We start from the raw sequence: 115,343 nt of genomic DNA, 5'->3' as shown, positions 1-115,343 counted from the left end.
TGCTTTCGAGCGCCCAGCAGCCGACCCAGTCCAATGACGTGTCCAGGCCGGCATTAAAGGCTTCGTCTCGCATTCCCAGGTACAGCAGCGCTTCGGCGGTCATCCCCTTGGGAAGCAGCAACCGAGCGACACGTTCAATTTGATCTTGCCGCCGACGCAACTGTGACGAAAGGTCGCTGTAGCGCATGTTGTCGTGATTGGAGATTTCCAAAAACAAGTTGATCGACTTCGAGGCAAGTTGCCCGTCGACATTTCGGTCCAAACAGACTTTCGCTAAGTGGTATGAGAGTGCATCGAACGGCGAAACGTCTGCATAGCGTTCTGTCGGGCGATTGGCTTCAATCAGTGCTAAACAAAGTTGTGCCGCTTGCTCGCGTGTTTCCGGATACTCAAGTGCGATCGGCAGGACATGCAAAGGCAGGAATCGAGCCATCGAATTGATGCTGTCGGATTTCACTCGGCTGAGCCGTTTCTTGGCAGCGATGCCTTGATCGTCGAGCAATAAGATCAGTGTCGCGATCAAGTTATTTTGCGGAGTATCCGCACTTACATGTTCAAGCAAGACATCGCTTTGATTCGTATCGTGAGCCCGCTGCGCGAGCAATGCCAGAACGCTGTCAACAAAAACGCTTTGATCTTGCCCCGCTTGATGTTCGACCATCAAGACATGCGGCTCTTTGGCTTGCGGGAAGACCAAACGCACGTACGGATCGAAGATTTTAGACGTTGGCATATTGTGTTTCCGCCATGCCTCGTCCAGTTTCATCATCTGCTGAGCCTGACGGATATCAGCCCCATTCAACGTGACGGAAGCGTTGGAAACTGCAGATGAGGTTGAACTGGAAGCGGTTCCCAGCAATTCGCCGAGCGACGACACGCCTTTGGATAGGGCATCAAATCCGAGCGTTTGTTTGGGAGCTTCGATCGCCGCATCAAATGCAGCCGCCGACAACTCGGCCATTTCGTGTTCGATGGCTGCTGTGGAAAGGTCTAGCAACAGCCATTGGTCGACGTCGCGATCGACAGCACGCATCCAGCTCGCTTGGGCGGCATCCAAGTCACCGCGCTGCAGGAACGCTTTTCCAAGCTCTGCTAGAACAAAACAGTCGTCATTTGCCGACCCTTCCAAAGCAATCTCGAAGGCTTGCATCAACAGTTGTTGATCCTGTTCCTTGGCTTTCAATAAGATCTGGGAAGCCATCAACGTTAACAGATTGCGTTGATCTTTCGTGATCTGCGATCCAGTGGTCTGGTCCGTTCCGCTGCCGGTCCAAGTATTAAGCTGCGTGCGCAGGACGCTTAGGTCACCACGCATGCACTCGATCAAAGCGATTGCGGTTGAAAGCGATTGATCATCCGGACGTTCTTTTGCAAGCTCATGCAATTCTTCGACAAAGGTAGTTAACTTTGCCGTTTGCTCGTCTTCGGTTTTATTCGTCGCAGACCGTGCCATATCCAACCAGATTGACGTGAGTCCATCCTGGGTGAACGGATTGGTGCCCTGCGAAATCAAAAAATCGATCGCCGGCTTTTGATCATCTTTCAATGCGATCAGAGAACGCAGTCCATCGACACCCCCTTGCTCCTGAACCTGCTTGATTAATTCGGACTGCACCTTTTCGAAGTTTTCGAGACTGGCGTTACTTCCGTAGCGACTCGCTTTATCGAAGAGCGATCGGTCCAGGTCGCGGGCGATCCTCAGGCCATCGGCTGGGTAACCGAGTTCTTTGAAAAATTGCATCAGGGACATCGTGTTGCTGATGCGGCGGTATGCTTCGTAGTCGTTGTTGCCGACAATCCGCGGTTCGCTATCCGCGGAGTTCAATGTCGATAGCGCTATCTGACGAGCTTTCTCGGCGTTGCCATTGTCTTTCAGGAAGTTGCAATAACGTGACTCAAGCGTGTATTGGAAATCGCTCGTTCGGTAGTTCGATGGGACGGTTAAAGCGTGTTCGTAAAAACGTTCTGCGGTCGGCTTGAGCGGATCGAATTGATCGATGTAGCTTGCAACTAGCCAAAGACCGTTATACGACAATTGATCCGAGCCTTTGCTTGCGATCGCTTGGTCGAACAGGACGTTTGCTTCGTCGAATTGTTTGTCTGCCGTATAGAGCATTCCCAGCCAAAGTCGACCACTAGCCCATTGATCGTTTTCTTCGCTCGCTTGGCGAACACGTTCGATAACGTAGTTGAGCTGTTCCGGATTTTTTTGCAGAAACCGTGTAAACGTTGTCACCATGTTGTTGTGCTCACCATCTTGGCTCGTCGAATAACCAGAGAACAAGCGAGTGAAGCCACGGTCCAATTTCGAGTACTCGATCAGCGTCTCGGTCAGCTTGCGCATCGTCGACTCGCTTTTCAAATAGCGCGGCAAGTACCCGGAGAGGTTGTCAAACGATTGGCTTTGTTGCCCGGGCACGCTTTTGATCGAATCAAGGATCGCCTCGAAAAACTTGCGAGCATCATCGAGGTGTGATTCTGATCGTACCAGTCGGTTGCAGACTTCTGAAACGCGATACCTGTCAAACTTCTGAACGCCAACTTCGACCATCATTTCTGCCAAATCGCTCAAGCGTTGCTGATGCTCAAACGGTTGGATGATTTCATAAAAGTCATTACTGAACGAACTTTGGTTTGTACGGAATGCTTTCAGATAGGCATCACAAGCGGCATCGTGGTTGCCGGCCTGAGCGAATTGCCGCGCGGTATCGATCAGTGCGGTAAAGCTGGTCACCGAGTCGGTGTCTGCACTCGACATCAACGCCAGCGACTTTTGCTTTTGCCCGATCGCTTCGTACATCTCGGCGAGCTCCACACGGATCCGTGTACTTTGGGGCGCGTTCTCCAGACGCTGTTCGGTTTGTTCAATTAACGCCGTTAACTTTCCGGTTTTCGCCAGGGTTTGTAAGGCGCTCAGACGCTGCGCATTGGCGGTCGTACGGTTGCGGGTGTTTCGAGAAACATTGACGTTGCGCCGAAGTAACTCCATCGCGACTTCCGACGCCAGTTCCGTTTCTTGCTGGCTAAAATAGAACCTCATGACCGATTCAAGTTCGTCGGGGGTGCTGCCGCCACGACTTCGCATTCGGCGAACGAGGTCCGTTGCCAAGTCTTGCATGCCGAGACTGCTCATCAGTTTGGCCAGCTCGATTTGTGCGGACGCGGAAAGACGAACACCGAAAAGTCGTCGTGCGGCCACGCGTGCACGTTCAACGTTACCGATAGCGGCACTCAGCTTTGCTGCCGCAAATTCTCGGATGGCCATCGTTTGCCGATCGTAGACGCTGATCGCATCGATCGTATCGAGAGCTTGAGTTTGTTGCCCGGCCCGCAGCTTCAAGTCGGCCGACAAGAGACGCAATTCAGCGTCCAGTTGCGGCGTGGCGTCTTGAGCGATCGCGATCGCTTCCTCGATCAATTCTGACGCGCGCGACGTTTGTCCGTCCCATTGCAGCACACAGGCAAGGAACACGCGTTGCCAGACGCTTTTGGCGGGCTTCTCGGCCTTGCCAGAATCGGCAGAACTTGTCAGCGACGTTTCGATCGCGGCAATCCATTCGTCGACAGCGTCCTCCTTGTCGAGCGATTCCCAGACTTGATGGCAGACTCGTATCATCTCGTCGTCGGGACCGAGTCCTTGGGGAGGGAATTCGATAACAATTGATCGATAGTTGCCGTTGATGAGCTGGTAGCTGTTGCGTGGACCGCCGGTGCCAGTCAGTGAAATCGTCCGATGGCGAAGCGGCTGGTCGGCGTACTGGGCGATCAGTGTGTCCGATATTTCAAACAATCGTTGACGGTAGTTGGAATTTGCGACGCCTTTGCTCAACCCGTCGCTCACACGTTGTGGATTTGCAAACCGAGACAAAAGTGATGCGAGTCGGTTGCCGGCATTGTTTGTGGGGCGTGATCCTTCAGTCCGCAGCGCCGTTTCAATCGCGTCCCAAAGTTGGTCATCGGTGCCGTACAGGCTGATCAATTCGACTGCTTGCAATAACTCATATTCCTGCAGGTTTTCCTCTCGGATCTTTTGGGAAGTCACTTCGACGAGACGCTTCGCGTATTCTTTGGCGGCTTCATCCTGTTGGGCAATCTCCAGTTCCGCGACATAAAAGGCATGCCAATTGAGCAGCGGATGCTGCAGCGAAGTCGCCATCGCTGAATGTTGGTTGTCGGCGCGATTCTTGAGCCAATCCAGTCGCTCTTGGGAAAGCGGTTGGAGCTGAAGTTCACGCTGTTTGTAATTGCTCGAACGTGTATTCAGTAGCACGCCCAACGCATAATCCCCAGACGCTGGCACCTTTTCCGCGACCTTCCAAATCAAGGGCCAGTCCGACGGGTTCTGATAGTTCATCGAGTTCTGTTGCGTCGCCGTCGCATAGAGCAATTGCTTTTGATAGGCGTCCCAAACCTCTTCACTTGTCGCGTTTTCTTTCAACGCGTTTTGCACCAGCTCATGGACCTTGGTTTCGACCGGCAAGCCTTCTTGATTCTGATAATGCAACTTACAGTACTGGGCCATCACTTTGGCTTGGCCATAGTCCATCGGTGTCGGCAACGTTGGATTGCCTGAAGAGCCATAGCGACTATCAACCAGACGCAGCAACGGATACAGACCATTGACGCGGACGTATCGGATCGGCGGGTTTGGATACGTTTGCCCCTGGTATGTTTGAGTTGTGGGATATGGTTTTCCGCCCTCTGGCAAGGTCTCCTCGGGGAGGTCCAACGAGATCAAGCGTTCTGCTGTCTTTGCAGAATCTTCCCATTGGTCAGAAGTCGCTTGAAACACCGTCAGGTCGAGTAACAGTTCCCAATTTCGGGGATCATGCTTTAACGCCTGATTGACAAGTTTGATAGCGAGTTCCGGTTCACCGTTGTCAAACAGGCGATTTAAGTTGCGTCGGAGTTGTTTTGAGTCGTTCTCGGACTCAGCAATTTTCATCCAGATCGCTTCCGCTTCTTTGGTTGCCCCCGTATCGAGCAACAATGTCGCCAACATCGCTTCGTTATTTCGGTCTGGCGAAAGCTGCGTCAACTGTCGCTGCAAACTAAGCGCCTCGTCGAGTTCGCCAGCCTGTTGTGAAAGTTCGACTAAACGTTGCATCAGCATCGTGTCGCGGCCACTCTCTTGCAGCAATCCTTCAAGAGTCTGTTTGGCCAATCCCACATCGCCGACTTCGGCATACGCGGTGGCGGTTAAGTCGACTGCTGTTCTTCGGTCAGACATTTCGCGACCACGAATTTCCAACCGCGTTACCAATTGGTCCAGCCGATTGGTACGGAGATACAGATTGGCAAGCTGGGCAACTACCTTGCGTTGCGACTCCAAATCATCCTTGCCTTCGAGGATTTGCCAGTACAGTTCGATTGCTTGGTCCGTTTTAAAGTCTTCGGCCAGCTGTTCGGCAAGCATTTGCTGGGCATCGACACTACGAGGATTCATTCTCACACAGCGGCGCAGCGAATCGAGTCGCAAGTCGGACTTGCCCAGCCGTCCACAAAGGTCGGCGTAAAAACGAAACGATTCGACCGATCCACCAGACGATGCCAGTAATTCGTCACCGACCGCTAGCGATTGGTCTGGCTCGCCAACCTGTAGATAGATCGATGCCAGTTTTTGTAAATGGCCGCTGCGGAACCGGGTGTCGGTATCTGCCAATTTCCGCCTTTTATTGATGCTTGATGTAGTCGCCCCGCGTCCTCGTACATCTGCGCCGAAATCACCAGGTTGTCGATGGAATCGGGCGCGAGTTCGATTGCCTTTTCAATCGCATCGGTCGCTTCGCGGGCATTGCGATTGGCATTGAAGAGCATCGCCAGGCGTCGCCAAGCGGTCGCGTCGCTGGGCGAATCGGCGACATTGGATTGCAGCTGGTCGATGCGATCCTGAAGCTTGCCGGCCGCTTGATACGTTTTGACCTCTTCGTTGAAAACTCGCTCTGCGTCTTCGAGCGTTTCGGCTAAGTCGCTCGCGAGTTTGATTTGTTCCAGCGAGGGATCGAATTGTTGGTCATCGCGCAGCCATTCGGCAAAGCGAATCCTCTCCTCGATGGTCGGATCCATTTGACAAGCTTCCGACATCACCGTGATGGCATCCGACTCCCTTTCGAACTGGTGCAGGATTTCTGCTAGGCGAACGAGGTTCTTGCGTGTCCGCAACTCACCTTCCGCAAGCGATTGCCAGACTTCGTAGGCTTCGTCTTTTCGGTTGAGGCGGTACAGGTATTCGCCGAGGTACTCTTTGTACTGCGGCTCCTGTGGTGCCAGTTTGATTGCGGCGCGATATCGCTGTAGGGCTTGTTCTTCCAGCTTCGCGTTCCGCATCAGGTCAGCGACTTGGGATTGTACGACCGCGTCGTCACTCCGGGCGTCGGCAAGTCGCATCCAAACCTTTGCCGCTGCTTGCGCCCGCTGGTCGGCATCACGGTCTTTGTCTTGAAGAATGACTTGGCCCCAATGGACCAAGTGGTCCGGATTGTCTGGATCATTCTTGGTCAGCGTTTCGTATTGGGTTGCCGCATCGCTATAGCGTTCGGCCGCGACGTATGCGTCGATCAAAGCCAACCGAGGTGCCGATTCGCTAGGGGCACGTTCAATCGCTTGCTCGAACCATTCGATCGCTTCCGGGGTTCGACCTTGTGCCGACAATGTTCGCGCCAGGCGAACCGTTGCATCGATGTCGTCGGGATGGTCGTCGACCCATTGTTCATAGTAGGACGCTAGCCCGGCGTAATCGGCGCTGGAAAGGAACGCGGATTCGATTTTGCGACGAGCTTCGCCATGCAGGTAACTTCCGGGGCGAAGTCGCGAGAGCAACCGTTCGATTTCCTTGATCGCTTGGTCTCGATCCCCGGCTCGAATGCGAAACTCTGCTGCTCGCATCGCATAGACAATCTTGTCATTGTCAGATCTCGCTTCTTCAGCCAACGCGTCGAATCGCTTCAGTGCTGCGTCCAGGTCACCTTCTTCGACCAGGATGTGTGCGATTCGTTCGAGAACTCGTTGGTCGCCGGGGAAGGCTTGTTCGAGTTGCTTCCAGACTGCGACAGCCTCTGCTTGTTGTCCGCTGCGTTGGTATAGTCGTCCCAACGCTCCGGCAATTTTCAGATACTCTTGCTTGGGCGGATCATTTGCGAGGGCGTTTGCAAATGCTTCGGTCGCTTCACTTTCCTGTCCGACCAACAGCAACGCTTCACCCAAATAGTTTGCCGCATACGGATCGTCCGGGGTCAAGCGTGTTGCCGCTTGAAACGCCTCGACCGCTTTGGCGTCTTCGCCACGTTGCGATTGCAATAGACCGACGACCATTTTGTAACGAGCCTTCGCCGCTTCGTCGGTTTGCGTTTCTGCTTCGTCATCAAGGCCTTCAATCAACTCGCCGATGTCACCACGACCGATGTGATAACTGAAAACGCGATCCAGCGACGTACCACGTGTTGGACGGCGAAGCAGCACTGTCAAAAAACGTTCAGCAGTGATGCGTTCACGCTGTTGTTCGGGCGTCTCATCAGCAGACGCTGCTTGCGCGACGTTGCCATCGTTTGTCTGATTGTCTTGGCCGTAGATGTTGGTCGCAAGACAGACCAGCCATCCAGTTACCAAGCTACTTCCAACGATCCGTAACAGTTTGCCACGACAAGACCGCATGAGGATGGTGGCACCCGCACGCCAGTCGAACACGGTCGCTGACATAGATTGAGACTCCGATTCGCGATCACTTGATATCTGAAAGCTCGTTTTTCAGAACTTTCTACGCCTCTAAATTAACACAGCCAACCCCCCGGCGGTCAAACACTCTAGACAAAACGGCTAAAACGCACCTGAAGCATCGTTTTGCAGTTTGCCGGACAGTTCGTTTTTTGCATCGCCAGGTGGCGATGGCCTTTGGCGACTCGTCACGTATAATCGGCGAAACGTCTGTTAGTGAAGCTCCGTTTCAGCATGGCAATGACCGACTCCAACTCGGAATCTCAATTCGAAAATGTCATCGCCGATTATTTAGGTCGAGTCGATGCGGGTGAGGCTCCCGACCCGGCGGTCTATCTCGAGCAATTTCCCGAGCACAGCGACGAGCTGAAAAGCTTTTTTCGCAACCACCATTGGTTGGGTGATTCGCCGACGCCGCCGACCGCGTCGCTGTGTGGTCAAGAAATTGGGTCGTACAAAATCGAGGCGGAGATCGCCCGGGGTGGGATGGGAGTGGTTTATCGCGCCCACCAAAAAGGGCTCGACCGTTTGGTCGCGGTCAAGGTTATCAGCAACGGTGTGCTTGCCAGCGATGAAGAGCGCCGGCGGTTTCGAATCGAAGCGGAAGCCGCCGCAGGTCTGGATCACCCGGGGATTATTTCCATTTATGAAATCGGCAGCTGGAACGGTCATGAGTATTTCTCGATGCCGCTGGTCGATGGCCCAACCTTGCAGCGTTACGTCGACGAGCAATCATGGGATGACCCTACCGTTGCCGAAGTCGTCCGCGACATCGCGCGCGCCGTTGACTATGCACATCATGCCGGGATCGTGCATCGGGATTTGAAGCCCGACAATATTTTGCTGGGAACCGACAATCGGCCCCTGGTCGCCGACTTCGGTTTGGTGAAATGGCACCGGGAAGGAACGTTGCTGACGCGCACCGGTCAAGTTTTGGGGACGCCAAACTACATGAGCCCCGAGCAGGCTTCTGGCAAATCTGCCGCCGGCGCCGCATCCGATATCTACTCGCTTGGTGCGATGTTGTACGCCTTGCTGACCGGTGTCCCTCCACACGAAGGAACAAACGCTGCCGAAGTTCTGCGCAGCGTATTGCAAGATGAACCCAGCCCGCCACGCAGCTATCGTGCAGACATCTCCCGGGATTTGGAAAACATCTGTCTGAAAGCGATGCATCCGGACGTGGCCGCGAGGTACATGACGGCTGGCGAGTTGGCGAACGATTTGGATTGCTTTCTCCGTGGCGAACCGATCACCGCATCCGGTAGCGGACTGATCGAACGAGTTGCCCGCGAGATTGGACGTGATCAACATCAAAACCATTTCCAACAGTGGCACGGTGCGTTGATGCTGCTGGGGCTGATCGTGTTCTCGACACACTTGTTGATCTTTGTCCTGTTGCAAATGGAGTTCGACCCAAGGATCGCCTACTGGCTTCCGCGACTGACCATGTTCGCATTGATCTTGGGAACGATCTATCGAGCCCGCGACGGATCGCTTAGCCCGCGCAGTATCGCCGAACGCCCTGTTTGGTCGATTTGGTTGGGGTACCTCAGTTCGCTTGCGGTGATCAATATCCTGCTGTTGATGGGCGGGATTAAACAGGAACACCTTTTCCCACTCGCTTCGGCACTTTCCGGTTTCGCTTTTGTAGCGATGAGCGGTCATATTTGGGGCGGTTCGGCATTGGCCGGCATCGCGTTCTTTGCCCTCGCACCGCTAATGGCAACACGGTTGATCGAGCCTTACGCGCCGGTGTTGTTCGGAACCGCCTATCTCGCATCGATTTTTGCGATCAGCCAGCACTATCGCAAAAGCGGTCAACGCAAACGCGAAACCGCTGACGCATAGCCACGTCCCCGTCACAGCGGGCCACAGAAATCGGCGAGCCGCCGCCGTGAAAATCGTCGCATTAAACACCCGCAATGATGCGATGTGACTGATTAAGGCTGCTTTAACGGTCTTGCAGCGGCCTCTGTCGGCTCGTTGACCCCTGTGGGTAAGACGGTTCCCCTCGGTCGGTTTTCCGTTTTGTGAAAAGGGGCGTCGTAAAGCAGGCCCTCTTGCCGCTATCCTGTAGGACTTCGTCAGGGTCGACCTAGTCCTTATTTCCGGAACTTTAATTGTGCCGATGTACTCTGCTAATTGAGCGGATGGTGTTCTCGGCCACCGGAGAGTCCGATTCCGTTCGAAGGTCGACCGTTCTAAACGTCGGTCCCCCGGACGGACAGGGATCACAGATAACGCAGGATGTGATGTGCCCGATCGGCGTTTTATCCCATCGCGTTGGTTAGCTTCGTGGATTTCCAGCAATACTACGGTAACGAGATTCCCCCCACCGACCACTATGTCTCAATCCTTGAGCATTGGGCCGGTTTGAGACCTGATTCGATCGCTTTCATGTTTACGGACGTGGAAGAGATCGAACTGCCGATGACCTATGGACAGCTTTGGAAAGAGGTGCGGGCGCTTGCCGGTTACCTGCAAAGTCGCTGTCGTATTCGTCCCGGCGATCGAGTTCTCTTGTTATATCCGCCTGGACTGGACTTCATCGTCGGGTTCTTTGCTTGTCATGCGGCCGGTGCTGTCGCCGTGCCTGCATTCCCGCCGCGTAAAAACCGCAAGGCTTCGCGGATCCGATCGATCGTCGTCGACGCGGGAGCCAAGTGGGCGCTCACCACCAACCAGCAAGCCGAACAGCTTGGCGGCGAAGTGCGCCATGGGGATTTGATGGGCGTCCAGATTTTGGGCACCGATGATCCCGAATGTCGAAACCTTGATGCCTATCGTCGCCCTTCGATCGACGGCGATACCTTGGCAGTGATGCAGTACACGTCCGGTTCGACCGGTTCGCCAAAAGGCGTCATGCTGACCCAGCGTAACTTGGTCGCCAACGCCCAGTTGATTTTTCACGCCTTCGAACCACGCGCCAAGTCCGTCGGGATTTCCTGGTTGCCAACCTACCATGACATGGGTTTGGTCGGCGGGATCCTGGTTCCGGTGTTTATCGGCTGCGAAAACGTCTTGATGAGCCCGATGACGTTCTTGCAGCGTCCAACGCGATGGTTGCGAGCGATTTCGAAGTACGGCGGGACGATCACTGGTGGGCCTAACTTTGCCTACCAGCTTTGCGTCGACAAGATTTCTGAAAGCGAAATCGAAGGGCTGGACCTCAGCTCTTTGCAGATCGCATTCAATGGCGCCGAGCCGATTCGCGCAGCAACACTCGATGCATTTCGTCGCAAGTTCGAACCGTATGGTTTTAACCCTTCGGCTAGTCTTCCCTGCTATGGGATGGCCGAAACCACATTGATTGTGACCGGCGGCCCGAGTGATCCGCGCCCGATCATCAAGTCTTTCGATCGTACCGAATTAGACAGCAAGCGTGTCGTCCCTGTTGAAGACGACGATGCCACGGCAAGAAAGCTTGTCGGTTGCGGGGCCGTGCTGCCATCGGAAACCGTTCTGATCGTCGATCCGGATACGCGTGAAGAATTGCCCGCCGATTCGATTGGCGAAATCTGGGTCAGCAGTCCTTCTGTTGGAGCCGGTTACTACGGCCGCAAAGAAGCAACCGAACGGACATTCAAAGCCAAGACTGCCGGCGGCGACGGACCGTACCTGCGAACTGGTGACCTGGGATTCCTTTTCGATGGCCAGTTGTATGTCTCCGGTCGTCTAAAAGACATGATCGTCGTTCGCGGTGTGAACCGGTACCCGCAAGACATCGAAGAAACAGTCGAGCGTGCGTCGGATGTCGTGCAAGCCGGCGCGGTGGCTGCCTTTGCGATGGACCAAGACAATCGCGAGCAGCTCGCAATTGTCGCTGAAGTTGCTCGGTTACGCGACGTCGATTGGGACTCGCAAATTCAAGCGATCCGTCGCGCCGTGACCGACGAGCACGAACTTCCGCCGGATGCTGTCTATCTGGTTCGAAACAGTAGCGTTCCTAAAACTAGCAGTGGCAAAATCCAGCGACATGCTTGTCTGCACGCCGTCCGTGACAACGAATTGAAGTTGATTGCGAAATGGGTTCGCTGGGAGGAATCGGGAACGGGCTCGGTCGTGGCAAGTGACGCCCGGCCAATGATCCAAGCCGCAACTTCGGCTTCGGCGTCCCTGACCGATGCCGACGTTAATCCGTTGATCGTGCAAGCGATTCAATACCATGTGCGCTCGGTCGCGGGTGAACGTGCCAAGCAGCTTTCGTTGAACACGAACATCGTGTTGGACCTGGGACTGGATAGTCTTGAGCGTCTTGAAATTGCACGGAATTTGGAACGGACGTTCGGTGGCCGTTTCCCTGAACAAGTTCTCGACGAAATCGAAACGATCGGCGAAACAGCAATCGCGATCAGTCGCTATCTGCCTGCTGGTGCCGACGCGCGAGCCGAAGCAATGTTAACCGGCAATGCGAACGGTTCGGTCGCCGCGAAGCGGCCCGCAACCAGCGGCGAAGCTTCTACAGCACTGGCCCAGGAACGCGCTGCTGTCGAACCGGAAGATCAAGTGGAGCAATTCGCTGAGTATCGTCGTTTGAAGGCGACGATGGAGCAGATGCGAATGACCGGCGTTCCCAACCCGTTCTTTACCGTTCACGACGGGATTGCGGCAGATACTACCGTCGTCGGCGGCAAGAAACTGATCAGTTTCGCGACCTACAACTACTTGGGCATGAGCGGGCATCCCGTCGTTTCGGAAGCCGCCGCGGATGCGGTTAAGAAATACGGGACCAGTGTTTCGGCAAGCCGATTGGTCTCCGGTGAAAAACCGATTCACCGTCAGCTGGAAGAGACACTCGCCAAGTTCATTGGGGTCGATGATTCCATCTTGATGGTTGGTGGCCACGCCACAAACGAAACCACCATCGGCCACTTGGTTGGCGAAGGCGATCTAATCCTGCACGATGCACTCTCGCACAATAGTATCGTGCAAGGCGCACTGCTTTCCGGAGCACGCCGCCGACCGTTCCCACACAACGACTTTGCTGCCCTTGATCGGACCTTGCAAGAGTTGCGGTCTCAGTACCGACGCGTGCTGATTGTGATTGAAGGCGTTTACAGCATGGACGGTGACTTCAGCAACTTGCCGGAGTTCATCAAGGTCAAGAAAAAACATCGCGCGATGTTGATGGTCGACGAGGCGCACAGCCTTGGCACGATGGGCAAGACCGGGCACGGCATGGCTGAGTTCTGGGACTGCGATGCGCGCGATGTCGATATTTGGATGGGCACGCTTTCAAAGTCCGCCGCATCCTGTGGCGGTTACATTGCCGGAAGTGCCGCGTTGGTCGAGTACCTGCGTTACACCGCACCAGGGTTCGTCTTTAGTGTTGGTATGCCTCCCGCCCAGGTTGCCGCCGCACTCTCGGCGTTGCAGTTGGTCGAGAAGGAGCCGGAGCGAGTCGAGCGACTGCGGCAAAACAGCGAGCTATTCCTGAAGCTTTGCAAAGAAGCAGGGCTAGATACTGGCGTCAGCGAGCAGACACCGGTTGTTCCCGTCATCACCGGCAATTCGCTGGTCGCCCTTCGGCTAAGTAACCGTCTCAAGGGTGATGGGATCAACGTGCAGCCGATTTTGTATCCGGCGGTGGAAGAATCCGCGGCGCGGCTGCGGTACTTTATTACCAGCGAGCACAGCGAAGATCAGATTCGTACGACAGTTGAAAGAACCGCGAGTCACCTTGCCGACTTAGGCTTCGCGCTCCAAGCAACACGGGCCACTTAATCCGCTTAGAACCCTCCGCATTGCCATTCCGATCAAAACGGACTGCAACTCTCTGAGTGAGTGCATGCGGATGGCGATGCTTGGGTTTCATGGGCCTGTACAGCATTTTCACACTGGCAGCACTTATCGTTGCTGCGACGTGGGGGGACTGCCGTGAATGTAGCGTTCGCAGTTCATCGTTTCCGCCATTCAAACGGTTCGATAGGAACAGGTGGAAACTCAACCAACCAAGCCTGAAACAAAGTCGCCGAGTGGAGATTTTTGAAGTGGTTAGTCGATCGCCGTTACGCCTTCTGTTCTGCCAAATTTGAACTTCAATGCTCCATCGCACGCTAGTCTTTTGCCTGCCACTCGTTGTGGCGATGCTTGTCGGATGCGGAGGGAACGTTGCGTCTGATGTAGCCATTGGAGATTTCGCGTTTCGCAAGCTGCCTGGCGACGCCTCGGAAATTCATTTCGCCCTCCATCCGGGAATCCGGAACCCAAACTCCTATTTTGAATTCACAACATCAGAAACGGAGTTCCTCGCATGGGCCGCCCAACAACCCAACGTCGAGCGTGTAGAGAAAACACAGTTCATTGTCTACCGCTACGCAGACTATCCTGGCGCGACTGATGATCGTGAGTCACTTGTCGTGGACGATGGCTATCTGTTTGAATGGTACAATCCAACTGACGGCGACCAAGGCGAGTGCATTGCGTATGACAAAGCAAAGGGACGCGCCTACTACTGGTCGCACACTTTCTGACATGCGATAAGATTGGCAACGTGTCGTAGCAGAAATCTGACGATTGGAAGCTGAAGGCAATAACAGGATTTACCTTCAATTCATCGAAACCAGGAAGTGAATTCGTTTGACTACGCAATGCGGTTCAATGGCGTAACATTGAATCCCGTGATCAACTTGGACGCCTCGATCACTACTCCAGAACCATCACCGCTTCGAGAAGACAATGATTTCTCGTGTCGGTTCATGGAGCACCCAGACGACACCGAGGAACCCGGTGTTGCCTACCGCGGTCCACTGGCGCAAGGTGACGCTTTGTGGGCGAAACAGACAATAGCCCAGCTAACCGATGAAGCTCACTGCAAAAGTCAATCGTATCGTCAATGAGCATTTGGACGGTGAGATTTCTGGTGGTTGGCGGAGCGTCTGGAAAGTTTTAGCGGAGGAGATCGAGCGAGTCACCGCACAAGATGACGATACGCTCAAGCTTGTACGGCAAAACCGGCTTCACGAAGCTCTCTCTGACGACCAGTGGTTGGTCGCAAAGTTTTCAATGTGTAGCCCGCTCGACCCGTTGAACGCGATTTCCGACGGAATCTGTCGACGCCTATGGAAAGATTCCAATGTCGAACTTGCGTTACGTCTTTCATTCTCGGCTCGCCATCACTGGGTCGCATCGCATTTTGCGGGTGCGTTAGACGAACTTTGGCGTCCAATGTTGATGGCGCTTGCCGCTCACGACCATTTGGCATTGAATCGGCTCATCGAGTTGTGGCAACGGAGTAACGAGAAACCAAGCTCCCGCTCTTACGCTCAGATTTGCGATGCTTTACAGGCGATCGTCACTGGTGATCGAGATTTGCTGTGTCAAACCGTAGGCACTTTTGCGAAGGGAAACCGACCAGCCTACGTCAGTTCCGTTCGTGAAGTCATTTGTTCGATTGCCAATCGGGATGCTGGCAGGTTCGCGGAGGGAATGAATCGCATGCTGCGAAGTTATCGGTCATACATGTTTGGCGACGACGTGATGGGCCTCATCGACCCGCATGCGGTTGGGCTCTACGAACTGGCTCACAAACGAATCCCAGAGGTGACCGCATCTTTCGATGTGCAACAAAAACTTCCGTGGGACCGAGAATACTTCCAATGGTTACAGAACTGCGACGACATCCAAGATTGTTTTGAACCGTTTGACGCACCTGATTGGATGCGGCACTCAATTTTCGAGATGGACGGTCTTGAATGGGCCTTGTCAGTTCGGGCGAAACGTTAACTGACACAGATCCGGCAAATCGCTTTGCCGTGCACGCGGGGTATTCGATTCCGCGGTTTGCCAACCGTGAGCGTTTCCAGGCGGAAATACAAGTTGCGGTCTAGGCATTAGCCGATTTCTTCTACCCAGTTCCTTGCCTACGTCAACACACCGAAAATCGGTTACAGCCTAGACTCCATCGAAAACCCAGACGTGATCGTGCGGGCTGGCAAGATATGTTTAGTCTATTTCGCTGCCGATACGGGGTGTTGGAATTGTTGCAGACTCAATGTTTGAGCGTGCAAGAGTTGTTCTGTTGTTTCCAGCCAGACCGGTCGACGCCCTTACTGCTAGTTCCTCCAGCCCGCTGGTACGGAGTTGGGAAATCAAGTCTGGCGTGCAGGGGAAATGCTTGAAGTGAATGTTGTGCTGAAAGATTTGCTACCGTAGACGCCTGCTGGTTTCAAAATTTGGACCGCCCAAAAGTCGCCCATTTCTTGGCAAATAATCGGGAAGAACGCCACCTAAGAGAAGTGAAAGACGACAATGAGGAACCAATCAACTGTTACTTCACCACCTATCAATCGGATTGCCAATGAATCATAGACGCAATCTTGTAGCGGGCATTGCTTGCACCGTATCTCTCGCATTCGCTGCGTTTTCCTTTGCGGCAGATAGTGAAGAATCTCTCCACCTGAAGAATCACTTTGAGGGGAAGGTGGTGTTTGTTTCGAGTGCTAACGTTCCCACGAAAACGATTGTTAATCCTCGTGTCTTTGCGTTCATGGGGCGGCTCACACTCACTGGAGATGAAATCATCATCACCGGAAGCGACGGAAATGGCAAGGCTACTTATGTCGAAACTGGAGCAACGGTCTATGTTGCCTGGGATGATGCAACGCTATGTACCGCGAAAGACGCAACCTATTTCACCGACTCTGGTGATGCGACTCCGAGTCAATCGGCCAAGTAGTTTCGCAGACGGTTGTTTCTTTAAATGGACTTTTCCCAATATCGCTTTCTACGCCGCGAAAGTAACGGTGTAGAACGCTACTTTCGGCGGAGTGAAATGCGACACTCGCAAGTCGACACATTCGTTTGGATGCTTGCGGGGATGTTAAACGTCTTTCTGGTGTCGGGCCACAATGCACGACGTGACCGTGCAATCCGTGCTTCCGTCAAGAGATCGCAATCCTATTTGGGGTTTCGGCCGAGCATACGAACTCGTGAGTTTGCAATTGGATTTTCAAGACCAGTACCCGCGTGAAATCGAATTCGAGATCGACCGAATGAAGCTGCTTGGTTATTTGTCTGACCAGGCAAAGCTTGGATGTTTCGGCATCGTATTTCCGTTCGCCATCTTGATCGCATTTGCGTTTTACAGGGAGGCGATGGCGCCCTTCCACAAGAACGATGATATCTGGTTTTGGTTTGGCTGGTTCAGTCTTTACATGCTCGGCGGCCTAGCAGCTTGCGGCGTACTTGGTTCCGTTTTGTACGTTTCATATTTTCGACGGTCAGCGAGATTGAAGGCGAACAATCTGCGTTTGATGGTTGATGGCTGTTACCTACGACTTGTTTCCGGCGGATTCGTCGTCATTGACCAGCGTTTCCATTTTCGCGAGGTCTCTTCTTACGCCACGGTTCAGGGACCACTCCTGCGACGTCATAAGTTGAAAACACTTTGTTTTCGCATCGATAGGCGAATGAATTCGCCTGCTCTCTTGGTAACCGGTTTGGCCGACGCTGACGAAGTTCGTGACGTTCTCTGTGAGATTGACGCAGCTCGCGAATGGGCCGGTTCGTCCAGTCCTGGGCATAGCCGAAGTCCTTCCAACGGTTAGCCGATGGACGAGCGGCGTCAAGCTCATTGCTCGACGCATCGCTGAATTGCCCTGCGTCTGCCCCATATCGCACTGCTTCTTGCACCGGTGCTCTCGATCGCAGAGAATCCAATTGATCCTACGGTTGCGTAAGAGTTTGCAATCGGTTCGCCGCATGACACCGTAGATGAAATCAATCTTTGCGTTCCCTGAAAGAAACTCAATGTTCGTTCGAATGAAATCGTTTTTCTTGGCCTGCCTTGCCGCAGTCGTCTTCTCTGCTGGCTGCTATTGCCAAGACAGTCAATCGCTGGAGAGGCTTGCTCAGGGGAACCAGCCAGCATCTCCGATGCGGTTTGTGTCGTTTGATCAAGTGACGATGGACGATCAGATTTGGCAGCCGCGAATTCGGCTGCTGGTCAACAATACTTTGCCGCATGCCTTCAAGAACACCGAAGTTGCTCAGCGGCGACTGCGTCTTTGCGCGGAGTGGCTGGAGAGTGGCGGCAAGACGGAAAAGCCAGAGCCACATCGCTTCAACACCTCCGATTTGTACAAGGTGATGGAAGGTGCGGCGTTGATGATTCAGTCGGAGCCTAACGACGAGATCGAAGCGATGATGGATCGCATCATCCAGGTGATCACTCGAGCTCAATCGCCAGACGGCTACCTTTACGTCCCACACATCACCGGTTCGATCCACAAGAATGAGATGGGAGACCGTCCATACAGTTTCCTGATCCATAGCCACGAGCTTTACAACGTCGGGCATCTGTACGAAGCCGCGGTTGCATACGCTCAAGCCACCGGCAAAACGGAATTGTTGGATGTTGCGGAGAAGAATGCGGCCCACGTCCGGCGAGCGATTTTTGAAGGTGATCCAAACTACAACAATGGCAAGCCCATCATGCAGGCGCCGGGACACCAGGAAATCGAAATCGGCTTGCTGAAGCTGTATGGCTATACCGGGAAAGACATTTACTTGCGAATGGCAAAGCGGTTTTTGGATATCCGTGGAGTGACCTTTGTTCCCGATGGCGATGGAGTCAATTCGGCTGCGTACGCACAGCAACACCTTCCGGTTGCGAGGCAGACGACCGCCACCGGGCATGCTGTCCGTGCGACCTATCAGTACGCAGCGATGGCCGAGGTCGATAGTCTGCGAGGTTCAGATGACTACTCAGAAGCCTTGGGTCACATTTGGCACGATATCGTTGATCGCAAAATGCATATCACCGGAGGATTGGGGGCGGTTCATGGCATCGAGGGTTTTGGGCCAGATTACGTGTTGCCCAACAAGGATACCTATCTTGAAACCTGTGCGGCGGTCGGCAATGTATTCTTCAACATGCGAATGTATCTCAAGTATCGAGATGCAAAGTATGTGGATGTTGCCGAAGTCGCGTTACTAAACAACTGCCTTGCCGGGATGGGGGAAGACGGCACGACGTTCTTCTATCCGAACCCACTGGAAGCCGATCAGAGGCACCAGCCGCGTAGCGGTTGGTTTGGCACTGCGTGCTGCCCTTCGAATATTGCTCGCTTGATCCCGCAGGTTTCAGGCTACATGTATGCCAGCGACCAGCAAAGCGTCGATTGCGTATTGTACGGCAGCAATTCGACAACTGTTGCGATAGATGGTGTGTCCGTAAAGCTACGGCAGACGACTGACTATCCTTGGTCTGGAACGATCAACCTCGATGTGAAGCCAACGGAGAGTGTCACATTCCCATTGCGTCTCCGCATTCCGACTTGGGCGGGAGCACAGCTGGTCCCTGGCGAGTTGTATTCCTTCGCCGATCCGGCACCGCAGTGGGAAGTCAAAATCAACGGAGAGTCGGTTCAGGCTGAGGCCATTGACGGCTTCGTCAGCTTGTCGCGTGAATGGAAAGCCGGCGACAACGTGCAATTGACTTTGCCGATGCCGGTACGGAAAAACCTCTGTGTGGACAAAGTAGAAGCGAATCGCGGTCGTTTTTGCTTCTCTCGAGGGCCAGTCGTCTATTGTGCCGAAGGAATTGACAACGACGGTGCGGTTCAGCGTTTTTTCGTTCCAGAGTTTGACTCGAAACAAGTGAAGGAAGAGGCAACGGAAAAGGGCTGGCCTGAGTTGATCGTCGCAGCGAAAGAACGAAAGCTTGAATCGGCATCCTCGGATCACCCTTTGCGATTGCTACCGTATTTTGCTTGGAGTAATCGCGACCGTAGCTCGATGCAGGTGTGGTTTCCTGAGAATGAAACATTGGCGACGCCTGACCTTACTTCGCCGGATAACTTGCGGTTTGCCGCGGTCAAAGCATCTCACACTTTCGCTCAAGACAATGTCGATGCGATGCGAATGAAGCATACGCCAAAATCCTCCGCTGACACTTCGATCCCGCGCTGGACCAGTTGGCCACAAACCGGCAAGGAACAGTGGGTGGAAATTTCGTTGGATGAACCGATGGAAATCCGCAGCGTCGGTGTCTATTTCTACGATGACAAAGGCGGTGTGCAAGTACCAATGTCATGGGAGGTTCAGGTACCAAAAGGGCAGCAATGGGAAACGATGCGGATCTACAATACGGACCAGTACAGCGTGCTGCCGGACAACTACAACACAGTTCATCCTGCCGACAAGACTGTCGCTGATCGCTTGCGTCTACGCTTGGTACCCCAACATGGCCAGACGTCTGTGGGAATTCTTTCGGTCGACATTGACGCGGCAAGTTCGAAATAGTGTCACTGGATCTCAAGATGCCACAGCTGTTTGCCGCTGGGTGATTTCAAGTCCGACACTCAAATCTTGAGTAGCTCCAACCAACTCTACATGACGCAAGTTGGTTGGATTTTTCGAGAATAGCAAACTGGCAAGGGATGTCACTCGCCATCGCATCCACGAGTTTGCACCGCTAGCTCGCAGGAAAGCTGCGTCGACAATAATCTCGACATTCACGCCATTGAAGCGAAACAGAACGTCACTTTCGCGGGAACATAACGCGACATTGATAAAGTCTATCGGCCGTTAGTTCAATGATTGGCAAAAGTGCGCCTTGAAGTTTGCAGGCGCTATTCTGGTTGCGGCAAGCATTCGCTTGTAAAATCGTACCTCATGTGACCGACTAATCGCATGATACCTGTCAGGCACAAAGGAATCACGCTGTAAGTTGTACCCAATTCGGTGCAGGTATCATCTGGACACAGCGTTGCGGCAAGTCACACGTTTCGCCGTGAGCGTCGATTGCTCACGGAGCAGTTTTGGCCAGACAAATTGACGAACTCATGAAATCCACAATCGCCTCGGTCGGTGCATTTGCGATGGTCGCCTTATTTATAGGCTGTGACCGCTCCTCTGTTTCTGCGGATGCTTCCCAACGCCAGGCGAAAGTTCAAAGGGTCATCTTTGCGGATGCCATTGAGGAAGAAATCACCGACTATGTTGAATTGGTTGGCCGCCTCAAGGCAGACAAAAGTGTCTCCATTCGGTCTCGAGTTTCTGGCTTCTTAGAAAAAACGCACTTTACCGATGGGCAGACGGTGGAGGCGGGAGATTTGCTGTTTTCGATCGAGCCCGACGAGTATCAAGCGGTTTACGACCAAGCAAAAGCACAGATCGAAGTTGCCGAAGCACAGCTCGACTTGGCCACAAAGAAGCTGGCTCGTTCGGATAAACTTATCCAATCACAGGCAATGTCGGTTGAGGAATACGAGCAAAACAAATCTTCAGTTGCCGAAGCCGCCGCGCGTCTTATTGCAATGAAGGCGGATGCAGAACGCGTCAGGCTGGATGTCGATTACACCAAAGTGATTACACCGATCACTGGGCGAGTCGATCGCGCATTGCTTGATGAAGGAAACTTCGTCACCGGTGGGCTGACGGGCGGTTCTGTGTTGGCAAACGTCGTCAGTATTCATCCGATTAAGGCGGTGGCCAATGTCGACGAAAGTGTTCGGTTGAAATTTATGCGGCGACAACGCGAGGTTGCCGGCGACGACTTCAAGCAAGCTGACAAACTGAGTGAACTTCAGATCCCGTGTTGGTTGCAGCTACAAGACGAGACCGGGTTTCCTCACGAAGGGACACTTGAATATGGTGAAATCCAAGTCGATGCAACGACCGGAACGTCTCGTCTACGCGCCGTTTTTGACAACGTAGACGGACTGTTGACTCCGGGGATGTTTGTCCGTCTGAAATTGCCGGTTTCAACTCCGCATCAGGCAGTGTTGATTCCCGATACCGCAATTGGGACTGATCAGGCAACAAAGTTTGTTTACGTCATTGATGACCAAAAGCAGATCGAGTTTCGTTCGGTAGAGATCGGCGATCGTCGTGACAAAGATCGAGTAGTACTTTCGGGTTTGCAGCCTGGTGAGTCGGTCGTCATCAAGGGGATGCAACTGGTGCAACCGGGAATGACCGTCGAGCCGATTGCCAATTCGTCGGAATGAATCCATCAGTGTGAAACCGGCGTTCTTGGCATCCATCACCGTCCATCACCCGAATTTCAACCATGTCGCAGTTCTTCATCGATCGGCCAATCTTCGCTAGCGTTATTTCAGTTCTGATTGTGCTTGCGGGCGGCATTTTCGTCTGGACGCTACCGGTCGCCCAATACCCGGAGATTACCCCGCCGTCCGTATTGGTCACTACCAAGTATCCTGGGGCTAGCAGCGAAGTCGTTGCTGAAACGGTCGCGGCGCCGATCGAACAGCAAGTCACCGGCGTCGAAAACATGCTTTACATGTCGAGCCAATCGACCAATGACGGCGGCTATTCGTTGACAGTGACGTTCGAAGTTGGCACGGATTTGGACATGGCACAGGTGCTAGTTCAAAACCGAGTTAACTTGGCGACACCGACTTTACCGACCGAGGTGAAAAACATTGGTGTCTCGGTCGTCAAAGCATCCGCAAGTTCCTTGCTGGCGGTAACCTTCTTTTCACCTGATCAAACGCGCGATCAACTGTACCTGAGCAATTTCGGAACGATACGCGTCAAAGACGAACTGGCTCGGATCGAAGGAGTCGGCAACATCACGATCATCGGCCAGCGTGATTACAGCATGCGGGTTTGGTTGGATCCGAACCGGATGGCCGCACTGGGCTTGGTTGCTGGTGACGTGATTGCTTCACTGCGAGAGCAGAATATTCAAGTTGCGGCGGGAGCATTGGGGCGTCCTCCCGTCCCGAGTGGTTTGGACTTTCAGTACACGCTGAAAACTCTCGGGCGATTGTCAACGGCCGATGAATTTGCGGACATCATCATCAAGACTGGCCAGGATGGGCAGATTGTCCGGTTACGCGATGTCGCGACTGACCGACGAACGGACGAAAAAGGAAACACGTTTGGAGGCATTGCATTTGGTGCGGGGTTTGAGGACACCAAATGTAAGCTTGATGGCGTTCCGGCATCAGGATTGATGATTTATCAACTTCCCGGTTCGAACGCACTCGACACCGCCAATCGCGTTCGCGAGAAAATGGACGAGCTACGGAAAGGTTTTCCGGCAGGCGTCGAATACACGATTAGCTATGACACAACGCCGTTTATCAGTGAATCGATTCACGAGGTTTTCAAGTCACTTCGTGACGCGATTTTTCTCGTCGCGATCGTGGTGTTGGTTTTCTTGCAGTCATGGCGTGCCGCAATCATCCCGTTGATCGCGGTACCGGTCGCAATCATTGGGACCTTCGCCGTGATGGCGGCGATCGGGTTCAGCCTTAACAACCTTTCACTTTTCGGATTGGTGCTCGCGATCGGGATCGTTGTGGATGATGCGATTGTCGTGGTTGAAGCAATCGAACATAAGCTTGAGCACGGGATGGGACCGGTCGAGGCTTCGAAAGCGGCAATGCTTGAGGTCACCACGCCGATTATTGCGATCTCGGCCGTGCTGATGTGCGTGTTTATTCCGTGCCTGTTTATTTCAGGCATCACCGGGCAATTTTTCAAACAGTTTGCGGCAACCATTGCGGTATCGACTTTCTTTAGTGCGGTCAATTCGTTGACTCTTAGCCCCGCGTTGAGCGCGTTGTTGCTGCGACCGAAATCCGACCAGCGAGATTGGCTGTCACGGTTTCTAAACTTGACGTTGGGCTGGTTCTTCAAACTTTTCAATCGCTTTTTTGGAACGGTCTCAGAGGTGTACGCCGGTATGGCGGGGTGGTTGGTGAGGATGTCCGTGATCGTGTTGGTGATTTACGCCGGACTGATCTGGGGGACCTACAAAGGGATGACGACTGTTCCTGCCGGCTTCGTGCCATCTCAGGACAAGGGGTATCTGCTGGTCGACATTCAGCTACCCGATTCGGCGTCGCTGGAACGCACCGAAAAGGTTGTCGCAAAGCTGAGCAACGCATTGTTGGGGAAGCGGAATGGCGATAGCCAGCATCTCGCGAAGACCGTCATGGAAAGTCGCACCCAATCCGAAAACACGCATTCGAAAGACGCTGCTCTCCGCGATGCTGATCTCGGCGATATGGCGGGCGTCGACCACATGCTTGAAGTTGTCGGGCAGTCGTTTGTGCAGGGAGCTGTCGGCTCGAACTTTGCATCGATCTTTGTGATTTTGGACCCGTTTCATGATCGTCAGGATGACTCGCTCTATTCTGAGCAGATCGCGATGCGAATCCGACAAACCGCAGCCGAGTCGATTCTAGATGCCCGAGTTGCCGTATTTGGTCCACCACCAGTCGACGGATTGGGAAGCGGCGGTGGTCTGAAGATCATGGTTCGAGATATCGGGCAGATCGGGCTCTCGGAACTGGAGAAAGTCACTGGCGAGTTGGCCCGTGAAGGTTCTTCTCAGCCGGACATTTTGGGCATGCAAAGTGGATTCCGTGCGGACACGCCGCAGATGTTTGTCGACGTGGATCGCGAAAAATGCAAAGCGATGAATGTTCTGCTTAGCGATGTGTTTACGACGCTACAGTTGTATCTTGGCGGCTACTACGTCAACGACTTTAATGCTTTCGGGCGAACCTGGCAGGTCAACTTGCAGGCCGATCCGTTGTTCCGTCTCTCGCCAGAGCAAGTCACACAGCTTTACGTCCGCAGTGTCAGTGGAGAGATGGTGCCCTTGGGCGCGTTGTGTAGCGTGCACGACGTAACGGGGCCCGCGTCGGTGCAGCGTTACAATGGCTTCGCCGCTGCCGCGATCAACGGTTTGGCTGTGCCCGGTGTCAGCTCCGGGGACTCGATCAAGACCGTCGAGCGAGTGGTTGCTGACACTCTGCCATTTGGATTTGATACCCAGTGGACCGAATTGACGTACTTGCAAATCCAATCAGGCAATACAGCGTTGATTGTCTTCGCACTCGCAGTCGTACTCGTTTTCTTGGTGTTGGCTGCTCAATACGAAAGTTTGAAACTGCCTTTCGCCGTCGTGCTTGTCGTCCCGATGTGCCTGCTCTGTTCGGTGATCGGTGTCGCATTGGCGGGGATGGACATCAATATCTTTGTGCAAATCGGCTTCGTCGTTCTGGTTGGTTTGGCAAGCAAAAACGCGATATTGATTGTTGAATTTGCCAACGAGCAGCAAGAGCAAGGGCTTAGCAAATTTGATGCAACCATTGAAGCGTGTCGTTTGCGTCTGCGTCCTATCATCATGACTTCACTGGCTTTCATCCTAGGCGTCGTGCCGCTAGTGCTAGGAAGTGGAGCTGGCGCAGAGATGCGTTCGACACTTGGAGTCGCAGTGTTCTCTGGGATGTTAGGCGTCACGTTTTTCGGGATCTTCCTAACGCCCGTCTTCTACTACGTCTTGGCGGGACAAACCAAAAAAGAGACCTGAAGCCGTACCGATTGGATGGCTCAAACCGTGGCGTTTTGATTGGAGGTGAATTGAATCAATCGCCAATTGAAGTCTGTTCGCAAAAGTCCCACTACAGCATTCGTGCTAGTTGGAACTTGGCCCCACCTGCTTGATCGCACCGTTGGTTGTATTGGCTTTGTCGAAGGAGGGGAAAATGAATCGAAACGTTGTACCCTCATTGGGTTTGGATTCGATTTCGATCTCTCCACCCAGCATCTGGCAGGCTTCCTTTACAGCGGCCATCCCGACGCCACGTCCGGAAATTTCCGTGACGGTTTCTTTCGTTGAAAACCCATCGGTCAGGATCGCATTTGCCATTTCGTCGTTGGTTTCGCAAGGAAACCCTAGCTTTTTGCAGCGGGCGGCGACTTTGACCCAGTTGATCCCGGCGCCGTCATCGGCGACTTCGAAGACAAATAGGTCCGGAAACTCTTGTGCTCTCAGACGAACGCGACCATTCGCGTCTTTCCCGAGCTGAATACGTTCATCGATTGGTTCAATGCCGTGATCGATCGCATTACGCACCACATGTACCACGGAGCCCCAAAAAGCATTCCAACTTTCGCAATGCGGTTGCCGGATGTCGGCTGCAAGCACATCGATTTCCAATTCTTCTTTTCCCAGGCGCTGCGCCAGCTGACGAGCACGCTCCGCAATCAGTTCCAAGCGTTTACTGACTCGATCCCAACTCCATCGGCGCATCATCATCGCGAGAGCCTCACTGGATGCGCCGTTCTCTGCCGCCAGCAGCGTCGCTTCAAAAGCTTCTTTGTCGATCGAGATTTGGTCGGCCCTTTCGATGTCGATGATCGTTGAAATTCGACTCCGGATCGATGTCCATTGGGCGGCAATCAAGTCTCGCTGCGAGTTGGTGCAGCCGCCAACCTCCTCACAAAGTTCATTTTCGAGTTGATGAATCCAGCGGGAGAATTGATTCATGCCAAATAGCCCACAGTTTCCCTTGAGCGTGTGGATCCAGCGACGCTCTTCGGCGTCAGATCCTTTTCCTGATGTGAGCTTTGAAACTAACCGATCGGATTCTTTGACAAATGCAATTAGGCTTTTCGGATCACGAACGAAATGGGAGAAAATGGCCATCTGTTCTCGCTGAACTTCACTGGCCCGTTCTGCTTCGAGTTCGGACGTGATATCGGTGCAGATAACCAGGAGATGTTCTAAGCGATCTCCCAGATGAACCGGTCGGTATCCCAACCTGAATTCTTTTCCATCGTAATGAAATCGACTTGGTAGTTGCTCGATACCGAGTTCGATCGGCATCCAATCATAAGAAAGTTGTTCCCAGCCGAGTTCAAGGCCATCAGCTAGCGCCTGGTCGTAGCTTTGAAGCCATCCCCAAAGCGTTTGGCCAGATTCTGGGAGGTCAAACCAATCACAAAATCGTGTCGATGGCTGGTTCGCGAAGGTACCATCGAGCCGAACCATGACTAATCCTTCAGCCACGTTATTGACGACCAACATTGCCGATGCGTGAGCAAGTTCGGCTTTCACGCAAGCTTGCTCAGCGAGTTCGGTTGCGGACTGCAGCTTTTGCGCGGAAACCTTTTGTGCCGCACCAAATGACAGCCCAGCCGCAACAACTACCGTGATCAACCCTACGGCAATGATCAGTCGGTAGGTACTCTCGTACGCAGCAGGAATCGGTGTGGTGGGAAACAGATAGTAGTCGTCGAGCCAGTAGAGGAAGACCAGAGTCGCTACAGACACGGAGTACCAAAACAGTCCCGATCGGCAACCACCAATCATTGTGGCGATCAGCGGAGCAAAATAGAACCAACACAACCCGGTCGCATTGATCCCACCGGTCGTGAATAGGACGCCGCCAACTCCGACGTAACATGTCAGCGCCATCATGTTGCCGGCAATCTTGGTCGATTCCGTCCACCGGAAAAGCAAGAAAGCCAAGGGGGCAGTAAAAAAAGCCTGCCCTGGAGCGAGCGCTGGCAAGGGCAGGCCCATCACTGCATAGACCAGCGAATAAGTTGTGCCCGCAACGAATACGATGATGGCACTGTTGACCGTCAGGCGTCCAACACGCAGTTTTTCTGCGTCGCCCGTTCGATAGGCGCTGGGCAATGCCTGATCGACCACACGAACAACTCGTTCGCATGCACGTTGGACGCAAGACAGGTTCAAGGTAGCTATCCTGGTTTGAAGGTGTTCAAACCTAGCCCATTGGGCACTTTGTGACCGAGGCACTTTTCTTATTTTGTTTGGGGCTATCCCTACAAAATGAACGATTCTGCTCAGTCAATTAAAATTCGAAGGTTTGCAAACATGATCGAAAGAAAGAGCAGAGGGACGTGATTTCTCCTTCTCCTGAACACAATCGTTTCTCTCACATCGTTGCGACGTAAACGGCGGCTCTAAGCGGCGTTCAATTTGACGAGTGACAAGCTGGTGCCAATTCAGCTTGCACGCAAAACAAAGCGATCGGACAGTCGCGAGGCTCGGCGGGTGTAGACGAGCAATTGCTTGATCCTGGCCCCACCCTGGTGCATCCCGTCAATCTCGGGATAGGATGCGACGATTGACCGAAGAAGTCAGGCGGCCCGAGACAAAGAAAACAGAATGATTTTGATTGCGACAGACGAAGCTGGTTATGGTCCCAAGCTTGGGCCGCTCGTTGTTGCCGCATCGGTCTGGCAGATTGACGATGCGATCCTTGCTGACCATTCGCGAGAGACTCTCCAGAGCGTCTTTAAAGCCTACCGGGATCCGGTGAGTGTCCTGTCCTCTCGCGTGATCGTTAACGATTCGAAAGCGGTGTTCCAGCCGAAGAAAGGCAAGGCAATTCACTCCACCGCCCGTCCCGTCGTCCCGCCTTATCATGTCTTGCAGTGGGTGACCAAAGCCGGTTGGCTTGCGTACCGCGGCAATGAAGCGACACTGCGTTTGACCCGCGACCTCGCCGGTGACGATCACGAAGACCTAGTGGCGACACCGTGGTTGAATCAATTTGCGAGCGAGCAAATCGACTGCAACGACGCGGCGCCCGTTGTGGAGCACTGGCGCTGTCAAGGCTTGCGATTGCTGAATGTAAAAGCTCGTGTCATCTGCGCATCGCGGTTCAACGCTCTCTGCGACGCAGGTTTGAACAAATCAGACATCCTTGGTGAACTGACCTTGGGGCTTGTGCGCGAACAACTGGAGCTGGGATTTGCTGGCGACAAGGAGGCTGTAGAAGTCTTTTGCGACCGACATGGTGGTCGCCGCTACTACGCAGCGCCGTTATCGGTTGGGTTCGACGACACGCTGGTACAGGTGATTAGCGAATCAAAAGTAGAAAGCCGCTATCAAGTGCCATTCAATAAGCACAGTTTCGGTATTCGCTTTACGGTCAAAGGCGACACGTTCACGCCGGTCGCGTTTTCGTCGATGGTGGCGAAGTACTTGCGGGAGAAAGCGATGGAATCCTTCAACGCGTATTTTCAGTCGATCCAAGTCGGTTCCGAGTCGCTGCGGCCTACGGCTGGATATCCGGTCGACGCAGATCGATTTCTTGAAGAGATTGCCGCGACAATCAAGCGTGAAGCAATTCCACTGCGTTCACTCACGCGAAGCCGCTGAACGTTTCACTAACGGCAAGCAACGGTCTTGGCAGCACCGTTAAGAATCAGACGGAACGAATGACAGCCGTTCCGTTTTGACCAGACTGTGGTGCGACAAGAAAGAAAGGCTGGTTGGTGACGACTTCACGGCCGTTAGCCATAAACAGTCGCAATCGGACGCACCATCGTAAGCGAATCAAGCGACCGTGATAACTCAGTGGAGTCGCTGGTAAGACGCAGTGAAGTGATTGCCGGTCGGCCAACCCGCTTCTTAAAACTTGCTCTTGTTCAAATCGCTGGAAGAAGTGGACATTTAGGTCAGTGTCGCCTTTGCCCTCGGTGTACCACAGCACCGACAGCTCGATTGCAGCGACGCGATCAAGCGTGACACGTGAGACACGCCAGTTGGCGGTCAGCTCACATCCGCCTTCATAGATGCCGCTCTCGCGACACAATTCGATACTCACCGCGGGCTGCGTTTCGGCGGCAAACCCGGTGGATGTACGACGACGGGATAACTTCGGCAGAACGATCGCCACGGGCGAGCTTCTCCAGTAACAATGACTTTCCAACGAATCGCGTTGTGCGACCCGACAAAGGAGTGCATCACATTGGATGGTAGGTCGAGAGTGAATTGTTGCTCCCAAGGTCGCTGTGGGTCAACTCGAACATCACGCTCATGACATAATTCCTGCGTGAATACTTCATATTTTTCCACGCGAACGTCGGTGCCCTGACGGTAGACGGTCTCTTCCTCACACGCTACCCGTATCCTTAATCGTCGTAACCGCAGCTTCCCGGATTGGGAGACGAACAGACGGTATTTACGGCCTGGATAAAGCGGATGGTCGCTGATTTCGACGATCGTCGCGCCCACACCAACAGACTTGCGAAGTTGGACTAAGAAGTAACGAAACGACCAATAGCCAATACCGGCGAACGGCAGGAGCAGCCCTGCCAAGATGTAACGGGGTTGATTGTGCCAGAATCCGAGAACAACGACGGCTAACAGGACAAACCAAACGGTGTTCCAGAGTAGAGCCAACAGCGCTGGTCCGAACAAATCAGATCCGCCGGAGTGTTCAGCGGCCATTCGATAGGTCAGTCGTTCCCCTGGGCTATCGGTTAAGAAGTCACCGCGTGGAACCGAGGGCATCCGTTCAATGCCTTCGGTGCCCGGGACGATGATTTCGATCGCCTGAGCTTTCTTTGCGAGCGCGGATCTGCGTTCGTGGCTGGCACCGACGCGGAACAGACGGTACGCCAAGCCACCGCCACCGCTAAGGATCGCGGCGACACCAACGATGCCAAAGATCCAGCTGGAGAGCGATCCGCCATCGAGTTCTGGAACATTTCCGGACGGGTCGAATGAAGCGAGGTCTTTGAACTGCTTGAGTGATTCCCAGGTCGCCAGTTGCTCGATGAGCACGAGCGACAGGACGAACACACCGACGAGGAAGACTCCGGTGAAGAACGCGGTCTCCCAGAGCAGGCTCCGCAGTTCGGTCCCGACAAAACGCTTTCCCCGTTTCTTGCTCCAAGGACGAGGAAAACGCATACGAATCTAATTCAGTCCGAAAGTAAAGGCAGAAGGGCCGTGGCCGATGGCCCCAAGCATTAACGCGGCTGATCGGGACGACGACTCGGGCGATAGAAGCCAAGCTCTTCGAGCGCCGCGTAAACTTCACCCAAAGTCTTTTCACCGAAGTTGCTAATGGACAACAATCGCTTTGGCGTCGCCTGAAGCAGATCGCGGACGGTCAAGATGCCTGTCTCTTCCAAGCAGTTGGTCGTACGGACGGACAAGCCCATCTCAGCGATGCTCAAGTCCAAACGTTCTTGACGCAAGCGAGCTTCTTCTTCGACACGGCTCAGCGGAATTCGAGTGCCCATTCCAAACTCCTTTTGGTGGTGTTAGGCGAGTACGTCAAAAGGTAACGATGCCGCACTAGGCCGCAAGTATTATCAATCGAAAATCGAAGGTTTTGATTAAAACGATTTGCCGGTATCGAGGTAACCAAGCGAGCCGAGGATTTGCTTGCGCAAATAAAAAACGGTTGCTAGGATTGGATCCAAGCAACCGTCTCAAATTGTCTTGCCGAAGCAGGGCTTAGTTAGACGAGGTTACGTCGAACGGCCCAAACAGCAGCTTGTGTGCGGTCGGTCACGCCGATCTTGCGCAGGATGTGCTGCACGTGCTCTTTGACCGTTTCGTAGCTGATACCCAGCATCTTTGCGATTTCTTTGTTGGTCAGTCCCTGTGCCATCTGGCGCAGAACTTCGCTTTCGCGATGGGTCAACGGGACATCCAAGTCTTGGCTCAAGCGTGGCGTCGCCAAAGCACCGGTCACGCGACGCAATTCTTCGCGGGTCCAAGCGGATTCGCCGTTTGCTGCAGTCGTCAACGCATCGATCAATCGCTCTTTCGGAGCCGACTTGAGGACATAACCTGCAGCACCCAGTGCAACGGCACGAGCGATGTAGGTTGGGTTGTCGTAAGCCGAGTACAAAACGATTGGGAGGTCAGGATAATCCAGTTTCAGTCGACCCAGCGTGTTAAGGCCGTCACCACCTTCCATTCGAATGTCCATCAGGACGCAATCGGGGGTCGACTTCTCAACTTCGGCGATTGCTTCGGCAGCATTGCATGCTTCCGCCGCAACGACCAAGTCTGTTCCCTCAAGCATCGCTTTCAGGCCCATCCGAATTACCAAGTGATCGTCCACCACTAACACATTCTTACTCATTGATTCTCCTAGCTCTTGGGGGGTAAAAGCTTTCCAGGCTCATTGAACGAGTTGCGAGTAGGTTGGCTCGTTCAGGTAAACTCTCTCAGTCATAAACATTTATTATCGTCCATAAGCGGCGTCATCAAAATGATGCACCCCGCCTCCAGTTAAGGCATTGTCACCACCCAAATCTCTGTCCCCCGAATTGAAATTATCCCAATTCGGGTGAGTATGCGGTCATAAAACGCGGTTAAGGCCAAAATGTTCCGCGAACCTCAACTGGATCTCTTCTGCTACAACCAACACCTGGAGGCAATCAGCCTGCCCAGATTGGCCGGTTGTAAGCAATTAACGAACGCTCTGCGTTCAAAATTCGTGAAAAACGCGAATTTCCGACAGAGTTTATGTTCGCTTCTTCCGTTTTTCAGTTTATTGGCGGGTGTCCGCCGGTAGTTTTCACAAGAAAACCCTTCTGTAGCGGAGTCCCGACACCTCATTGTGGCAAGGGGACCAGCCTACATCCGTTCAAAACCGTAACAAATTATTCAACCTCCCTCCATCGGATCCCATGGGCCGTTTTGGCCAAGGGTGTCCCCATCGGTGCCTTACCGTTGTATGGGGAGTGATGGCCACAACAATGGCCCCCCACACAAGCGCCCCCGATGCCGTTCGAGAAGCAAGCCCCGGCACACTCTCGGTAGCAGGGGCAAGCACTCCGTTTGATCTCACTCCCACGCGTGCATACACCTCGCCGCTGCTTGGCTGTGCACTTTGTTAACACCTTCCCTTCTTAGAAGGAGTATTACCCAGGTCAGCAGAGGACCTTTCAGTGAAAGCAATACAAGTATGATAAGGCGAAGCCTCGCCAGTCGCGCCAACAGAATTTCACATGCCGACGTTTTTCGAAGAACCGTGACAGACGGCTTGGGCGACGGGCAATCCATCACCGGCCCACTAGCGAAGCGAGAAACGTTTTGCAAACAGACGCCATCTTGCTGCCAGCGCTCGCATTGGGGATCAATTGGCGAGGTGTCCAGTCGTTATCTGAGGAACTGAAACCGCAAGGGATCGGGGTGAACTCAATGCCCTGTGTTTCGGCAAGTCGCAGTGCTCGCTTGATGTGATACGAACTTGTCACCAGACCAAGACGCCTGGAGCTGTCCTGTGACTCTGTTGTCGCAGCTTCGTCGGTGGAGCCAACATGCTTGAGCCAAGTCGCTGGTGGATCACCCAAGAAAGTTTTCATGGACTGCATTTCCTGCGATGTATTTTCACCAGGAATTTCAAAGATGATTTCGTCAGGGACGCCCAGCGACACCAGCAGTTCGCGGCCAAGAACCGAAGGGTGACTGTCGCCCATGTGGGCGGTTCCGGTGCAGATGATTGTTCGCGTTTTACCTGAGTACCAGAGTTTGGCGACCGTTACCAAGCGTTCCCCGTCGGCATTGACTTGTGCTTCACCAAACTGGTTGCGGACCGCGTAGCCCCCGAGCAAGACGACGGCGTCGAGAGGCTCGGTCACCTGGAGCATGGGGTTTTCGCTCAGTTCGAGTTCGGTCGTGCGATAGAAAACTCCGGCGATCATCGAATTGAAGAACGTCAGCAGAAAGACAAACACCATGGCGCAGATCACAGCCGCCAAGGTTCGCCGCATCTTCCAGAACGTGATCGCCCCAGTAAGCATCGCTAACCAGAGAAAGCCGGTTGGCATCACGAAGTCTGTCGCGCACCGCTCCGCTAACGCACGACCTCCGATTCCCCAGGTCCACGCGAAGACAAACGCCACAAGTCCTCCGGAGATCAGCAGCCCGGACAATAATGACCGCGTCCAGCTCTTGCGCCGCTCAATGCTGCTCGCCACGCTGCTGCTTTGAGGTACCGCCGATGTGTCATGATCCGTTGCCACCAATTGTGCCGGCGTGTTTAAGTCGGAGTGATTCATCTACTGCTTTATCAACCGCGAAAGTCTGGCTCGCAAACAAGGCGGGTCTTCCGGACCAACCCGTCACCAGCAGACTACCTCATAGAGTGGTATTGAAAAGGGAAGGGACTGAAAACCAGTCATCAGCTGCACGTCCTGAACAGATGGGTGGCGATCACAATTTGAAGACTGCTTTCAGTTGACTATGGATGATGCTTTTCTGAATAAGTTTGGTTCTCAGTCTCGGATGCGGCAGCGAAAAACGCCTTTTGGGTTATACTGCGGCGAATGACGACAATCTTGTCGTTCTCGCCCCCCTGCGGATCGACGGCAGCCGAACGGCGGCTTCTCGGCAGCATTGCCTGATCTGCACCGCCCACCTCCATCCTTGCCCGAAGCGTTCTTCAACTTCGGACATTGTTTTTATCGCAAAGGACGAACATGAAGCGATTGATAGGTTTATTCGTCACGCTGTCGCTGATTTCAGTGGCATCAAACACGACGACGCAAGCGGAATCGCCGCAACTTGATTTACGGAAAGGCCTGAAGTTGGTCGCCGTGGGTGGCTCGCTTGGCGAAAGGATGAATTTGTACGGGAACTTCGAAACACGGTTGCACCTGGCCAACCCCGAAGCCGAAATCGAATTTCGTAATTTCTGTTGGCCAGCGGACGAAGTGTCTGTCCGCCAACGCCCCAGCAACTACACCGACATTGATGATCCGCTGAAGGTCTTCGCGCCAGAAGCCTATCTGTGTTTCTATGGCACCAACGAATCCTATGCCGGTACAGATGCAGCTTCGGTCGCAGAATTCATCAAGCGTTACAAAAGCTATCTTCGCGAGGTCAACAACAAGTACTCCGGCAGCAAAGCTCAGTTTGTCCTGGTCAGCCCGGCCGCATTCGAGTCCACCGGCAACGCGCTGCATCCTGACGCGTCAGACCGAAATCACGCGTTGAAGCTTTACCGTGACGCGATCGAAAAGCTGGCGGACGAGATCAATGCACCGTTCGTTGACTTGTTCACCAAAACCGAACAAGCCTTCAACCAAGCACCTGGAACGCAGTACACCGTCAACGGGATGCACCTGAACGAACAAGGCGACGAACTTGTCGCCGAGCTGCTGGAGCAAGCGTTGTTCGACGCCCCAAATGGCCGTTCCGAAGGCGACTTTGAAACGGTTAAGAAATGGGTCAACGACAAGTCCTGGTTGCACTTGCAAGACTATCGCATGCTGAATGGTTGGTATGTCTATGGCGGACGCCGCACTTGGGATACCGAAACGTTCCCCAGCGAGTACCGCAAGATTCGCAACATGGTCTCGGTACGGGACCAATACATTTGGGACCTCTCTCAGAACAAACCCGTCGGTGCCGAACCAGACGATTCGCAAACCGGCGAAGTCGTTATCCCCGAAACGATGTTCGGCACGCGAGACGATAACTTCCGCAAGATGCGTGAACCCACCGAGTTGGTTTACCCCACGCCGGAAGAATCGATCGACATGATGAACGTTCCCGATGGGATGGAAGTCAAGCTGTTCGCATCCGAGCGTGAGTTCCCCGAGCTGGCCAACCCCAACCAGTTGGCATTCGATGCCAAAGGCCGCCTGTGGGTGTCCTGCATGCCGAACTATCCCCAGTGGCAACCCGGTGCGGCACCGCCCAGCGATCGCCTGCTGATTTTGGAAGACACCGACAACGACGGCAAAGCTGACAAGTGCACCACGTTCTATGACAAGCTGATCTGCCCCACAGGATTCGAGTTCTACAACGGCGGAGTGATGGTCGTTGACGAGCCACGTATTCTGTTCCTCAAAGACACCGATGGCGACGACAAGGCCGACGAAGTCACTCACCTGATCGATGGCATCGCCACCGACGATACCCACCACACCATGGGTGCGTGGGAGTTTTCACACGGTGGTTACCTGCACATGCTCGAAGGCGTGGCATTGTCGACGACATTGGAAACCCCTTGGGGGCCGTTCCGTAACAAAGGTACCGGCGGTGCCTATATTTATGACCCTAAGAACGGTCGCTTCCTGCACTACCGGACACCTGGATACGGGAACCCGTGGTGCTTGGTGTTCGACCAATGGGGCAACGGCATCATCGGCGATGGGACCAACGCACAACAGCACTGGATCTCGCCACTCGCCGGCAAGGAAATCAACACTCGAAAAACGCTGACCCCAGTCTTTGATAACCAGGGCATGCGTCCTGCGGTTGGCAACGAGTTCTTGTTGTCACGACATCTGCCTGATGAAATCCAGGGCCAATTCATTTATGCGTGTGTGATCAACATGCACGGACTGCCGCGCTTCGACCTGAATGCCCAAGAGGACGAAGCGGGTTACGAAGGCAAACGTATCGTTGACCTGCTGTCGTCCACCGACATGATTTTCCGGCCCGTCGATCCGAAAATCGGTCCCGATGGGGCACTCTGGTTCGGCGACTGGTGCAACGCCTTGATCGGTCACATGCAGTACTCGCAGCGTGACCCAAATCGTGACCACACCCATGGCCGTGTTTACCGTATGGTCAACAAGAATAAGCCGCTGTTGGAAAAGGTCGATTTGACCGACATGTCCGAAGCTCGCTTGCTAGAAGAACTGCTCGTACCTGAACTCCGCACCCGCTATCGCGTGCGTAGAGTGTTGCGTGATCGTGATCAAGCCAAAGTATTTGCCGCGATCGACAACTGGATTGCAGACACAACCGATCCACAACAGCTTTGCGAAGCGATGTGGATTCAAGAGAGCTTCCGCAAGGTCGACACGGCGCTGTTGGATCGAATCCTCGGCAGTGACAACCCAATGGCGCGTGCTGCCGCGATTCACACGATCACCAACGAGATCACACGAATCGATAACGCACACGACTACTTGGCAGAAGCCACCACCGACACGCACCCACGTGTACGATTGGAAGCCGTTCGTGGCATTAGTTTCCTGGACACGCCTGATGCGGTCACGTTGGCCTTGTCAATCACAAGCCAGCCAATGGATTACTGGTTGGACTACACGCTTGAGCACACGCTGCACGCACTCGAGTCGAACTGGGGCGGCAAGGAAAACGACGAAGACTTCCTCGCCAGCAGCTCTGATTCGGCGAAGGCGTACTTCAAACGTTATCGCCAAATCAACGGTCCTGGTGGAGCCGCCGTGTTGCCGCTGGAAATTGCCGAAGACGTCGACGCGTCCGAACGTAATCGAATGCGTGCGATCGGTACCCTCGCCAACCTACGCGGTGGTAACGCACAACGTGGCGAAGCGGTCTTCAAACAAGTTTGTTCGGTCTGTCACCAGATTGGTGACCTTGGCAAGAAGTTCGGACCAGAACTTTCCGACATTGGATCGCGAATGAACAAGTCTCAAATCATTCGTTCGGTCTTGATGCCCAACGCGGAAATCAGCAAAGGCTTCGAAACGGTCAACATTTTGACCGTCGATGGCGACACCTTTAACGGATTCGTCATCGCCAAAGACGAAGAGAAAATCACGCTCGGAATCGCAGACGGCAAACAGAAAACGATCTTGCTTGACGACATCGAAATCGAAAAGCCGATGAAGGCGAGCTCGATGCCAGAAGGCTTGGCAAAGCAAATTGCTCCCATCCAGTTCTTGGACTTGATCGAATACCTGACCAGCCGCAAGAACATGTTCAAAGTCTCGGAAAACGGATGGACCGGTGCGTCGTACCGCAATCCGCCGGAACTTCGTTCGTACGATGGCAGTCCCGAAGTCACCTTCGATGCCAGAATCAAATTCGGTCCCCACTTCGGAAACTCGAATTGGAATGAAGACCCACAATTGCTGCTGACCGCTGACTCGCGTCAAGATTTCGATTTTGCGTTCCATTCCGATCACGATGTCGATTCGCCGTACCTGACGATCCGCCTGGCAAAGCCAGCGAAGATCAAGCACTTGAAACTGGTCAATCGTAAAGAGAGCCAATTCCACCAACGTGCCGAAGGCTTGACGGTTTGGACCAGCAACGATGGCGAACACTTCGAAAAGGTCTGGGCCGCGGACGAGATGAAAGGTGAATGGATGATCGACTTCCCAGAGGGAATCGATGCCAAGTTCATCCGCATTGGCTTGGATGGCAAAGGAACATTCCACCTTTACCAAGTGATCGCATTCGGCGAAACGCTGTAGGCGAAATGAATTAAGCTTCGTTTAGACAAACAGCCACGGGCCATCCCGTGGCTGTTTTTGGTTTGCACAGAGCACGCTTGCAGGAGTTCGGATTCGTCGCCTCATGCTCCGCATTCACAGCGGAACGGAAAGCTACTTTCGCAGGCATAAAAGGCCTCACACGAAAAGCAACAGGACCCTAAACGGCGGTTAATTCTTGTAACGCGGCGATCAACTCGTCCATGTCTTCATTGGTCGTTGTAGTGCCACAACTTATTCGCAACGTCCCGTCGGGTGGCGAACCGATCGATTGATGGATCAACGCGGCGCAGTGCAATCCCGTCCGTACTTCGATCCCGAATTCGCTGTCCAAAATCGCTGCCGCTTCGTCAGCCGGTAGCCCTTCGACTTCGACGCTTGCGATCGGTAAAACTAGCTCAGCCGGCTTACCAATGATTCGAATGCCCGCGATCGTCTCCAATCGCCGGTAAAGTTCAACGGCATGGCGCTGCAGGTCTGCGGCCCGAGTCGAAAGTGCGTCGTCAGGATTTCGATCCGCTCGGCAAGCTTTCAATCCCGCTAGCCAACCGGCAAACGCAGGGACATTCATGTTGCCTGCTTCGAAGGCTTCTGGGAAATGAGTTGGCATTTCCAATTGGTCCGATCGGCTTCCGGTTCCGCCAAAGATCAGCGGACGTAGTTGATGGTGCAGCGATTCGCGTAGATACAAGAATCCGGTTCCGAGTGGCCCCTGGCCTCCCTTGTGTCCAGGTGCGCCTAGTGCGTCCAGGTGATAGCGCTCGACATTGACCGGCAAATAACCAAACGATTGGGCGGCGTCACTGAAAAAGATTGGCTTGGTTTCGGGTGCGAACGCTTGCTTCAGTTTTGATCCGATTGCTTCGATTGGCTGCACCGCCCCGTTGACGTTTGCGGCATGCAGGATCGTGACAAGCCTAGTGTTTTGCTTGACTGCGTTCATGACGGCGTCTGCGTCCACGGATCCGTGCTTGTCAACGTCAACGATCGTTAACTCAACACCGCGATTTGTCGACAACTCATGTAGAGGACGCAATACACTGTTGTGCTCGGCCGCCGAGGTGACGACATGGTCACCAGATCGCAACAGTCCAAACAGGGCAAGGTTCAGTGCTTCGGTGCCACCGCCTTGCAGCGTGATCTCCCGGGCCGACGCGGCTCCGATCCAGTACGCGATTTCCGCACGTAGTTGACCAATGACTTTGGCCGCGTCCACGGAACTTCGATATGCCCCACGTCCAACGGAGGCTTCGGCGTGCAGCATGTGTTCGTGCATCGCTTCGATCGTAGCGATCGGCTTGGGCACACTGGTTGCGGCGTGATCAAAATAAAGTCGTCGTTTCATGGGTGGATCCACTCCGAAGACTCGTCTTGATACGTTTCGCGTTTCCAAATCGGCACGTCGGCTTTAAGCTGATCCATGATCATTGGAAGAGCGGCAAAGGTTTCGCGGCGATGGGCACTTGAGCAGCCGACCAACACGCTTGCTTCACCGATCGGAACGTTGCCGAGTCGGTGTACGATCACAACATTGAACAGATTGAACCGCTGTTTGGCTTCAGTCGCGATCCGCAACAATTGTTGACGCGCCATTGATTGATGGGCTTCGTAGTACAGCGTCTTGGTGATGCGGATCACACCGGCATCATCTTTGGTTTTACGGCGAGTCACACCGGCAAACCAGCCGTGTGAACCGACATCGGGATCGCCGATCGCGTCGGACCACTGCGCCAATTCAATGGGAGCGTGTACTAGCCGGATCGTGATGACACCGTCCGCGTCCATGAAGTTTGTTCCGTTCAAAACTCGATTCATTAACCGCCGCTGACGGGCGGGATTAAGGCAAACTCGGCTGACGAAGTTTCGACGTTCCCATCGGAGTTGATGTAGGTCCCGTCGATGGCAAGGCGGCTGTGTCGGACCAACGATTCTGCTTGTGGCAACGCGACAGCGATCGCTTGGATCAGATCGCCGGCCACAATGGGTTGCGTGAGTTCGACATCGATCGAATCGCTTCCGGCCGCGTCACGAAGGCCGGCAAATAACAACACGTTAAATTTCATCAGGTTAGCTTTCCTGCGTCAGTCCTAGCTGCTCGCCAACTTTTGGGAATCGCCCATAAGCATAGGCGAGTAGCTTGATCGGATGGACGGTTCGCATTCCGGCGGCGTGTTCGATTTGCATCTTGCAGGCACTGCATTCGGTCGACGCGATCGGGATGCCGCTGGAACGCATCGCCGAGATCATTGGCCAACCGATGCGCAAACTGTTCCGGTAGTTACGTCGCTGCAGTCCCCAAGTTCCGGCCATCCCGCTACAGCCGCCTTCGACATGATCGACGTCGAGTCCGGGAATCAGGTTAAGCAACTGTACCGCGGCCAAATCGGGATCCAAGACCCTTAAATGACAGGGACGATGATACGCGAAGTGCACGGGGACTTCGTTCAATGATCGGTCCAGTTTTCCTTCGCGATTGAGCTCGACCAAAAAATCGCAAGCCTCATAAGAGTGTTTGGCAACGAGGTAGGCGTCTTCGTCGTCGAAGAGGTTTGGATATTCGTGTTTCAGGCACAAGACCGCTGACGGTTCGGTCGCGACGACCGTGTAGCCGCTACGAATGGCTTCTGCCAGCAGTCGTAAATTGCGGCGTCCGATCCGGCGCGCGCCTTTTAGATCACCCGCAGTGATTCGTGCCATCCCGCTGCCGGATTGTGACGTCGGAACGTACAACCCGATACCGTTTTGTTGGAGCACTTCGGCGAGCGCACGGCCGATGTCGGGATCGTGATAATTCGCATAGTGATCGACAAAATACAGCACCTTGGTGCCATCGATTTCACTGCGTTTGGTCCAGCGTCGTCGCGCGGCATAACGAATGAAGCTGGTTTCGGCGATCGACGGCAGCTCACGCGACGAAACCAGCCCGAACAGTTGCTCTGCCAGCCAGCGTGCCACGCGATTTTGTAAGACAAAATTGCTGATTCGTGGCAATCGCGATCCTAGACCAGCGATCGTATCAAGCCTAGTGAATAACCGATCGGACAGTGGCAAGCCATTGGTCGAAACATAATGCGCTTTGAGCTCGCCGACGATTTTTGGGATGTCCACGGTGGCCGGACATTCGACGCGACACTGGTGACAGTTGAAGCATAGGTCGGCGACGGACTTGGCACGTTCGCCGGCGAGCGATTCGACGTCGATCTTTCCGCTTAGAACGCCACGCAACAAATTTGCCTTCGCCCGCGGCGTTGCTTCCTCAATTCGCATCGTCCGATACACCGGACACTGGCGTTCGTTCATCGCCGTCGTCCGGCAGCGACCACAACCGTTGCAAGACTGGGCAACTTGGTCGACCATTTTGTTTGCCGGCCACTGCTGCATGACGGGCAACTCGGGCACCGTCCGATTCTGAAGTCGTGATTCTTGCACCACGCGTTCAGAAGGTTCGATCAGCGTTCGTACGGGTGATACGACACGGATGGAATCGCCAATTGGACGAAGGTTCTCGTCTGGCTGTTGCAGCACGGCGCCGAACAGTTTGCCCGGATTCAGGCGATGATGTGGATCAAACAATCGTTTGACCTGTCCCATTGCCAACCAGAAATCACCGAACTGCCGCGGCAACAATGCGCTGCGGCTCAATCCTGCGGCATGTTCGACAGAAACTTGGCCGCCCATTTTCCAGACGACTTCGGCGACATCATGCGCGACTTGTCGAATCTTGTTGCGGTCTTCGGCCAGCGATAAATCCAAGAACGGACGCACGTGCAATTGCCCATGTCCGGCGTGAGCAAACACGGTTGACGTGCATTCATGATCACGCAGCGTTTTTTGAATCGCGATCAGCGCCTCGGGTAAACGTTGCGGATCGACGGCGATGTCTTCGGTAAACGGCACCGGCATTTCGCGGCCCCGCAACCGTCCCAGCCGTGGTGTGACCCGCCGGCAAAGTTTCCAGTATTGGTCGCGAGCTTTTTGATCGGTTGTCGAGGAAACTTTGAACGCGCCGTCGGGACCTCGCGTCAGCTCTTGCTTGAGCAATTCGATTCTGTCTTTCAGCTCTGCTAACGAATCGCCTTGTAATTCCAAAAGCAACATCGCCTCGGCTTCACGCGGCAGCATGCTTTCGAATTGGCGTTCGGTTTCGCGGGCGATCCCAAGCAATCGTCGCCCGATCATGTCGCAGGCAACCGGGCCATGCTTCAGTGACACGACCGCGCTTCGGGCGGCGGATTCCAAGCGATGAAAGAACAAAGCGACCACACCCCGATGCTTGGGGATCGCTTCGGTTTTGACCGTTGCTTCGACGATCAGAGCTAAGGTGCCTTGGGTTCCACAAAGAAACTTTGCTAGGTCGACGTTGTTGTGTTCGTCGATTACGTCGTCGAACCGGTATCCGCTTCTTGCCGGGGCACCATTTTCTTGGGCAAGGATACATTCCCGATGTTGATCTCGAATCCCGACAAGACCGCGTGCCAACCGGCCAGCGATACCGCGTTCGGTCGGATGATGTCTCGAAACATCCAGCAGCTCACCTTCCATGGTGACGACGCGGAGCGAATGGACATTGTCCCGTGCCGAACCGCTGCGTAGGAAATGGCTTCCCGAGGCGTTGGTCGCCAAGACACTTCCTAGTGTGGTGATGCTTCGCGTCGCGGGGTCAGGTCCGAACCAACGGCCCGAGGAGCGGATCGAACGATTGAGTTCGGCCAGGGTTGTGCCCGCTTCGACGACGACGTGCCCGTCGTTTCGGTCCATCTGCATTCGCCGCATGTACCGTGAAAAGTCGAGCACCAGCCCAGGCCCGATCGATTCTCCGGACACGCCGCTTCCTGCCCCACGCGGATGGAGCGGGACGTCATGCTCGGAAGCATAGCGGACAATTGCGACGACGTCGGCAGCAGAGCGTGGGCGAATGACACCGATGGGTTGCAGTTCGTAGATGCTCGCATCGGTCGAATAAAGCGTCCGCGACACGTCATCGCACAAGACATCACCGCGCACGATCCCGCGCAAGTCGTCTTGGATTCGTTGCCGGTCGATCTCCATCGCTGTCCTAACGTTGCATCAATCAATGAGTGCCGTTCACGCAAGAAAAGATGTCACCGTGCCGGCCACTACAGCTTACTCCCAAACGCCCATTCGGATCGAGCCCCGGTGGACTTTCCCACGGCGGCCAGCGTTCACCGTTTTGCAGGGACACCCATTTGGATTGCTGACGCCCATACAGGTAGGACGCCACAAATATTGTTAAACTGACGACAGGGCAAAGATGCTTGCCTTTGCAGCAATCACTCGCTGTAAAAATCCAATCGACCTCCCACCCTTCCCTCCCCCCGAAAGGCCTTTTCGAAATGATGCGTCGACATCGTTACTGGGCGATGATTCTATCCGTCCAACTCGCACTCTTGTCCCAAACCTTTTCTGGTGCGGCCGATCCAAAACAGGTTTTGATGGTCGCCGGCGCTCGATCCCACAACTATGGAGCTCACGAGCATTTCGCCGGTCTGCGAATCTTGCAAGACGCGATCGAAAGCAGCTCGGATGCCAAAGTCACCGTTGTCCGCCAATGGCCCACCGAGGACCAACTAGCGGCTGCCGACACCGTCGTCATTTATTGTGACGGTGGCGGGGGACACATTGCCATGTCACACCGTGACGAATTGCGAAAACAACTCGAGCGTGGCTGTGGTTTGGTGTGCTTGCACTACGCCGTGGAAATGGTTCCCGGCAAACCGGGTGACGACTGGGTCGACATGTTGGGCGGACACTTCGAGGTCCACTACAGCGTCAACCCGCACTGGGAAGCACACTTCGAGAACCTGCCCGATCACGCGATCACGCAGGGAGTCGAGTCATTCCAGGCCGACGACGAGTGGTATTTCCATCTGCGATTTAAAGAGGGGGCAAAGATCACACCGATCCTTGCCGCCGTCGCCCCAGAACACACGATGAGGCGGGCGGATGGACCACACAGTGGTAACCCGATCGTTCGGAAAAGCGTCGCCGCGGGCGAACTGCAAACGGTTGCTTGGGCATACGATCGTGCTGATGGCGGCCGATCATTTGGATTTACCGGTGGCCACTACCACTGGAACTGGGGCAATGACAATATTCGCCGCTTGGTGACGAACGCGATCCTTTGGACCGCAAAGGCAGACATTGAGAGTGAAGGCGCTAGCCTAGGCAAAAAGCCAGTCGGAATCGATACGCTGCTGGAAAACCAAGACTACGACCAACCGCAGAACTTCAATCCACAGCAGGTGATCGAAAAGTTTCACCTCAAAGCAGAAGCGGTAGAAAACGACTCTGCCAAAAAAACGTCAGCGAAACCGCGCAAGCTGTTCTCTAGCGATGTGGTTAACGCTCGCGTTCAAGGCCACCGCGTCGACATCGACGTTGAGTTGAAAGGTGTCCGTGATTTGTACTTGGTCGCCGATGACGGCGGCGACGGATTCGCGTGTGACTGGGCTGACTGGATTGATCCAACCCTTCACGGTCCCAAGGGCGACCTCTCGCTCGTCGAACTCGGATGGAAAAAAGCCACAACGGGCTGGGGCGATGTCCGTAAAGACGCGAACTGTCAAGGCCAACGTTGGTCCGTCGAAGGCCGCAGTATCGGACGCCATGCGATCGGGACGCACGCCAACAGCGTGATTCATTTTCAAATCCCCGAAGGTTATACGAAACTGACTGCAATCGGCGCGATCGATGACTCCGGAACGAATCAAAACAACGGACAAACGACCAGCGTGCGATTTCAGGTTTACGCTGACGCGGTTCCCAGTGCGATCGGTTCCGTGGCCCGCAATAGCAGTGACGGCGCACAGCGTGAACCAGAAAACGCTGTGCACGGCATCAGTGTTGCTGAAGGCTTGGAACTGACTCTTTCGGCAAGCGAACCTGTCCTGAAAAGCCTGACGAATTTGGACATCGACACACAGGGACGTGTCTGGGTCTGTGATGTGATGAACTATCGAGGAAATAACGGTTCACGACCTGAAGGCGATCGGATTTTGATACTTGAAGATACCGACGGTGACGGCGTGATGGATAAAACCAAGACGTTCTATCAAGGTCGCGAGATCGACTCGGCAATGGGAATCTGTCTGCTGGACGGCGAACATGGCCGCGAAGTCATCGTGACAGCTTCACCGAATGTATGGCGATTCGTGGATGCCGACGGTGATGACGTTCCCGAACAAAAGACGGCGATCTTTACCGGCGTAGGGAACCCACAACACGACCACTCTGGTCACTCGTTCCTGTTCGGTCCTGACGGGAAACTGTATTGGAACTTCGGTAACACTGGCAGCCAAGTCAAAGACGCAGAAGGCAACACGGTGATCGATATCCACGGTCGTCCCGTTGTCGACAACGGCGCGCCGCTGTTCGGCGGGATGCCATTCCGCTGTGACCTCGACGGATCGAATTTCGAAGTGCTTGCGCATAACTTCCGCAACAACTGGGAAACGACAATCGATTCGTTCGGAACGCTTTGGCAAAGTGACAATGACGATGACGGTAACCGTGGCACACGGATCAACTTCGTGATGGAACATGGTAACTATGGCTATCGAGACGAAATCACTGGTGCCGGTTGGCAAGAAGACCGCATGAACATCGAAGATGAAATCATGCATCGCCATTGGCACCTTAACGATCCTGGTGTGGTTCCTAACCTACTGCAGACAGGAGCCGGGTCGCCGAGCGGTATTTGTTTCTACGAAGGACGCCTGCTGCCGAAACGTTACTGGGACGAAATCATCCACTGTGATCCAGGCCCAAACGTTGTTCGGGCTTACCCGACGGTGGAAAAAGGCGCTGGGTACGAAGCGACCATCGAACCGATCTTGACCGGCGCCGAAGATCGATGGTTCCGCCCAGCTGATGTGTGTGTGGCGCCTGATGGGTCGTTGTTTGTGACCGACTGGTATGACCCAGGCGTTGGCGGGCACCGCCAAGGCGACTTGGACCGCGGTCGCTTGTTCCGTGTCGCGCCACCAAACACGAAGTATGTTGTCCCGTCGTATGACTACAGCACTGCCGCTGGCGCAGTCGAAGCTCTGCAGAACCCAAGCTTGTCAGTACGGGCGCGGGCCTGGCAATCGCTGCATGCGATGGGAAGCGATGCAGAAGAAGAACTCGTCAAGCTCTTTCAAAATTCTGATGCACGGTTTCGCGCCCGAGCTCTCTGGTTGCTTGGCAAAATCGAAGATCGCGGACAACATACCGTCGAAGAAGGTTTGGCCGATGCGGACGAAAACGTACGGATTGCCGCGATCCGTTTGGCAAAACAACTTACCGAAGAACCATCCAAGTGGCTTGGTGCGGCGGTCAACGATGAATCGCCAGCCGTGTGGCGTGAACTCGCGATTGCGATCCGATTCGACAAGTCTGACGCGATGCCAGACCAGTGGGCGCAGCTCGCGACGCAGTACGATGGCCAAGACCGCTGGTATCTGGAAGCACTCGGCATTGGCAGTGATGTTCGCCCGGTTGAATGCTTTGACGCTTACTTGAAAGCCGTCGACGGACGCTGGGACACACCCGCGGGACGTGACATTGTGTGGCGAACGCGAGCGCCGAAAGCCGCGGAAGCGATGGTCTCGCTGATTGCCGATCCATCACTTCCTTTGGAAGAAACCGACCGGTATTTCCGAAGCTTGGAATTCCATGATGCGAATGTTCGCACCGAGGCACTGCGACGTTTGATTCCTTGATCTGGGTTTGATCGATCCTTGAATTCGAACACAAGCCATCACCATACAAGTCACCCACTGAAAATGTTTAACCCACTTTCCAATCGTTTCCTTGCCAAACGTCGAGCGACAGTAGCGCTCGCATTGCTAATGACCAGCAGTGTTACGGCACTGCGCGCCGCAGACAATGACTTATCCGATGAAGCCCTCGCCCGTCGCGATGCGATCACGGTCCGAGCGATCGAGCGGATGCAGGATTTTGACTATCGGAAGTATCCAAATGCCCGAGCAGCCGTTGAACGGCAAATCCGCCGCAGCCAAGGCACACCGGAATTCATCAAACTGGTACGCCGTTTCCGACCCGACGGAATCGACGAGCAACTTGCCGAGACGCTGCTCGGATCGGATCGCACCGTTGCGGTCGAATCCGCTCAGATGCTGTTGGAGATGCCCAGCGGCCGCAAGCTGATTCGGGCGATGCTCGGATCGGAAGACCAACAAGCTCAAGTCGCCGAGGTCCTAGGACTGCTCGGGAACGGGCGTGCGGTCGGTCTGCTGAGCGAACTGACAAGCCAGCCCGAACTGCCCTTCGAGCTTCGCCGCGCAGCCGTTGCAGGGCTTGCACGCAATCGTAATGGACAGGTCAAATTAATTGAGCAAGCCAAAGACAAATCGCTTGCCGGCGACACGCTCTTGATTGCCGGCGCGATGTTATCGCGAAGCGACGACGCGGGCATTCGAAATGCAGCCGCTGACGTCTTGCCACAGCCAGCACAAAAGGACGACCAGCCTTTACCACCGATCGATGAACTTGCGAAAACCAAGGGCGACGCGGCGGACGGACAAACGCTGTTTCGAAGTACGGCGACTTGCTCGAATTGCCACATTGTCAACGGATTTGGCAAAGACGTGGGTCCGAACTTGTCAGAGATCGGTAACAAGCTCTCGCGTGAAGCAATGCTAACCGCGATCTTGTTGCCCAGCGCAGGTATCAGTCACAACTATGAAAACTACGTTGTGCTGACAAGCGAAGGTCAGGTGATTTCAGGATTGAAGGTTTCTGAGACTTCCAAAGAGGTCGTCTTACGGACCGCAGACGCGATCGATCGCAAAATCCCTGCCGACGAAATCGAAACGATGAAGAAAAGTGAAAAGTCAATCATGCCAGAGAACTTGCATCATCTCTTCGGAGAGCAAGGCTTGGTCGACTTGGTCGAATACATGACCACACTAAAAAAGGCCACGGACACGCCGCAGCCTTAGCGGCCTGTTGGTTCTTGAACTTATCCTCTCCCAATGTCGCCTTGCGCTCTGCGAAAGTAGCGGTCGCTACCGCTGCTTTTGCGAAGTAAAAAGGCGACACTCGAAAGTAAGCAGGGTAAGGGCTCGAGCGGTCATCCGTCGTGGGCAGCTAGCGATACTCGCCGTGGCAATCATCACAGGATTGCATGATGCCCCCGACGCCACGACTGACCATGTCATAATCTTTGACTTCAACGCCGCGTTTTACCTCGAGTGCGGCGTTCATCATCGCTTGACTGTACTTGCGATAATCTTCGTCATCGGCGTCGTCCATTCCTTCCTGAATCAGAATACGTGCCATCGCGGCAAGGACTTCGGCGGGGCGTCTGACGTCACCCGGTTCGTTGTCAACGAGTTCTTTACTTGCGGAGGCTTCGCGGAGTTGATCGTTCAGCGTTTCGATGTAATTCATCAGCGGGGCGCGATCAGCGATCGACGACCAATCATTGCCCTCCTCCGCTTTGCGTCCGCGTAGTCCACCGCCGCTGATCAAATCTTGCAGGTCGTCTTTACGCGTTTTGGCTTCGTTAAATACTTGGGTTGTGCCGGCGTTGCAGTTGAATGCCGTTCGCGCGAGCAAGTCTCGCGCTGCGGCCGACTCTTCTTTCCAACGGATGTCACCTTTGTATTCGCTGGTGATGGCAAAGAGGCTGCTCAAGACCATCAGGTCAAGCCGGGCATCTTCATAGCCGCCGCTTTTGAACGGTCCTGGCGTTGTCACGACCGAATCGTAATGCAGCTTCATCCGTTTGACTTCGTCTTCGATCGACGTCGCGGTGATCAGCTTGTCCCACGGCCCATCGCCTCCGCTTGAATCGCCAGACGCGGTCGCTCCGGGCGTTACCGCGACACTCGTTGTTTTGGTTTGGCGGAGGGATTCGAGCGACGGACGGTCGCCCTGGATCGCGTCAGAGACACTGGGGAAAAAGATCCCTTGTGTCGATTTGGTGTCAAATTTAGGAGCCGGTGCACGCTTGTCGTCCGCCATCGCGACGAGGCTGTACAGACTGATGAACGCGGTGAAACCAGAGGCAAGTGCGACAATTTGTTTTCGGGTTGGCATTTCGCGATCGATCAATGGCAAGGGACAGTTCTCTTCCGTCAATGTAGCACTTCGAAGAACCGACTGGTCAGCTGCCGATAAAACTCTATACAGCGGCGAAACAGAATCTAAGAAACGGCGTCGTGCATTGTAGACAAACCTACCACGACCAAGATCGGGCGGCGGAGCCCGAATTGAATTTGCCGACCCCGATGATGGGGGCTTCACACACCAGGACGACGGCGTCTTTGCCGACGGAAGCTCGCCAGGCCGCGCCCGAAAAGGTAGCGAAACTGGCCCTCGATACCGGTGTTAGAACAGATGCGAACGGATTCCCATTCAAGTACGGATCGAGGGAAAAAAAACGATGAATGAAACCAATACAGAACGTGTGACTTGCAAGTGTCCTGGCGGACACAAAGTTCGCGGCGGAAGCGACCTGATCGGAAAAACGGTCCGGTGCCCACGCTGCAAAGAGAAGTTCGTCTTCGGGTACCAAATCCGCGAAACCGTGACGGACACCGCCGTCGTACGCATGCTGGGTGACTTTCCTAGCTTGCCTGTGGCGCCGATTGCAGAACAACCCACGATGCGTCCATGCGGTCGCTGCGGCATCGCGATTTCGACCAATGCAAGTGTCTGCAAGCATTGCCAGTGCTACGTCGGTCACCTGCCGGATTTCTTTGCACGGCTTAGTAATCCAAAAGGCGGATCGAACCACAACTGAACGATGCGACAAACCAATACGACCGCTGGCATCGTTTTGTCAGCACTGCTCCTGATTGGATGTGGAACGGAAAAAGTCAGCACGACTGAAACATCGCAATCCGGAGCCACCGGAACGGTAACGATTGAAATCATCCCTTCAGATGGCGAACCGCTTTCAGACTCGATTGAGAATGTGGCAGACGGCGCGACCCTTGAAACGGTGATGAGTCAAGTTGATGTCGCCCGCGTTACCCTTCGCGGCAGTGACACGACGGCGTTTGTCGAGTCGATTGATGGTCTTGGTACGACCAGTGGACAAGGATGGACGTTCAAAGTTGATGGCGAGTATGCCAATCAAGGAATTGGGCAAACACAATTACATCCGCCAACTACCGTCACTTGGACCTACGGCACGTTTGAGTAAGCGTCTGCCGATTAGCTGTGCGATCAAACAGAACGATGCCCGGACTGCGAACGCGGTTCCGGGCATCGTCGTTTCTTGGGAGGAGCGTTTTCGGAGATCAACCGAAGGCGTTGCTTAAACGCCTAAGTCGCCGAAGCCTTTCTCTTGCAACCGCACCAGCAACTTGATCATCTCCAAAGGCGACTCAACCCCCAATTCGTTTAAGATCGTGTTGCGGTGATTTTCAATCGTCCGCTTGGAAACTTCACGCTGTTGCGCGATTTCCATTGCGGTCATACCGCGGGCAAGCGAAACCGCGATCTGGCGATCCAGTTCAGGCAACTCATTGAATCGACGCCACTGATCAGCCAACAGAGCGCCTTTCGCGATTTCGTTGTCCGAATCGATAAACGTCTTCTCGACACGGGTAATCCCCAGGATGGCAAATGATCCTTGGCCGACACCGATGAGGGATTTCTTTGCCGAACGGAACAACGAGAGTTGCCCTTCGGAGTCGCGACCGTAGTGGTCAAAGACGGCAGACATACAGCCTTCGAGAATCATTTTGTCGGAGGCTTCCGAGATCGGAATAATCGTTCGGTGGAGGAATGAAGCACCGAATCGCCCGACCGGCAACTCGTCCGGGGTGAAGACGCGACGATAGGCTTCGTTGGAACACAACAAACGTTGGTCAGCTGACTTCAGATAGACCAAGTCGGATTCTTGGTTGATCAACGGTTCAAGCTGTTCCCCACGCTCCAGACTAGCGGCGACGATTGCGGCGATGCGATCTGCCGACTGGATAAAGTCAATCAGGTTGGATGTTGTATTGGGCACCAAGTCCACACCTGTTTGCAACACGGTTGGGGGGAGAGAGTCATTGCCGGGATATTTGTTTAGCATCGAGGGGGTTCCGCAACACAAGTCCGCGAAGAAAAACTCTCATCTCGCGGAATCTCTTAGGGGTATCACTTACAACGTTGGCAAAAAGTTCGATCGTGGGGTAGCGTCATTGATAGTCCGGGAGAGACCCGCCCAAGTCTTCGGGGCAATAGCGGCTTACGTGGCGGGTCCTCTTCCGTGCTTAATCGTGCGTCTACGCACCAGCCCTTTTCGCAAGGGTGTACTGTCGAACCTTGCACTTCTTACTTGGATCTTTGTGCAATTCTTTGCACGGCTCAGACTGCTTTCGCCGAAACGAACTTCGTTTTGCGAACTGTCATCCTAAGCTAACTTTAAAACAGCTTAAACGTCAACAAACGTTCTAAAGACTCAAGGAATGTTTCGATTGGCGGAGAGATGTTTGATTGCCTGTTGGAGCATTTCAACAAAGGCCGTTTCTGAAAAATCGTTCCAGTGTCCGAGCGACGTATAAAACGACAGCCCTCCGTCTTGACGCCGGTAGGTCCAAGCCACCGGCTCGTCGTCGATACCTTCCGCCCGACCGATGGCTAGTACGCTAGCATCACTTTCGAGTGGTCGCACTTTGTACAGTGAACCGCCCTGCTGAAAGGGCTTGAATTTCAACCAGCGAGCCGACTCACTTTGCGTCGATTGCGATGACGGGACCACTGTCGAACGAAGGCCGTTTGGGTGGTGGTCGGTGTAGTGTCCTCCGAAGACCTGGGCGTCGAATTCCGGCCAGTCGGATCGGCCCTCAGGAGCGTCCTGTTTGCGTAGACAAAACGCATGGCTCGCGGTGCGAATTCCGAGAACCGGTTTTCCCGCCGCGACAAATTGTTGAATCTGTTGAAGCTGTCCCGGCGGCAGTGTCTTTCGCCTCACGCTCACAAGGAGCATGTCGGCACTGTCGAGTTCATCGAAACCGATGAACGAGCCTTGATCTTCAACGGACTCAAGAATGTATCGAACGCGATAGTCGATCCCCAACTTCTGAACCGCAAAGGCTGGTAAAGTGATCGCCGTCTCGTATTCCGATTCGCCGATCATCATCGCAATCGTTGGGCGTTGATCCTTCGAAAAGCGGAACGCCTTTCCACCAAGAATTTGATCACTGGAAATCGTCGGGCAAACTGTCCGTTCGATGTATTGGATGATCAGATCGGTGCCAGTGAAGTGACTGACGTACGGTTTGGCGGCGGGGTTGTACATTGTGTCGGTGAGATCACGTACCAACACGGTATTGATCCCATTGCTCGCCAAGCGTCGCAAACCGAACGGCCGTCCCAAGACACACATGTTGGTATGGACTCCGACCAACATGACGTTCTCAATCGAATGGTTCTTCAGCAGACTCCATATCTCGTCGCCGCGATCGCTGATGAAGTCACGCGATGAATCGATCTCGATCGCATCCATCTGGCGTTTCCATGGGGCGGCCGGATCGCGTCCTTGCTCCATCAGTTTTTGATGCCAAGCTCGGTGCTCTTCCGGCGTGTCGTCTTCACCTCCGTCGGACTGGTCAATCGGATAAGGCACTTTTGATTCCGAATCGATTGAGTAGCACCAGTTGGCAATGTCGACTGGCAGTGGGGAAACCAACGGCTCTTGTTTTGCACGATGCCGGGCCGGATCATTCTCATAGGCTTGCATGCATCCACTTGGTGCGTGAATGATCGTTACGCCTCGCCGTCGTAATTGCTGCAAGAATCGATTCATACGCGGCGCCATTTCGGTCGCCCGTTGTACTGCTCGGTAACAATGATGCGAGTCCCACATATCGCAAACAATCACCGCAGACTTTTGGGGATCCCATGCCTGTTGCTGAACACGTGGCAGGAAGATCCGAGTGTCTTCCACTTGCTCTTGAGACCGCAAGGTCACGTTGATCGGATCACCGCTATCGTCCGAATTCGGCGACGCTTGGTTTGCGGATGCCCGATTTTGGCTTAGCGACAGGACGACTGTCGGCAACACTGCGGACAACATCACAAAGGACAAGGTCCAAATGCGAGTGATCATATTCTGATATTCGGTAGGTGGGGATCTTCAGGCGGGGGCGGCAATTCCGATCTCAGACGGGAGAATTTGCCGGAGTGCCATGATAGCCGATTCGACTGGGCGGGCGACCTTGCGGGGCAGCGAATGCGTTTGAATGCGTCTCAAAATTTGAGCACCGTTTTGCTGCCCGGATTTGTTGACTTCCCCCCGAATCGATCACACAATAGACAACTTGACTATAACGATCCCGCTCCGGAGCAAGCCGATGATTTGCCTATTCTCTCCTGCCCGTGACAACTTCTGTCAGCCGAGCGGCAAGTTGTCTGGCAATCGCCCGACACTGTTTCACTGCGGTTTGCGTCTGATGACGCTGGTTTGCATCGCGATCCAATTCAGCAATCTGCTCAGCGCTCAACAGCCATCGATGGACGAGTCTGCAGAGCAGCGGATGAAGTTCATGCAGCAGTCCGGTAGGACTTATGATGTGACCGATAAGTCAGGATCACGCTTGCGATTTGTTGATGAACCGGCGCTACGCTGGACGAATCCAGTCAGCGGCGTCAGCGATGGGGGACTGTTTTTCTGGTGCGATCAGGACGGCAAGCCACACGCTGCCGCGCAGATTTTCCTGATTCCCAAAACACAGCGAAAATGGCTTCACGAGTTCCAGTCACTTTCCGAGTCAACGTTCACGTTCAACTATGAAGGGCGACCGGTGTGGTCACCGAAATCTGCCGGCGTCGAATTCAAGCCTTTGCCAATAGCGATGCGCCACGTGCATCTGCCGGAGGGCGATTGATTCAAATGCGTCGCATCGCACAGCGGTTCACTGTCAACGACGACTTTGAAGGCGAAAACGAAGATCGCTTGCGATTGATGTCCAGCCCAGTTGCCCGCTATTCCAATTCCGAGGTGATTGACGGCGCGTTATTTATCTACGCGCACGGAACAGATCCGGAATTGTTTGTTGTGATCGAAGCTCGACGCACAGAAGACACCTCAACCTGGCACGTCGCGCTCGCTCCCATGACGGCCTATGCACTCCACGTCAAATTAGACGATCAACCTTACTGGGACATCCATTGGCGACAAGCACCGCTGCCAGTCACATCGAGCTTCATTAACTTTATCTATCCGCCGTCCCGCTAGAGTGCGGCCATCTTGTCACGACAGTGTTCGCAGATTCCCCAGATCACTGTTGCGGGCTGATCCGCGGCAAGAACCTTTGACTCCAGCACCAGTACATCCGCTTCAGCCCATTCGCCATCTCGGATTTTAAAGAGATTGCACATACTGCATTGGCGGATCGGCTGAAAACCTTGAAAGGCGCGTGTCAGGCGAATCTCTTGCTCGGTTCGTTTGACCACCCGCTGCGTCTGGCTGATGAACAGCACATTACCGTCTTCCCGGGTCAGGATCGTCATGCACATGTAGCGACGAAACAGCGGCGAATCGCAGCGGAAAGGGAACTCGACTGGCTTGCCGGAATCTCGCACCAGACAAAGCAAGCGTCGGTAAATGCTTTGCAAACTTGGGTCACGAATGTAGTTCCAAAGCGGTTTTCCGATGACCGAATCGGGATGCAGAGTCGTCCCTGCTTCGTTCGAATTGGCGAACTCTCCCCATTCTTCGTTTACATCAAGTAAGCGATCGTGTTTGTCGATTGCGTATCGGACCGTGGGGAGTGTGTTTTTCATCGGACCTAGCTCTCGATAATGCCGATTAAGCGTGCGATCGTCCGGATGAACTGTGTCCGGTTGATCGGCTTCGCCATGTGTTCGTTGCATCCCGCAGCCAACGCTTCAGCACGGTCGGAAGCCATCGCTGAAGCACTCAGTGCCAAAATCGGGCCGGTGTAACCGTCCTCACGCATCTTGGTCGCGGTTTCGAACCCGTCCATTTCTGGCATTTGGATATCCGTAACGACACAGTCGAACGGATCGTTTTGCTCATTCGCGGTAGCGCTTTTCTGTAGTCCGTCGCTGCCGTTTTCGGCGGTCGTTACACGTGCGCCGGCGTCAACCAAGATGTGCTCGGCGATGAATCGGATGTCACGACGATCGTCAATGACCAGAATCTTCTTGTGTTCCAAACTCGGCAACTGTTTCATCTGTTGCTGCCGTTTTACCATCGGTCCGCTCGACTTGCCGGGGACCCATGGCAATCGAACGGTGAAGGTCGCCCCTTCGTTCAGCCGACTGGAGACTGAAATTTCCCCGTTCATCTGGTGAACCAGTTGCTTGGTAATCGTCAGCCCCAAGCCGGTTCCTTCGTGCTTTCGCACTGAGGTATCATCGGCCTGGCAAAACGGTTGGAACAATTGCGGCAACATCTCTTCGGCAATCCCGCACCCGTCATCAGAAACTGAAATGGTGAAGTGATCAGCTTCGCGCTTGCATTTTAGCGTGACATGTCCGCCGGAAGCAAATTTGACCGCGTTGGTTAGCAGATTGAGAACGATCTGACGCAAGCGTCGACGGTCACCACAGATACTCCCAGAAGCAGACGAATCCAATTCCCAGCACAGTTCTACCTGCCCTGTTTCGGCCTTTGGCAGCACCGTGTTGTGACACTCCATCAACAAGGAAGGTAAATCGAAGTGATCACGATCGAGCTCCAGTGTCCCCGACTCGATTTTCGACAGGTCTAGGATCTCGTTAATAAGGTTCAGAAGGTGTTCGCCATTGCTGCGAATGATATCGATCGCGTTGCGGTTGTCGGGATCCGTCAACTGCTCGTCAAGGATATCGGCGAATCCCAAGATCGAGGTCATCGGGCTGCGAATTTCGTGGCTCATTTTGGCCAAGAAATCGCTTTTGGCGCGGTTCGCGCTCTTGGCCGACTCCATCGCCTCGCCAAGTTCCCGTTCGGCCCGTTTAAGCGAGCTGACGTTCGCAGCGGAAACATAGAACCCGACCACGATGCCTTTGCGATTGACGTCCGGGATGTACGACACCGACAAGTTGATGGTGCCTTGGGGCGTCGGGAGTTCTTGGTCGAAGTGTTGCGCGTGTCCATCCAAGACGGCATCGATATGCGGCTTACTGTTGCGATAGGCTTTCTCGCCGATCACGTCCGCGACATCACGTCCGATCACATCGTCTTCGTCACATCGAAGCCAATCGAAATAGGCTTGATTGGCGTATTGGTAAACCTCGTCACTGCTGACGTAGGAGACGAGAATTGGAACGGCATCGATCGCGCGTTGAAGTCGCCGTTGATACTTTTCGGCCAACCGCCTTGATTCGACGAGACGCGTGATGTCGGTCAACGTCACAATCACGCCGTCAATGCTTTCTTCCAACTGATACGGGTGCAATCGCAGGACGTAGTGATTGTCGTCGCGGTCTTCGACCTCTTGTTCAAACTTTTCGCCATCTTCGAGTACCTTCGTCGTCAGCGCCGTCAGGTCGTCTACCTTGAGCGAGTGAGAGAACGACGAGAGCGGACGCCCGATGTCTTGAGGCCGCAAGTCAAACACGGTTGCGACACGAGGTGTGAACCGGCGGATGGTCAGCGAATGATCAAGGAAGATTGTTCCGATATCCGTGCTGCCGAACAGGTGGTTGATGTCATCGTTCAGTTCACGCAGCTCGGCATTCTTGTTCTGGTACTCGACGTTAACTGTGTGCAGTTCCTCGTTAACGCTGTTGAGCTCCTCGTTGGTGCTTTGCAGTTCTTCGTTCGAAGAGATCAGTTCCTCGTTCGTCGATTGCAATTCTTCGTTACTCGACTCCAGCTCTTCGATGGTCGCTTGCAGGTTTTCGCGTGAGTGACGCAGTTCGTCTTCGAGTGTGTTGATTCGCTCGGACATTTCACGATCGTCCGTACTGAGCTGGATGGTTGCCGCGTCGGAATCGCGTTCTTCTCGCCCATGCAAAATCGATTCGAGAACATTGAATCGGATCAGGTACAACTCGGGCTCGTCGGTGTAACCCGACACCGGTTCGATGACGATATCAAGATCGCCACGTTCGCCATTGGGCATTTCGACACCGGTGACCGGCAATCGAACCTTTGCCTGATCCTTCCGCACACGGCGAAACAAGGCTGACAGCGGGGCCTGCATACTCGCAGGGGCGAGGTCAAGCAGGTCGTTGCTGAACATGCGGCGTGGCACCCGGAGGTAGCGTTCGATGCCGCCAAAACTTTCCAACACCTTTCGTTGCGAGTCGACCAGAATCGTTGCCGGCATTACCTGATCTAAAATGCGATCGTAATACCGCATCCGTTCGCGTTGTGGCGAGCGATCGCTTTGAATCGAATAGGGATCCAAGTTTGCCTTCGGTTGGATTTGCAATGGCAAATCGATGCCGTGAGGCAACCTCGCATTTCGGCGCTTCGAGTACACCTTGCACTTTTCGTCAAAGGTAACAAATTCGCTACTCAGTCGACCGGTGGTTTCACTTGGCCCCAAGAACAGGATGCCGCCTTGCCGTAACCCGAAGTGGAACATCGACAGGGCTTTCCGCTGCCCATAGGTATCGAAATAAATCAACAGGTTCCGACACGAAACCATGTCGATGTCGGTGAATGGTGGATCTTGAAGCACATTGTGGATCGCGAAAACAACCGACGTGCGAATGTCTTTGCCAATCAAATAGCCTTCGCCACTGCGAACGAAGAAACGCTCCAAACGCTCCAAAGACACGTTGGTCAACGTGTCCGACCGGTAGTAGCCTTGGGCACCGATTCGAATCGATCCGGGATGCACATCGCTTGCAAAGACTTTGAAACCGACGGGAGATTTCAAACGCTCGCGTGTCTCGCTGAGCACCATTGCCATGGAGTAGGCTTCTTCACCCGTCGCACATCCTGACACCCATACGCGAACGCCTTTCTTGGGATCGGCTTCGCGGAACAGCTTTTCGACGATGTTCGCTTCGAAATAATCCCAACACGCCGGATCCCGAAAGAACTTCGTCACGCCGATCAACATGTCGCGATAAAGTTCGTCGACTTCTTCGGGTTCCTTATGCAGGATCTGCAAGTATTCCTTCAACGTCCGTACGCCGCGCATCGCCAACCGTCGATCGAGTCTTCGCGTTACCGTCGATGACTTGTAGTTCGCAAAGTTGATGTGGCAATGGTCGCGTAGTATACGGAAAATCTGTTGTTGTTCGTCGTTGCGGTCATCCCAGACGCCGCACTCGTCTTGCTCGGAAAGCCACATCGCGATCTGTGAAGCCATCGAATCGGGCGGCAATGTAAAATCGACAATTCCGGTGGATGCCGCGGCATTGGGCATCCCCGAAAATTTTGCCGTCGCTTCTGACTCCACTGCAACGACGCCACCCGCTCGATGGATCGCGACGACTCCTCGCGACCCGTCGCTGCCGGTGCCCGAAAGAATGATCCCTGCCTTGGCGACCCCGGCGACCGCCGCCAACGAAACGAAAAATCGGTCAATCGGTAAGTGTGGCACCTCGCTGCGATTTTGATCGTGAAGCCGCACCGTAAAGTCTTCCAGCGTGACCTCTTTCTTCGGAGGCAACACGTAGACATGGTTTGGCTGAAGAATTTGCCCCTCTTGTGCGATCGCCACCGGCATCTCGGTGTGTCGCTTGAGCAGCGAATCCATCATCGTTTCGTGGTTTGGCGACAAGTGCTGGACCACCATGTAGGTGGCTTGCAGCGACGAATCCACGCCATCGAAAAAACGCTCTAGCGATTCCAATCCACCAGCCGAAGCACCAATCCCGACGATGCATTTGGGATTGGCGGAAGATTCAGTCGATTCGTTCGTTTCAGTGGGCATACGAGTACGGGAATCTCAGAAGAGCGGCGCTGGCTAATTTCAAGAAACGTCACGAATTGTATCGGGAAGAAAATGGATTGAATCCCCACTACTCCCATCAACCGTTGCTCAGTCGCCATTATCACGTTCAATTCTTCTGCATTGGTTACCGATGCCGTTGATTGCACCCCTTCTACTAAGGATTTTTTGGACGCTTAACTTCCATCATGCAAGTGAGTTGATCGAAAAACGACCAGTGGCGAAGTCTCAGTTTCGCAGCAGCGAACTCATTGCCCGTTCCTTGCGGCTCCGCCGCGCGTTGAGATCTTTCTTCTGAAGGCACGTTTTCTCAATCAACGAACGCGAATTCGTTGGAAATCATCAACGCTTGAATCAGTTGTCCCAACCGGTCAAGTGGCTCGACCGATTCTGCGGTCAGCGGCCCCGAGAAGTCACCAGACGAATCGGCGACGAAGGTCTGGTTGTTGTCGCCGATCAGTTCGATGTGGCTATTGAAATTGAAACTGTCAAAGCTATCCGAAGACCGTGGAGCGATCATAAAATCCACAGCTTGCCCCGCAGCAACCGTCCCCTGTAAATCGTCGAAGGATTGCTCGCCGTCGTGTTGAACAATCCGTCGCAGGAGTTGATCGCCAATCCAAATCGACAACTCGACTCCGTCACCTTGATCATTGGGGTGACGGATCATTCCACGAATGGAAACCGTCCCGTTTGCCGGTGCGATCCATCGTTTGACAACCGCATGACGTCGGCCCGGATGGCCGTTGTCTTTCCCAAGTGACGCATAAGCCAATTCGCTACTCGATGGAAGCGTTTCGGCATCTTGCCAAGTCGCACCGACGAATCGGTTCAGTGCTTCAAAAGGTTCAAAACTGCCATCTTTGTTTATCAGGGCAGTACCGTATCGCCATGCCAGTCTGGAATCAAACTCGGGTTCAAGTTCGACCACCGGCCGCGCTAAGAATGCCACCGCGGCCTGCGCCTCGACGGTGGACGGTTCACGCGAATAGATGCGTCGAAAGGCGTGGCCAACTTGCTCGAGGGGATCGATGGTTGACTGTGAAATCTGTTCGCCCAAACGATGCGACAACACACCGACTTGTGGATGGTTCATCAAGAACAACGCTTGCTGCGGCACGGTGGTTTGAAACCGCTTGGGCGCGTGACTGTCTGGAGATGCGACGTCGAAGGTACGGAACAGTGAAGGCAGGTTTTGACGATCGATCATCGCATAAAGCGTCCGCCGCGAAATCGGATTGGTTTTGTGAATCTCGACCGGTTCGCCGCCTAGTTGGCGATCGAGCTGCCCACTGACCCAAGTCATGGAATCACGCAATGATTCGAAGTCTCTGCGGCGGCGGTTACCGCGTGCGAGGTAACGATTGTCAGGGTCAATCTCGATCGTTTTCGCATTGGTCACGACCGCCGATTGTGCATAGACCCTCGAGTTGACAATCCGACGTACCAATCGTTTGACGCTGAAGTGTGTCACGAACTCTGACGCCAACTCATCCAAAATCTCAACAGAAGGCGGCGCAGCGGTGCGGACGCCGAAGTCGCTGGTTGAATCCACAAATGGGCGACCGATCAGCTTCATCCAGATCCGATTGACAAACACGCGAGCGACAAGCGGATTGTTCGGATCTGCCAATCGCTCGGCAAGTTCCAGCCGCCCGCTGCCGTCACGGAATGGCTGGTCGTCGTCACTGCGGAGCGCGGTCAGATATTGCCGTGGTGCGACCTCTCCTCGATTGCCCGGCTGGCCTCGGATGAAAATCTGGCTATCGTGCGGGTCACTTTTATCGACCATCATCAAGGGACTGGGACCATCCTCTTTTGTTTCGCTGCTCTCGATGATCCCTAGCAGCGAGTAGTAATCTGATGCCGGAATCGGATCGAACTTGTGATCATGGCAACGCGCACAAGCGACGGTCATACCAAGTAAACCGCGGGAGACAACATCGATACGATCGTCGATGGTGTCGAAGCCATTGAGGTATCGTCGTCCGATGGTGATAAAACCCAACGCGTCTAAATTGCCAGCTTCGTTGTTGGGATCAAAGCGATCCGCTGCCAATTGCAAACGCACCATTTCGTCGAATGGCATGTCTGAACCATAGGCCTGGACAAGCCAATCTCGGTAGCGTTCGCTGCCTTTCAAGCGGCGTTCTTTTCCCGCCAAGGTGTAACCGATCGTGTCCGCGTAGCGGGCAACATCCATCCAGTACCTCGCAAAACGCTCGCCGAAATCGGGAGCCGCCAATAAGCTTTCGATCAAACGCTCGCGTTTGGTTTCGTCATCGGACTCGACATAGCGATTGACTTGTTCGGCCGTCGGCGGAATGCCAACCAAGTCGTAGTACAATCGGCGGATCAACTGCGCATCGCTGACCGGTTCGCCGACGGTCAACTCGGCCTGTGAAGCAAGCTCACGGGCGAGTGAATCGATCACGTCGCGGTCTTCCGGATGCGGCAACTCAGGTGACTGCGCTCGTTTGGGTGCGACGTATGCCCAATGAGAACTGGGGTCGATGTCCATCGGCGACATTGACTCCACATCATCACCGGAGTCAGTGCGTGGATCGGGCGCGCCTTGTTCGATCCATTGGCGAAGCGTTTCGATCTCGGCGGCTTCCAGCTTACCTTCCGGAGGCATCTGCAGTTCGGCGTTGTCATAGCGCACCGCAACCATTAGCAAACTGGCATCGATATTCCCCGGGACCACCGCCGGCCCAGTTGCGCCGCCTTTGCGAGACCACGTGGCACTGTCCAGCCGCAAGTCACCGGAGCTTTCGCCGGCTTCGGCGGAGTGACAGTCATAGCAGTGGGCGACCAATAAGGGACGCACTTTCGATTCAAAGAAAGCTTCCTGCTCAGGCGTCAAAGCTGCGTCCGGTTCGGCAGCAATCGCCAATGGTGCCGACAGGAGACCAATGCAAAACACCGGACACAAACAAACAGCAAGAAGCTCGCACAACGGTGGTACCGACACGCGCAGCAGTGGCCTGATTGAAATCATAGAAGGCGTCAACGCACAGTCTGGAGGGCTGGAGGTTTGTCAAAGGCCAATCGGAGGGATGACAAGCGTCATGATTGGTCTGAACGACAAACGTGGTGGGACAACGATCCTGGGCAACCAACAAGATAACCGGATCAACACCTAGACACCAAATGAGAGTCAAAAGATCGACAGAGTTTCCACATCGCAAACTTTGCCTAGCTGCTGCCTGCGGATTGGAAAATCGCGGTCTCGATGCTTCGTAAGCAGAAGAGCATTTCCAGTTTCACGTTTGATCGGATAGCGTACGTGACCTATATCGAAGTTCATCGTTTCTTCTTTTTTTCCCCAAGGAACTCGCCGCCACGATGGATCAGGAAGAATTCAACGGAAACGCCATCCCGGCTGACCAAGACATCAACGCACAAGTTTCAAACGACGCCGCAGCAAGCAGCGACGTGCACTCCATGCAACCGGTTGACGAAGTCGCAGTTCAAACGGCTGATGAAGCCCCGTTCGACACGGACGCCCCCGTCGGGCTCACCGAAGAGCCTGTCGAGCTTACAGAAAACTCTGCCGAGCTGGTTGAAGAGCCCGCCGATTCCCCCGCCGAGGCCATCGAGGACGGTGACCTGGACGAAGCCAAAGCCGCCTGGGAGAACGCCGAAAACGCCGCCCAGCCCACCGAAAACGACCCCCAAGCCGTCACCGCCGAAGACATCGAGCGAGCCAGCGAACTGGCCGAGCCCTTTGTCGGAATGTGGAATAAGTTGATCAGCACGACCAACTGGGAAAAAGGCAAGATCATCAGCGAGTGGCGAGCGAAGTTGATCGCCTCTGGAGTAGATGCGACACAGTACAGCGACGAAGCTTGGTCAAAACGTGTTGGTGGTGTGACCTCACCCCACGTCGGTCGCCTGCGTCGTGTCTATGAACGCTTCAATGACTCTTATCAGAGCTACGAAGGACTTTATTGGAGCCACTTCCTCGCAGCTCTCGACTGGGAAGACGCCCCTCTCTGGCTGGAGGGAGCTACGAAGGAGAAGTGGAGCATTTCGGCGATGCGTGAGAGTCGCTGGAAAGCCGAAGGTGCTGTCGAAAGCAATCGCCCCACGGCTAGCCAAGTGGTCGAAGTTGACCTGGATGAGGATGTCACCGAATCCGCCGTCCAAGGTGAAAAGGAAGAAGGCGGCAAAAGTCGCGAGTATGACAACGAAGGCTCACCCACCGCCGCCGGCCCGACTTTCGAAGGCCCCGATTTCGGCGAGGAAGAAGAGCTGCAAACGATGGCCGGGCAAGCACCACCCGCACCTGGCGGCGAGACCGCGGTGAAAGAGGAAGGCGAAGCGTCCACGCAACCGCTCGATCCCGTGCAACCGTTCATGGGACTGCCTGAATTGCCAGACGATATGTCGGATGCGATCGAGTCGATCAAGCTCGCCATCTTGCGTCACAAATCCTCAGGCTGGCGGGACGTCGACCAGGACACCGTTCAGCGGTACCTCGAAGCCGTTGGCATCATGCTTCGCGCCTAGGCGTATCTGCCTTACGTGCTGACCGATTCGCCGTGCTTTCAGCATTGCTTGCATCGGTCGGCACGCGGGATGCATCCTAAGTGTGTTATCTGCGTCGGCGTTGGCTGACGGATCCGCTGACGGATCCTCATGCGTGTTCAAACCGAGCACGCTAGCCTGGATTCGAGATCCGACTGAGCACGCCGCAGGTTTTTCTGGGAACTTTCCGAGATTCGCTCAAGTCAATCTATCGCACAGTGAGCGGATCCTGGGAAGCTCCGGATCACGGATGTCTTCTCCCCTTTTTGCTGATGATGGATCGTCATGCTAGGCCCACTTGAACTAATTAACGTCTTCGAATCACTGGTCATGCCACTGATCGGATTGTGGGTCCTGCTTTCCACCAAACTCTCAATTGGCGAAGAGCTGGTCCGTGCAGAAAAACGCTTTATCGCAACCTTGGTCGTGATGAGCTTGATCACGCTACGCACCGTCGCCGGGCTTCATGATGCTTGGCTGATCCACATGGTGACCCTCGCCGCGATGGTTCTGGGCGTGTTTATCATCCCCGGACGAAGCGACCAAGAAGTCGCCGCCTATTGATCAGGACTGCTCGCGACGAAAGATCATCTGGATGTCTTCCAAGATCAAATACAGGCAAGGCACCAACACCAAGATGATCGCTGTCGAAAACAGAATTCCGAATCCGAGCGAAATAGCCATCGGAATGATGTACTGAGCTTGAAGCGAGTCTTCAAAAATCAGCGGTACCAATCCGCCGAACGTTGTCAGCGTCGTCAACAAGATCGGACGAAAACGACGAACGCCAGCCTGTGAAATGGCCTCATACGCCGAACAGAATTTTCGTCGTCGGTTTGCGTAGTCAATCATGATCAACGAATCGTTGATCACGACACCAGACAACGCGATCACGCCCATCAGGCTGACCAGCGAAATGTCGTAGCCGAGGACGATATGGCCAAGCACCGCGCCGACAACGCCGAACGGAATCGCGACCAGCACGACCAATGGTTGGACATAGCCGCGAAAGGCGATCGCCAATAACGAATAGATCACCGCCAGTGCCAACCCAAACGATCCCCATAACGAAGACGTCGCTTGGCGCATTTCCGCGTCACTGCCTTCGAAGCTCCATGTGATTCCTGGATAGCTCTCGCGCATCTCCGGCAGAACTTCGGTTCGCAACGCCTGGATCACTTGCGTCACCGCACGTTTGGGCTCAACATCCATCGACACATTGATCACCCGTCGACCGTCGCGTCGTTCGATCGAACGAAAGGCCAGCGTTTCCTCCACATCAGCCACGTCCAGTAACGGAACTTCCACACCCGACGGTGCACGGATCACCAAGTCTTCGAGACTGTAGATGTCTTCGCGCTCGTCCTCGGGAAGCTTGACGCGGACTTCGTTCTCGTTGGTGCCACGCAGCAGCCGCAGCGCCAGCGATCCGAAAAACGCCCCGCGCAATTGTTCGCCCAATTCTTCGTCGGTTAAACCGAGAGCGCGGCCTTCGGGACGCAAACGAAAATCGTATTGGACCTTCCCCTTGTTGTAGCTATCGCTGACGTCGCGAACATTGGCAAACCCTTCGCATCGCTCAACCAGCATCTGCGATGCCTTTTCGAGCACCCCGATATCGCTGTGGCTAAGGTCGATGCTGATCGCGCGGCGATAACCGCCGGGGCCGCTTTCGGCTTCAAAGGTGACTTGGTTGACACCGGGCAAATCGCCGATCGAATCACGCCACAAGTCGATCACTTCTTTCGCCGTCATGTCTCGCTGGTCCGGCGGCTTCATCACGATTTCGACATCGATAAAGCTCTGACCGCGGACGTTGGTTTTGATTCCCTCGGCGACTTCGTAAAGATTGTGCTCTTCAAACATCTTCAAGCTCGCCTTGGTCACCGCGTCAGCGATTTCCGCCGCTTGAGCCTGCGTCGTTCCGACCGGCATTCGCACCCCGGCTTCGATTTCGTCGGCGGAAACTTCGGGCATCAAAATCATGCCCATGTGCGCGCTCGTCGCGTATCCGGTCACCACCAAAAACAACGCCAGGGCGATGCTGGCGGTGACGTATCGAAATCGCAAGCACAGCAACAACACCGGCTGAAACGCGATTTCGATCAAGCGATTGAACCCGCGGCTGAACGCTTGCTGTGCCGAATGCAGAATGCCGCCGATCCCGCCACGACGACCGGCCTTGCGGGCATGCGCCAAGTGGGCGGGCAAGATGAACAGTGATTCAAGTAGTGACAAAGTCAGGACCAAGATCACCACGACGGGCAGCGGTCCCCAGAACTTGCCCGTCTCGCCAGGGATAAACATTAGCGGCACGAACGCGACGATGTTCGTCAGAATGCTGAATACCACTGGGCCGGCGACTTCACGCGTGCCCTCGATCGCGGCCAATTCGTCGTTACCGGTTTCCAGGCGTTTCTCGTAGACGTTCTCTCCCACCACCACGGCGTCATCGACGACGATGCCAAGCACGACTAAGAAACCGAACAGCGAAATCATGTTCACACTGACATCGGCAACCGGCAGTAACAACAAGCCGCCGATGAAGGAAACGGCCATTCCCATCATCACCCAGAACGCGAGGCGAAACTCGAGGAACAGGGCCAAGATCAACAGCACAATGACCACGGCCATGATCGCGTTTTCGATCACCAGGTTGAGCCGCCGGCGAAACTCTTCGGCATTATTGCGGTCGACACGCCATTTCACGCCGGGTGGCAGGACGCTTTCAAACCCAGCCATCGTTTCGGCAACCGCATTTGCAACATCGCTTGGTGATTGCGACCCGGTGCGATAGATATCCAGCTCGACCGATGGCGTTTGGCTGAACTGTGAATGGAAGCCGACCTCTTCGAAACCATCGCGGATGGTCGCGATCTGATCCAGCGTGACCGCTGGCCCATCGCGCCCGCTGACAATCTCCATCGCCGCAAATTCGTCGGCCCATTGTTTGCGTGCCTTCACTCGCAACAGGATTTCACCCGCATTCGTCTGCACTGAACCGGCTGGCACGTCTTGGCTGCTCGTTCGAATTGTCTCTGCGACATCAGAGAGCGTCAGCCCGTATTCACGCAGCCGCTGACGCGGGATTTCGATATGTGTCACATAGGCTGGCACACGGCGCAATTCGACCTGCGTGATCTGTTCGTGAGCTTGCAATTGATCGCGAAGCTGTTCGGCTAACTGGCGTAGAGCCCAGACATCGATCGGCCCGTACAGCGAGATTTGCAACGCTTCACGCTGCTCGGATTGCAGCCGCACTTCGGGCTGCTCGATCTGATCGGGGAACGTACGAATGCGATTGACCGCCTGATCGATATCCTGAAACGCCTTCATGCGCTCCTGGCCTGCGACCAATTCAATCATCACTTGGCCGCGTCCTTCGCGAGCCTCACTGGTGATTTCTCGAATGCCTTCGACAGCGCGAATTGCACCTTCGATCGGACGCAAGATACCTTGCTCGACCTCTGCGGGTGACGCCCCGGGATAGCCTACCGTGACTTCGACAATGTCGAGCTGGAACTGGGGGAAGACTTCTTTTTGGATCGCAAACGCCGACCAAATTCCGCCACCGAGCAGAATGAACATCAGCAAGTTGGCGGCGATCGAGTTATGCGCCATCCAGGCAATCGGGTCGCTGATCGAAACAGGCTTTGATTCGACTGTTTGCGTCGCTGGATCCTTTGCCAGCTCCTGGTCGGGTGAGTCCTGCATCACTCCGCCGCCCCGCCGCCTTGGGGCTTTCCTGGCGTATCTGCTGCGCCGTCGTCTTCGTCACTGATTCGACGCAAACCGACACCATCGGCAACTGTCGCCAATGTTGTCATCACAATTTCATCGCCGTCATCCAGGCCGCTCGAAACGTATGCGTATTCGGCGTCTTGAAACACGATCTCGGCATCACGGATTTCAAGTTTGTCGTCCTTCATCACCCAAACGGTGTCGGAATCACGCACCAACTTTCTTGGCAATCGAAAGACATCGTCGATCGGTTTGCCTTCGATTTCTGTTTCAATCAAAGTTTCCAAAATCAACGGCGGCTCGTCCGAGTCTAGGCCGAGTGGATCGGGGATGGTGACGAGTACGCGTGCTAAACGAGTTTGCTGGTCCAGTGAACCGATCATGCGAGCGACTTTGCCTTCTCGTTCGACTCCTGCGGGCCAAGAATCTGGATTGCGCAGCCGCACCGATGAACCGCCTTCACCGGCTTTGTCCGGGAAGTCAACCCAGCGCAGGCTGCGTACAGGCACGGTCGCAATGATCCAGTATTCGTCGACTCCAACGAGTTGTCCCAGGTCATCGCCCGTTGCGACTTGCGATCCGACGTTCACGGAACGGCTCAGGATTTGTGCATCGAAAGGGGCGATGATTTTCGTTCTCTCGAGGTCCAGCTTTGCACGCTCGATCGCGCCTTCGGCGGCACTGACTTCGGCGCGAATCGATGCGATCTGCGGCTCACGTAAAACCAAGGCTCGGTTCGTGTCGTTGATCGTCCCTTCCAGCATTTCCAGTTCTTTCTTGGCCAAGCTTTGGCGGCCTTGTTCGATGTCCAGGGACGCCTGAGCCTGGGCGAGTTCGCTTTCGCTGATCGCCAATGCGTTCTCGAAATCCGCCGGGTCGATTCGCAGCAGCAACTCGCCTTGTTGAACCATTCCGCCGGGAACGAACTCCGACGACAGTTCGACGACTTGGCCGCGAACGCGCGGGCTGAGCGAGATACTTTGTGCGGGCTGGACTTTGCCAAGCACAACCAATTTCGGGGCATAGCTGCCGCGGTGGACCACGATGGTTTCGACCAAAGCCGACGACTTTCGTGTGGCAGTGATTTTTTCTGCCGTCGGTTCGGTGCGATTGATCACGATGATCGCCGCGACTGAAGCTCCCAGGATCGCGACACAAGCGACTAGATTTCCCAACACGCGAAGCGCTCGCCAAATCAGTCGTTTTTTTGGTTCGTCATTCATCTAGATCAATCTCGGGAAGACGCTCCACCGTCTTGAGAAGTTGTTCGAAGTCGCCGGAATTGTCCGGCGGGCCCGGTTGTGGTTCCTGATCCGGTGCCAGTAGTTCGGCCGCGTCCAAGGCGGGAACGACGTTCAGGCTTTCGCCCTGCGGCAAATCCTCGATTTCGACCGTCACCGTTGGTTGGGAATCGAACCCGCCAGCGAGTGCCAAGTACAACGAGACCCGGATCAGAAGTAATTCTAGTTGCGCGGTCAAAGTTTCGCGCTGCAATCTTTGCTCGGCGGTGATCGCACTCAGTACGTCCAAGTAATCCGCGTCGCCAATGTAGTATTGCTCCAACAGAAGCTCCGCGGCCTGATCCGCGAATTTGGATTGTGCCCTGAGGTGTTTGAGTCGTTCGATTTGGTATTTTTCTTGCGCCAAGCTGTCTTCGACTTCACGAAATGCATTCAGCATCGTATCGCCGTATTCGTTGAAACGCTGCCGCACGACCGCACCGGTGCGAGCGATTTCGGCGCGGCGTTGGCCACCGTCAAACAACGGCCCCACCAGCTGTGCACCGATCGAAACGAACCAGTCGCGAAACAGGTCTTCCGATCGGCGAGCCGAATTGAGCAATGATCCGGTCAGGTTCAGCCGCGGAAACTGGTCCGAAATCGCTGATGCGAGATCTCTGTCTGCAGCCATAAAGGCAAGGTAATCGCGACGTACGTCTGGACGCCGCTTCAGCAACTCGGCCGGCAACCCGGTCGCTGGCATCGGCGGCAATTCCGGTAACTTTCGTCCTGTGGCATAAGTCGCCTGCTGTGGCAGTTGCCCAAGCAAAATCGCCATCTGGTGCTCAAGCACTTCGATGCGAGATTTAACGACCACCGATTGCTCCAGGGTGGATTCGACAAGTTGACGTTGCCGTAAAACGTCCGGCAATCGGACCTGCCCCAATCCGAAGCTCGCTTCTTGCCGCATCAAACCCATTTGGTTGGTTTCGATTTGGTTTTCTAACAGTGCCAATTGAGCGTGCGCTTCGATCAACGAAAACCAAGTTCCTGCCACATCTGCGGTCAGTGCTAGCGCGATCGCTTGGTAATCCGCTTGCGTCGCCGATGCACGAAGCTGCGCAGCCTGAACATACGACTCGATACGGCCCCACAAATCCACGGGATAACTTGAGTCGAGCCCCCACACATAGGATTTCGTATCCGGCCCTGGGCCGAAGGTATGTGATCCCGAAGCGACTATATTGACATCCGGCAGCAGGTCCGATGCTTGTCTCCGGGCGAGTGCACGCGACGCATTAATCCTCTGAATCGCAGCGGCAAGCGTGAAGCTGCCGCTAAACATCTGCTCGACTTGTTGATTCAGTCCGTCGTCTTCGAACGTGATCCACCACTCATTCGGAGCGGGGACGTTGCCGCCTTCGGAAAACTTGGGCGGTGGTTCTGCGGTGAAACGCCCGGCGGGCTTTGTTTTCACCGCGCAGCCGCACATCCCGAATACAAAACAGGTGAGGATGGGGGCGATCAACCCCTTGCGGACCGGTACGAGTCTGTTCATGCCTGTGATCTAGGGCTTTGAACTTCGCGATAGCAACCCCAATCACGCCGTCGGCACCGCGATCGGCCTTTGCGAGACGAAAACGGATGCCGAACAGGACGATCGGGTATTTCCAGCTTTACCGGCTGTCCCGCCATCGAACCCGCTGCTTTCATGAACGTTCTATTCGATAGCCCGCCCTCAGTGGCAATCTAGCGGGATTGATCGAACCTATAGGTGACGGCGATACTGATGCCAACGATGCAGGACGGCTTGCGATGTTCGCTCGTCCAGATTCGGTCGCCCCATTCGGTGCTTCATTTTCCTCTGTTTGCCTAGTTTCATGTCATCCCCCACCTCCGTCGATCCGCCGGCCAGTGTCACCGTGATTCCTGGGGGGCCGGTCCGCGGCAGCATCCGTCCTCCGGGGAGCAAAAGCTTGACCAATCGCGCGTTGATCTGTGCGGCGATGGCTAAAGGGTCATCGAAGCTGACCGGTTGTCTGCGCAGCGAGGACACGGCCGTGATGATCGACAGCTTGCAAAAGTGCGGTGTCAAAATCGAAGTCGACGGGGACACATTGCATGTCGATGGCAGCCAGAGATTCGCGCCGCGTGAAACGGTTGAACTTTTTATCGCCAACAGCGGTACCAGCGTACGCTTTCTGACCGCGGCATTGTCAGCGGCCGGCGGCATGTATCGCTTGTCAGGTGTCCCTCGCATGCATGAACGCCCGATCGCTGATTTGGTCGACGCACTCACTGAGGTCCAAAACGGTGCAATCCGGTGTGAATCCGATGGCGGATGCCCTCCGGTGATGATTGAATCAAACGGCTGGAATGACGCACTGATCACCGTCGCCGGAAACGTCAGCAGCCAATACCTCAGTGGCTTGATGATGGCCGCGCCGATCGCGATTGGCGATGCGATTGATTCAGTCACGATCCGTGTCACCGGCGAATTGGTTTCACGTCCCTATGTCGACATGACCGCCGAAACAATGCGTTCCTTTGGCGCGGTCGTTGACATCGAAGACATTCAAGACAATGGCGAAAGCACGGTGAATGTCGTCGTTCGCCAAAACGGTTACCAAGGCGTCGACTATGCGATCGAGCCAGATGCTTCGGCCGCAAGTTACTTCTGGGCCGCCGCCGCAATCACCGGTGGCGAGGTCACTGTGAAAGGCTTGACGCCAGATGCGATGCAAGGCGACGTTGGGTTTTGCAACGTGCTCGAGCAGATGGGCTGCACCTTCACCCACGACGATGACTCGATGACGATTTCAGGCCGAGCCAGCCGTGGTGTGGATGTCGACATGAATCACATCAGTGACACCGTTCAAACCTTATCGATCGTCGCCTTGTTCGCCGATGGTCCCACTCGCGTTCGCGGCGTTGCCCATAACCGTTTCAAAGAGACGGACCGCATTGGCGACCTCGCTTGTGAACTGCGAAAACTGGGTGCAACGGTCGAAGAACACGAAGACGGGATGACGATCACGCCACCTGCAAACGGTGTCCAGCCGGCAACTCTGGAAACCTATCACGATCACCGCATGGCGATGAGTCTGGCGTTGGCGGGCTTGTCGGCCGAAGGTGTTCAGATTTTGGATCCATCGTGCACTGTGAAGACCTATCCTGAGTTTTTCAAAGACCTCGAAGAACTGCTCGGGCGACCACACCAATGGGCCGACTCGGCCGTGGAGTAACAGCGTTCTTGCCGCAGCGGCCCGCTCTGCTGAGCGACCTGTTCTGCGGTTCAACCCGGTGCGTCTTGGGTGAGCTAGAATGAGTACACGCGTACCGCTAACAGCGTACTGTTGTTACACGCGTGCTTTTCATCTCCCCCCTCCTGCAGCACCAGGCCTGTCTTATGGGTCAAGCGATTCGACATTGGATCCGCCCCCAGTTTGCCCTGCTGGCAATTATCGTGTTCCAGTCCGGTTGGACGCCGCAATGCCTTGCTCAAAAGCCGCCCAATCGACAAAACGCCAAGGGCCAAACCGCTGGCCGGGCGCAGATGAAATCGAAGGCGACGAACACGCCAAAGATTCGATTACCTGAAAGCGTTCGCAAAGAACCATCGCATTTGATGGACGTCGAACCGGCGGCACCGCAGCGACGCGACGAATTGCGCTACGCGGCGGCGGAACTGGATCATCTGATCGAGAAAGACTTGGCCGACGCCGAGATCACACCCAACCCGATCTCCAGCGATGAGATCTTTTTACGTCGTGTCTACTTGGATGTCGCCGGTCGAATCCCGACTCTGGCGGAAACGAAGTCGTTCTTGGAGTTGAGCGATCCCGACAAGCGATTCGATTTGATCGACAAGCTGTTAAGCAGCCCGGATTGGGTCAGCCATTCATACAACTTTTGGGCCGATACGTTGCGTCTTGTCGAACGCCCTCAGCCCAACATCATCGCCGAACCTTACCTGGCATACATCAAGGATTCGATCCGCGCCAACAAACCTTACGACAAATGGGTTTACGAGATGTTGACGGCCGAAGGCAAAGTCTGGGACAACCCGGCCGTCGGATACCAACTTCGTGACGACGGAATGCCGTTGCCCTATGTCGACAACACGGTTCGCGTTTTTCTGGGGACACAAATTGGCTGTGCCCAGTGCCACGATCACCCCTTCGACAATTGGACACAGCATCAGTTTTATCAGCTCGCGGCGTTCACCAGCGGAACTCGTACCCGGATCCGACGCGGCGATCCGGGATTTAAGAAAACAAACCCCGCGAGCGCGCTGATTAACGAAGGCAAAAAGCAGTTCCCCAAAGGCAAAGTTCCCGGATCGTTTCAACGTTTAGTACGTGCAAACACCTACGCCGTGTCGGAAGTCAACACGCGATTGCGATTGCCGCATGACTATGCCTACGACGACGCCAAGCCGGAAACCATCGTCAAGCCAGCGGTTCTTTGGGGAAAGGTCCCATCTAAGGCAAAGGAAGCTTCACCACGGCATCAATTCGCTGCTTGGCTGACCAGCCCTGATAACGAACCGTTTCGTCATACGATCGTCAATCGTTACTGGAAACGTTTCATGGGGATTGGATTTGTCGAACCGGTTGATGACTTTATCGACGACACGCCACGTTCGAACGAACCGGCAATGCGATACCTTGGCGATCAACTCGTGCGATCCGGATTCGATCTGAAGGACCTGACGCGGATCATTTTGTATTCACGAACCTATCAACGCGAAGCGACCGACTACAGCCTGACTAGTGGCGAGTTGTACCGCTTCCCCGGCCCCACGATTCGGCGAATGACTGCCGAGCAGGTTTGGGATTCGCTGTTGACTCTCGCGGTCCGCAATCCGATGCCGTTCCAGCGTCCGTCGGCGAAGGAAATTGGGCAAGCGGTCGATGTCGACTTTGCATCGCTGACGTTTGATCAAGCCAAAGCTAAGGCGGAAGCATTCCAGAAGACTTACTTTCTGCCGGTCTACAAACGCGGGCTGAATCAACACGCCTACCAAGGCAACGTGCTTTGCCGGGCAAGCGAATTGCCATCTCCACAAAACGCGGACCACTTTTTGCGTCAGTTCGGCCAGGGAGATCGCGAATCGATCGATGGTTCTGACAGCGAAGCAACGGTGCCGCAAATCTTGGCAATGTTCAACGGGCCGATCACACACGTGATGCTGGAACCCGGTTCCGCAATCGTCGATGATGTGTTCGCGATTGAACAAGCACGCGATCGGATCGACGCAATCTTCTTAAGCGTCTTGTCGCGGCACCCGAACCCTCGTGATCGAGCCACGGCCGCCCGTGAATTGGGCAAAACGAAGAACGATAACGTCGGCTACGGAAACATCGTTTGGGCGTTGCTAAACACTCGTGAATTTCTGTTCGTCCAATGAACCACTCTGGCGGAAGTTTTCTGATGAACGGTTGCAAAGAATTCAGCTCGGACTCGCGACGCGGCTTCATGCGTTCGGTCGCGGCAACTTGCTTGGGCGTCAGCTACGCTGGACTGTCCGGACCACGCGGTCTTGGTTCAGCCGATGCGTTCGCGGCCGAGCCGAACATGGGCAAAGCAAAGCACATCATTTATCTGTTCATGGAAGGGGCGATGTCGCACCTCGACACCTTTGATCCGAAATCAGGTGTCCCTGAGGCTGGCGAGACGAAGGCGATCCAGACGCGTGTGCCCGGCATGATGTTTTCCGATCGCTTTCCAAGACTGTCGTACCTTGCCGGTGCAATCACCGTCGTCAGGTCGCTGTCCACCGAAACCGGTGCGCACGACAAGGCGCAGTACCTGATGCGGACTTCGTACAAAAAATTAAACAGCATTCAGCACCCTGGGATGGGCGCTTGGATGTTGTCACAACAAGGCCGATTGAATCGCGAACTGCCCGGAAACTACGTCGTCGGTGCTGCGAACCGACATCCCGGAGCTGGCTTTTTAGAACCGTCGCTTTCTCCCGTCCCCATCGCCAACCCAACCACCGGCATCCAAAACGTCGAGCTGCCAAAGTACCTGCCCGAATCACTGTTTGAGCGTCGCCTGTGGCTGGCGGAAAAGTTCGACACCAATTTTCAAACGGCTCACCGCCAAAACCAAAAGATCGAAGCCTACAACCAGCTTTACACCGAGGCTCGGAACCTGATGGGCAGCGAGCACTTGAAGGTGTTCGACATTAAAGACGAACCCGAAAGTGTCCGCGAAGCTTACGGCGACAACACGCTGGGCCAAGGTTGCTTGCTAGCGCGGCGACTGGTCGAGAGCGGTGCCAGGTTTGTCGAAGTCAGCTATGGTGGCTGGGACATGCATCAAGACCTCTACAGTCGGCTTGATGAACGAGCCAGCCACTTGGACAACGCACTCGGGATCCTGTTAAAGGATCTGCACCGCACCGGTCTTTTGAATGACACCTTGGTCGTCCTAACAACCGAGTTTGGACGCAAGCCATCGATCAACGCGAACGCCGGTCGTGACCATCATCCCGGCGCGTTCTGCTCGCTGTTGGCCGGGGCCGGAATCAAAGGCGGGCAGGTCTATGGCGCGAGCGACAAACGTGGTTTCTCGGTCGATGACAGCCAAATGTCGGTCGCCGATTTCAATAAAACCATCGCTGCAGCCGCTGGTCTCCCCACGGATAAAGAACTGTTCTCGCCCAATGGCCGCCCTTTCAAGATCGGTGGCGACGGCGAAGTCGTTGAAGACCTCTTGGCGTAGCACGGGACACATCAACAAAAAAAACCGCGATAGGAAATTCCCATCGCGGTTTGTTATTCAGAACTGTGGCCGACTTTTCCGGCCCGCCAATCTGATCTCAGCGATCAGGCTTCGCGGTCAATCTCAACGATCGGTGAAGTCCAAGAACCACCATCCGTCGTCCCATTCCAGGGAGACCTTACGCCATCCCAATGGAACTTGTGGGTAAGGATAGAAAGGTCCGATGTATGGCCATGCCGAGGGGCTGTATTGCTGTGGATAAGTCAATGCAGCGTAGTTCGGGTAAGCCGCGTATCCTGGCCATGCGTAGTTAGGCAGGTTCGGTGCGTCATAGCGAGGAGCACCGGCAGCAACGCCGTAGTTCATCGGAACGGGTTGGCCGCTGACAGGAGCACCCATGATCGGAGCCGAAGCGGTCGTCATGCGGGCACCCATGTGTTGAGGTGCAGCCATCGTTGGGACTTGGTCGATGCTCGCTGGCGACATGCGGTTGCTAGCCAGTTGAGCGGGAACGCCCGACGATCGCGATGGCGACAGTGCGGGAGACGGTTGGCTGTTGATCACAGTGATCTGTTGATCGACGCCTTGAACACCGGGTGCAGCTTGTGCGATCGCGATGATACGATCACAAGCGGCTTGGGTCGAAGCACGACCGTTCAGGGTGACAACGCCACCGTTGCATTGAACGTCGACACCGAAGCCACGAAGGCTGCCGCTACGCTGAGCGTCGCCGAGGGCTTTCACCACACCGGCAACAACCTGTTGGTCGCTGGCGACGGGGGTGGCTAGTTCAACAGCCGAAGTGGTGCGGACTTCGCCAGGGGCGATTTCCAGTGCCGCGTGTTGCGCTGGTGCGGCAGGTGCCACGTCCAGGCCGGCGGTCAACATCTTGCGAAGTGATTCGCGAGACTTTGCCAAGGTCGGCACTGCTTCCTCTTGAGGTGCAGCTTCGACAGTGGCCGCTGATTTGACAGTGACTTCGTCAACAATCTTGTTGATTCCGTCGATGCCGTTGGCAGCCGCGAGAACCAAATCCTTTTGGCTCGATTCGCTGACGCTGCCGCGGAACAAGACAACGCCCTGATCGACTTTCATGTCGAGGGTGAAGTCTTTCAGAACGCCCGCGTCGCGGGTGCTCTTCAAACGGGTCATGATTTCTTTTGCAATCTCACGGTCTCCACCAAAAGCCGACGCCGGCCCAAAAGCGGTGATCGCAGCGATCGCCAATCCTAGATACTTTCGTCGCATGGGAAATGCCTCCTACAGTTCCAAATCGCTCCGGCCGGCTGACGTTTTTTACGAGCAGCCCCACGACGATGCGGGACTTCTCAATCGCGGGTGGTGCTCCGTCAACCGGAAAATCCGTTTTCGGACCGGTGTTGCTGTAGATTTCGGCGATCAACGCGAACAGGAGGTAGGTTTTTTCGGATTTTGCCGTCGAATCAACCGGGCGACGCCGTAAAGATTGCCCAGATTCCCATGCTTAGTTTTTTTGACCTGAGAACACGCCAAATTAACCCTCTGTGGAGTCAATTGCCGCTCGCAGTTCACCCACAAACTGCGAAACGGTCTCGGCCGCGATGTTCGGATCCGTGTTTTCAGCGATTCGGCGGACGACAGCCGAGCCAACGATCAGTCCGTCGGCGACTGGAGCCAAGCGGGCTGCCGTCTCAGGGCCACTAATCCCAAATCCGATACAAATTGGCAAGTCCGTTTCGCCACGTAACCACGAAACACTGTCAGTTAAATCCGTCGGCAGTTTCGTTCGCTCACCGGTGATCCCAGTCACACTGACGTAATACAGAAATCCGGTGGAGGAATTCGCGATCTCGACCTGGCGCTTTTTAGGAGTCGTCGGAGTCACCAGTTGGACAAGGCTGAAGTCCTTGTCTTTGCAGATCGCGGACAATTCGTTGGCTTCTTCGACAAGCAAATCGGGAACGATCGCACCGCGGTATCCACACGCCATCGCTTGGTCGACGTACTTTTCCAGCCCGACGCGGTAAATGATCGAATAGCTGACCATTGTTACCATGGGGATTTCGACCGCCGCGGCATGCTCACGTCCTAGCTGCATTGCATGCTCCAAACGGAATCCGCTCTCAAGCGCACGCTGGTACGATGCCTGGATCACAGGCCCGTCAGCAATCGGGTCGCTGTACGGAATCCCGACTTCACACAGATCCGCGCCGGCCGCCTTCATTTTGCCAAGCACTGCGGCGGTGGTTTCGATATTCGGATCGCCAGCCGTCAGAAAGGGCATCAGGGCTTTTCGGTTCTCTGCCTTCAAGCGGCTGAAAAGGTCATCAATCGCGGACATGAATGATCTGAAAGTTCAAATGAGGTAGGTCGCTGACCAGAAACGCGTCGAGGCCAGAGCGTAGTCGAATCGGCCGCTCGCGTTTAGCCCCAGTCAGGCGGAAATACACACCGCTAGTCAGCCCGGCCGGCTTCTCAGCGAGATCGCTCGCGAGCCAGTTCCGCGAGAATTAATCCCAGTTGCATCACTTGTCCGATCGGGTGAGTATCGATCCCCGGCAGGACTAATTCGATCTGATCGCATGTCGGTGTTGCAGACGCCGAAACCACGCTTTCGAAACGCTGTCGCTTCAATTGCTCAACGGAAATGAGGTCGCCTGATGTGTCCCAGAGTTGAACCGGATCCGTCCGTGGCGGTTCCGCCAACCAATGCATTGTCACTGCAGGGCGATTCGCTGATCTTGTCGGATTGATTGCCCCAGATCTCGCCCAAGTGGCTGACGCCTCTGTGGCGGTTTCGATCGCCTTGATCCACCAACGCAGCAAACCGTCAAAACTGTTGGACCATCCGATACAGTCGAGTTGTCGCTGCTCGATCAACCCTGCCAGCTGTAGCGACAGATTTTCGTTCCACTCTCCCTCGGCAAAGTTTTTGTTGATCGCGGCGGCACCAACGAGTAGCTGGATCACGTCCAGTCCCAGAAACGCCGCGGGAAGCAAACTGGCCGGCGCAAGGGCTCCCATAGTCCCAGATAGCAGCGAATTGCTATGCAACAGCTCAAACGGCGGACCAAATCCGCCAATGGACGTCGCCCAGTCATCGGGTTGAGCGGTAATGATCGTGATCGGTGCCGGAATCTCCGAGGCGTTTTCGCCAGAAACTGCGTCGTCCCACGTTGGCATTTGGCCAGCCAGGAATCGCAGCAGCGGGATCACCTGGGACCGGCTTTGTTGATCATCGATCGCCACGATCCCCCAGCGTTGTTCGGCGCGCACGTCCCCGTAGCCATTTCGCGCCAACCGCCAGACAAGCGACTGGATAAAGTCATTGTCCATCTCGGTGTCGGCAAAGTAGATCCGCGGTTTGCTTCCACGGTCAGCACGCGACATTTCGTTGTGGTACGGGTCGCAGCAAGCCGCTGTGATCGCTTGCACACTTAGGATCGCATTGGGCGGCCCGAGCACAACGATCGCGTCAAGGCGATCGTGTAGGGAGTTAGCGATTCGGAAAACGTGCCCCAGTTCGCTTTCTTCACGATGGCGTTCGTATGCCAGCAGCAATTGCTCTGGCAAGGCATAAAAGGATTGACTTTCGGGCAACCGGGGGCATTGCCAATCGACGTCGTCGAGATCCGCAGCATGCTGGGACAGGACTCGATCGCGGCGTGACTTCCAGTCTGCCTTCAAATCGCGATCGAGTTGCGCAAGTGGCGAGTTCGCTGTGACATCCGAGCCACAGCGACGGAGATTAATAAGAGAGCGGTTCAAGAGTCACGACGGCCGGTAAGCAATCAGTTCGGAGTCGACTTGTATTGGTCAGCGATCCACTTGCGAACCACGGTCAACTTTTCTTCCTCGGTACCGTACAGGATTTGCAGTCCTTCTTCACCACCGACAATATCGAACACCTGCAACACTTGATCGTCGTTAAGCAGACCTTGCGATTGGAACAAGCGAACTTCGGCAAGTGTCGCGAGGCTCTTGCTTCCACCGCTCGCCAACAAACTTCCGATCCGCTTAACAGCAACGTCGGATGTCAGGCGTGGAAGTTCGACTGTCATTTGGCGATCCACGATCGGCAAAAAGCTGCTCATTTGCTCGCCGATGTATTCTTTCGCGCCGACGCCTTTCGTTTTCGATTGCTGGTTGTACTCGATGGAATCGATTCCTTTGGAAACGACCAACTGCTTCTTGCTGTCGACGTGAAACAAACGGCACTTGGAAATGTTTTGTGTGTTTTCGCCACGTGTTTCTTTGAGAGAAACGTTGATGTGAATCAACAAATCCAAACCGGCTTTCTTGGCATTGGCGAGGTGGACGTCGGCATCACCCATTCCCAAATAAACGATTCCGGGGCGCCACATCGGCAAATCCGATTCGGCGGTTTCCAGGAGATCCACAAAGCTGCCGGAGACCGCGTCTTGCTGTCCCGCGCCGTCACTGACGTCGATCATCGCCCGGCCGAAATTGCCTTCGGCATAGCGTTGGTCGAACTGTTCGGCTAGGAACGTGGCGACTGCGCCAAGATTGTCTTCAAGCTCTTTGGCGGCGGCTTCGCTGAGCATGCTGCGATCGAGTCCGCTCAAACGGTCGCCGGGGGTCTGCGCGGCCGGTGAGGAAAACGAAAAGCCGTTTTGGCCTCCAGGTCCGCCCGGCCCACCAGACATTCCTGGCGCACCAGGACTTCCGCCCGCAACTCCAGGGTAGGAACTGCTGCTACTGCCGTAGGCATCTGCCATTTGCTGTTGTCGATTCGCGGAGCGGTCACGCGTTTGCTCGGCGGCGTATGCGGTTGGGTTGCCGCCAATGCCGCTGCCGTAGTCCATTGAAGGGCTGCTCGAGGAGCCCTGGGCCATCATCGCTTGCTCCTGTGCTGATGGGCCACCATACATTCCGCTGCTGGCCATTCCGCTTGACATGCCGCCGGTTCGCGATGGCGAGTCTGTGATCGGTTGTGGATCGGTGGCATCGCCTCGAACTTCCATCGAGATTCCCCAGCGAACCTGCCACACCGGTCGCTTCAGTGCGGGGCTGTACTTGACCATCGAAAGCTGTTCGGATGCGTTTTCGAATTCGGCAACCATGTGGCCAAAGTAAAGCTGACGCGCAAGTGACGATGCTCCCTTGGCGTACGCAACAGTCGCTTCGTTCATCAGGACGGGGCCAGAAGCGATCGGGACTGCCGACTCGGGGCTCGCAATGGAAGAGATGTCAGTGCTTTTGGCCGCGTTGACCAGAAACTGCTGCATCATGATTCGTGCGACTTCGCTGCTCGGCGCCGAACTTGATCGACCGTTCCCGCCGTAGCCACTTCCAGACGATCCACCACCAGGATATCCGCTGCTGCCCGGGTACCCGCTGCTGCTGCCTCCCCCGGGATAGCCGCTTCCTGGGTAACCGCTGCTATCGGATGGGCTGCTACTGCTTGGGTATCCACTGCTGCCGCTTCCCGGATATCCACTGCTGCTACTCGGCCCGCCACTTGGACTTGGTCCGCTGCTAGGACTCGGACCACCACTTGGGCTCGGTCCGCTGCTGCCACCATCGCTCCCGGGATAGCCAGCCGGGGCTTGCGACATGACTTGGTGGGAATCCAACAACATGAGCGCCCCGCAGGCACAAAGAACGGGGCCTACAAAACGACGCGAGCGGACGAACCGCTGGCCGATCGAAAGCAAGGTTTGGACGTTTGCAAACATTGGACTTCGGCTTGTTTTAGGAAAAAGCGGGACGAGGCTTTGTCGGTGCGGTGGGAACACAAACCGACCGTGCAAATCTCTGAACGAGTCTAGTCAACCGGCCGAGGAAAGTGTGGCGGAGCGAACCTGACTTCGACGCGTAAGCATCTGGTAAAGAATCATACCAAACGCGCGTTTTCTTGGGTCCGATTGCGTTCGCTCCAGCGTATCATAGACGTCGTATCTAGCGAATGAAGAAAGCACATTCCGCGTGGAAACAAAGAAAAGTTGCGAAAAACGCCTGCCAGCCCTCCACTGAGGGGAACTTGTTTAGGCAGCCCTAGTCAGAATCTACGGCGAAGTCCAGAATTGTCGCTTCGTTAGATACAAACCTCCAAGGAAATCTCGCATCACAATGGGAAGCAGGCGGCGATTCGTCCGAAGCGAAAGCGAATTGATTCGCAAAGCGACTTCGCTGCGCGGCGTGATTCACTTGCGTGCAAACGCAGGCGATCGATCCGCTGCTAGCCGTTCCCGCCGACGTGCCTTGGTCTTCGAAACGCTCGGCCAACGACGAGTGCTCGCGGTGATCACCGGCACGATTTTTAATGATGCCGACGGTTCGATGCGTGCCGAGCCTTCCGAGCAGCGGCTCGAATCTCGATTGGCTTTTCTCGATGCCAATGACAATGGCAGCCTGGATGCCGGTGAGGCATATCAGCTCACCGATCAAAACGGAAATTATCAGTTCGACGGTGTCGAGTCCGGAATCCACCCCGTTCGCCTGTTCGGAAACTCACAAACGCAAACGTTTCCCGTCGCGGGTGCGAGTCGCCAACTCGCATCACAGTTGGACCTCAGCGAAGCGGTCGATGCTGGGCTCGCGGGCGAAACACTACACATTGCGACCTCGCGTTCACTCGTCTTTTTGCGCACCACGGGCACATCCGCGCAAGTGCAGTCGTTGCCGTTCTCTGCCTCCAAAGTCGTCCTGCCGATCGGCATAGCGGCGGGCCAAGCCGCAACGGTAATGCTTGGCGACACCGGTGGGCAAACGCCGGACCCGTCAGGTCTGTGGCTGGTCCACTCCAATGACCAAACGCCTGAATTGCTGTTTTCAGGCACCAGCATCGACGCGGCTGTTGGCGACGATGGCTATGGGATCGTCGTCGATTACCAAGAGAATGAATCGCTGATTCACAGCCTGCAGGTCTCACCCTCCAATCCCGATGACCTCACGCCTCCGGTCGCTGTCAGCATCAGCAGTGAAGCGTTCTCGGTTCCCGCCGGTGCACAAGTCCTCGCTGCATCGACCGCGTTTGACACGTCCGAGACTTCCACAAACGGTGACGTTGAACTCGCCAGCAGTCGAACCGTGGTTGCTTGGCCGGTTGCCGCAACCGTCGACGACGGAAACGAAGTCCCCGCGCTTCACACATCGATCTGGAACAACCGATCTGCTGGATGGATCGAAGGTTCGGAAACGGTAATTGCCGGCGCTAGCGAATTACTCAGCTTCGATGATAAAGCTGGGCTTTTGGCAATTCGCGACGTCCATGGTGATGTGCTCGTTTTGGACGTTGACGCAAATTTCGCCGAGCTGCAACGTTTCGAAGAACTGCCCGGGCGAGTCGACCTGGTGCAAGGACGCGATGCCCTCCTGTCTGCCACGCCAGACGCGGATGGGCACCGGTTGAAGCTCCAAGACCTGAATACAGCCAACACCCTGGCGACATTCGAACTGGGAACAACCGCGCCGCAAAAACTGATCGCCGGACAAACGACGGGGGCGTTTTTTGTGCTATCGACATCAGGGCTCTCGAAGATTGCTTTCCAACAGCGTGATGCCCATCGGATCAATGTCACCGAAGAAAACCAAACCTACCAAGCCGACTTCGGTGTCATCGCCAGCACAGACAACACCACTCCTGAGGTCCAACAGACCTACACCGCAAACGCCGTCGAAGACGAAACGCTGTCGATTCCGGCAACCGCATTGATGCAGTGGGTCACTGATCAGGACGGCGATCGCGTTGTCCCGCTTGTCGCTCAGCCACCCACACACGGGTCCATCGAAATCACTGACGATGGCTCGCTGAATTACACCCCGGAAGAAAACTACAACGGAACGGACACGTTCTCGCTGCAATTTCACGATGGTGTGGCGCTGTCTTCGCCAATCGCAATCACCGTCGACATCGAGTCGCGACCCGATCCGCCCACTGGGATTTCGTTCTTTGGTGATGCCATCCCGGAACACACCGTCGGGCCCTACGTGGTTGGTGGGATCTCGATCGATGATGTTGATTTCGACAGCGAATATCAACTGGCCGTTTACGACGATCGCTTTATCATCGAAAACGGCAACTTGGTACTGGTCAAAGGCCCGCTGAACTACGAAATCGAAGAGGTCATCCATCTCGCGATCGCGGGAATGGACCGTCGCACCGGATATTACTTTACTCAAGACCTCGACATTCAAGTCGCCGACGAAAACGATCCCGTCACGCAGTTGTTGGTCGGTGGAAGTTCGGTCGAAGAGAAAGTCAAAGGCGCTTACATCGCCCACCTGAGTTCATTTGACGAAGATCGTTTTCAACCGACGACCTACTCGGTAAGCGACAACCGGTTCGAAATCCGCAATGACAACGAGCTGTGGCTCAAGCCGGATGAATCGCTTGACTTCGATCGTGAGCCGTTTGTGGTGATGACCGTTAAAGCGGACGACAATCACGGCAGTTCGATGTCCAAAGAGTTCCGCCTGAACGTCAGGGACCAACCTGACTACGGCGGCTCAATCACACTGACGAACCACACCGTGGTGGAGCTTGAAACCGGCGCTGTCGTTGGCGATGTCTCGCTCAATAATGTCAGCCGCCCGAGTGTTTATCACATCAGTGTGAACGATGCACGATTCGAAGTCGACGGCAGCACCCTAAAGCTTCTCGATCATGTCTCTGTGCGGCGTTCGGCGGCCGAGCAAATCGAATTGACGCTCACCGCAATCCCTTCAGAAGGTGACTACAGTTCGGTTTCGAAGTCGTTCATTATTGAGGTCCTAGAAAACGCCTCGCCATTCCACAACGATGTGAATCCATACGACGTCGATTCGAATGGCACCGTCAGCCCTCTCGACGCGCTGGTCATCATCAACTTGTTGGGAATCTATGGCCCCGGTCCGGTCGGTCCGGGGAACCCTGGCTTCGGCTATGACGTCAATGGCGATGGCCAAGTGACAACGCTCGACGCACTCTTGGTGATCAACATCTTGAACACCCTGCAGAACGGCGGCACCGTTGGTGGTGAAGCAAATCCTGATGACGATTCGCCAACGAACAGCCAGTCGAACACAACGCCGCTGCCTGATCCATCGACGGCGAACAACGACACCAGCGCGAACCGAGATTTCTCGGCGTCAACGCTGACTCAACTGAATAGCTTGGAAACGGATTCGGATGGCGATTCCGCACCTCCACTCAGCTCGAATCCTAACTTCTGGTGCTCGGCTACGTCTGACCTAAAAGACTTGCCAGTCGATCATGCCCAGCGCGCGACGGACTGGTTGCTGGATCTCCGAGACGGAGACCCGGATCTGGATCGTGCGATCGACGAACTGCTGGTCGACTTGCAAGACGCTCTCGATCAAAAGGCCTAGCAGCCGGTTGATTTTCGAGTGTCATCTTTCGCCGCTTTTGCGACGCAAGAAGGCGGACATTGGGAGAATGCGGCCGCTGAGCAATCAGTCAAAACACCCAATCGTTCTACGATCCGTTCTCTTTCTTTTCCGCTTGAAGCGCGCTCTCAAATTCAGCCAATTGGCGAAGCATCGGAAACGAATATCGCTCAAGTTCTAACGCTTCTTTCTGTGTTGCGATCGCTTTTTCAAATTGCCCCAACGCGTAATAGCACCTTGCGCAGGTATCCAACCGGGCCGCGCGCCGATCAACGTCATCCGCGGTAACGAACGACAGCGATCGCAAACTACATTGCAGCGCCCTCTCCAGATCGCCTTCGGTGTTTGCGACCAACCAAGCGTACTCGTTGTACTTCTCGCCGAGTAATTCTTTGTAGCGGTCGTCCCGTGCGAGCGACTTTGATGCCTCGTACTGGACGATCGTTCGGTCGAGGTTCTGGACGTATTGCGAAATACGTTCGCGAACGCCTCGCCGCCATTCCGGATCACTTGGGTCATCGAAGCGGAACATACGGATCAAAATATCGACATTGCGGTTGTCGAATACGTACGCCTTCCGCAAGTTTTCCTTTGCCTCCGTCATTTCGGAATCCGTCAGGGCGTCTTTTGCCAAGATCGCTAGGGCGCTCTGGTAGTAAAACTCGCTTTGCACAAACTGGCTCAGGATTTCATAAATCATCAGCTTGCGAACGTATTCCTTGTCGCGATCAATGCGGTCGCAAATCACAGCTAGCGTTTGCACTGCTTCTTCGTGGCGAAGTTGGTTTGCGAACAGGGATGCGAGCTTGATGCGCGCCCGAACACCAACATTGGTTTCGATGTCGCAGTTTGCCATGATGGCGCGAAATTCGCGTTCTTCCCAATCAAATTGGCCACGTTTCTCCAATTGAATCGCGACCGAAAAATGGCTGAACGCGATGTCTTCCAACTGATGATCGGTCAGCTTTCGTTGGTCTTCCGAATCCTTGTCGTCGTCTTTCGGTTGCTTCTCGTCGACGACGGGAAGTGCGTTGATATTGAAAGCGTCAAATGCCAAACGCTGGCCTTTCTCGGCATTCCCGCTATCGCGAAACGCCTGCGCCGCGGAATAGAGCAGTTCGGCGTTCATTGAAAACGAATGGCGATGGCGGTCATACAGTTCCGTCACGATCGGATACAACTCGTGCGAAATCGCCCAGTCGGTTTGATTGGCCAGTTCATGCGTCGAGGGCGAAACCAAATCCAAGTTGTCGATCACGATGGAAAGCGCCGAAGGGCGAGCGTCTTCATCAATTGCCCGCGTCGCAATCACCTTGATCAATTGCAACACCGAATCCGCTGTCACATCCGAATTGATTCCCATATCAACCTGCCGACGCTGATCGTCGACCACCGATTGCCAGCGTTTGGCATCGAATTGTCCGGCGCGAAGATCGTCAACGTAGGCGCGAAGCCATTCAATGGGGTCTCTCTCGTTGTCCCCAATCACACTTAGAATTTGGTCGATCAGGGTCTGCCGCTTTTCCTGATCGCCGGGAAGCGGTTGCTTCAAAATGAGCATCGCAGCACGTCTTGAGAGTGCGTCAATCTGATCAAATCTCGCCAGTCGTGCCAGGGCTTCGCCCCCCATAAAATCGGGGAGTCGTCCGAGTAATTCAATCCGCGCAAGTCGATCGGTCGTGCTCTGGGCACCGTATTCAAACAGGATTTCTTGAACTTGCTTCGGATCGCTTTCGTTGGACCAGCGAACCTGCAAGCTCTTGTGTAGATACCGAGCAGCGGTTTGCACCTCACTGTCGTTGTGTTTTTGCGCTTCACGCAAGGCATCGAACGCTTCTAGACCGAACGATTTCAGTTGATCGCGGGCGCGGACTCGCGTCGCATAGCTGTCACTGCCCAGCTTTTCGATCAGGTCGCGGATGATTTCTTCGTTGGATTTTGTCCCCGCACCTAGCGTGCGAGCTGTGTCTGTCAGGCCACTCGTGTTTTGTGCGGGCTCTTGCGAAATCGCGATCGGCGAAAGCATTACGACGACAACCAATCCGGCAATTACCCCACCCGCCAGTGGTGACACGACGGTGGAAACAGCACTCAGCTGGCTCGATGAGAAGCCTTGCCGACGTCGCAATTTGAGATTTCGCATTGAAGACGTTTCAATCGTTGGCGGTATAAACGAATGGTCAGACACCGCTATTCTATCGAGGTGTCGGTTTGATGTGCAGGTTGATGACAGCGGATGGGACAGTGGTTTCCCCCGGATAGTGATGGTGGCACCAAGATTCCAAGGGCTGAATCGAAGTTCCACTGATGACACGAAACCGCTAGGATGACGCTCGAAATGCGTGGCCACTCCACGAGCGACCCCGCCCGACCAGGCAACTTCACGATTGACGACAATTGAATGCCACGAAAATCGAATAAACGCTCGGAGAGCAAAACGACAGTCACCAGCGCGGAGCCATCCGGGGCGAGTGTGAGCGATAAACCGGAGGCGACCGCCCCCGAGGTCAAGCAAACGAAAGAACAAAAACTGGCTGACGCGATTCGTACCGAAGGCAGTCGTGAAACAGTCGAGGCCTTTGTCGTCGCGTTTATTTTGGCGCTTCTCTTTCGCGCTTTCATCGCCGAAGCCTTCGTCATCCCCACCGGGTCCATGGCTCCGGCCTTGATGGGAGCACACAAAGATATCTGGTGCTCGCAGTGTGATCACCGATTTCAAATCGGAGCAAGCAAGGAACGTCGTGGTCCCTACCAAGACGATACCGTCGTGGCCGGAATCTGTCCTAACTGTCGCTACACCAACAGCTTAGACTTGGCGGACGACAGCAGTGACCGGACGTTCAATGGCGACCGAATTTTGGTCAGTAAATACGCCTACGCGATCAGCGATCCTGAACGCTGGGACGTGATCGTTTTTAAGTTTCCTGGCAACCCGAAGCAAAACTACATTAAACGTTTGGTTGGACTGCCCGAGGAAACCCTTTCGATCCGCCACGGTGACGTCTATGTGGAAGACAAAAGTGGCGTCAAAAGTATTCTGCGTAAACCGGACAGCAAATTGATGGCGATGAGCCACCACGTTTACGATTCTGGCGAGCAATCGCCGTTGCTTGCCAGAGCAGGCTATCCCAACCGATTCCAGGCTTGGCAAGAAGGCTCGGCGACACCACCAAAGGAATCGTGGGAGCTGTCGGCTGACAATCCCAGTGTCCTTGCCACACTCGACGCGACATCCAATTCCGCCGAGCATTGGCTGCGATACTTCCATCGCTGGCCAAACGAGGAACAATGGCAGGCCGCCCAAGAAGGCGAGTCACTGTCGAGCATCGATCCGTTTTCGGGACGGCTGATCACGGACTATTACGCCTACGACTGCTACATCACAGTCCCAACCCAGAAGGTGTATCAGGGACGTGTTGCGAGCGCCCCTGGAATGAACGATACACCTCGCCGACGCGGTATCGTGGGCGCTGTAATTGGCGTCTCAAAAATGGTTGCGGGCCTGTTTAGTAGTTCAGTCAATGCGAACCCGCTCAATCCAGAATACGAACCCGGCGGACCGCTCTCGCAATTCGGTTCTTCGGTCCGGTTTGGCGAACGTGGTCACGCGAACGAAGGCATGCACTGGGTCGGTGACTTGATCGTCGAAACCGAGTTGCAAACATCGGAGGCCTGCAAACAAGCCACCTTCGAAATCATCGAAGCGGGCGTGCAGTACCAGTGCAGTATCGATTTGACGAGTGGCAAGGTTTCTTTGGCTGCACTTTATCAAGGGACACCACGAGCGATTTTTGACTCCGCTGACGGTTCCCCAAAAGACACAGTATCGGGATCGTGCGATTTCACAGCGGGACAAACCGCCAATGTCCGTTTCTCCAATTGCGACGATGAACTAAGGCTTTGGATTGACGGAACGCGTGTCGAATTTGAACAGCCGGCGACGTTTGATGTTTCCTTGATTCACCAAGATTCCGGTGACAATCGGCCCTATTACGCCGGGAAACAACACCCGCTTGATGCGTCCCCCTTTGGCTTGGCAGTGCAAGGCGGTAAAGCGACCGTCAACCATGTCGAGATTAAACGTGACAAGTACTACATCGCGACAAACACCAGTTCGTTCCAAATCACCGATTATTCGCCAAGCGAGCTGTACAGCTTGACCAACAGCAGTGTCTCGGACAACGAGATTCAAACCGTGCTCAGCGATCCCAACTTGTGGGACGAATGGCCAATCTGGAAAACGCGTCGCGAGGTCTCGTTCAAGCTCGAAAAGGATCAGTTCTTTCCGATGGGCGACAATAGCCCTGAAAGCTTGGATGCACGTTGCTGGGCAGGCGCAAAACAGACCATGGGCCTGCCCGACTCAATTCGTGAAGAAGCGGACCGCTACGCCGACGCGTCGTACGTCCCACGTGATCTGCTGGTTGGTAAAGCGGTTCTGGTCTTCTGGCCACACCCTTGGAACTTCACCCCAAACTTCAGTCGTTTCCGCCTGATCCGTTGACGCTGTCCGTCGCCTGTCGATGCTTGTTAGTCGCCCCAGTTGAACAGGGGCCATCACATTGAGAAATGGAATTCCCAGTCATGCAACCTTCAGACCAAGAACTCACCCCAGTCCTTGAAGCGATCGACCTGCAGAAAACGTATGGCCGTCGCCGAGTCGTTGATGGAGTGAACCTAAAAGTCGGTCGCGCCGAAATCGTTGGCTTGCTTGGTCCCAACGGGGCCGGAAAGTCGACCAGCTTTCGAATGATCTGTGGGATGGTCCAGCCCGATCGAGGACGCGTCTACCTGGAAGGTCGCGATGTGACGGACTGGCCAATGTTCCGACGCGCACGTGATGGCCACATGGGTTACTTGCCTCAAGACCCAAGCGTGTTCAAGAAACTGACCGTCGAGCAAAACATCTCGGCATTGCTCGAACTACTAGGGATGGATCGCAAGTCACGCAAAATTCGCACCGACGAACTACTCGAAGAGTTCAACATCACGCACATTCGTAAATCGAAAGCGGCGGGATTGAGTGGTGGCGAGCGCAGGCGTCTGGAAATCGCACGATGCTTGGTATCCGAACCCAACATTGTCATGCTGGACGAACCCTTCGCCGGGATCGACCCCGTTACCGTCCAGTCGGTCCAGGGCGTGATTATGCAATTGCGTGAATCGGGCATCAGCGTTCTGATCACTGACCATGCCGCACGCGAAATCCTTGGCACCGTCGACCGCTGCTATGTGATTTCACAAGGCCGGGTCTTGATCGACGGAACGCCCGATGAAGTCAAACGCCATCCTCAAGTCCGCAAAGAATACCTGGGCGATCTTGACGGAGCGACAAACTTTGCCGATCGCCAAAACGAAGCGCGGATGCGTGGCTCAGCTGGTAACGAGTCGGCGGCAACGCCCTCTGTCGTCCCCCGCCATCACCTCAATCGCGCCCGCCCAAGCTCGGCGACGCAAAGTCACGTCTCAGACGTTTAACGAACGCATCGCGAGCGATCACCATTCGATCGTCTCAACGGCCTCGGCTTGACGTTGAATGCCAACCAGTAACTGCTCAAAAGCTTCGTTCGGCTCTAAGCTTGCTTCAATCGTCAACGCTCTTACCGGCACGCCGCCTAAACGGTCGCACTGGAGTTTGACAAGGTCTTTTTGCGTGCAGACCAAGGCATCAATTTTGCCAAGCGTTCGTACCCACGCAACGATTTCGTCGACCGTCGATCGGTCATAGTCAACGTGATCGGGGAGTATTTTCTGCGAAGTGACCTTCGCCCCTGTCGCGTCAACACTGTGCCGGAATGCGTCCGGATTGCCGATCCCACAAAAGACTGCGACCCTCGCACCGGACAAGGTCTCGACGGAATCGATTTGATCGGGGAACGTCAACAGCCCGCTCGCTGCATGTGTCGAACGAACAATAGGGCGATTTGAAACATGCTTGCGTACCGTCTTGATGACTTCGTCGATCGCCGATTCGCTGACTTGATCACATCGCGTCAAGATCACCGCGTCAGCACGCTCTAGTGATTCCAGTGGCTCGCGCAACAGGCCCCTTGGTAACAAATGGCCAAAACCGAATGGGCAGGTCACGTCGATCAACACCAAGTCCAAGTCGCGGCCCAACCGGCGATGTTGGAACCCATCATCCATCAGGATCAACTGAGTATCTAATTCGTCGATGGTGACTCTGGCTGCCGCAACGCGATCGGGATCTTGCACGTGTGGAACGTCTGGCAAACGCTGGTGCAACTCTCTTGCTTCGTCGTTCTCTGACGCATCCCCACGCCCATAACCGCGACTAACGATCGCGACACGGACGCCTTGATCGCGATACCAGCGGGCGAGATAGGCAACGATCGGTGTTTTGCCAGTGCCGCCGGTGGTCACATTGCCAACGCTGATGACCGGCACTTCCAATGAAATCACACGGTCGCTTTGGCGATCGAATCGGCGGTTGCGGAAACCAATCGCGACACGGTATCCGGCTTCTCCGATACGCAGGCCCAAACGCATCAAGAGGGCAACCGGACCACGCTGCTGGCCGCTCATTAAAGCTCGATAGTCCACCGGATCCGTTCGCCCAAATCGTGTCGTTGTCATCAAATCTCACCGGAGATCCCACTGCAGAGGCGCAGTTGGACCGTCGGTTCTACCAACGATCGACTGGTCCCGACAAGCGGTTCGCACATGCCGGAGGAACCGTAAATGCCAAACTCAGTTCGGCTGGCGAATCCAGTGCTTGGTCCGTGCCGCTTCCGGATCGGCCGACAGGTCGCCAGCGGGCAGCGATTGCAAGACGGATTGTCCGGCAGGACGCGCGGCGGATCGCTTTGAACCAGGTTGCTGCGAAGCAGCGGAGGGAACCGTATCGGTCAACCGGGCTGCAGATGCCGGTAACGCAGAGTACGTTGGCAAGCTCATTGGGCGTGCGGTTGAAGGGCGTCGGTTCTCCTCGGCAACAAAGGGCGCACTTTGTGTACGACGCCCAGGTTCCGCGATCACCGCTTGAGCCGGGTTGGGATTCATCGCCAACTCCGAAACGTTGGGATCAACGAACTGGGTTCCCGCGAACCGGCGTTCGAATTCGGCGATCTTGGCAGCTTCCGCCTCTGAAAGCTGATTGGCCGGCGGGTCGACGGAAAAGCTCGGGCCACCCGGTGAAGTCATTGTCCCTGCCAGCTGCGAAGGGATCGATCGGAACGCACTGCCCGAGTTCTCCGGAACTGCCGAACTGGCCGCGCTAAAGCGTTCTTGGTAGTAGGGATCGGGATCCAGCGGTACAGCGGTTTCTTCGTACCGCAGCGGCAGCGAGTTGATTGCGACAGCGGGATCCGCCTGCATCATTTCGTGCTGCGGTTCATAGAGCGTCGGTACATCGACTTCGGCGGTCACTTCTTGAACAAGCAACTCGATCGCCCGATCGTCAAGTGTCGATGGAGAACCGTATCGGTTGGGTGGTGTCGGCCCCGGATCGGGAGAATCCGTCCGGCGGAATGGCAGAGCCATGAGGGCTCCGGCAAAAAGAATGATGGCACCGAGTGTGAAGCGTCGCACTGGGAGGGACCTTTGCGATTGCGAGTTTCGATGGCCCTCCGTGACTGCGAATTCCGCTTCGTGCGATTAGTCAACTCGTCAGAATCTCGAGTTTTTCTCCACAAATCCACCCGCTTTGCCTGCAGGATTCCCTTCTGCGGGCCGCCTGTAGGACTCAGCGAAACTTATCCGCGCATTGTTGTGTTCCAGTTCGTCCCACTGTGAAGCTGTGCCCTTCGAAAAGTGCCTCGACGATGATACGCTTTGCCTTTTCATCCAAGTCCCAGAACCGCCCAAGACAATATCGATGGAAGCCGGGATCGTCGGTCTGCCAAACGTCGGCAAAAGCACGCTTTTCAATGCGTTAACCAGCTCGCAATCCGCACAAAGCGAAAACTATCCGTTCTGCACGATTGAGCCGAACGAAGGGATCGTTAACGTGCCGGACGCTCGCCTGGAACGTATCACTAAATACATCGCACCACAAAAAGTTGTCCCCGCAGCTTTGAAACTGGTCGACATCGCCGGCATCGTCAAAGGTGCCAGCGAAGGCGAAGGGTTGGGAAACAAATTCCTCAGCCATATCCGCCAAGTGGACGCGATTGTCCAGGTCGTCCGTTGTTTCGAAGACCCAGACGTCGTCCACGTCGCCGGGGCTGTTGATCCGGTCGCCGACATCGACACCATCGAAACCGAATTGGTGCTGTCCGACTTGCAAACGCTCGAAAACGCGATGGCTAAAGCACAGCGCACCGCTCGAAGTGGTGACAAAGAGGCGAAACTGCGGGTCGCGGCAATCGAAAAGTGCAACGCGCACCTGGAAACCGAACAGCCGCTGCGGACACTCAAGCTGACCGAAGCGGAAGCGAAGTCGATCCACAGCTTCGGATTGATGACTGCCAAACCGATTCTGTACGTCGCCAACGTCGACGAAACCGACCTCGAAGGCAAGAATCCACTCGTCGATAAAGTACGCGAACACGCCAAACAATCGGGCGCCGACGTCGTCTGTGTCAGCGCAAAGCTGGAATCCGAATTGGCCGAACTCGAAGACGACGACTTGGCCGAAATGCTGGCCGACGTTGGTTTGGAAGCCCCCGCACTCAGCACGATTGCTCAGGCGGCCTACAAGACGCTGGGGCTGCAAAGCTATTTCACCGCTGGCGAAAAAGAAGTCCGCGCCTGGACAATCCCGGCCGGTGCGACCGCACCACAGGCTGCCGGCGTGATCCACTCGGACTTCGAAAAAGGCTTCATTCGCTGCGAGGTTTACACGCTTGAAGACCTCGAAACGTTTGGCAGCGAAAAAGAAATTCGCCAAGCCGGTAAACTACGCGTAGAAGGCAAGGACTACGTCATGAACGATGGCGATATCTGTCACTTCCTTCACAAGATTTAACGCTCCCTCCACTTCGCCCCTCCGTCTTACTCTCGAAGTTCACAACCATGAAGATTTTTGCCGTTCTGTGTGCCCTTTGCGTCGCCCTGTGCTGGGGGCTCTACGGTCCGACATTGACCAACGCACGCGCCCCAGCCGACTCAGCCGTCAAATGGGGTCCGTTCAAGCCCTACGTCTTCATCGGCATGGCCTATGTCGTGATCGCGATCATCGGTGGCTCGCTAATGATGAAGACCGTCTTCAACGATAACTTCGACTACACCGGCCCGTACCAGCCGGCGATGAAGTGGGGATTCCTTGCAGGTGTCTTGGGGGCATTCGGTGCTCTCGGACTAACGTTTGCCTTGACCAAGGCCGGTGGTAAACCCAGTTACGTGATGCCGATCGTATTCGGTGGTGCGGTGACCGTGAACGCGATCGCTTCCTACTTGAAATTCCACGAAGGAAACCCGTTGATGTTCCTCGGCATGGGCTTGGTCGCCGTCGGCATTTGCTTGACCGCTGCCTATACCCCGCACGGGCATGCACCTGCCAAACCGGCTGCAGCCGCGGCAGTGCCAACCGGTGAAGCTGCCGCGCCGGATACGCCGACAACGCCATCCGACTCGTAAGCGATAGCTAGATGACACCTCCAGTCGAACCACACGACCGAGTCATCCAGATTGATCAACAAGTTGCGCACCTCTGGATGGTGCGCACGTTTCTCAAGCATGCTGACGAGTCCGAAGACGACGAGGACTTGCGTGATATCGTTCGCGATATCTACGACTTTATCCTTGCCGTCGGCCCGCTTGATGAAGTCGACGATGACGCGAAGTATCTCAAAATGGCTCGCAAGAAATTGTCGAAACTTCGCAAAGCCACTGAGCTCTACGAAGAGATTCAACCCGAGGTCAGCGGGCACACAAACTTTGTCATGGCCGCCAAGTCGCTGCGTCTTGCACTCGACTCGATCACACTGACGGTCAACGCGGATCGGTGATCCTGCCTGCCTCGCACCACCTTGCCGCCCAACGTTGCACGTCATGGAAAGTCCGAAAACAAAGCCGAATCGCTTCATCGATCCGACGATGTTATTCCGGTTCGAAATTCCGATCCGCAAGGACGAATTGAACTGGACGGACAAAGGCCTCGAACTCCCCGATCGCTGTCGAGTTCCGTCATTCGGCTCCCTCGCCGATCGGCCGTCGTATGCAGATGTCCGCATCGGTTGGTCAGAAAGCGGCCTGGGATTCCACCTCCGCGTCGTCGGTAAACGACAATTGCCGTGGTGCCGCGACACACGACTGGACGAGAGCGACGGGTTTCATCTCTGGCTGGACACTCGTTGCAGTCCCAACATCCACCGCGCGACGCAGTACTGTCACCGATTCTTGTTCATGCCCGCTGGTGGCGGTCCACGTCGCGAACGCCCGGTCGCTTCGCTGATCGAAATCAATCGCGCCCGGACAAATCCTAAACCGATCCCGCCGGAAGCCCTGAAAATCAAAACCGTCGCCCGCCATGATGGCTACGAACTGAGTGGTTTGATCCCTGATCACGCGATGACCGGCTACGCCCCCAAAGACCAGTCGCGATTGGGGCTATACTTTGCGGTGCTGGATCGTGAACTCGGTTGGCAGACGCTCAGCCTCGGCGAAGAGTACCCTGTGATGGAAGACCCAAGTCTTTGGGCCGAAGCCGACTTGGTCGACTAGCCAGTCGCTCTCGATTCTATTCCTCCCCCTACCTTTTCCTCCCACCGCGGTGCCCCTTCATGCTGCGCAAATTCCTACTCGCACTGACACTGCCCTGCCTTTTGGCGAGTGTTCCTGGCACTCCCTTCAGCTACAGCAACGTTTGCGCCGACGGACCAGCTGACAATATCGCAACCTCCGTCCGGCCGATCCCTCCCATCGGCATCCAAATCGACGGCAACAAGATCGAATCACTGCGCAAACGATGCCAGCAGATTCGCAAAGCCTGGCAACAAACACTTGCCGAAGCGTCTCAAACGATTGAAGCGAGCAAGGGATGGCAACGTGATGCCGCGATCAAACGACTCGACAAACTCAGCCGACTTACGCCGGAGATCTTGGTGTTCCCGCGGTCGGTCGAAATGGCGATCGAGTTGAATCAATTCTATGCCGAAACCGAAGCCGAACACGCAGGCGTCTTGCTGGACGAAGCGAACCGCAGGATCGCGCTCGCCAAACAAGATGCCAGTTGGGCAAAGCTTGTTGGCATCACCGACGGCCAATCGCAAACGCTGGTGATCGGCGGCTTCGAATCAAAAATTGATGGTTCGTATCAACCCTACGCACTCGTGGTCCCCGCCGGCTTCTCTGCATCCGACAGTCGACCCCGTCGCCTGGACCTTTGGTTTCATGGACGCGGCGAAAAACTCAGCGAGCTGAACTTTCTGTGGACTGGCAGTAACAACGCCGGCCAATACACACCCGCCGAAACGTTCGTCCTGCATCCCTACGGACGCTACAGCAACGCGTTCAAATTTGCGGGTGAAGTCGACGTATTGGAAGCACTCGAGTACCTGCAAACGCGACTGCCAGTCGATCCGCAGCGAATCTCCGCACGCGGGTTCTCGATGGGTGGTGCCGCGTGCTGGCAGTTTGCGACGCACTACGCCGACCGCTTCTTTGCCGCCAACCCCGGCGCCGGATTTAGCGAGACCCCGGAGTTCTTGAAGTCCTTCCAACAAGAGGACCTGAGCGAAACGCCGGACTATCAACGCACTCTGTGGCAGCTTTATGATTGCCCACCATGGTCACGCAATCTGATCCATTGCTCGACGGTTGCTTACAGCGGAGGAATCGATCGACAAAAGCAAGCAGCCGATGTGATGGATGTTTCGCTTGCGGAGCAAGGCATCGATCTGGTTCATGTTATCGGTCCCGAGACCGCACACCAGATTCATGCGGACTCGAAAATCGAAATCGAATCGCGGATGGCCCAGCTGGCTGCGATGGCAGACGGTAACGTTCCCAATCAAGTCGACTTGACGACCTACACCCTTCGCTACAACCGCATGCACTGGGTGCACCTGACCGGACTGCAGCAACACTGGCAACGATCGCACGTGACTGCTTCCTTAAACGATGCAGGACACCTCACCATTGAAACCACAAACGCGACGAAACTTGAGCTGAGCTTCGCATCGGGACAATGGCAGTCCACGTTTCCGTGCCAGCCATCGATCACCATCGATGGCTCCGAGTTAGTTGGTCCACCGGTTCGTTCTGACCGCTCGTGGTCGATCAAGCTTGTCCGACATGGCGACACATGGGCAGTCGATGACTCAGCTGGCAATGCACTACGCAAACGGCCAGGGATGCAAGGGCCGATCGACGATGCCTTGATGGACTCCTTTCTATTCGTTCTGCCGTCGAAATCGTCGAAAGACAAAACGTTCCAACAATGGGCCGAAAGCGAAGCACAGCACGCGATGGTTCACTGGCGCAAACATTTTCGCGGCGACATCCGAGTGGTCCATGACAACGAAGTCACCAAGGACATGATCATGCGGCATCACTTGATCGCATTTGGCGATCCGGACTCGAATTCCCTGTTGGCCCGTTTGCAAGACGGATTGCCGATGCGGTGGGAAAACGACGCGATCGTGCTTGGCGACCATCGCTACCCGCGGTCGAGCCACGCCGGAATATTGATCTACCCAAACCCGTCCAATCCAGACAAATACATTGTTGCAAATAGCGGATTCACGTTCCGAGAATACGACTACCTCAACAACGCCCGCCAAACGCCCAAGCTGCCTGACTGGGCAATCGTCGACATTACCGAAGGTGCAACGACACGTGCCCCTGGAAAAGTCATCGATGCAGGTTTCTTCAACGAATCGTGGCAAGTCCAATAAACCCAAAACATCCCACATCTCCCCGTAGTGGATCTTGTCAAAGATCCAACACGCACGTCTCTCCGGTAGTGGATCTTGTCAAAGATCCAACACGCGCATCTCTCCCGTAGTAGATCTTGTCAAAGATCCAACACGCGCATCTCCCCCGTAGTGGATCTTGTCAAAGATCCCACGCAGCATCCGCTACGCACCATACCAAAGATCTCACCCAATAACGTGAAACCACTCCAAGCGACTGATTTTCGAGTGTCGCCATTCACTCTGCGGGGGCGACCACGCGAATCGGCCAAGTAATTTCCGCAATCTTGCTCAGCTTTCGCGATCCAGATTTTGGCCAGTCCGATCGGGCGGGTACATTGTTGCCAAGAGCGGGTTCGTGTTCCAAGAATTCGCCGACGTCAGAGAGGCCTCGCAAGTCCCATGAATGACATCGAAGCGATCCGAAATGTCCAACGCCGATGGTTCCGCGCCACCATGTCCGGCGACCTTTCGATGCTCGATTCACTGATGACTGCCGATGTCGTTTTTCTTTCTCCTGGTCGCCCGCCATTTGGACGAAAGGAGTTCTTCAAGAGCTTCCAAGCGATGAAGGATCAAGTCACGATGGAATGCGAAGGCGAATTCATAGAGATCAAGATCGATGGCGACTTGGCAGTCGCGACCGGATTGATCCAGATCACAGTCACGCCACGGTTTGGTGGCGAGCCGACGTCTCTGACGGGCAACACGCTGACCGTCTTCAACCGCCAGCCAGACGGCCGATGGCTACTCTCCCGAGACGCAAATCTGGTTGCCCCCAATTAGACGCCTTCCGACCTGGTCGTATCATCTCCGTCCTGTGGCCTCTCTGCTTGCTTAGCGAGTTTCTTGATTGCCCGAAGCAGGCGATGTGAATCGTCTTCCGTGATCTCGTAAATTAGGAATCCGTAACCCGCAAATGCAACTGGATTGAGCTGGTGCAGGTACAGATAGTCGCCCGTGCGCCGCAGTCTCGTCTCTCGATCAATTGCGTACCAACCAACAGGAAAGCTGGCATCACCATGTTGCTCATAATGCTTAACAGTCATCGGCGGCACGCGTTGGCGTCCGGTTGGAATGCCAACTTTTTGTGGATCGATCAAGTGTAAATAGGACTTTACAAGCAATGGCCTCGCTCCTGAGTGATCCTCGCTCCACCGCTTCAAGTAGGGATAGTCTTGTCCCCAATCAATGTTGCTGGCGTTAAATACCTTGTCCGCATGCATTGGCCCACCGATCGACTCGTTGAAGTACGAGATGCTATGTGGATAAACCCAAAGGCTGCTTGCGATCATTCCACTCAGGCAGATCGACGCATAACCCTTTAGTGCCTGTGACGCAGTGGCATACGCATTGAATGCCCGGCTCAATAACACCAGGAACAACGGAACAGCAGGAAGCACATAGCGCAGATGACGACTAACGCCGGTCTGTGTGCTTGCCAAAATGATGAGAAGAATTGCAGACGACATCAGGAGCGATTCGTCCCGAAGCACAGTGGCAGGATGGATCCCGTCACGAAACCTGATCCAAATGGCAAGCGGGATTAGTGCAAGCAACCCCAGCTGCGATTTGGTCGCGAATCCCAGTAGGTAGTACCACCACCAGCCGTGGTCTGCCCAGTCACCATTGGCATAGGACCATCGGACACGGTCGAAATCCCACTTCTGAAGATCGAGTCCGATCAGCAGGTCGCTCGGCAGTGGTACCGGGATTTGCTCCAGTATCGTTCCCCGGAATCGGTTCCCCGACCACTCCACCTCTTGCCAGCCATCAGCGCCGGCAAATGATCGGCTGATGAAATCAAAGTTCCCTAACGGACGAAACGATCCGTCAAAGCCATACATCAAATTGATCACCAACAGGAACGCGAACGACGCCGCGATCACGTGTCCCAGCACTCCTTTATTGTCATTGAGACGCTCCGAAATGCTCCTGCGTTGCACTGGCCCCGAACGCTTCAGCCAATCGCATGCCATTGCGGCAAGCCAAAATAACGGCAGCATCAACACTAGGATTGCCAAGCTGGTTTTAGTCAGTACAGCAAATGCCGCCATTAAACCAAGTGCAGTTGACATCACAAGGGAGCGATGGTCTAGCCACTGGCGAAATACGAAAAGCAATCCCAAAGCCATGCAAGCTGCCTGTGCGTCGCCGCTGATCAATGCCCCATAACCAATCAAGCTGGGCGAAACCGCCCAAAGTAATAGCACACCGATCCCTGCCGCGTGTCCGTAGAGCCGACTGGACCAAATGAATGCAGTTGCCATCCCTATCGCCAAAAAAGGCAAGCAAGCGATTCTGCCAAGTGCTAACCACCAATAGCTTTGCTCCTCGTGATCAATAATCATTTCACGAGCAAGGTCCCACTCCATTCGGTATCGCGGATCCGATTTCTCATGGAGGTACTTGAGCTGAGGGCCGCCAATCCACCACGGCAGCGCAGCGATGTCGCGTACGAGAGGCGGATTAACTCGGAAGGATGCAAAGTCGGCGTATTTCCAGTCTGCAACTCCGCTCGGCAACAATCCCACTTCGGTCCAGGCGAAGCCGGATCGAAACGCAATGATGGAGACGAGGCAAAGATGGAAAACGATGATGGTGACAGGAAGTAAACTCCATTTCACTCGTCCGCGATCGCCCGGCACACCCTGCATCTGCATCGACAAAAATCTCCGATCAATCAAAACTGACGTGAAAAACAATGCGAACGCACTGACCCAATTTGCAGTCCCTTCAATGCATCCTAAACACGCGTGCCGCTCCGATCGTTGCCAAAAGTTTTCCTTCTCCGTCCGGAGCTAGGTTTTCGCGAGTCACGAAGAAATGTCGGCCGGGCTGCCGAAGTCGATGGTCAACTTGCACCGGGCACTCCGCACGAGCCAAGTAGTATTTCAGAGGCTCTTTGTTAGGGATCGGGCTGATTACTTTGTCTCCAGGTTGCGTGACTTTGGTCAGATAATCAGCGACATCAATGACCTCCGGGAATAATCCCGTGTCATTGTATTTAGCGATTCGATTATGAATCACCAAGTCACGCGCAAACCAGACGCTTGCCCCAATGATCAGCAAATGGCAAGCAAAAGTTACGAGACGTGGGGTTGCACTAACGATCCATGTGTATCCACGGTCAGCGACAACGAACAAAAACGGCAAGGCGAAAATCCACGAACGCGTGAATGGCAAACTTTGCTTTAACAAAAATGCCGACGCCACACCTCCGCTCACCCCGGCAAGAAAAAGCAATAACCGCTCTTCGCGTTTCATCAAAGATGCCACGAATCCGCAGACAGCAAGCACTACCAGCGGTAGTTTCCAAGTCACGTGTCGGAATAGATGCCGTAAGGTGTGCGTCAGGTTGTCTCCCATTCCGCCATAAAACTGTTCTGTCGAAAGAGAAGCAGCGAACCGATTAAAGAAGACCTCTTCGATCCCTTTTTCACGAATCAGTGTGGGAGCATAAAAAGCTGTCGTTAGAACCACGATTTGGATTCCAAGTACGACCAGGATCCAGGCCCCATCGCGTACCGCTAAGTCACTTTTCGTGATCAGTCCTAAAGTCAGCCAAAAGACAATCCCGGTCGCTGGGTACAACATCGTCGGGATGGTCCAAAAACCAAGTGCGATGAAAACTGCGAGCGGCCAAATTGCTGTCGAATTGGGATCTTCAAGGATCCGCTGTACATGCAGTCCTGCGAGGAGACAAAGGCAGACCAGCAGCGTGTAGCCACGTGCGTTAGTGGAAAACAGCACGAAAAACGGGAACACCGCGATCGCCGCAGAAATGAACTCTCCTCCACGCCCATTGTTTAATCTGCGGCAGAACTGCCATCCAAGTGGAATCGCCACAATCCCCGCAAGGAACGCTGGCAGTCGGATGATCCATGGATCCGCACCCAACACGGCGGTTGTCAAGCGAACAAGTACAGTGTGAAAGAGTTGGTTGTTAGGTAACGCGTAATGCAACAACTCTCCCGGTTTTTGAACAAAATTATTGAACGTCAACGCCTCATCGGATCGCATTGTCTGCGTCAGAAATGCGATCCGCACAATAAGTCCGATGACAACGGCGAGGCACAGGAATCCCAACTCGCCATAGAACTTTTGAGACCGTCCCCGTTGATCCATCAAATGGCGCATTCACGAGCCTCGCTCAACATCGAGTTGCCGTCGCTTGCGAATCCGGCGAAGTGAGAGGAATATCGCGCCCAAAACACTGACGCTGGCAAGGAGCGAACGCGAGACAAACTGTTCAGGCGAAACAGAGACGCCGTTGGTGAGACGCAATACAGGCAAATACAAAACCGTAACCCAACATCCAAATTCGATCCACTTAAGAACCTCGTCGGAGGGAAGAGTGACCGACCGCTTGCGACGCTGCCGCTCAAGATCGTAGGTGTTCTGCTTGGCATCCATCTCTTTCAACTCAATTATCTGTCATCACAATTGTTTCGTTGGACGCACGCGTCCCCATGGCTCCCCATACCCCAAACGGGCTCGCTGAACCTGGGGGGCTTTGCGTATTACCCAAGTACACGCTTCCAGCAATTTCCGTATCTGACTTGCTTTGGATCGAGTCACTTATGAAACGGACCGCACCGTCAGCCAACACGCAGTTCACTCCCCCCGAGTGATAGCTTCCTGCGGAGAAGACGCCTCCAAACCAGTTGGCATGAATACCATCCGGAGGAACCTCACTGCATGAAGGTGAGTTGGGAGGCAATACCGTGTTGAACGCCGAAAACGAAGGTGCCGCATCTGCCCACCGTACGCCACGTGGTTCCAGATCCGCACCGCCTTCAATCAGTCGGGACTCCAAGTCGATTAAGTTCCAGCAATTTTGCGGGCTATCTCGTAATCCAGGGACTTCCATGATCACGTTGGACTTAAATGCTCGATCACCGTTTCCAACACAGATTTCCGAGAACAGTAAGGTGTTGGAAAGACCGTCACTGCAGTCACGCATCCGGAATGCAAACCAGTTTGCGAACAGGCCCCGTTTTGACGAGTCATCAAATCGCTGGGGCTGCCGATCGCCTGAGGATCGGTATTGTGGCTTTTTTAATGCACAGCCCACCGCGAAGACACCGTCACCCAGACATGCCGCGTAGTTCGTCGCACCGCTGTTGACGAGCGGTTCCCCGGGATCACTCGGGCAACGAAGAAACGTCGGTGAAATTTTCCAGGGGCCGTACAGGTTTTCTTGTGACGCGGAGAGAATGTTGTACCAAGGGATTGGTCCCATCGCAGGAAAAACGATTCCACTCCTTGGCTCCCTCCAGGGATTCGAAATGGTGTCCCAAAGCGGTTGCTGCTCAATGAAGGGAAGTAGTGCTACTGCAACCCCCAGCCGATGATGATTACTTGAGCTGTCAGGTGATATCCGAGTGCCTCTCGGTTCCGCAGTGCCGCCGCCGTGCATTGGGAACTGTCGAAACGAACTGTGGTAATTCTGGCAGGCTAACGCGAGGTCCCGAAGTCGACTCGCACACTGCATCTTTCTTGCAGATTCACGTACGCTTTGAACAGCTGACAATGTCAAAGCAACCAAGATACCGATAATTGAAATCACAACCAAAAGTTCAATCAAGGTAAATGCGGAACGCGACACATGTCCAAAAGAAAATCTCTTGCTCATCCTCCGCCTCTGTACATCCAGGGATAATGATTATCGCGTCCGATTCTTCGTCGCAGTAACTCGCATCTCAGCTGATTCAATGCTCTGGCCAGCAATCATACGTTCGTTTGTTGCCTGCATTTGATCTAAAAGCTTTTCTATGAGACGCCGATTGTGCGCGACCAAGTCAGCAACAAGGCCAGTCACCAGAATCAAGACTCCTACGATCACCAATGCTGCTCCCAGAACTAAAGATTGCAGGTGGCCTTCGCCACTCCCAAGTAGGAACAGGGTCAAAAAACGAAAAATAGGAATTGCACCGATCAAACACAGCAAACCACTGATCCAAAGCAGGATATGAAGTGGATGTAGGAAGAAAAACACTCGAAGCATCGTCACTGCCGACCGCACTAAGAAGTGGGGGATGTTTCGAAACAGCCTCGATGGCCTTGTTGCGGCATTCGTCTTCACCGGAATGAACTGGATCGCAAGGCCTTTCTTTGCCGCTTGTAGTAATGATTCAATCGTATAACTGTATGTTGTTACGATATGCGTTCTCATCGCAGCGTCTCGCGACCACGCACGAAAACCACTCACCGGATCAGCCAGGTCCATCCCGGCCAGTTGGCTTGCAACCCGCCGTCCAACTCGCTGCAGGAAACGCTTTAACCTCGAAAATCGCGGGTCGCGACCGGGTTGGCGATCTCCAATGACAAGATCGGCACGTCCTTTGATAATCGGTTCAACCAGTGAAGGGATCTCGCAACCCGGATATTGGCAATCCCCGTCTGTGTTGACGATCACGTCGGCCCCGAGCGCTAAGCAGGACGTCAGCCCCGTTGAAAACGCAGCCGCCAACCCGCGGTTTCTGTTGTGCCGAATTACATGATCCACCCCCAAACCCAATGCAACTGCAGCAGTCCCGTCGGTGCTTCCATCGTCAACCACCAACGTCTCGATCTCATCAATGCCAACAATTGTCTCAGGTAAATCTGAAATGACTCGATGCAGTGTGTCGGCTTCATTAAAGCAAGGGATCTGTATGATGAGTTTCATTCCAAGACTCCAGCCTGTGCAGCGAGACTGTGGTTGCATGGCTAACTTAGATGCCGTTTCGCCAGGCTAACGTGTGTGGTATCCACGTTCAATCCGCGTAGCGGAGGCGAAGGTGGCCCTAGCGTTCTAGCGCAACCGAAGATTCTGTTCAAGCAAAATCCAATAAGTTTGTTTTATTTGCGCTTTCCCGACAATTACGGAAACCCGCCTCAATGAAAGGTCACGCGATCAGAGGTGTTTCTTTTTAAGTGGCGGAGGGCTGTCAAAGCGACATGCGGTGTCACTGGTTCGTGACTAATCAAAGCTCGACTACATGTTCCGCTTCTTCGTTCGCGGATTCTCTGTTCGTTTATGCATATACCTTGGCACTCATTTTGATTGGCCAGTTTTGTCAGAGGTCCGACAAACAACTCAGAGAAAAATGTAGTGATGTAAATGGCGGGATTCTGACTGAGTATCGCTGTATAGAAAAAATCGTTATTCGCCAACAGTGGATATTGCAACCCCGCTAGAGCACTCTTATGTTGAAAACGTCTTGACAACGCCGTCAAGGCTGGTTCACACCAAAGCGGTTCCTTTCAAAAGGGAAAGTCATGCGAGCATTTACGGTGTTCTGTGTAGGTGTTGTTGTTTTATGTTTCTCAGTCATCTCAGTGGAGGCTTCTGTATCTGACGGCGGTGAAATTGTTGGTGGTGCGTGTCCGGATTGCACCGGACGCCATGATGTCTCGTGCCAGGGCGATGGCAGTGGACTGCCCTGCAATCAAATGCTTAAGAATTGTTGGGTCGATTCAGAGTATGATCCACTCAAAGAATGTTTCACTGCTGTCTTTGACCCATATAGTGCTCAGGATTGCCAGAAAAGAACATTGAACGGCTGCATGAGCCAAGCCCATGAAGGCTGTCGGCTTTGCGGAAGTTGATCGATTCTTGCTAACAGCTGGCATGAACGGCTACGTCATTGATCGTGATCTTGAAGTAGTGCGTTTTGCTGCGCATCGATAACGTTTCGGATTTTGTTTAATTGATGCATATGCGTGACAACTAGGACTACACGGCTCTGCGAGGGTTTTGGGATCTCGCAGAGCCGGAAGTTCGCAATTGACGCGCAAAGCGACGTTCAGATGTGGCGTCCTGATAGTCTGTGAGTTTTGCCTAACCGCGTGAGTTCAGTTTGGGGCTGCGCAAAGGTGTATTGAACTCAAGGTCTTCTAGGGGGCTTGGTGCGGACGGCGCCACCCAGCTTGAATTAGAAAATAGAACTCCGGCTCGCTTCCCTTTGCAGCTAATCTGCTTCACACGGCCAGTGGCGGTTACAGGATTATTCCCCAGGAAAACATCGTAACGAAATGTATTCAAAACATCATTCGCAGACGCAAGATGAGTTCGGTAATCTGTTTTGCGTCTCGGAGTCTAAAAGGGCGAGAGATAATGTTGTCGCTCGCAGGGCAAAGATCCTACGGTTTGATCGGTCGACTCTCTTTTCGGGGGTGATTTGCACTGTTTTTTTTCAGGTTACCGTGCTTGCAGTTTGGGCGGTCATTTTCCCTGCTTCGTACGTGTTTAGCGGAGATGATTCCGAGCAATATTTTCGGGCGTGCAGCTTGCCCGAGAGTTGTAGGATCGAAGGGCAGTTTGATTTTGTTGATGTGGCAGCCCCAGGCTCAGGCGTCGTTGCTACGCAAAATGTGATTTTTCAAGTTGATGGTGATCGGAAACATCTGTTTTACAAGGATCGCGATTTTGCAACGGCTGGCGAGCAGGTAATGCAGGTGGAGCTTCGCATCGAAGACGGTCAACAGCTCGCAATCGACATCATGCCGGAGAACGGGACGTCCTCTTGTCGGGGTTTCTTTGATGCGAAAAAGAGTGACGCGCCATGGTACCGGTTTCTCGCGTATTCCAGTGTCGCGGTCGGCAGAAGCCCATGGGACGACTACGTGAAATTTGCGTCCTACTTCGATAGTCTTGAAAGCGTGGAGGAATCCGAAGGCGAAGTGGTCATTACTGGAAAGGGTAAGTATGGCCATGCCACCGCTGTGTTTAAAACTGGCGATTTCCCCGTCCTCCAACGCCTTCAAATCCAAAAGACCGAAGGGGATCTGTTTGGTGCCGGCAGCAACGGAAGGATAGTCGGTAAGGATTATCCGACGCTTAAGTCAGTGTCGTGTGAACTTGAAATCACGGCGACGGAAACGGTCGGTCAACACGCAGTTCCTAAAGAGTTCAATATCGCGGTGGTTCGTACGATGAGCGATGGTACTGTTTTGGGGCTTCGGGGGGCTTATACCAGTTCCGTGCTGCTGACCGGTGATGAAGCGGCGAAGTCATACTCGGCCGAATTGATTTCGCCGCTTCCAGCCGGGGCAGTGGTGACAATGGCAGATTCGGATAGCGGGTTGGCATATGCCTGGAACGGCGATGCGATCGCCCCGGTTTACACATCGTCAAAACTATCCCGATCGCCGGACGATGCTAGTCGAAGTAGCTTTCGAGCGATTGCTATCGTCGGGATTGCAATCGCCGTTCTCGCAGTTGGCGCTTTTGCCATCCGGTCGACCCGAATGAGTGCGAAATGATGAACCAGCAAGTTTTGGAACGTCAGCGATTCTTTGTCTTCGTCCTGGTTTGTGTCTCCTGGTTGAGCACGCAAAGCTTTGCGACGGACATCGCGAATGACGACGGTTATTGTGGGATTTATTGCGTCCACGCATCACTCAGTGAAATTGGGAAACCGGTCTCGGATTTTCGAGACTTGCTTCAGCCACAATATCTGAGTTCGACCTATGGGTCGTCGGCAAAGGAGTTAATGTCGGCACTCGCCGACCACGGCGCACAGGCATCGCTTTATCGGTACATTTCGCTCAGTGAATTGGAGTGGCTGGGGAGGCCAGCTATTTTGCATGTGGGGGAACCAGGGTCATCGCGGTACAACCACTGGGTGCTCTATCGTGGGTCCGGGAGTTCTGTTTCGCTCTACGATAGCTCCGCGAAGAACGTGGATAGCCAGGTCGGCGCATCGGAGTTGCTTTCGCGCTGGGATGGAACTGCAATCGTCGTGTCACCCAAGGAGGCGTCCCATCCCTCAATCACGCTGGTAGCCGGCCGCGCCATCGCCATTTCACTGCTTCTGCTTCTTGCTTTTAGCCTTCGACAGCTATTGAAATCGGATACGCCGATTGGCCGACTACTCAGGTCTGAACGGCGTTCCCACGCGTTCGGTGCCCCAATTGCAATTCTGGCGATCGCGATGCTCGCTTTTAATCTTCAGGCCAAGGGGCTTTGGCGCAACCAATCAACGGTTGAAGCGATTAAAGAAACCAACAAAGGCTACTTCTTCCCTTGGGTCGACATTGGAGAAGTTCAAGACGCAATTTCCAGCGATGACATAACACTTGTTGATGCACGCAACGCGCCATCGCATCGCGAGGGATCGATTCCCGGCAGCTTGAATGTGCCGCCAGATTCCACACTTGCTTTGATCCGTAGAAAACTGGGGTCGCAAAATGAACACTCAAGAATCATCGTATTCTGTGGCTCAGCATCATGCCCCTACGCGGCTGAAGTGGCATCCAGACTGAACACCGCAGGGTACAAATCAATTAGTATTTATATGGGAGGCTGGGCGGACTGGGTCGAACAATCCGGAAGCCTGAAAAAACGATGAGCAAGTATTCGAAACTTTTGAAATCGGTGTATGCGGTTGCAGCTTGCTTCACCCTGCTGATGCTGGCCGCAAGCAGCTATTTCCATTTGAGCAACCCGTTCGCATTTTTAAGCACCGTTTACCGGTATGGTGTCGTTGGTCCAAGGTTCTCGATGGCTGTCGCATCGGTTATTCCCATTGCGAGCGCCATTGCCGCGTTCTTCTTGGCTACCGGGATCTTCCGACTCGGTTCTTGGGTGATCGCATTGGCACTCAGCGGCTCCTTTGCCGCAGCACAGCTGATACTCTTGATTCAAGGGCGAGTCGCACAATGTGGTTGCTTCGGTCCAGCGTATGATGAAGAAATCGGTCTGCTCTCATTTGGCAGGGCGGTTGCATTGCTGGCTTGCGCTGGTATCGGCTTTATGATCGAACTTCACTTTTCAAAAAACAACCGAATCCATGCTGAGCAGCAACTTTAATTCCATCGCGGTGCGGCGAGCTCTTTTCTTTGCATGCTGCATTGCGGGGCCCTGTTTTATCTCGGTCTTGGCGATTTTCGCTCGCACCGGCAATCTTCGTCCCGCTTCAGCCGAGTCGCTGCGCCAACACTCATTAACCTATGCCCAGTTCACCGCGGCCTCGGACAACGCGACCGAACGAAATGGACAAGAGGCGAATTGGCAGGTGCTCTTCGGTGACGGGAAGCTTGATCCTGCTTTTAGTAAAGGTGGGTTTGACCTCGAAGGCGGTCTGCTGACGGCGAACGGCGACCACAAAAAGATGATGCTCTATGGTGTCCCGACCGACAACTTTCGCATCCGAATCACTTACAAGATTTCAGACGACGGCGAAGCTGCGGTCGTTTTCCGTTCTACCGAACGTCGCCCGGGCAACCGAACGGGATACTGGGTGGGACTCTCGTCCGAAAAAGGTTGGCTTTACAACATCGCCTCGCCCATCCGGTTCGGCAAAGACGAAAAGCGACTAGCGATACGGCCAATCAACCTTCAAGCATTGAAAACCGAGCGAGATGCAACCAACGTTGTCGAAGTGCTAGGGGTGGGAAATCGCTTCGCCATTTTCAAGGATGGAACACTCTGCTACGAATTCCTTGACCGAAGCTTTGCCGAAGGCCAAGTCGGAATCGCAGCCCGCCACCATGGCGTCGAAATTATTCGATTCGAAATCAGCTCCATCACTCAGGCAAATGAATCAACTGGGGCAAGGCGTCGTCGCTGATCCCCCTTGCTCCCGTAGACCGTGCGGAGCGCAAGTCTTGCAACTCGACCCATCGTGATTGTGGTTCGGTTGCGCTCAAGTGGTGCGTTGAGGGCGGTTTGTAAATCCGGCGATCCCGATTGTCCTGCTTCGTACTTTCTTGAGTGCTTGCGAGACGAGCCGCGACAATTGCAAGAAACAAACGGATGGCGTTCGATCAGTTAATTTCTAGCGTCGCTATTCGCCCTACGACAAGCCAGAAGACCAGGTCTGAGCATTTACTGGTTGCTATCGGCGCTCATCCAGCCAGATGTGTCGGGTGGAACCAGATTCATTGGCCTGCCAACAGTTGCCAGTCTGGACATCAAGGCAGGTCAGCCAACCTTCTCCGCATGCCCAGGTGTCGATGCAGATTGCATGGCCGATCGAAAGCGGAATTCCTCCGCGCTGTGCCGTGTGTCCACACACCATCGTCAAACCCGATTCGTGCGGTGGCGGATCGCGAAACGATTCCCAGTACAGTATTTCATCTGGTTGCTGATCAATCGGGATTTCGGCGCATGCATTCGCATGTACAAAGAAATGCGTTTCTGTGATGAAATGTGATCGTAGCGAGCGGGTTAAAAAATGCCAATGTTCTGTGGGGATATCGGTGAGTCGTTCGGCTTCGTATGACGACAGCACCGCATCACCGCCGCAAGCAAGCCATTCTTCAAGGTGCCGCTCAGATTGAAGCGCCTCGACCATCATCACCTCGTGATTCCCACGCAGTGGAATGAGTTGTCCGCTATCCACTCGATCGATCAACCATTGCAGGACTCGTCGCGAATCAGGACCCCGATCAACATAGTCGCCAAGCGTAACGATTCTGTCGTCTTTCTCGAGCCCCACAAACGACGCGAGTGTGTCGAGTGAACGATAGCAGCCATGAATATCGCCGATAGCCAACGTGCGCATGTTGTGTGAGCCTCTCAAATGATTTGACGTACTCCCAAAAAACTGATTCTTCGGTTATGAAAGTTTACCGGCCACGACGGCCAAAGGAGACTTTCGATGACGAAGAAACGAAAACGGCGGAAACCCAAGCTGATTATGAAGGCCCTCCAAGAAGGCGAAGCGATGATGGCGGCGGGCAACACCGAGGCTGAAGTTTTTCAGGCACTTGAGATCAGCGCGGCGACCTGGGAACGCTGGAAAAAACAATACGGTGGAATGAAATCCGACGAAGCGAAACGCCTTCGAGAGCTTGAGGTCGAAAATCAACGATTGAAAGAGCTTCTCGCAGAAGCGGAGTTGGACAAGAAGATTTTGAAGATGGCTGCGGAGGGAAACTTCTGAGTTCGGCGCGACGACGTGAGGCTGTCGCCAAGGCTCAAAAGGCCTTTGAGGTGTCAGAACGTCGGGCATGCAAGACGCTTGGTCAACCGCGAAGTACACAGCGGTACCAGACGCAATCCAAGAGCGACGAAGAGATATTGCTTCGCCGCATTCATGAACTGGTTCGTGAATTCCCGCGCTACGGCTATCGGATGATCACGCGGATGCTACGCCGTGAAGGGTGGACAGTGAATTTCAAACAGATTTACCGACTCTGGAAACGAGAAGGGTTTCGAGTGCCGCGGAAGAAGAGGAAGAAACGTAGACTCGGAAGCGATTCCGGAGGCATCTGCCGTCGCCGTGCCGAACGCATGAATCGTGTTTGGTCGATCGACTTCATCTTTGATCAGACAAGCAACGGACGCTCGCTGACAATCCTGTCGCTGATCGATGAGTACTCCAGGGAATGCATTGCCTTGGAGGTCTCTCGCCGGTTCACGGGTGATGACCTGGTTGATCTCCTTGTGGATGTGTTCGTGATCCGAGGCGTTCCGGCATTCATCCGAAGTGACAACGGCCCCGAGTTCATCAGTCGTCGCGTTCGAGAGTTTCTCGGCCGCATTGATGTCGGCACGTCGTTCATCGAACCAGGCAGCCCCTGGGAGAATGGCTACGTCGAAAGCTTTCAAAGTCGGCTTCGGGACGAGTGCTTGTCGTGCGAAGCATTCAGCACGCTTGCTGAAGCCCAGCAGGTGACCGGCCAATGGAGATCGACCTATAACCACCGACGTCCACACAGCTCGCTGAGTGGGCTTACCCCTGCGGAGTTCGCGGCCCGTTGTGCCGCTTCAACTCCAGTCGCTGTGCTCCTTACGTCGAAGCGGCACAACGAATGTGATTCAGTAACCTAATCCCTGCCTTCATAACCCTGGACCAAGTTTCGGGGGCATCCCAGGGTAGTAGTCGTTGACTTCAAAACAGATTGGCCTTCGCCGCTTCCGTGCATGCGAAAGCGATTTGGTCAGTCGGGTGTCACGTGATCTTGATTTCTGAAATCGGCGTGCCGTCCGGCAGATCTTTGACCTGCCGATGTACTTGACCGTGAACACTGATATGGACACTGACGTCGGTCGCTTCGACATTCCCGATGTCGTCCGTTCCTCCCAAGACGAGTGGCTGCTTATGGCTGTAGACTTGCGCCGGCTGCAGCATCAATCCTGCCTTGCGGTATTGCACGATCCGCGACGGAAACATGTGATCTGTAACGAATTGATTGTCACGTAGCAACGACTGGAAGGATTCACTGTCTTCGGCGACAGGGCGGATGTCTCCTTCAATCATGTCGACAAAATAGACCGCGCCGGAAGTACCTTGAGCAAACGCATCGCCCATTGCGGTTAGAAGGACCGGTTGCACCGGCTCCGGCATTGCCCACGTCCATTCCGATAGAAGCGTGTCCATGGCCACACCTTTGGGGCTGATCGTCAAATCGTTCATCGTGATTGGCATGGGCACCTCAAGGCGAAACAGAGACTTTGTATCTACAAATTATGTTACCGATTACCCAGTCCGCGCAGATGATCATCGCTGTTCAAGCCGCCTCGACTCGCTGAATCGGGTGTATTGGTACGCCAGACATGGGCGTGAACTTGTGGGGGCCCGCTTTCACTTTAAATGACAGCCCCTGGCGCGAAAAGCAACTTGAACGACAGGTAGTATACCAAACATAGATCGCTCAAGCTGAATCACTCCGCGAAGGGAATTGCGGTGAGGTGATGAACAGAAACGTCATGAGGGCGACGAACTTTCAGAGGCGAGTGGGCAAGAAACAGCTTCCGTTTTTGGGCAGCTCGCTAAGTGACGCATTCGGACGCGATTTTTAAAGCAATGGGATCGAGTCCACAAACGCATTCGGATGTTGCTCAAGCTTGGCGTTCGTCGTGAAGAAACCAGCTCGCACGGTAGCAGTGGCCGCGGACCTTGGATGATGTCCTCAAGTGCTGCGATGCATGTCGCGATCTCGATCTTTGTTATCCGTCATTGTTGAGAGCAGAGATTCGAGGCGGGATGAGCGGTTGAGCGAGGTACCAGTAAACGCCAAAAAGTAGAGATGATCCAAGAAGTGATGCGATGAAGAAGATCGAGGCAAACTCCATCTGGGAAACCAACAAGCCCGCGAGTGTCGCTGAACACGGAATTCCGAACGCGTAAGCAACGATTCCAGGTGCAAGCGATTCGGTCCACTTACCCTTCGCTAGTTTGATTAGCTTGGCATTGTAACTGCTTGAGCCTAGGTAATAGGAGGTGAAAGCTCCGATACCACCTACGTATGCGCCAATAAATGATGCGATGCCAACGTCTACTGCTAGCGGATCAGGGGTTGCCAGTATCAGACGAGTTGAATAGACAGCGAAGGCTGAGCCCACCGCAATCATGGTAATTGCGACAATCCATTTTGCGGTCGCCTTGAACTTGCGGCGTCGGCTTAGTTCGGCGATTCGCTTACGCTTTCGTCTCAGTTCGGTGGGATCGTCAAGCTCAAGCATCGTTTCGCATTGGGGGACTTGAACGGGGAACAACAGGCACAACCGAGACGCGGCGAACGGCTCACCACTTCGAAAACCTCGACTCCGCGTCTTCGGTTCATGCAATGGTTTCCCGCTCCTTGACTGTCAGATCGAGTAGCGTTTGCGGGATGCACGCGCCCGGCGCACCCGACACGCAACGATAGCAGTATCATCCCAAAGTTTGCCGGAAGGGAGGCGAACCATGTCGACACAGGCACGCGGAATTGCAAAAAAATCAGTGCGTCCGATGAGCGGTGTGATTTGATCGCGTTGGGCGTAGTTGAAAAATCCGTCGGAGCCAACCAGAAGAACACCGTTCAGTGGGCCGTGCCAAAATGGAGTAGGTTTCGACGCTTGGGAGCCAAGTAGCGGCTTGCGAATCTGGGTACGTGTTAAGTCAGTAATCTCAGGTCCATCGATCACCCAAGCACAGCTATCGCCGACGCTCGCGCCCAGAATGCGATCAGGATAGAGGTCGACAATTACAGCGGTCGTTTCGCCGGTGTGCACGCGAAAGTCCAGTTGCGAAAGAAATTGGGACCAGTCGGTGGAGTTGCCTATCGCAGCGTAGTTTGCCCGCGTTTCGCGGATCACGATCTCTGCCGCGGTGTGCCCGTCCCCGGTGCCACCAGCGCCGTCGGCAACCACAATCAATGTGCGGTCACCATCAGCTATGACGTCGATGCGGTCTTCGCATCGCTCACGATAGGCTTCGACGACGTGGGAAGTTTCAAACGATGTCATAGTTGCGCATCGCGGCTATCAGTCGGGTAACGAAATCGACGTGCGATTGCCCTGCCAAGACAATAGCCACGTCCAAAACGTCAGCTCCCGTCTTTCGGTGCTCGGCATTATTATCGCTCAGTTTCCCGATGGGTTCGACCGCGCAGTTGACATCGGTCCTTAAAACAATTGCTTGGTTACCGAACAGCACCCATCGCCGGGTAAAGTAAGATCGATGCCAAATCACAAGTCCGACAGTCGCAGACAGAAGGAAAGCACGTCTCCCCCATATGACAATTCTAAACGGACCAGCAATCAGCGGTCCTGACATTGCCAACCACACCGAAGAATCCTCCCATTCCTATCCGAAGAGCGCGAGAACATACGCCCATGCGGATGCGCAGTTCATCAGTTCAGCGAGAGAAAAACCACGCACAGCAGTCGTTTCTGTGGTCAATCCCATGTACGTCAATGAACTGAGATAACGTCACGGTTCAGCAGGGCCGCGCCAACGACTCTCAGCTTCAAAACCGCCGACTCCCGTACGTGAGTTCACGCGATCGTTACCCGGCATTTTCCGTGAGTAGTGATTCGGCCGCGCCGATAACAATGTCGTCATCTGGGCGTTCGTCAAGTATCGCCTTTGCGATCGACGACAGGACACCAAGATGGCGTTCCATTAGGTTGCAGTCTTTGCGGCAGGCATTTACGCAGGCAACGAACAGATCGCCTGGATAATAGTCGCCTGCGGCAAGAGGTTTCCCGATTAGTCGGTCTACCGCTATTGGGAGTAACACATTCGGGCAAATCTGTTGCCCAATCATTACACGCAAGTCTTCGGCTGTGAATTCATCCAACGGTTTGCTGCGCAAGTGATGGCATGCCGCGATCAAGCCTGATCGCGTTTCAGGTTCCTGCCAAGCGGGAGGATCAAGCTCGTCGAGAGTGGTCATAATTCATTTGGGTAACAAGAGGGATACGCGGAGGCGGGGAGAGACCAACCACGTCAAAAGGCTTGACTCCGCCGCTCCGTCATCATCGCATGGCTATTGGATCGAAAGCATTGGAGCTAGCCCGAAGATCAAAATGCAGGCCACGGCAGTAAGGATTGCCGCAATTGCCAGTCGGCTCTGCCACCAACGGACCGCACCGATGAATCCTATGCTCGCTGCGATTAAGCTGGTCAATGCCAAGAACAAACATTCCTTCGCACGGTGCGGTGTCGGTACATCGAGGACGCCCGACTGAAAAAATTCGTATCCATAGACACACGCCGCAACGCCCCACCAAGACGATGCCAATGCAAGTAGCATGGCAAGAAATGCCGGGATCAAAGTCGGACCTGATCGGCCGCTTCGAATATCTTCCATTTGCTGATGTTCGTCAGGTGGTGCGTATGGATTCATCGTTAGCGCAATCTTGTACCATCTTCAGTCGGATGACGATTTCTATTCTGTAGCCGCCACATTCGGCTGACCACTTCGATTAGCTGAACTCGGCGGCTTGCGTGCGCCGGTTCGGGCGCACACGAGTCAAACGCACCGGAACCGCCAAGTAACAAACATGCTCGGCAAGTCGATGGCCACCCTGTAGCGACCGCCGGTGAGGCTCTCCCCAATCTCGCAGCACAGCAGGCTACTCGAGCTGGCAGATAGGGATCCGCAAGAAACAGCCAGGAAAAGCGAATCCCTAGCGTGAAGCGACGGACCAAAACAGATCAACGGGCTTCTTGAACAGAGGACTTGAGCATCGGCTCGCAAGCTCGCGAAGTCAGATCCATACTGGTTATCCGTCGTCGTGGCGTCATGCGGTAGCGTCATCAAACCCAACCTCCGACGACACGAAGTGAAGAGTAGTGGCAGAGCGGACATTCGTCAGTGTGGCATTTTGAGCGTAAGTTTGAGTCGCAGCAACGACCGCAGTTCATTGCCTTAATCATCGATGCGAGATCTTTGCTGTTCGGGATAGGAACGTGGAAATAGGGGGTGAAGCTCTCCCGGTCTGCAACGGGTGCGGCCAACGCTAGGTCGAAGCCGATGTTGTGCGTGAGAATTCGCACGGGAAGTCTTCGCGGCCCGTTCGTGTCGAACAGGCTGTCAAGCAGTGAAAACTGCCCGTCCACAAGTTGAAAACGGGGCTTGTGGGTTGTGCCACAGCTGTAGCAAACGCAGTAGATGTGTATACAGTCCGTAAGACTGATGCCAGTGTTGAACGCTAAGCCGCATGTTTGGCATTGGACTACTGATGCCATATCAGGCAAACCATGTGGCGAGTTAGTCGGATAACGATTTCGATCACGTGGCCGCCGCAAACGACTGACCACTTGATTGAACACAACCCGGCGGCTTACGCGCATTGAGTTGTTCGCGGTCTATCCACGACGACAGTTTGCAGTTCGCCGCTGACGACAAGTTTACTCGACCGGCATTGCGAAGGGTAACGAGTAGCGAATAGCAGTCGGAATGTGAGACGCTGGATTGTCTTCAATCGCGCTCGTACTCGGCAACGCGGTGCGCGTACTCGCAATCGGTTGCCAGACGCCAGCTTGTCTTCA

Annotated in this window: 77 protein-coding genes (1 of these 77 running past the window's edge); 38 read left to right on the top strand and 39 right to left on the bottom strand. The window is 54.6% G+C overall.

Annotation, left to right across the window (positions count from 1 at the left end; all coding sequences use genetic code 11):
* Both CGZ80_RS12450 and CGZ80_RS12445 read right to left on the bottom strand, forming a co-directional pair.
* Positions 1-5,662, bottom strand: the 5' portion of a protein-coding gene (locus CGZ80_RS12450; RefSeq protein WP_094414815.1) for a DUF1583 domain-containing protein. 1,850 nt of this gene lie to the left of the window's left edge; 5,662 of the gene's 7,512 nt are visible here — the first part of the coding sequence; the start codon lies at positions 5,660-5,662; the stop codon falls past the left edge of the window.
* Positions 5,572-7,695 carry a tetratricopeptide repeat protein gene (locus tag CGZ80_RS12445; RefSeq protein WP_094414813.1) on the bottom strand — a complete coding sequence of 708 codons (2,124 nt, stop codon included), beginning with the start codon at positions 7,693-7,695 and terminating at the stop codon, positions 5,572-5,574. The genes CGZ80_RS12450 and CGZ80_RS12445 overlap by 91 nt, the downstream gene beginning before the upstream one ends.
* 255 nt (positions 7,696-7,950) lie before the next feature.
* Here CGZ80_RS12445 and CGZ80_RS12440 point away from each other — a divergent pair, with 255 nt between their 5' ends.
* The 10 genes from CGZ80_RS12440 (at position 7,951) to CGZ80_RS12395 (ending at position 25,012) form a co-directional block, all read left to right on the top strand.
* The gene (locus tag CGZ80_RS12440; protein WP_158222675.1) at positions 7,951-9,561 is read left to right on the top strand and encodes a serine/threonine protein kinase; all 1,611 of its coding nucleotides are present in this window, start codon (positions 7,951-7,953) and stop codon (positions 9,559-9,561) included.
* Positions 9,562-10,008: 447 nt separating this feature from the next.
* A complete protein-coding gene (locus tag CGZ80_RS12435) occupies positions 10,009-13,437 on the top strand; it encodes an aminotransferase class I/II-fold pyridoxal phosphate-dependent enzyme (protein WP_094414809.1) in 3,429 nt (1,142 codons plus the stop codon).
* Positions 13,438-13,754: 317 nt separating this feature from the next.
* Positions 13,755-14,186, top strand: coding sequence for a hypothetical protein (locus CGZ80_RS12430; protein WP_094414807.1), 432 nt, complete (start codon positions 13,755-13,757; stop codon positions 14,184-14,186).
* A 96-nt stretch (positions 14,187-14,282) separates the two neighbouring features.
* Positions 14,283-14,552 (top strand): hypothetical protein, encoded by a 270-nt coding sequence (locus tag CGZ80_RS27950; RefSeq protein ID WP_094414805.1) that lies wholly within the window; start codon positions 14,283-14,285, stop codon positions 14,550-14,552.
* Positions 14,515-15,438, top strand: coding sequence for a hypothetical protein (locus CGZ80_RS12420; protein ID WP_094414802.1), 924 nt, complete (start codon positions 14,515-14,517; stop codon positions 15,436-15,438). Before CGZ80_RS27950 ends, CGZ80_RS12420 begins: the two co-directional genes overlap by 38 nt.
* Positions 15,439-16,012: 574 nt before the next feature.
* Complete coding sequence (locus CGZ80_RS12415; protein WP_094414800.1) at positions 16,013-16,390, top strand: hypothetical protein; 378 nt, start codon at positions 16,013-16,015, stop codon at positions 16,388-16,390.
* A 253-nt stretch (positions 16,391-16,643) separates the two neighbouring features.
* The gene (locus CGZ80_RS12410) at positions 16,644-17,261 is read left to right on the top strand and encodes a hypothetical protein (RefSeq protein WP_143543898.1); all 618 of its coding nucleotides are present in this window, start codon (positions 16,644-16,646) and stop codon (positions 17,259-17,261) included.
* A 202-nt stretch (positions 17,262-17,463) separates the two neighbouring features.
* Positions 17,464-19,959 (top strand): glycoside hydrolase family 127 protein, encoded by a 2,496-nt coding sequence (locus CGZ80_RS12405; protein WP_198953675.1) that lies wholly within the window; start codon positions 17,464-17,466, stop codon positions 19,957-19,959.
* Positions 19,960-20,501: 542 nt separating this feature from the next.
* On the top strand, positions 20,502-21,668 hold the full coding sequence (locus tag CGZ80_RS12400) for an efflux RND transporter periplasmic adaptor subunit (RefSeq protein ID WP_103296299.1): 1,167 nt from the start codon (positions 20,502-20,504) through the stop codon (positions 21,666-21,668).
* 62 nt (positions 21,669-21,730) lie between these two features.
* Positions 21,731-25,012 (top strand): efflux RND transporter permease subunit, encoded by a 3,282-nt coding sequence (locus tag CGZ80_RS12395; protein ID WP_094414793.1) that lies wholly within the window; start codon positions 21,731-21,733, stop codon positions 25,010-25,012.
* A 105-nt stretch (positions 25,013-25,117) separates the two neighbouring features.
* On the opposite strand, the gene CGZ80_RS12390 is transcribed toward CGZ80_RS12395, so the two are convergent.
* A complete protein-coding gene (locus tag CGZ80_RS12390; RefSeq protein WP_094414791.1) occupies positions 25,118-27,187 on the bottom strand; it encodes an ATP-binding protein in 2,070 nt (689 codons plus the stop codon).
* A 435-nt stretch (positions 27,188-27,622) separates the two neighbouring features.
* On the opposite strand from CGZ80_RS12390, the gene CGZ80_RS12385 reads away from it, so the two are divergent.
* Entirely contained in the window at positions 27,623-28,621 is a 999-nt protein-coding gene (locus CGZ80_RS12385) for a hypothetical protein (RefSeq protein WP_094414789.1), read from the top strand.
* Between the two features lie 46 nt (positions 28,622-28,667).
* On the opposite strand, the gene CGZ80_RS12380 is transcribed toward CGZ80_RS12385, so the two are convergent.
* The 5 genes from CGZ80_RS12380 to CGZ80_RS12360 all read right to left on the bottom strand — a co-directional run bounded on the left by CGZ80_RS12380 (position 28,668) and on the right by CGZ80_RS12360 (position 33,273).
* Positions 28,668-29,069 carry a hypothetical protein gene (locus CGZ80_RS12380; RefSeq protein WP_094414787.1) on the bottom strand — a complete coding sequence of 134 codons (402 nt, stop codon included), beginning with the start codon at positions 29,067-29,069 and terminating at the stop codon, positions 28,668-28,670.
* A complete protein-coding gene (locus CGZ80_RS12375; protein ID WP_094414785.1) occupies positions 29,066-30,160 on the bottom strand; it encodes a hypothetical protein in 1,095 nt (364 codons plus the stop codon). The genes CGZ80_RS12380 and CGZ80_RS12375 overlap by 4 nt, the downstream gene beginning before the upstream one ends.
* Before the next feature lie 59 nt (positions 30,161-30,219).
* Positions 30,220-30,495, bottom strand: coding sequence for a DNA-directed RNA polymerase subunit alpha C-terminal domain-containing protein (locus tag CGZ80_RS12370; RefSeq protein WP_094414783.1), 276 nt, complete (start codon positions 30,493-30,495; stop codon positions 30,220-30,222).
* Between the two features lie 221 nt (positions 30,496-30,716).
* Positions 30,717-31,349 carry a response regulator gene (locus CGZ80_RS12365; protein ID WP_094414781.1) on the bottom strand — a complete coding sequence of 211 codons (633 nt, stop codon included), beginning with the start codon at positions 31,347-31,349 and terminating at the stop codon, positions 30,717-30,719.
* Between the two features lie 925 nt (positions 31,350-32,274).
* Complete coding sequence (locus tag CGZ80_RS12360) at positions 32,275-33,273, bottom strand: YdcF family protein (RefSeq protein ID WP_094414779.1); 999 nt, start codon at positions 33,271-33,273, stop codon at positions 32,275-32,277.
* 420 nt (positions 33,274-33,693) lie between these two features.
* Here CGZ80_RS12360 and CGZ80_RS12350 point away from each other — a divergent pair, with 420 nt between their 5' ends.
* The gene (locus tag CGZ80_RS12350; RefSeq protein ID WP_094414775.1) at positions 33,694-37,413 is read left to right on the top strand and encodes a PVC-type heme-binding CxxCH protein; all 3,720 of its coding nucleotides are present in this window, start codon (positions 33,694-33,696) and stop codon (positions 37,411-37,413) included.
* 178 nt (positions 37,414-37,591) lie between these two features.
* Here the strand turns inward: CGZ80_RS12350 and CGZ80_RS12345 are convergent, their stop codons facing one another.
* From CGZ80_RS12345 to CGZ80_RS12330, 4 genes are read right to left on the bottom strand one after another with little or no spacing between them, the layout of a single operon-like run.
* Positions 37,592-38,776, bottom strand: coding sequence for an aminotransferase class V-fold PLP-dependent enzyme (locus CGZ80_RS12345; protein WP_094414773.1), 1,185 nt, complete (start codon positions 38,774-38,776; stop codon positions 37,592-37,594).
* Complete coding sequence (locus tag CGZ80_RS12340) at positions 38,773-39,216, bottom strand: molybdenum cofactor biosynthesis protein MoaE (RefSeq protein ID WP_094414900.1); 444 nt, start codon at positions 39,214-39,216, stop codon at positions 38,773-38,775. Before CGZ80_RS12340 ends, CGZ80_RS12345 begins: the two co-directional genes overlap by 4 nt.
* 29 nt (positions 39,217-39,245) lie before the next feature.
* Entirely contained in the window at positions 39,246-39,494 is a 249-nt protein-coding gene (locus CGZ80_RS12335) for a MoaD/ThiS family protein (RefSeq protein WP_094414771.1), read from the bottom strand.
* 4 nt (positions 39,495-39,498) lie between these two features.
* Positions 39,499-42,480, bottom strand: a complete 2,982-nt coding sequence (locus tag CGZ80_RS12330) for an anaerobic glycerol-3-phosphate dehydrogenase subunit C (RefSeq protein ID WP_094414769.1) — start codon at positions 42,478-42,480, stop codon at positions 39,499-39,501.
* 305 nt (positions 42,481-42,785) lie between these two features.
* Here CGZ80_RS12330 and CGZ80_RS12325 point away from each other — a divergent pair, with 305 nt between their 5' ends.
* Together CGZ80_RS12325 and CGZ80_RS12320 are read left to right on the top strand one after the other, a co-directional pair.
* A complete protein-coding gene (locus CGZ80_RS12325) occupies positions 42,786-46,154 on the top strand; it encodes a PVC-type heme-binding CxxCH protein (protein WP_094414767.1) in 3,369 nt (1,122 codons plus the stop codon).
* A gap of 63 nt (positions 46,155-46,217) precedes the next feature.
* Positions 46,218-47,396 (top strand): c-type cytochrome, encoded by a 1,179-nt coding sequence (locus CGZ80_RS12320; protein ID WP_143543897.1) that lies wholly within the window; start codon positions 46,218-46,220, stop codon positions 47,394-47,396.
* A gap of 148 nt (positions 47,397-47,544) precedes the next feature.
* Here the strand turns inward: CGZ80_RS12320 and CGZ80_RS12315 are convergent, their stop codons facing one another.
* Positions 47,545-48,498 (bottom strand): cytochrome c, encoded by a 954-nt coding sequence (locus CGZ80_RS12315; protein ID WP_143543896.1) that lies wholly within the window; start codon positions 48,496-48,498, stop codon positions 47,545-47,547.
* A gap of 346 nt (positions 48,499-48,844) precedes the next feature.
* On the opposite strand from CGZ80_RS12315, the gene CGZ80_RS12310 reads away from it, so the two are divergent.
* Positions 48,845-49,204 carry a hypothetical protein gene (locus CGZ80_RS12310; RefSeq protein WP_094414761.1) on the top strand — a complete coding sequence of 120 codons (360 nt, stop codon included), beginning with the start codon at positions 48,845-48,847 and terminating at the stop codon, positions 49,202-49,204.
* 3 nt (positions 49,205-49,207) lie between these two features.
* Positions 49,208-49,609, top strand: coding sequence for a DUF4430 domain-containing protein (locus CGZ80_RS12305; protein WP_094414759.1), 402 nt, complete (start codon positions 49,208-49,210; stop codon positions 49,607-49,609).
* Positions 49,610-49,723: 114 nt separating this feature from the next.
* Here CGZ80_RS12305 and CGZ80_RS12300 read toward each other — a convergent pair whose 3' ends face one another.
* Entirely contained in the window at positions 49,724-50,491 is a 768-nt protein-coding gene (locus tag CGZ80_RS12300; protein WP_094414757.1) for a LuxR C-terminal-related transcriptional regulator, read from the bottom strand.
* Between the two features lie 369 nt (positions 50,492-50,860).
* A complete protein-coding gene (locus CGZ80_RS12295) occupies positions 50,861-52,510 on the bottom strand; it encodes an isochorismatase family protein (protein WP_094414756.1) in 1,650 nt (549 codons plus the stop codon).
* A 244-nt stretch (positions 52,511-52,754) separates the two neighbouring features.
* Between CGZ80_RS12295 and CGZ80_RS12290 the strand changes: the two genes are divergently transcribed.
* Together CGZ80_RS12290 and CGZ80_RS12285 are read left to right on the top strand one after the other, a co-directional pair.
* Complete coding sequence (locus CGZ80_RS12290) at positions 52,755-53,288, top strand: hypothetical protein (RefSeq protein ID WP_094414753.1); 534 nt, start codon at positions 52,755-52,757, stop codon at positions 53,286-53,288.
* Positions 53,289-53,293: 5 nt separating this feature from the next.
* Complete coding sequence (locus CGZ80_RS12285; protein WP_094414751.1) at positions 53,294-53,638, top strand: hypothetical protein; 345 nt, start codon at positions 53,294-53,296, stop codon at positions 53,636-53,638.
* On the opposite strand, the gene CGZ80_RS12280 is transcribed toward CGZ80_RS12285, so the two are convergent.
* From CGZ80_RS12280 to CGZ80_RS12270, 3 genes are all read right to left on the bottom strand, one after another.
* Complete coding sequence (locus tag CGZ80_RS12280) at positions 53,635-54,186, bottom strand: hypothetical protein (RefSeq protein WP_094414749.1); 552 nt, start codon at positions 54,184-54,186, stop codon at positions 53,635-53,637. The genes CGZ80_RS12285 and CGZ80_RS12280 overlap by 4 nt on opposite strands.
* 5 nt (positions 54,187-54,191) lie before the next feature.
* Positions 54,192-58,247, bottom strand: coding sequence for a chemotaxis protein CheB (locus CGZ80_RS12275; protein ID WP_094414747.1), 4,056 nt, complete (start codon positions 58,245-58,247; stop codon positions 54,192-54,194).
* Positions 58,248-58,575: 328 nt separating this feature from the next.
* The gene (locus CGZ80_RS12270; RefSeq protein ID WP_233148384.1) at positions 58,576-61,191 is read right to left on the bottom strand and encodes a PSD1 and planctomycete cytochrome C domain-containing protein; all 2,616 of its coding nucleotides are present in this window, start codon (positions 61,189-61,191) and stop codon (positions 58,576-58,578) included.
* A gap of 422 nt (positions 61,192-61,613) precedes the next feature.
* On the opposite strand from CGZ80_RS12270, the gene CGZ80_RS12265 reads away from it, so the two are divergent.
* Positions 61,614-62,780, top strand: coding sequence for a hypothetical protein (locus CGZ80_RS12265; protein ID WP_094414743.1), 1,167 nt, complete (start codon positions 61,614-61,616; stop codon positions 62,778-62,780).
* Between the two features lie 303 nt (positions 62,781-63,083).
* A complete protein-coding gene (locus tag CGZ80_RS12260) occupies positions 63,084-63,362 on the top strand; it encodes a hypothetical protein (RefSeq protein ID WP_094414741.1) in 279 nt (92 codons plus the stop codon).
* Here CGZ80_RS12260 and CGZ80_RS12255 read toward each other — a convergent pair whose 3' ends face one another.
* The 3 genes from CGZ80_RS12255 to CGZ80_RS12245 are packed head-to-tail and all read right to left on the bottom strand — an operon-like array spanning position 63,363 to position 69,317.
* On the bottom strand, positions 63,363-66,512 hold the full coding sequence (locus CGZ80_RS12255) for an efflux RND transporter permease subunit (protein ID WP_094414739.1): 3,150 nt from the start codon (positions 66,510-66,512) through the stop codon (positions 63,363-63,365). It abuts the gene before it with no gap.
* Positions 66,512-67,762, bottom strand: coding sequence for an efflux RND transporter periplasmic adaptor subunit (locus CGZ80_RS12250; protein ID WP_094414737.1), 1,251 nt, complete (start codon positions 67,760-67,762; stop codon positions 66,512-66,514). The genes CGZ80_RS12255 and CGZ80_RS12250 overlap by 1 nt, the downstream gene beginning before the upstream one ends.
* Complete coding sequence (locus CGZ80_RS12245; protein ID WP_094414735.1) at positions 67,755-69,317, bottom strand: TolC family protein; 1,563 nt, start codon at positions 69,315-69,317, stop codon at positions 67,755-67,757. Before CGZ80_RS12245 ends, CGZ80_RS12250 begins: the two co-directional genes overlap by 8 nt.
* Positions 69,318-69,639: 322 nt before the next feature.
* On the opposite strand from CGZ80_RS12245, the gene aroA reads away from it, so the two are divergent.
* From aroA to CGZ80_RS12230, 3 genes are all read left to right on the top strand, one after another.
* Positions 69,640-71,004, top strand: a complete 1,365-nt coding sequence (aroA, locus tag CGZ80_RS12240) for a 3-phosphoshikimate 1-carboxyvinyltransferase (protein WP_094414733.1) — start codon at positions 69,640-69,642, stop codon at positions 71,002-71,004.
* Positions 71,005-71,168: 164 nt separating this feature from the next.
* Positions 71,169-73,172, top strand: coding sequence for a DUF1549 and DUF1553 domain-containing protein (locus CGZ80_RS12235; RefSeq protein WP_233148383.1), 2,004 nt, complete (start codon positions 71,169-71,171; stop codon positions 73,170-73,172).
* Positions 73,173-73,195: 23 nt separating this feature from the next.
* Positions 73,196-74,494, top strand: a complete 1,299-nt coding sequence (locus tag CGZ80_RS12230; protein ID WP_094414896.1) for a DUF1501 domain-containing protein — start codon at positions 73,196-73,198, stop codon at positions 74,492-74,494.
* A gap of 123 nt (positions 74,495-74,617) precedes the next feature.
* Here CGZ80_RS12230 and CGZ80_RS12225 read toward each other — a convergent pair whose 3' ends face one another.
* The 4 genes from CGZ80_RS12225 to CGZ80_RS12205 form a co-directional block, all read right to left on the bottom strand.
* Positions 74,618-75,742, bottom strand: coding sequence for a BON domain-containing protein (locus tag CGZ80_RS12225; protein ID WP_094414731.1), 1,125 nt, complete (start codon positions 75,740-75,742; stop codon positions 74,618-74,620).
* A gap of 265 nt (positions 75,743-76,007) precedes the next feature.
* A complete protein-coding gene (gene trpA / locus CGZ80_RS12215) occupies positions 76,008-76,814 on the bottom strand; it encodes a tryptophan synthase subunit alpha (RefSeq protein WP_094414727.1) in 807 nt (268 codons plus the stop codon).
* Between the two features lie 134 nt (positions 76,815-76,948).
* On the bottom strand, positions 76,949-78,241 hold the full coding sequence (locus tag CGZ80_RS12210; protein ID WP_094414725.1) for a hypothetical protein: 1,293 nt from the start codon (positions 78,239-78,241) through the stop codon (positions 76,949-76,951).
* 23 nt (positions 78,242-78,264) lie between these two features.
* The gene (locus CGZ80_RS12205) at positions 78,265-80,172 is read right to left on the bottom strand and encodes a hypothetical protein (protein WP_094414723.1); all 1,908 of its coding nucleotides are present in this window, start codon (positions 80,170-80,172) and stop codon (positions 78,265-78,267) included.
* 394 nt (positions 80,173-80,566) lie between these two features.
* Between CGZ80_RS12205 and CGZ80_RS12200 the strand changes: the two genes are divergently transcribed.
* The gene (locus CGZ80_RS12200; RefSeq protein ID WP_094414722.1) at positions 80,567-83,806 is read left to right on the top strand and encodes a dockerin type I domain-containing protein; all 3,240 of its coding nucleotides are present in this window, start codon (positions 80,567-80,569) and stop codon (positions 83,804-83,806) included.
* 106 nt (positions 83,807-83,912) lie between these two features.
* Here the strand turns inward: CGZ80_RS12200 and CGZ80_RS12195 are convergent, their stop codons facing one another.
* Positions 83,913-85,967 (bottom strand): hypothetical protein, encoded by a 2,055-nt coding sequence (locus tag CGZ80_RS12195; protein WP_094414720.1) that lies wholly within the window; start codon positions 85,965-85,967, stop codon positions 83,913-83,915.
* 258 nt (positions 85,968-86,225) lie between these two features.
* On the opposite strand from CGZ80_RS12195, the gene lepB reads away from it, so the two are divergent.
* The gene (lepB, locus tag CGZ80_RS12190; protein WP_094414718.1) at positions 86,226-88,328 is read left to right on the top strand and encodes a signal peptidase I; all 2,103 of its coding nucleotides are present in this window, start codon (positions 86,226-86,228) and stop codon (positions 88,326-88,328) included.
* Between the two features lie 80 nt (positions 88,329-88,408).
* Positions 88,409-89,302: an LPS export ABC transporter ATP-binding protein gene (gene lptB / locus CGZ80_RS12185; RefSeq protein WP_233148382.1), complete on the top strand. Its 894-nt coding sequence runs from the start codon at positions 88,409-88,411 to the stop codon at positions 89,300-89,302.
* Between the two features lie 18 nt (positions 89,303-89,320).
* On the opposite strand, the gene lpxK is transcribed toward lptB, so the two are convergent.
* Complete coding sequence (gene lpxK, locus CGZ80_RS12180; RefSeq protein WP_094414716.1) at positions 89,321-90,421, bottom strand: tetraacyldisaccharide 4'-kinase; 1,101 nt, start codon at positions 90,419-90,421, stop codon at positions 89,321-89,323.
* Positions 90,422-90,535: 114 nt separating this feature from the next.
* The gene (locus tag CGZ80_RS12175) at positions 90,536-91,327 is read right to left on the bottom strand and encodes a hypothetical protein (protein WP_094414714.1); all 792 of its coding nucleotides are present in this window, start codon (positions 91,325-91,327) and stop codon (positions 90,536-90,538) included.
* 328 nt (positions 91,328-91,655) lie between these two features.
* Between CGZ80_RS12175 and ychF the strand changes: the two genes are divergently transcribed.
* The 6 genes from ychF to CGZ80_RS12145 all read left to right on the top strand — a co-directional run bounded on the left by ychF (position 91,656) and on the right by CGZ80_RS12145 (position 97,428).
* On the top strand, positions 91,656-92,753 hold the full coding sequence (gene ychF, locus CGZ80_RS12170) for a redox-regulated ATPase YchF (RefSeq protein WP_233148393.1): 1,098 nt from the start codon (positions 91,656-91,658) through the stop codon (positions 92,751-92,753).
* Between the two features lie 47 nt (positions 92,754-92,800).
* Positions 92,801-93,364, top strand: a complete 564-nt coding sequence (locus CGZ80_RS12165) for a hypothetical protein (protein WP_094414710.1) — start codon at positions 92,801-92,803, stop codon at positions 93,362-93,364.
* Positions 93,365-93,375: 11 nt separating this feature from the next.
* Positions 93,376-93,735 carry an amidohydrolase gene (locus CGZ80_RS12160; protein WP_094414708.1) on the top strand — a complete coding sequence of 120 codons (360 nt, stop codon included), beginning with the start codon at positions 93,376-93,378 and terminating at the stop codon, positions 93,733-93,735.
* Positions 93,736-93,778: 43 nt separating this feature from the next.
* A complete protein-coding gene (locus CGZ80_RS12155; protein ID WP_233148381.1) occupies positions 93,779-94,450 on the top strand; it encodes a hypothetical protein in 672 nt (223 codons plus the stop codon).
* Positions 94,451-94,509: 59 nt separating this feature from the next.
* Complete coding sequence (locus tag CGZ80_RS12150; RefSeq protein ID WP_143543895.1) at positions 94,510-96,624, top strand: prolyl oligopeptidase family serine peptidase; 2,115 nt, start codon at positions 94,510-94,512, stop codon at positions 96,622-96,624.
* A gap of 420 nt (positions 96,625-97,044) precedes the next feature.
* On the top strand, positions 97,045-97,428 hold the full coding sequence (locus CGZ80_RS12145) for a YybH family protein (protein ID WP_094414706.1): 384 nt from the start codon (positions 97,045-97,047) through the stop codon (positions 97,426-97,428).
* Here CGZ80_RS12145 and CGZ80_RS12140 read toward each other — a convergent pair.
* From CGZ80_RS12140 to CGZ80_RS28990, 5 genes are all read right to left on the bottom strand, one after another.
* Complete coding sequence (locus CGZ80_RS12140; RefSeq protein WP_094414704.1) at positions 97,425-99,305, bottom strand: hypothetical protein; 1,881 nt, start codon at positions 99,303-99,305, stop codon at positions 97,425-97,427. The genes CGZ80_RS12145 and CGZ80_RS12140 overlap by 4 nt on opposite strands.
* A 73-nt stretch (positions 99,306-99,378) precedes the next feature.
* On the bottom strand, positions 99,379-100,782 hold the full coding sequence (locus CGZ80_RS12135) for a glycosyltransferase family 39 protein (protein WP_094414702.1): 1,404 nt from the start codon (positions 100,780-100,782) through the stop codon (positions 99,379-99,381).
* Entirely contained in the window at positions 100,783-101,058 is a 276-nt protein-coding gene (locus CGZ80_RS12130; protein WP_094414700.1) for a hypothetical protein, read from the bottom strand.
* 10 nt (positions 101,059-101,068) lie between these two features.
* On the bottom strand, positions 101,069-102,280 hold the full coding sequence (locus CGZ80_RS12125; protein ID WP_094414891.1) for a DUF1559 domain-containing protein: 1,212 nt from the start codon (positions 102,278-102,280) through the stop codon (positions 101,069-101,071).
* A 30-nt stretch (positions 102,281-102,310) separates the two neighbouring features.
* Positions 102,311-103,315, bottom strand: coding sequence for a glycosyltransferase family 2 protein (locus CGZ80_RS28990; RefSeq protein ID WP_094414698.1), 1,005 nt, complete (start codon positions 103,313-103,315; stop codon positions 102,311-102,313).
* A gap of 1,688 nt (positions 103,316-105,003) precedes the next feature.
* On the opposite strand from CGZ80_RS28990, the gene CGZ80_RS12115 reads away from it, so the two are divergent.
* Genes CGZ80_RS12115 through CGZ80_RS12100 form a run of 4 tightly spaced genes read left to right on the top strand, consistent with a single transcriptional unit; the run spans position 105,004 to position 108,203 of the window.
* Entirely contained in the window at positions 105,004-105,894 is an 891-nt protein-coding gene (locus CGZ80_RS12115; RefSeq protein ID WP_143543894.1) for a hypothetical protein, read from the top strand.
* The gene (locus CGZ80_RS12110) at positions 105,891-106,982 is read left to right on the top strand and encodes a rhodanese-like domain-containing protein (protein ID WP_094414694.1); all 1,092 of its coding nucleotides are present in this window, start codon (positions 105,891-105,893) and stop codon (positions 106,980-106,982) included. Before CGZ80_RS12115 ends, CGZ80_RS12110 begins: the two co-directional genes overlap by 4 nt.
* Positions 106,979-107,443 (top strand): MauE/DoxX family redox-associated membrane protein, encoded by a 465-nt coding sequence (locus CGZ80_RS12105; RefSeq protein WP_094414692.1) that lies wholly within the window; start codon positions 106,979-106,981, stop codon positions 107,441-107,443. The genes CGZ80_RS12110 and CGZ80_RS12105 overlap by 4 nt, the downstream gene beginning before the upstream one ends.
* Positions 107,424-108,203 (top strand): hypothetical protein, encoded by a 780-nt coding sequence (locus tag CGZ80_RS12100; protein ID WP_146042992.1) that lies wholly within the window; start codon positions 107,424-107,426, stop codon positions 108,201-108,203. The genes CGZ80_RS12105 and CGZ80_RS12100 overlap by 20 nt, the downstream gene beginning before the upstream one ends.
* Before the next feature lie 267 nt (positions 108,204-108,470).
* Here CGZ80_RS12100 and CGZ80_RS12095 read toward each other — a convergent pair whose 3' ends face one another.
* Entirely contained in the window at positions 108,471-109,139 is a 669-nt protein-coding gene (locus CGZ80_RS12095; protein ID WP_094414688.1) for a metallophosphoesterase family protein, read from the bottom strand.
* A gap of 96 nt (positions 109,140-109,235) precedes the next feature.
* Between CGZ80_RS12095 and CGZ80_RS12090 the strand changes: the two genes are divergently transcribed.
* Positions 109,236-109,520 carry a transposase gene (locus CGZ80_RS12090; protein ID WP_094414686.1) on the top strand — a complete coding sequence of 95 codons (285 nt, stop codon included), beginning with the start codon at positions 109,236-109,238 and terminating at the stop codon, positions 109,518-109,520.
* A 50-nt stretch (positions 109,521-109,570) separates the two neighbouring features.
* Positions 109,571-110,410, top strand: coding sequence for an IS3 family transposase (locus tag CGZ80_RS12085; RefSeq protein ID WP_094414684.1), 840 nt, complete (start codon positions 109,571-109,573; stop codon positions 110,408-110,410).
* Between the two features lie 121 nt (positions 110,411-110,531).
* Here the strand turns inward: CGZ80_RS12085 and CGZ80_RS12080 are convergent, their stop codons facing one another.
* The 5 genes from CGZ80_RS12080 to CGZ80_RS12055 form a co-directional block, all read right to left on the bottom strand.
* Positions 110,532-110,996 carry a T6SS immunity protein Tdi1 domain-containing protein gene (locus CGZ80_RS12080; protein WP_158222673.1) on the bottom strand — a complete coding sequence of 155 codons (465 nt, stop codon included), beginning with the start codon at positions 110,994-110,996 and terminating at the stop codon, positions 110,532-110,534.
* A 533-nt stretch (positions 110,997-111,529) separates the two neighbouring features.
* On the bottom strand, positions 111,530-112,045 hold the full coding sequence (locus CGZ80_RS12075) for a hypothetical protein (protein WP_143543891.1): 516 nt from the start codon (positions 112,043-112,045) through the stop codon (positions 111,530-111,532).
* A gap of 126 nt (positions 112,046-112,171) precedes the next feature.
* On the bottom strand, positions 112,172-112,810 hold the full coding sequence (locus tag CGZ80_RS12070; RefSeq protein ID WP_094414678.1) for a protein phosphatase 2C domain-containing protein: 639 nt from the start codon (positions 112,808-112,810) through the stop codon (positions 112,172-112,174).
* 542 nt (positions 112,811-113,352) lie between these two features.
* Positions 113,353-113,742, bottom strand: a complete 390-nt coding sequence (locus CGZ80_RS12060; protein WP_094414674.1) for a contact-dependent growth inhibition system immunity protein — start codon at positions 113,740-113,742, stop codon at positions 113,353-113,355.
* A gap of 93 nt (positions 113,743-113,835) precedes the next feature.
* Positions 113,836-114,195 (bottom strand): hypothetical protein, encoded by a 360-nt coding sequence (locus tag CGZ80_RS12055; RefSeq protein ID WP_094414672.1) that lies wholly within the window; start codon positions 114,193-114,195, stop codon positions 113,836-113,838.
* Between the last annotated feature and the right edge of the window lie 1,148 nt (positions 114,196-115,343).

Origin of the sequence: Rhodopirellula sp. MGV (assembly GCF_002251265.1) — a bacterium.
GTDB classification, from domain to species: domain Bacteria; phylum Planctomycetota; class Planctomycetia; order Pirellulales; family Pirellulaceae; genus Stieleria; species Stieleria baltica_A.
The sequence above is the reverse complement of the archived record's forward strand: the minus strand, read 5'-3'. Positions and strand labels throughout refer to the sequence as shown.

Excerpts from the sequence above, each read along its gene's own strand:
- CGZ80_RS12445 (WP_094414813.1), bottom strand. The coding sequence starts at position 7,695 with ATGTCAGCGACCGTGTTCGACTGGCGTGCGGGTGCCACCATCCTCATG.
- CGZ80_RS12440 (WP_158222675.1), top strand. The coding sequence starts at position 7,951 with ATGACCGACTCCAACTCGGAATCTCAATTCGAAAATGTCATCGCCGAT.
- CGZ80_RS12430 (WP_094414807.1), top strand. The coding sequence starts at position 13,755 with ATGCTCCATCGCACGCTAGTCTTTTGCCTGCCACTCGTTGTGGCGATG.
- CGZ80_RS12420 (WP_094414802.1), top strand. The coding sequence starts at position 14,515 with ATGAAGCTCACTGCAAAAGTCAATCGTATCGTCAATGAGCATTTGGAC.
- CGZ80_RS12415 (WP_094414800.1), top strand. The coding sequence starts at position 16,013 with ATGAATCATAGACGCAATCTTGTAGCGGGCATTGCTTGCACCGTATCT.
- CGZ80_RS12405 (WP_198953675.1), top strand. The coding sequence starts at position 17,464 with ATGTTCGTTCGAATGAAATCGTTTTTCTTGGCCTGCCTTGCCGCAGTC.
- CGZ80_RS12400 (WP_103296299.1), top strand. The coding sequence starts at position 20,502 with ATGAAATCCACAATCGCCTCGGTCGGTGCATTTGCGATGGTCGCCTTA.
- CGZ80_RS12395 (WP_094414793.1), top strand. The coding sequence starts at position 21,731 with ATGTCGCAGTTCTTCATCGATCGGCCAATCTTCGCTAGCGTTATTTCA.
- CGZ80_RS12385 (WP_094414789.1), top strand. The coding sequence starts at position 27,623 with ATGATTTTGATTGCGACAGACGAAGCTGGTTATGGTCCCAAGCTTGGG.
- CGZ80_RS12375 (WP_094414785.1), bottom strand. The coding sequence starts at position 30,160 with ATGCGTTTTCCTCGTCCTTGGAGCAAGAAACGGGGAAAGCGTTTTGTC.
- CGZ80_RS12370 (WP_094414783.1), bottom strand. The coding sequence starts at position 30,495 with ATGGGCACTCGAATTCCGCTGAGCCGTGTCGAAGAAGAAGCTCGCTTG.
- CGZ80_RS12365 (WP_094414781.1), bottom strand. The coding sequence starts at position 31,349 with ATGAGTAAGAATGTGTTAGTGGTGGACGATCACTTGGTAATTCGGATG.
- CGZ80_RS12360 (WP_094414779.1), bottom strand. The coding sequence starts at position 33,273 with ATGAATCACTCCGACTTAAACACGCCGGCACAATTGGTGGCAACGGAT.
- CGZ80_RS12350 (WP_094414775.1), top strand. The coding sequence starts at position 33,694 with ATGAAGCGATTGATAGGTTTATTCGTCACGCTGTCGCTGATTTCAGTG.
- CGZ80_RS12345 (WP_094414773.1), bottom strand. The coding sequence starts at position 38,776 with ATGAAACGACGACTTTATTTTGATCACGCCGCAACCAGTGTGCCCAAG.
- CGZ80_RS12340 (WP_094414900.1), bottom strand. The coding sequence starts at position 39,216 with ATGGACGCGGACGGTGTCATCACGATCCGGCTAGTACACGCTCCCATT.
- CGZ80_RS12335 (WP_094414771.1), bottom strand. The coding sequence starts at position 39,494 with ATGAAATTTAACGTGTTGTTATTTGCCGGCCTTCGTGACGCGGCCGGA.
- CGZ80_RS12330 (WP_094414769.1), bottom strand. The coding sequence starts at position 42,480 with ATGGAGATCGACCGGCAACGAATCCAAGACGACTTGCGCGGGATCGTG.
- CGZ80_RS12325 (WP_094414767.1), top strand. The coding sequence starts at position 42,786 with ATGATGCGTCGACATCGTTACTGGGCGATGATTCTATCCGTCCAACTC.
- CGZ80_RS12320 (WP_143543897.1), top strand. The coding sequence starts at position 46,218 with ATGTTTAACCCACTTTCCAATCGTTTCCTTGCCAAACGTCGAGCGACA.
- CGZ80_RS12315 (WP_143543896.1), bottom strand. The coding sequence starts at position 48,498 with ATGCCAACCCGAAAACAAATTGTCGCACTTGCCTCTGGTTTCACCGCG.
- CGZ80_RS12310 (WP_094414761.1), top strand. The coding sequence starts at position 48,845 with ATGAATGAAACCAATACAGAACGTGTGACTTGCAAGTGTCCTGGCGGA.
- CGZ80_RS12305 (WP_094414759.1), top strand. The coding sequence starts at position 49,208 with ATGCGACAAACCAATACGACCGCTGGCATCGTTTTGTCAGCACTGCTC.
- CGZ80_RS12300 (WP_094414757.1), bottom strand. The coding sequence starts at position 50,491 with ATGCTAAACAAATATCCCGGCAATGACTCTCTCCCCCCAACCGTGTTG.
- CGZ80_RS12295 (WP_094414756.1), bottom strand. The coding sequence starts at position 52,510 with ATGATCACTCGCATTTGGACCTTGTCCTTTGTGATGTTGTCCGCAGTG.
- CGZ80_RS12290 (WP_094414753.1), top strand. The coding sequence starts at position 52,755 with ATGATTTGCCTATTCTCTCCTGCCCGTGACAACTTCTGTCAGCCGAGC.
- CGZ80_RS12285 (WP_094414751.1), top strand. The coding sequence starts at position 53,294 with ATGCGTCGCATCGCACAGCGGTTCACTGTCAACGACGACTTTGAAGGC.
- CGZ80_RS12280 (WP_094414749.1), bottom strand. The coding sequence starts at position 54,186 with ATGAAAAACACACTCCCCACGGTCCGATACGCAATCGACAAACACGAT.
- CGZ80_RS12275 (WP_094414747.1), bottom strand. The coding sequence starts at position 58,247 with ATGCCCACTGAAACGAACGAATCGACTGAATCTTCCGCCAATCCCAAA.
- CGZ80_RS12265 (WP_094414743.1), top strand. The coding sequence starts at position 61,614 with ATGGATCAGGAAGAATTCAACGGAAACGCCATCCCGGCTGACCAAGAC.
- CGZ80_RS12260 (WP_094414741.1), top strand. The coding sequence starts at position 63,084 with ATGCTAGGCCCACTTGAACTAATTAACGTCTTCGAATCACTGGTCATG.
- CGZ80_RS12255 (WP_094414739.1), bottom strand. The coding sequence starts at position 66,512 with ATGCAGGACTCACCCGACCAGGAGCTGGCAAAGGATCCAGCGACGCAA.
- CGZ80_RS12250 (WP_094414737.1), bottom strand. The coding sequence starts at position 67,762 with ATGAATGACGAACCAAAAAAACGACTGATTTGGCGAGCGCTTCGCGTG.
- CGZ80_RS12245 (WP_094414735.1), bottom strand. The coding sequence starts at position 69,317 with ATGAACAGACTCGTACCGGTCCGCAAGGGGTTGATCGCCCCCATCCTC.
- aroA (WP_094414733.1), top strand. The coding sequence starts at position 69,640 with ATGTCATCCCCCACCTCCGTCGATCCGCCGGCCAGTGTCACCGTGATT.
- CGZ80_RS12235 (WP_233148383.1), top strand. The coding sequence starts at position 71,169 with ATGGGTCAAGCGATTCGACATTGGATCCGCCCCCAGTTTGCCCTGCTG.
- CGZ80_RS12230 (WP_094414896.1), top strand. The coding sequence starts at position 73,196 with ATGAACGGTTGCAAAGAATTCAGCTCGGACTCGCGACGCGGCTTCATG.
- CGZ80_RS12225 (WP_094414731.1), bottom strand. The coding sequence starts at position 75,742 with ATGCGACGAAAGTATCTAGGATTGGCGATCGCTGCGATCACCGCTTTT.
- trpA (WP_094414727.1), bottom strand. The coding sequence starts at position 76,814 with ATGTCCGCGATTGATGACCTTTTCAGCCGCTTGAAGGCAGAGAACCGA.
- CGZ80_RS12205 (WP_094414723.1), bottom strand. The coding sequence starts at position 80,172 with ATGTTTGCAAACGTCCAAACCTTGCTTTCGATCGGCCAGCGGTTCGTC.
- CGZ80_RS12200 (WP_094414722.1), top strand. The coding sequence starts at position 80,567 with ATGGGAAGCAGGCGGCGATTCGTCCGAAGCGAAAGCGAATTGATTCGC.
- CGZ80_RS12195 (WP_094414720.1), bottom strand. The coding sequence starts at position 85,967 with ATGCGAAATCTCAAATTGCGACGTCGGCAAGGCTTCTCATCGAGCCAG.
- lepB (WP_094414718.1), top strand. The coding sequence starts at position 86,226 with ATGCCACGAAAATCGAATAAACGCTCGGAGAGCAAAACGACAGTCACC.
- lptB (WP_233148382.1), top strand. The coding sequence starts at position 88,409 with ATGCAACCTTCAGACCAAGAACTCACCCCAGTCCTTGAAGCGATCGAC.
- lpxK (WP_094414716.1), bottom strand. The coding sequence starts at position 90,421 with ATGACAACGACACGATTTGGGCGAACGGATCCGGTGGACTATCGAGCT.
- CGZ80_RS12175 (WP_094414714.1), bottom strand. The coding sequence starts at position 91,327 with ATGGCTCTGCCATTCCGCCGGACGGATTCTCCCGATCCGGGGCCGACA.
- CGZ80_RS12165 (WP_094414710.1), top strand. The coding sequence starts at position 92,801 with ATGAAGATTTTTGCCGTTCTGTGTGCCCTTTGCGTCGCCCTGTGCTGG.
- CGZ80_RS12160 (WP_094414708.1), top strand. The coding sequence starts at position 93,376 with ATGACACCTCCAGTCGAACCACACGACCGAGTCATCCAGATTGATCAA.
- CGZ80_RS12155 (WP_233148381.1), top strand. The coding sequence starts at position 93,779 with ATGGAAAGTCCGAAAACAAAGCCGAATCGCTTCATCGATCCGACGATG.
- CGZ80_RS12150 (WP_143543895.1), top strand. The coding sequence starts at position 94,510 with ATGCTGCGCAAATTCCTACTCGCACTGACACTGCCCTGCCTTTTGGCG.
- CGZ80_RS12145 (WP_094414706.1), top strand. The coding sequence starts at position 97,045 with ATGAATGACATCGAAGCGATCCGAAATGTCCAACGCCGATGGTTCCGC.
- CGZ80_RS12140 (WP_094414704.1), bottom strand. The coding sequence starts at position 99,305 with ATGCAGATGCAGGGTGTGCCGGGCGATCGCGGACGAGTGAAATGGAGT.
- CGZ80_RS12135 (WP_094414702.1), bottom strand. The coding sequence starts at position 100,782 with ATGCGCCATTTGATGGATCAACGGGGACGGTCTCAAAAGTTCTATGGC.
- CGZ80_RS12130 (WP_094414700.1), bottom strand. The coding sequence starts at position 101,058 with ATGGATGCCAAGCAGAACACCTACGATCTTGAGCGGCAGCGTCGCAAG.
- CGZ80_RS12125 (WP_094414891.1), bottom strand. The coding sequence starts at position 102,280 with ATGAGCAAGAGATTTTCTTTTGGACATGTGTCGCGTTCCGCATTTACC.
- CGZ80_RS28990 (WP_094414698.1), bottom strand. The coding sequence starts at position 103,315 with ATGAAACTCATCATACAGATCCCTTGCTTTAATGAAGCCGACACACTG.
- CGZ80_RS12110 (WP_094414694.1), top strand. The coding sequence starts at position 105,891 with ATGATGAACCAGCAAGTTTTGGAACGTCAGCGATTCTTTGTCTTCGTC.
- CGZ80_RS12105 (WP_094414692.1), top strand. The coding sequence starts at position 106,979 with ATGAGCAAGTATTCGAAACTTTTGAAATCGGTGTATGCGGTTGCAGCT.
- CGZ80_RS12100 (WP_146042992.1), top strand. The coding sequence starts at position 107,424 with ATGCTGAGCAGCAACTTTAATTCCATCGCGGTGCGGCGAGCTCTTTTC.
- CGZ80_RS12095 (WP_094414688.1), bottom strand. The coding sequence starts at position 109,139 with ATGCGCACGTTGGCTATCGGCGATATTCATGGCTGCTATCGTTCACTC.
- CGZ80_RS12090 (WP_094414686.1), top strand. The coding sequence starts at position 109,236 with ATGACGAAGAAACGAAAACGGCGGAAACCCAAGCTGATTATGAAGGCC.
- CGZ80_RS12080 (WP_158222673.1), bottom strand. The coding sequence starts at position 110,996 with ATGAACGATTTGACGATCAGCCCCAAAGGTGTGGCCATGGACACGCTT.
- CGZ80_RS12075 (WP_143543891.1), bottom strand. The coding sequence starts at position 112,045 with ATGCTTGAGCTTGACGATCCCACCGAACTGAGACGAAAGCGTAAGCGA.
- CGZ80_RS12070 (WP_094414678.1), bottom strand. The coding sequence starts at position 112,810 with ATGACATCGTTTGAAACTTCCCACGTCGTCGAAGCCTATCGTGAGCGA.
- CGZ80_RS12060 (WP_094414674.1), bottom strand. The coding sequence starts at position 113,742 with ATGACCACTCTCGACGAGCTTGATCCTCCCGCTTGGCAGGAACCTGAA.
- CGZ80_RS12055 (WP_094414672.1), bottom strand. The coding sequence starts at position 114,195 with ATGAATCCATACGCACCACCTGACGAACATCAGCAAATGGAAGATATT.